Here is a 99,107-nt window from a genome sequence, read left to right on the forward strand (position 1 = left end):
GTTAGTTTTTAAAGATCGGTTCGCACACTTCGCAGCGCCTGACTTCAACCACCCGGCACCGCTTCGTTCTGCGTCGCTGCATCAGCAGCAGAGAAGCGAGATTATGAAGACCAAGTGACAGGTCGTCAACCCCTTCTGCGAATTTTCTTTTGCATAAGCACCGATCGGCGCCAAAAAACTTCGCGCTATATATAGAGGGGTGTCCGCACACAAGCGCAGAGACAAGCGATACGAGCCGACACTGGCAAGCCGCACGCACTCATGTGATAACGAACAAGTTCGTCTATAGTTGTGACTCGGTGCTTTTCCGCGACACGCGCCTCGTTGCAGTCGCAACCTTTTTTACCGGCTCGGCCGCCCGCGAGCCACGCCCAGCACGCAGACCGACAACAACCTGCGACGAATTGCTGCGCACAATGCGCGCGAAGGCGCAAGCTCGTATATAATGCGAGCCGCGCGAATTTCGCACATTCTATCGGCCCGCTCCATGCGGGCTCATCTTTTTTGCTCCCCAGAGCACACAGCCCTATAACCGCGTTGAGTCACTCAGGTGATGTTGAGCCATGCTCGAAACGCCTGACGGTCGCGTCTTGCGTCTCATAGCGAAGCCTCTAGAGGAGAATACGTGAACCCTTTTGATCGCGAAGATTCGCAACACGAAACCGCCGCCTACACGAAAGCTCCGTCGGGCCGCACGCCGAAGGGCAAGGGCGCGGGTAAAGCGATCCCCGTTGCGGCCGAGCTGCCGCCGCAGCAGGCCGAAGAGCGTCAGCGCCAGATGCGCGCGCTCATTCAGTTGGGCAAGGAGCAAGGCTACCTGACCCACGCGCAGATCAACGACCACCTGCCCGACAACTTCGCGCAGACGGCGGCGATCGACAGCATCGTCAGCGCATTCAACGACATGGGCGTGCAGGTCTACGAGCAGGCCCCGGACGCTGAAACGCTGCTGCTGAACTCGAACGCGCCGGCCGTCGTGTCGGACGACCAGGCGGACGAGGAAACAGAAGTTGCATTGTCCACGGTGGACTCCGAATTCGGCCGCACAACCGACCCTGTGCGCATGTACATGCGCGAAATGGGCGCGACCGAACTGCTCACGCGCGCGGGCGAAATTGCCATCGCGAAGCGTATCGAAGACGGTCTGCACGAAATGGTGCAAGCCATCGCCGGCTGTCCGCTCGCCATTTCCGCCATTCTGGCCAGCGCCCAGCAGGTCGCGGACGGCGAACTGCGCATCGACGAACTGGTCGACGGCCTGAACGAAGACAACGTCGCAGCTGAAGAAGAGAACGTCAGCGCCGAGGCCTCAGCAGACGAAGACACGGACGCCGAAGATGACGAAGACAGCGATGGCGACGACGACGTCGGCCCGGCCGATTCCTCGGCGGCTGACGAAGCACGCCTGAAGCAACTCACGAGCGACTGCCTCGAAATCTTCGCGCAGGTCGGCATTCTGTACGACCAGATGAACGCCTCGCACACGCGCGGCGACGTGAGCTCGAAGGCGTACCAGAAGGCGCGCGAAGAGATCCAGCAGCATCTCGCGAAAATCCGCTTCACGGCGCGCACCATCGACCGCCTGTGCGGCGACGTGCAGCATCAGGTCGCGCAGGTCCGCGCGATCGAGCGCAACATTCTGCAAATCGTCGTCACGAAGAGCGGCATGCCGCGCGAGAAGTTCATCGAATCGTTCTCGGGTCATGAGGCCGATCTCGGCTGGACCGAACGCGCAGCGCGCGGCAACACGTCGTATGGCGCGGCGCTCGAGCGCCACCTGCCGGCCATCCAGTCGGAACAGCAGAAGCTGATCGACATTGAAGCCACCGTTTCGCTGCCGCTCAAGCATCTGAAAGAGATCAACCGCCAGATGGTCGCGGCCGAATCGAAGATGCGCAAGGCGAAGAGCGAAATGATCGAGGCAAACCTGCGTCTCGTCATTTCCATCGCGAAGAAGTACGTCAATCGCGGCATGCTGTTCCTCGACCTGATCCAGGAAGGCAACATCGGCCTGATGAAGGCGGTGGACAAGTTCGAATATCGCCGCGGCTGGAAGTTTTCCACGTATGCAACGTGGTGGGTCCGTCAGGCCGTGACACGTTCGCTCGCCGACCAGGCGCGCACGATCCGCGTGCCGGTGCACATGATCGAAACGATCAACAAGCTGAACCGCATTTCGCGCGAGATCCTGCAGCAGACCGGTCAGGAAGCGCATCCGTCCGTGCTGGCGGAACGCATGGACCTGTCGGAAGAGAAAGTGCGCGGCATTCTGAAGATCGCGAAGCAGCCGGTCTCGATGGAAACGCCCGTCGGCGATGACGGCGACGCCACGCTCGGCGACATGATCGAAGACTCCGCGGCTTCGTCGCCGGCGGATGCGGCCATGCAGGCCGACCTGCGCGCCGCCATCGACGACGCGCTCGATTCCCTGTCGCCGCGTGAAGCGAAGGTGCTGCGTATGCGCTACGGCATCAACACGAAGTCGGACCACACGCTGGAAGAAGTGGGCAAGCAGTTCGACGTCACGCGCGAGCGCATTCGCCAGATCGAGAGCAAGGCCATGCGCAAGCTCATGCATCCGAGCCGTGCAGACCGCCTGAAGTCGTTCCTCGACCGCTAACCCAAATCCGCCTCATCGCGCTTGCCGTGCGCCCTGCACGGCAAGCGCGCCCCGCCTGAAGTCCTCAAATCTCAAGGTCCGCCCGGCTCCCACCCGAGCAGTTTCAGATCAGCAGCGAGATGATCCCGCCCAAGGTGATGCCCGCCGCGAGCCAACGCCCGGCCGTGTAGAAAGCATTGCGCTCTTCGGCCGGCTGATCCGGCCGCTCCAGCCCGAGCGTGCCATACGCAAACGACTTGACCGCCGACGGATCCGCGTCCGCCGCGCCGTTGCTTTGCGCATCGGCCGGTTTCGTGCCGTCTACCGCGTTTGCGTGCTGAGCCGCCGCAGCGGCGCCTTCGCTGGAGATGTGCACCGCATCGTCCTGCTTCGACGTGTTCCAAGCAGCCAAGCGCGACGCGGCGTCATCGTTGCGCGCCACGGATGACGAAGCAGCATTCTCCGTTGCGCGAGCGGCAGCTTGGGGTGTCGACGGCAACGCGCTGTCGATCTGCATTGCAACCTCCGTTCATTTTCTGCAAGGCGTTCGGCGCAGAGCCGGTTACAGGCTCTATCGACCCTCGCCGGCTGAAACTTGACCTCCGGTAAGGGACGGTAAGTGCAAGCGGGGGACGTTCAGCCAGAAGTCACGCAACGAGACTGTCGGCCACACCGCGTTTGTCCACAGAAAATGTTTGCAAGCCTGTGGATATCCTGCGCAAGAGTTAGCCAAGTAACTGAGCGCGCAGGGTTTTCGCGCCCTGCATGCGACAAGCCGCAACTCGACAGGCAACACGAAACAAAGCGTGGCAACAGCCGCCATGCGACGCAGCCACGCGCCGCTCAGGGCACGACAAACGTCTTCACGAGCGTGAGTTCGCCGGCTTTGCGCATCGGCACGCGGATCGTCTCGCTCTTTTCGTCGGACGTGTTCTCGTTGGTGATGATCGTCACCTGTGCGACGGTCATGTCGCTGCGGCCGGTGCCGCTGCCGTAGTAGTTCACATAGACGAGATAGGTGCCCTTGAGCGGTGCCGCCGACGAATAGATTTCCGGTCCATAACCCGTCGTCACGTCGACGTCGAGCGCGCCGCCGTTCGGCGTCACGCGATCGCCGTACCATGCATGCGCACCGTCGGGCGAGACGACATGCAAGTCGAGGTCCGTGCCGTCGGTGTCCCACGCGAGCACGACGCGCAGCTTCGGCTGCGTCTTGCCGCTGTAGGCGTCGTAAAACTGCACGCGCTTGCGGCTGCCGTCCGGCGCGCGCAGCTCGACCCCGTTGCTGCCGGCAGGAAACGCGTACGGCCGCGAGAACTTGCCGTCTTCCTCGATGCGCTGCGGCAACGGCGTGCCGTCCACGACCAGCGTGCCGACCGCGGTGCCTTTCTTCTTCGGCGCGTTGCGGATCTGCCCTTCGATCAGCGCGGACTTCGACTGCCCCTCGGGCGTCGCGACCGCAACAGCCGGATAGTGCACGTCCTGCGTGTAGCGCTCGTTGCTGTCGCCGCTCGAATTACGCCAGCCGTTCAACGGCGCGTTCATGTCGATATCGCTCGCGTGCGCGGCCGACGCGCCCAGCCAGCATGCGAGGACCAGCAAGCCCAGGTCCGCGCTCATCCGTCCTGTCGTTCTGCGCTTCATCGTGACTGCTCCCGTCCCACTGTCAAAGTCGCTCGCTCTTCACGAGCATGAGGTCGCCGATTTTGCGCAGCGGCACGACCATCGTCTCACGCCGTTCGTTCGGCGTGTTTTCGTTGAAGACGAGCGTCAACGTCGCCGTGATCACGTCGCGGTCGTGCGCGGCGGCGTCGAAGTTATAGCCCGTCGAATCGAAGTTGCCCCAATAGTTCAGAAAGAACAGCCACGTGCCGCGCTCCGGCGCCGCGGACGAAAAAATGCCCGGCCCCGCGCCGTCCACGGAATCCACATCGAAGCCGCTGCCGTCTTCCAGCGTCGGATTGGCGAAGAACGCGTGCAGGCCGCCCGGCGTGATGACGTGCAGATCGACCTGCGCACGCGGGTCGTCCCACGTGACCATGGCGCGCAGCTTCGCCTGCGGCTTCGCACGGTCCGCTTCGTAGAACTGCATGCGCTGACGCTGCCTGCCGTCGGCGGAAATCAGCTCGATGCTGTTCGAGCCCGCGCCGAACGCCCACGGCCGCGCGAACGCGCCTTCATCGTCGGTGTAAAGCGGCGTGGGATTACCGTTGACGACGAGTGTGGGCGGCTTGCGCGCATGCTTGTCGATCTGCTTCAAACGCCCTTCGATCAGCGTGCGATAGCGCTGCGCGCCGCGATCGACCGGCGGCCGCGGATAAGCCGCGACGAATTGCTCGCCCTCGTTGGTGAGTCCGCTATGACGCCAGCCGCCGAACGCGCCGGTGAGATCGGCGACTGCGCCGCCGGCGCCGGCCGCGTAAGCCTGCGTGCCAAAGCCGGCCGTGCACATGCCGAGCGCTGCCGCCACCAACATCGCGGCGCGCGAGCGAACCCCACACGCCACCGAAGGCCGCATTAACGGGAATAAAAAGGTGACGTCTTTCATTGGATCGGATTGTCGGTACGAATCAGGAGACGCGCGGTGCGCTCCACAAAATCTTCATCGAGCCCACGTGGATGGTGCTGAAACGCGAGATGAACATATTCATGCGCGAGCGCGATGCGATCTTCCTCGGTCTGCAAGCGGTACACATACACGCGGTTGCGCTGTGCATCCGCATACGGACGCCCCTCGCGGACCGCGCATACGGCCGGCAGGTCAGGCGTCTCATAGCCGGCCACGCCGTCCATGCGCCGCCCCCACAACGGTGCATTGCGCTGCAGCCATTCGCGCGCGCCGGCGACGGCAATGCAATCGCCGGACAGCGGACTCATCGACGACGTCAGCGTCGCTTGCGGCCACGTGCGCGCGAGGATTGCATCAAAGGTGAGACCGGCTTGGGCGGACGCCTTCGCGGCGAGCCAGCTCATTTGCCCGGGCGCGGCCTTGTCGTGGTGATACTGCACCGGCACGCCGATCAGCACGAGCGCGTCGGTGAAATCGGCTGCACGACGGGCCGCCGCCGTCGGCGCGCGCGGCAAAACGCGTTGTGTGCTGCTGCTGTCGTCGATCCGCAAGCAGCCATGGTCGTGTACGCCGCGCTGCACGGCGTAGGTGCGCGCCGCCACGGCCAACGCCTTGGCCGCTTCCGGCTGCGCCGTGTCGCCCTCGCGCTCGACCACGCGCGCCACATAGTCGTTCATGCCGAAGCGGCCGACTATTTGCGGCGCGCCAGCTGCATTGCGATCGAGCCGCAGTTCGCCGCGGCTCGTCACGCGCGCCCAGTTACCGTTCACAAAGCCGACACGAAACTCGCCGTTCAGCGGCCCGTCGGGCATGGCGGCAGAACGGTTCACGCCCTTTTCGCCGAGCACTTCGCGAACCGCATAGCGGCTGAAAAAATCCACGACAACGCACGCGCCGTCATCCGGCACGGCGATTTGCGCGAGCAGCGGCGCGATGCGCGGCGCAGCCGACGCGAGCACGCGCGCGCTCCCGCCCGGGCCGCCGAGCCATACCGGCGTGCCGTCGGCGAGCCAACCGGCGGCGCCGCCCACCGACGCGCCCGGCCGCGCCGCGTCCGGCATCGTCCATGTCTTCGCGCGCAGCAGGCTGCCGTAAAGCGCGACCGTGCCTTCGCCGCGGCCGCTCGTCAGCACCGACACGAGCGTGCTCCCCGCCGCTTCGCGCGGTCGCGCCGGCATCGCCTGCAAGGCAGCAAGCAGTTGTGCGACGGGCACGCGCTGCGCTGGCGTCATCGCGTGCAGATCGCGCAGCCAGGCCGGCGCATGGGCAGCTGTCCAGTACTTGCGCCAGTCGGCGGGATCGAGCTGAAGCCGCCCCGGCTCGAAAAAGCGTCCGCACGATTGCACGAGCGCGTGTTCGCGGTCGACATGACCGCCGGTCATACAGCAATACACTTCCTCGGGATCGCCGCCGCTGCACGTATAGTCCGGCGTCGCGATGTTTCGATCGACAACATAGCCGTACACGAAAAGCTTCCACACGCTGCCAAGCGGCGTCTCCAACGTGGCGGGCAACGCGAGCGCGGATTGCGGCGAGAAGCCGGCAGCGGCGCCCTCAGCGGCGGTCTGCCAGAGCTGGCTTTGTCCGTCGCGCAGCCATGCAAAGCGCAAGGCCGGCTGCGACACTGCAGGCGGCGAAGCCAAAGCCGCGGCCCGAGCGCTGCTCGCATCGACGCCGCAGAGGGCGCACGCCGCGTACGCCGTACCCATGGCGAGCACCATGCGCAGCATCGCTGCAATGCGTTCGCAGACAGGCCGAGGCAACACGTGGACCATGCTCGCGCCTCGCTTACTGGATGCGCAGCGTCGTCGCGCGATCGCTCTTGCCGCCTTCGAACGCCTTCGCGTCCGGCTGATACATGCGGAAATAGCGCGTGGGCGGCAACGCGAAGGTGCCCGGCAACGCGAAGCGCACCAGTTGCCGCAGTGCAACCGGCCGGTCGAGCAAGGGCACCGGCTGGTGATACGACAGCTCGCCCATTTCATACGACGCCGCGCGCGCGAACGGTTGCGGCCCGCTCTCGCCCTCCTTCTCGCCTGGCAAGCCTTCGATCGACACGCCCCAGCTCGTCGCCTCGACGCTGCCGCCGGGCGGCAGCGGCACATCGAGCAAGCCGTAGTGATACGCGTTGCCCGAGCGCGGCGTAAGCGTGACTTCGTCGACGTACAGCGCATTACTGTCGATGGCATCGCCCGATTTCACGAGGCGCGCCGTGAACGCCGCGCGTCCCAGGCTGCTTTCGCCGGCGCCCGGCTTCTTCGGGTCGGCCTTCACTTCCAGCGGCTCGAGCTTGTAGAAGCGGCGCGCGACGGTGATATTCAGTCGGCTGTCCTCGCTCGCGTGGCTGCGGAACGACACGACGGCGCTGACGTCCGAACGCGCGGCGCCTAGGTCGAGCGTGGCCGGCAGTCCGGCGCCGGTCCACTTCCACGCGGGCGTGCCGGTCGGTGTCGCCGCACGTGTCCAGCCCGCGCCTTGCAGCGACGGCAAAGGCGCAGCCGCCGCGTCGCCGCTGAGCGCCTTGCGCAACCACAACAGCGAAAGTGCGCGGTCGAGCGTCGGGTAATCGGCGCTGCTCTTCGCGAGCAGGGCCGATGCATCGACGCCCGCGTCGTCGCCGGACATGGCAAGCAGGCTTTGGACGAGCGGCGCGGGATCGTTGGCCAGCGCGACGCGCGCCGCGCCTGCCGCGGCGTCGAAACCGTCGGGCACCTGCGCGCCCGTGCCGCGCGCCATGCCCGCGACGAGCAGCGTCGCCATCTGCTTGCCGCGCGGCGAATCGGACTGCGCGAACACGATACTGTCCGATGCGGCGTACGCCACATTGTTCGAATCGCGCGGCTGCGCATTCGCCGTAGCGGCCGCGTCGCTCATGAGGTCCGCGGCAACGCCCGAGACCGGCGTCGCCACCGGCAAGCCCATCTGCTGCATGAACCACAGCGCGAGCGCGCGGTGCAGCAGCGGCTCTTTGGCGCCGGCGTCGCGGTAGACCTCCATCGCGTGCTGCCAGTTGGCGGCGGGCAAGGTGATGCCGAGACTGCGGCTCGCGAGCCAGTCGGCGTAGTACGCGTAGGCCGTGATGAGCGCGCTGCCACCCGTGGTATCGCCCCACCAGCCGAAGGTGCCGCCGACGCCCGCCAGCATCGCAAGCCGCTGACGCTGGTTGCGCAGCAGCGCTTCGATGCCTTGCGTCGCACTGCTGTTGTCGCCGCGGCCGATCGCATCATGCGCGAGCGCAAGCGGGATCAACCGGCTCGACGTCTGCTCGGCGCAGCCATACGGATAGTTGATCAGATCGTCGGCCACGCGCATGAACTGGCTCGCCGCGCGGCCGACGAAACGCACGCTCACGTCCTGCGCGTCTTGCGGCAGGTTGAGCGGCTTGCCGGCGCTGTCGAGCGCGACCGTGTTCTGATGCAGATCGAGCCAGCCGCTCGCGTCGAGCCGGATCGTGGTCTGCAAGCGGTCCACCTCCTTGTCGCCCTTGCGCAAGCTCGCGTTGATCACGCCGGCCTTCAGCGCGCCGCTCGGCAGACGCAGATAGTTCGCGCCGCGCCTGAGCGTCACCTTCTGATTGAGCGACAAACCGCCGCCTTCGACCACCCACTGCGCGTCCATGTCGGCGTCGGTCTGATTGAAGGCGATCATGTCGATGGCCGGCTGATCGTTCACGCGGAAATGCGACGGCCCGCTCCACTTCAGATACAGCGCCTTGTCCGAGCGCACGTAGGCCGTGCGCTGGCCGACCATGCCGTCGGGCGCGGCCGCGCGCACGGTAATGCGCCAGCGCGCGAGCGAGTCGGGCATCCGGAAGCTCAGGGTCGCATGGCCGTTCGCGTCGGTTTTCAGATTGCCTTCCCACGCGGCCGTATCCTGATCGTCGCGGCGCGGACGCTCGAGCACCTTCACCCCGCGTTCGTTGTAGTTCGCGCGCTGCGGGCCGCCGGGCGCGCCTTTGAGCGGCGAACGCGCCAGATCGTAAGTAATGAACGACAGGCTCGACGACGTACGCACGTTGTTGCGTCGCGGGTGATAGAAGAAATCGACGATGTTCGGCGCAATTTCCGGCTGCAGCACATAGACCATTTCGTCGACCACGCTCACCGTCAGGTTCGCGGCCTCCGGCTTGCCGTTCAGCGTGCTGTCGAAGTTCAGTGTGACCGTGTCGCCGGGACCGTACACCGGCTTGTCGCTCTTTACATTGAGCTCGATCTGCGGCTGCGCGACCACGATGCCCGCGTTCTGGAACGCGTATTCGCCGCCATGCACGTACATCACCGAGAACGTCATGTTGGGCGCGAAGTCCTCGCCGACCTTGACGCGTGCTTTCCATTGCGACGGCGTGACGCGCTGCAATTGCAGCCAGTCGCCGCCTGCGCTCAGCAGCGCGCGCCGTTCCACGTTGTCGCGTTCGAGCGTCAGCAATGCGTCGTCGACGGGCAACGGGAACGTGATGAGCGCCTCGGCCGTGTCGCCGATCCGGTACTTCTCGCGGTCGAATACGATTTCGACGCTGCCCGGAACCGCCTTCAGGCCGTCGCCCGCCACCCAATGGCTGACGGCCGCGAGCAGATTGCCCGAGTCGTCCTTGACCGACAGCATGTAGGAGCCCGGCTCATCGAACTGAACCGGAAACGACAGCTTGCCGCCCGCGCCCTTGCCCGACGCGTTCTTCAACGAGCCTTCGGCGTGGGTCTGCGATTCCAGGCGCGTCCATTCCCATTTGGCCGGCATATGTGCCGACGGATCCAGCGCGGCTAGCGCCTGCAGATCGAAGTTCACCGGCTCTTTGGGCTGCGAGAACGACCTGGCGGTGCTCAGGCGATACGGCGTGGCGCCGCGCGCAATCAGCACTTCGCGCGTGACGCGCACCTTGTACGCGGCGCCGTCCTGTGCGAACAGCGTCAGTGCGTAACGGCTCGGCTCCGTCGCAGCCGGCAGCGTGAGGCTCGCATTGCCGTCGCTGTCGGTCTTCAGTTCCTGTTGCTCCAGCTTGACCGGGAAGAGCCCCGCATAGCGCAATTCGCCGTCGACAATCGTCACTTTCTGTGCGCGCAGCGTGACCGAGACCTTGCTGTCGCGCACCGGCTTGCCGTCCGGATAACGCAGCTGGATCTTGCCCTTCAGCGGCTCGCCGGTGGCGTAGTCGGCTTTGTCCATCGACAGGTTCACGTCGAAATGCGGCTTCACGTATTCGGCGACGCGAAACGCGCTGCCGTACACGTCGCCGTTGTAGTCGAAGCGCAGCGTGTAGCCGCCGGCGGTCGCGTCGGCGGGCAGCGAAAACGACGTGTCGGCGCCGGTGTCGGAAGCGAAATGCGTCTTCGTGGTCGCGACCGGCGAGCCGTTCGGGTCGAGCACTTCCAGTTTGATGTCGGCTTCAGCCGGCGCCGACGATTGCGTCGCGTTCTGGAACGTGCGCCCGATGAACTTCACATGCACCGCATCGCCCGGGCGATACATCGGCCGGTCCGTCACCGCGTAGATCTTCGTGTTGTAGATCTCGCTGTCGTAATAGAAATTCTCGGAGACGAACACGCCGCCCGCCGGATCGACGCCAAGCACACAGCTGCGCTCCGGGCTCACGTGTCGCAGCACGAGCGCGCCGTCGCTGCCTGTGGTGCCGCTTTGCAGAACGCCTACGCCGTCGGTCCAGTTGACCTCCGTGCTGGCCACCGGCTTGCCGTTGTCGCGCCGCGTGGTCCACACCAGCATGCCGCTCGATGCCGCTTTCACGACCGCCACCGTGTCCGACACGAAGAGCAGCGTATGCGCGCGATAGTTGCCGATCACCGCCTCGACGATATAGAGCCCCGGCGGCAGCTTGCCGACCGGAATCATCACGTTGCCGGCGCTCGCCTCGATAAAGTTACTGCTGCTGCCCGCGAGGTTCACGCCTTTGGGCGGTTCGATTACCTTCGCGTCCCAGATCGGGTAGCGGAAGCGCGCGATCATGTCATAGCCCTTGAGCGGCGCAAACTGCGAGTTCTGCTCGAACTGCGTCTGTTTGCCGGTCTCTTCGCCGAGTTTGAATTGCGGCGCGGCTGCCGTCGCCTTGCTGCGAGTCGCGAACGAAAGCACGCGCTGCCAGGCGCGGCGCGCCTCGGTGAACCAGCGGTCCCACAGGTAAGCCAGCGTGTTCGCGAGCCCTTCGCCCTGATAGTTCGGCGCGACGTTCAGCCGATGCAGGTTCTTCTGCGCCTTCAGAAATTCGAGCGGCCTCGGCACGCGATACACGACGATGTCCGCGCCGCCATACGGCTGCAACGCATCCTTGAAGTCGCGGCCGGGCGCCTCCAGCCGGACCTGCGCGAGCTGATTGCTGCCGAAGCTCGCGTCCGAGAGCAGGAAGAACGGTTGGCCGTCCACTTTCTGCCCGCTGTAGTTGCTCGGCGGCGCCGGATTCAAGGTGGGATTCGCGGCGATGTCGGCCTCCGCGGCTCCCGCACTACTCGCGGCGTCGTCGCCCGCATGCGCCGGGTTGCTGACGGCAACGAGGACGACGGCCGCAAGCAGCGGCGCCACGGCGAAAGCCGCGCGACGCCGCGCCTCGCCCAACCAGCTGCCCATTGCGACGACGGAAATCATTCGGGTCATGGTGTCAAAAAGTCCAAACGAAATACGCCGACGAAGTTCGGATTGCCGTCGAGCGGCTGCCAGCGGGAATCTTTCCATTGCATCAGGTCGGAAACGGCGACCGCGCGCAGACCGGTATCGGTCGGCGTGACGGTGCCTGTGTGATAAGCGATGTAGCGCTCGAGCCAGATCATCAGATGCTGGTCGTCGCCCTGGTCGAAGAACAGCAGATCGCCGGGCAGCGCCTGGTTCACGTCCTTCGAAACGAAGCGGCTGTTGCGTTGAATCAGCGCGATGGCCGACGCATAGGCGCCAGTGGAACCGTCGAGCTGCGTCCAGCGATTCGCGATCGTGCGCTGCGCGGCGGACAGCTGCAGTTCGGGCGGCAAGCTGCTTGTGTCTGCGAGACCGGTCATGCCGTTGGCGCGCAGCCATTTGCTGTCGTGCGGACGCAATGTCTCGCCGACGGCAAAGCGCACGAGTCCCGCGCAGTCGCGCTGCGTCCAGCGCGGCGTCGGGCCGCGGCGCATCTGCTGATCGACGATGCGCGCGAACCAGGCACGAAACGCGGCGGATTGCTGCGCACTAAGCGCGTCCGGGTCGGGCGATGTGGCGGCGAGGCTCAGCGCGTGGGCAGCGGGCGCGACGGCTGCCAGCGCGGCCAACGCAGATAGAGCGGCCATTCGCGAGAGGCAGACACGGCGCGACGCACCGCTCGCGACCGCCGCGCCCGGTTCGCTGCGCGCGTGCGCCTCGCAACGCGAGCGCATGGCGCCTGCTGCACGAAGGCGGCGCACTTAATCGCCCTCGGTGCCGGGCTGATCCGCGGGTGCGTCCGCAGCGGCGTTCTCCGCGCCGGCATCGCTCTTCGCACGGTCGAACCACCACTGAACCGGCACCCAGCCGGTCGAGCCAGGCAAGGTCTGCGGCAACGTCAACGAAAGCGGCGGATAGTGCGCGAGCGCGCGCAGCTTCGGCGTCAGATGGGTGCGCGCCGCGTTGCGGAACACCGCCTCCTGATCCGCCGGCAACGCGGCGCCTGCTTCCCGTTCGATCAGCGCGGCAGCCGACGCAGGCGAGAGCGTGAGGATCGTGCGCGGCAAACGCTCGGGCGCAAGCGTATCGGCGAGCGCCGGATAACGCTTGTCGAGCACGGCGAGCGTGTCGTCGACGAGACGCGCGTCGGGCGAGAAGATCACGTAGCCGTGGGCGAGCGCGAGCGTCACCGGGAAATAGCGTTCCGCCGACAACTGCGACGCAAACGACGCCTTGCTGCTTATTGCCGTGCCCGAACGCGCGCTGACCGGCCGCTGCCACACGGTGACGCCTGCGCCCTGCTCGCGCGTGGTGACAGGCAGGCGCCGATAGCCCGCCTCGTTGCCGTCCGCTTTCGCGGCCTTGGCTTCATAGGCGCCGATCACTTCGCCGAACGTTTTGCCGAGCGCGGTCTTGAGTGCCGCGATAGACGCACCGTCCTGCGCCTTCACACGGGCGATGAACACCGGCGCGACCAGCGTGGACTTCGCGTACCAGCACACCGCGGCCGGGCCCGCCAGGCCGTCGCCGATGGCGCCGGCTGCATCGCCGCCCTCCGCGACCTTGCCCAACAGCGCCGACGCCTCTTTCCAGTCCACCGGCAAGCTCGTGCACGCCGCGGCGTTGGCGGGCAGCGCGCGCCACAAGTCCGCGCCGTTCCATTGCTGCGGCAGCTTGCCGGGCTCGATGAGCGCCGAGGTCCGCCAGGCGGCCGCAGCGTTGCCGTTCGGCGAAAAATCGAAACGCAAGGCGTCGATGCCCGAAAAGAACGCCTGATAACCGAACGACAGGTAATTCGCCGACACCACGAGGCGATGGCCCTTCGGCGCGTCTGTGGCGTCGAGGCCATAGGCGCGCGCCGCACCGTCATGACCCGACGCCAGCATGTCGGACACGGCATCGGCGCGTTCGCCCAGCAGGCCGCCTTTTTCGTCGAGCAGCACGCCGGGCGCCGACAAGACGACTAAGCGATCTTCTTTTGTCGCGAACAGCAGCGTGCGGCCCACGGCGAGTTTCAATGCATAAACCGGCACGTCGCCCGAAAGCTTGGCGATCTGGCTCAACTGCGTGTCGCTGGCGGCGACGTTGCCGATGCCTTGCAGCAGTTTGGCGAGACCGTTGCGGCGTACCGAGAGCACCCAGTAACCGAGGCGGCCGTCCGGCGAGCGCCACAGCAGCACATGCGCGGGCTCGTCGAACACGCGGCGAACCAGTTCGTCGCGCCAGTCGAGCTGATGTTCGAATGCAAGCCGCCGCAGCGCGCCTTCCGCGGAAAGCCGTGTATTCGCCGATTCGTAATAGTCGACGAAGTCCTGGGTGAGCACGTCGTGAAGCAGCGGCACGCGCAGCATGTCGCGCGGCAGGCGCGAGAGCGCCTCGCTGTCGATGACGGCGTCCGGATGATGAATGTCGAGAACGACCTCGCCGTTATCGGCCGCCTTGCGATGCGCGAATGGACGCCAGACCGCCTGAATGACGACGGCGGCCACGATAAGCAGCCCGGCCACGAGGATTGCAATCTTTTTACGCGACATCTTCATCTGATTTTTTCTGGTTCGATGCGACGATATTAACGTTGATGCCGGCCGGATTAAGCTGCCGTGACCGATCGCTGAAGGCAGCGATGATAACCGATATTTTTAACCGCAAACCAGTCCGAATTGAATTTAACGAATCGGCGACGTTTTCCCGATGCAGTGTAGGAATCTCACGCTTGATTAATACAGCGGAACGTGTTCCTCGACTCTTCTGAGTTCACGCGAATTAAACATCAAGCGGCTAGGCGTCAAGCTGGCGCACGCGTGAGCGCATGATTCCATGGAACGCGGCAATTCATTATGCACATAAAAAGGTGCAGTCCGGCAGACTCGCAGCTTAATATGGATATGTTCCTACGCGATGGGCGGCAATATCCCCTGAATTACGCACGCAGGCCTATCGACACCGCGTCTTTTCATCAAGCGCGGTGTTTTATTTCAGCCATATGGTTTCGGCGATTGCGTGCATCGTCGAATATTCGTCACGCCTCTTTTGCCTGGCGGCCGCGAATTGCAGAGCAAGAGTCGGAGTGCGCGCACTGAAAGACGCGCTTACACTGAATCATCATTGAAAGAACATGGATGGAGTGACTCATGAACACGGTGGCGAACGAACCTCGCACGCGGCCGCAGCACCGCGCCGCCGCTCACGCGCTGACGGCGCGCATAGCACAGATCGACTGGTTCAACGTCGAGGAAGAACTGAACGGCTATGGCTGCGCAATGTTGCGCGGGCTGCTCGGCGCAGGCGAATGCGACGCGCTTGCCGCGCTATACCCGCGCGACGAGCTTTATCGCAGCCGCGTGGTGATGGCGCGGCAAGGCTTCGGGCGCGGCGAATACAAGTACTTCGCGTATCCGCTGCCTGCGTTGATTGCGGATTTGCGCCGCGAGCTTTATCCGCATCTGGTGCCGGTGGCGAACCGCTGGAACGAGGCGATGGGCATCGACGTGCGTTATCCGGCGGCGCACGCGGCGTTTATCGAACGCTGCCATGCCGCCGGCCAGACGCGCCCGACACCGCTCATCCTCCAATACGCAACCGACGACTACAACTGCCTGCACCAGGATCTTTACGGCGAGCATGTGTTCCCGCTGCAGGTTGCGATCCTGCTCTCGGAGCCCGGCGAGGATTTCACGGGCGGCGAATTCGTCATGACCGAGCAGCGTCCGCGCATGCAGTCACGTACCGAGGTGGTGCCCCTGCGCAAGGGCGACGCTGTGGTATTCGCGGTTCATCATCGGCCGGTGCAGGGCACGCGCGGCGCGTATCGCGTGAATTTGCGACACGGAGTGAGCCGGTTGCGCTCAGGGCGGCGGCATACGTTGGGGATTATTTTTCATGATGCGAGTTGAGGGCTTTGCACCAACCCGCCGCGCTCCACGATCGCCCCGAACAACAGCCCGATCGTCGTCCACATGATGGCCTGCATGCCAAGCGCGGCCACGCGGAATTTCCACAGCAGCGCGGCCGGAAAACCGGCCGGCACTTCGTCGATAACCGGCATCGACATTTGCACGCCGGCAATGATCGCGACAAACACGAGTCCACCGACGATCGAACCATTCCATGCGCCGAATTTCAGCACCGCCCGCCGCCGAACCTGCAGCGAAAACACCAGCGCGGCCAGCGAGATGGCGATCATCAGAAAGAACAAGCCCGTGCGCATTCCGATGGTCCCCGGCTCGCCGACGGCAGGCGGGTTCGCCGGGTACTTGATGTTCGGCACGATCACCAGCGCGACGAAAGCGCCGAGCGCGAGCCACGCCGACAACGCGCGCGCGCTCATCGCGCCGACTCGCCCATACGCGTAGGCAAACACCAACGAGAACAATCCGCCGAACGCCGCGCCGTAGACGACCACCCCGGTCAGCAGTCCCCAGCCGGCTTGCGTCTCGCGGCTGACAAGCTCCCCATGCGCATGCTCGGGCGCGCTGGCGTGCTCATCCACGGGCTGATCCGCAGCGTCGTTCGCGTGTTCATGCTCGTGCGCGGCGCCGCCCGAGGCGCCCGCATTTTCCTCGATAGCAATGGCCTGATTGACCTGCGGCTCACCCGCCACTCTCGCGAATGCGAACGTGAGCAGCCCCGCGGCGATGCCTGCGAGCATGCCGCGCAACAACAACTTACCGACCATGTTCTGCTCCGTTAGTGGCAGGGAAAGCCGAGCAGATGGCGGCCGTCGTGCACGAACTCATGCACGTACATGCCGGGGAAGATCGAGGTAGCGCCCTGTTCCGCGCCGACAAAATACAGCGCGAGCAACAACAGCAATCCGCCGAACACGGCCCAAGGCAACAGTTCGCGCAACGGAATCGGCGTGGGCTGAATAGCGGGCTGGCTGGCGGGATCGAAAACAGCTTCGGTCATGATGAACATCTCCTGGGGTAACGCGCCCCGTAGTCGATTGCAAAGGAATGCTGCGAAGCTCAGGTCTGGCTTTCGGCTTGCGATGCCGATTACAGTGGCGCGACCGCGCCGGGCTCTCACCGGCTTCCGCGCCTCGCAGTGCGGCTATTCTACGCGCTAAACTTCGACGCCACGCTATCGCGGCGCCTGCGCGAGCACTTTTTCACGGATCCGAAGCATGAACCTACGGCTGTTGCTGATCAGCCATGCACCGACCGCGGCCATGCGCGTGGGCCGCTTTCCCGCCGACGATCCGCTCGACGCCCGCGGCCTCGCGGCAGCGACCGCCGCGCGCACGAGCCTGAACCCGAGCCTGAAATTTTCCGACGATGCAACCACCTTCGTCAGCCCCGCGCTTTGCGCACGAGAAACATCGACGGCACTCGGCCTGATCGCGCAGACGGACGCAGCACTCGCAGATATCGCCTATGGCAACTGGCGCGGCCAACGCCTGAACGAGGTCGCGGCACGCACGCCCGACGCGCTCGCGGCCTGGACGCGCTATCCCGATGCCGCGCCTCACGGCGGCGAGTCGTTCAGTCAGGTGGTGACGCGGATCGGCAGGTGGCTCGACGCGCTCGCAGCGACGCCAGACAACGCGTCGGCCGACGAGCGCCATGTCGTCGCCGTCACGCACGCGCCGGTGATTCGCGCGGCTATCGTGCATGTGCTCGGCGCGTCGCCGGCCATCTTTTCCCGCATCGAAATCGCGCCGCTCGCGGTCGTCGAACTCCAGCATTCGCGGCAGCGCGGCTGGAGCTGGTGGCCGGCGTCGTCGTAAGGCGGGTTGCAAGTGCAACGCTACTTGCCCGATACCGACAGCCGCAGCTTGCCTGAACCGGCAGGCGTCAAGGTGATTTCCGTGCGCTTGCCCGGCGCGCCGAGATAAAAGTGCTGACGTCCCGGCGAATTCTGATCGTGCGTCGCGTCCGGCAAGCATGAGGCAATGTCTGCGGCGACGGCCTGCAAGGCATCCGCCGTCGAACCCGAATCGCGATGCGGCGTCCACATGCACTGATAGCTGCCCCGCGCGGCGGAGCACTGCGCGTCGTCGCCATAGGGTTCGGCGACGCCTTTGCCGTCGTCCGCGGTGAGCGAGGCGAACCCGCCGGGCGCGGCCGCCACAATCCGTTTCAGCGATGCACAGGGGCTCGGCGAATCATCGGCATAGGCGGCGCAGGGTGCAAAGCCGCCGAGCGACGCGACGGCAAGCGTGGTAACGAATAGCGGCTTGAGCTTCATGTCGGCGGGCGCTTTGAAGGTGGCAGATGCTCACGGCAAGAGCACGCTTCGTGCCCTTCCCGGCGGCGCCAGCCCGCGCCGCCCACCGATAGGCATGCAACTTGCATCCTCGCGATACCGGCTGACTGACCTTCAGTCCATCACCTGATGCCACAACCACCGCTATGTCAAAAGCCAATCACACGACTGACCGCCTTCGCTCGGGAATCGACGGAATCGATGACGTCCTGGGAGGCGGTTTTACGCCGCACCGCATGTATCTCGTGGAAGGCGCGCCCGGCACGGGTAAAACTACGCTGGCCTTGCAATTTTTACTTAAAGGCGTCGAGGAAGGCCAAACCGGTCTGTACATTACGCTCTCGGAGACGCGCTCGGAGCTGATCTCGGTCGCCGACAGCCACGGCTGGGACCTGAGCCAGTTCCATATTCTCGAGCTGCTGTCCGACGAGGGGCTCGATCCGCAATTCGAGCAATCGGTGCTGCATCCCGCGGAGGTCGAGCTGGGCGAAACGGTGCGCAACGTGATCAGGCAAGTCGACGAAATCAAACCCGCGCGCATCGTCCTCGACAGTTTGTCGGAATTGCGCCTGCTGTCGCAGAACGCGCTGCGCTACCGGCGGCAGATTCTTGCCCTCAAGCGCTATTTCGCCACGCGCGAGTGCACCGTGCTGCTGCTCGACGACAACACCTCGGATCCGTCGGACATTCAGTTGCATAGCATCGCGCACGGCGTGATCACGCTCGATAACCTCGTGCACGACTACGGCGGCAACCGGCGCCGCGTGCGCATCGCCAAGATGCGCGGCATCAAGTTTCGCGAGGGCTATCACGACTTCTCGCTCGACACGGGCGGCATCAAGGTCTATCCACGCCTTGTCGCCGCGGAGCATCACGCCGAATTCGATACGGCGTTGATGAGCACCGGCACGCCGGGCCTCGACGTGCTGCTCGGCGGCGGCCTGATTCCGGGCACCAATGCGCTGATCGTGGGTCCTTCGGGCGTCGGCAAAACCACCACGGTCGTCTCATGTCTGATTGCGGCTCTTCAACGAGGCGAGCGCTGCGTCTATTACGTATTCGACGAAACGCTCGTCACGCTGATCGCGCGGTGCGCGACGGTCGGCATGAATCTGCAGCCCTATGTGGATAGCGGCTTGCTCACGCTGCGCCAGATCGACCCGGCCGAAATCTCGCCGGGCGAATTCGCGACCGATGTGCGCGTCTCGGTCGAACAAAGGGGCGTGAGATACGTCGCGATCGACAGCCTGAACGCCTACCTGCAAGCCATGCCGGGCGAGCGCTACCTGCTGCTGCAGATGCACGAACTGCTCGGCTATCTCAACCAGCAAGGCATCATCACCATGCTGGTGCTCGGGCAGCACGGCATTATCGGCGAGGTTCAAAGCGATATCGACATCAGCTATCTCAGCGACGTCGTCATCCTGTTCCGTTACTTCGAGCATCACGGCGAAGTCCTGACCGCCGTGACTGCCGTGAAGAGTCGTGCCAATGCCCACGAGCGTTCCATCCGCCAGTTCAGGCTGACAGAGACCGGCGTCGAGGTGGGCGAAGCGCTGCGCGATTTCGAAGGCGTGCTCTCGGGGCTGCCCGCCTATCGCGGCAGCACCGCGCTGCTCGGCGCGACCGACCACGTCATCGACGCATCGCGGCAGTAAGCTCATGGAGCAACGCGTTCTGATCCTCGCGCCGTTTGGCCGCGACGCCGATGTCATTGCCGAAGTCCTGAACAAGGACAACCGGGTATGCGTCGTCTGCCGCGATGCCGACGCGCTGACTGAAGCGCTCGACGCCGGCGCGGGCAGTGCGCTGATCGCCGAAGAAGCGCTCGCCGACAAACACGCGACGCGTCTTTTCGACTGGCTCGAAAACCAGCCGGCGTGGTCCGACTTTCCCTTCATTCTGCTCGCGGCGGCCGGCATCGGGCATCGCTCGGCGCGCGGGATCGAAGTGCTGGAGCGGCTCGGCAATGTCGTCGTTCTCGAACGGCCGCTCAACTCGGAGACGCTGCGGCGCGCGGTCGCCTCGGGGCTGCGGGCGCGCGCCCGCCAATACGAATCGCGCCGCCATCTCGCCGAGCGCATCGAGGCGCAGGAAGCGTTAGTCCAACTAAACGATTCGCTCGAAAGCAGGATCGCCGAGCGCACTCATGAGCTCGCCTCAGCCAACAACCGGCTGATGATGGAAATCCACGAGCGCGCAAAAGTGCAGGCCGTGCTCGTGCAGTCGCAGAAAATGGAAGCACTCGGTCAGCTCACCGGCGGCATCGCGCACGACTTCAACAATCTGCTGAACGTCATCATGGTCAACTCCGAGTTGATTGCGCGCGTGAGCGGCGACGAGCGCATTCGCGGCATGGCGGCGACCGTCAAGCGCGCGACCGAACGCGGCGCGAAACTGACGGGCCAGTTGCTCACTTTCTCGCGCAACAGCAACCTCGACCTGAAGGCCGTGGACGTCGTCGCCTTGCTGCAAGGCATGCGCGACATCATCACCGTGTCGCTCGGATCCGGCATCAGCTACAGCAATGAATTCGAAAGCGACGAGATGTGGACGCAGGCCGACGCGAACCAGCTGGAGCTTGCCGTGCTGAATCTCGCGATCAACGCACGCGACGCCATGCCCGGCGGCGGCCAGCTGAGCGTGCGCGTGAAGGAACGCCCCGCGCCGGATCAAACCCTCGCCGAGGGCCGCTATGTCGTGATCGAGGTCGCCGACACCGGCTCGGGCATACCGCCCGACATCGTGACGCGCGTGTTCGATCCGTTCTTTACGACGAAGCCGATCGGCAAAGGAACCGGACTCGGCTTGAGCCAGGTCTACGGCATCGCGCGCCAGGCGGGCGGCACCGCACGGCTCGTGAGCGAGGAAGGCGTCGGCACCACGGTCGAACTGTGGCTGCCGCAGCGCGACCGCGCCGCCCCACAAAATGCCGAGGTCTTCGATACCGAGGCGAACGCTGTCGGCGAAAAACGCGTGCTCGTGATCGAAGACGACAGCGAAGTACGCGCCATGCTCGTGGAGTCGCTGAAAATGCTCGGCTACAACGTGACGGAAGCCGCCGACGGGCGCGCCGGCCTGAACCGTCTCGAAGACGACAACCCGGACCTGCTGATGGTCGACTTCGCGATGCCCGGCATGAACGGTATCGACGTCATCGCGGAAGCGCGCAAGATGCGCCGCGATCTGCCGGTGATTCTCGCAACCGGTTACGCCGACGTCGACATTTCCGGTCTTGCGGTGGAACGCTGCACGGTATTGCGCAAACCGTTTCAGCTCGACGATCTCGCGCGAACCATCCGGCTCGGACTGGTTGCCTGAAATACTTGCTTCATCCGGCGCCGCCAAAAAATTTCCAATTCGATAGTTTGCTAACGATTGTTTTGGAAATACAATACCGGCCATGACGAATCTCGACGCCTTACGCCGCAAAGTCAGCAGCACGCTCGTGATTGCTGCCCGCAAGTGGCGGCGCACGAGTCATGGCGTGCTGTCCGCATTTAACGTGTCGGAGGCCTGCGCCACGCCGCTGCTGACGGCGAGCCGGCTTGGCGAAGCGGTCCGTCAGGTCACGCTGGCCGATTACATCGGCATTGAAGGGCCCTCGCTTGTGCGTCTGCTCGACCAGTTGTGCGCCGCGGGCCTCATGCGCCGCGACGAAGACCCCGCGGACCGGCGCGCCAAAACCGTGGTGCTGACCAAAGAAGGCCGAGCCGTGACGCAGAAAATGGAAGAAGAGCTCGTCACACTGCGTGCACAGGCGCTCAAAGGCATTTCACGCAGCGACCTCGAAGCCACCTTGCGCGTGCTGTCCGCGTTCACCGCTGATTCTGCGCAAGAGCCGCAAGCCGTGAGTACGGCGCGTGCCGCAAAGCAGAGCCCCTCCACGAAGTCAGCAAAAGCACAACGCGCGAAGCCGCGTCGCGCCACGCCTGAGGACCGGCGTAACGCGCCATGATCTACCCCTCCGCTCGCGACTGGCTCTTTTCGGTCAAGACTTTTGCCGCCGCGATGATCGCGCTGTACATCGGCCTCGCGCTTGAATTGCCGCGTCCCTACTGGGCGATGGCCACGGTGTATATCGTGTCGAATCCGTTCGTCGGCGCCACACGCTCGAAAGCGATTTATCGTGCGCTCGGCACCGTGCTCGGCGCGTCGGCGGCCGTGCTGCTGGTGCCGCCCTTCGTCGAATCGCCTTATCTGTTCAGCGTGGTCCTCGCGCTCTGGGTCGGCACGCTGCTTTTTCTCGCCATGTCCGACCGCACCGCGCGCAGCTACGTGTTCCTGCTCGCGAGCTATACGATGCCGATCATCGCGCTACCCGCCGTGACGAACCCCACGGGCGTGTTCGATCTTGCCGTGAGCCGCACGGAGGAGATCACGCTCGGCATTGTCTGCGCGAGCATTGTCGGCAGTGTGCTGTTTCCGAGCCGGCTCGCGCCGACCATCATCGAACGGACCGATGCGTGGTTTCGCGACGCCGCCTTTTACTCGACGGAAACGCTGTCGGGGCGCATTGCCGGCGCGGCGATTTCCGGTGCGCGGCAGCGGCTCGCGGCCACCATCAACGGTCTCGAGTTACTGCTGAGCCAGCTCGCGTACGATCACACGCGCCCCGACCTGCTCACGCGCGCGCACGAACTTCGCGGACGCATGCAACTGCTGCTGCCGCTCATGTCGGCGCTGGCCGATCCGCTCATCGCGCTCTATAACAGCGGCAGCCACAAGTGGCCGGAAGGGCTCGAAGCACTGCTCGCGGATATCGTCAAATGGTTCAATGCGCCGCTGCCGGCCGCGAGCGCGGGCTATCATCCCGACCCCGCCGCGAACGCGCTGCGCGAGCGTGTTGCCGCGATGCAGCCGCCGCCCGCCGCGCTCACCACGTGGGAGGGCGCGCTGCTGTCCAGCGCGCTGTGGCGCATGAAGCAGGTGATCGACGTATGGCAGGACTGCCGCTCGCTGCGCATCATCATCACGCGTGAAGAAGGCTTCTGGCGGCCGCGTTTTCGTCATTGGCGGCTTGGCGGCACAGAACGTTTCTACGATCGCGGCATGATGCTGTTTTCCACCGGCTCCACCGCAGCAGCCGTGATTCTCGCGTGCAGTTTGTGGATCGGCTCGGGCTGGGCGGATGGCGCCAGCGCCGTGACACTCGCCGCGGTCGCGTGCTGCTTCTTCGCCGCACTCGACGAACCCGCGCCGATGGTGTTCCGCTTCTTCGTTGCAACCGCTATCAGCGTGGTCGCGGCAGGCGTGTATCTGTTCGCCGTCTTGCCGCACGTGCATGACTTCCCGATGCTGGTGATTCTGTTCGCCGCGCCGTTCATTCTGGTCGGCACGCTGATTCCGCGCCCGCAGTTCAATATGGTCACAGTGCTCGTCGCCGTGAACACCGCGACATTCATCAGCATTCAGGACGCTTACGACGCGAACTTCCTGACCTTCCTGAACAGCAATCTCGCGGGTCTCGCAGGGCTGCTCTACGCCTATGTGTGGACTCGTGTGACGCGTCCGTTCGGCGCAGAACTCGCGGCGGCTCGTCTGTTGCGCTCGAGCTGGAGCGACGTCGCCTTGACCGCGTCCACGCGACCCATCGAAGACCCGCGCAATCACGCGGCGCGCATGCTCGACCGGCTGATGCAGCTGATTCCGCGGCTCGGCGCGACCGACGACCATCGTCATCCTTCTATCGAAAGCTTTCGCGATCTGCGTATCGCGTTCAACTCCATCGACCTGCGCCGGCTCACGCGCAAGCTGGGCGGCGAAGCGCCGGCCGCGATCGAGCAGGTGCTCGACGACGTACGCGCCTATTACGAAAGCTGCGTGAACCGTCGCATGCGCGAGCCGGTGCCGAGGAGCCTCATGTCGTCGATCGATTCAGCCGTCGCGCGCGTCACCGCACAAGGGCTCGCGAATGCCGGCGCGCCGAGCGCGGCCTCGCAGACTTCGGCACGCCATTTGCGCGACGCGCTGCATGCGTTGATCGGCTTGCGTCTGTCGCTCTTTCCCGCCACGCTGCAAGCAGTCGCGCCGCCCGCACGCGAGGCGGGTGCCTGATGCGCGGCCCAACCCCTTTGCCCCGTTCCCGCGATGATCGGTGAAATCGATATCTTCGGCGTATTCGTGCCGGCCGTGCTGGTGCTGATGCTGGTCGCCTACCTGATCAACCTCGCCATCCGCGCGGTGCTCGCGCGCGTCGGCTTTTATCGCTTCGTGTGGCATCGCTCCATCTTCGATCTCGGCATCTATGTACTGGTGCTGGGCCTTGTCGTCGTCGTTTCGCACAGACTCGTTTCGTGAAATCAACGTGAAAAAAACCTGGTTCTCCGTCGGTCAGATCCTGCTGACCCTGATCGTCGTCGTGATTGCGGCGCTCGTGCTGTGGAAACTGGTCGGCTACTACATGTTCGCGCCATGGACTCGCGACGGGCATGTGCGCGCCGACGTGATTCAGGTCGCGCCCGATGTCTCGGGACTGATCTCGTCGGTTGAAGTCGTGGACAACCAGCAGGTGAAGCACGGCCAGGTGCTGTTCGTCATCGATCAGGCGCGTTATGCGCTTGCGCTGCGTCAGGCGCAGGCCACGGCGCAGCAACGCCGCGCCACGCTCGACCAGGCGCGGCGCGAAGACGCGCGCAATCGCAAGCTCGGCAATCTCGTCGCCGCCGAAGTCGCCGAAGAGAGCCGCTCGCGCGTCGATCAGGCGGAAGCGGCACTGGCCGACGCGAATGTCGCCGTCGACACCGCCAGGCTGAACCTGCAACGCTCGACGATCGTGAGCCCCGTCGACGGTTATCTGAACGACCGTGCGCCGCGTGCCGGCGAATTCGTGGCGGCGGGACGCGCGGTGCTTTCCGTGGTGGACATGCATTCGTTTCGCGTCGACGGCTACTTCGAAGAGACGAAGCTCGGCGGTATCGAGATCGGCCAACCGGTGGACATCAGCGTCATGGGCGAGCCTCACGTGCTGCGCGGCCACGTGCAGAGCATCGTGGCGGGTATCGAGGACCGCGACCGCACACAGGGCACCAATCTGCTGCCGAACGTGAATCCGGCCTTCAGCTGGGTACGGCTCGCCCAGCGCATTCCGGTGCGCGTCGCGCTCGACGAAGTGCCCGCTGATTTCCGCCTGATCGCGGGGCGCACCGCGACCGTGTCGGTGCGCGAAGCCGGGAAGCCGCGGGCGTCGCATGCGGCGGGCGCTTCCTATGCTTCGGGGGCTTCGGGGGCCGCCGCGGCACAACCCGCGCCCGCTGCCATCGCTTCGGGCGCCTCGCAATGAAACTGCCGCGCCGCATGCCGTCCCTGCCGTCTCCCACCGCGAGCGCACTCGCACTCGCCCTGCTGCCGCTCGCCGCGCTGCTCAACGGCTGCATGAATGTCGGCCCGAATTATTCGCTGCCGAAAGACGCCCTCGTCAACGCGCCGCTCGCCAATGCGCCCATCGAAGGCGCCGACGCCGCGCTCACCACGCGCGCCAATGTGCCGGCCGTGTGGTGGAAGCTATACGACGATCCGGTCCTGAACAGTCTCGTCGACGAAGCACTGCAATCCAATACCGACCTGCGCGTGGCCGCCGCGAATCTCGCGCGCTCGCGCGAGGCGCTCGGCGTCGCGCAGGCGCAAGGCGGGTTCTCCGGCAAGGCATCGGCGGCTTTCCAGCGCGCGCAGGAATCGGGCGAACAATACTTGCTGACCGAGAAATTGCCGGTTGTGAACGAAGGCGACGTCGGCATCAGCGTCGCCTATGAGATCGATTTGTTCGGCAAGCTGCGGCGCGGCGTGGAAGCGGCCCAGGCCGACGCCGAAGCAGTGCAGGCCGCGGGCGATCTCGCGCGAATCACAGTGGTCGCCGATGTGGTGCGCGCCTACGTCGAACAATGTTCTGCCGCCGAGGAGCTGAAAATCGCGCAGCAATCGCTCGCGTTGCAAAAGCAGCGCGTGGATGTATCGCGGCGCCTGCGTGACGCGGGCCGCGGCAATCAGACCGAAGTCACGCGCGGGCAAACGCAGGTGGATACCTTGTCAGCGGATATTCCGCGTTACACCGCGCGCCGCAAGATCGCGCAGTACCGGCTCGCGGCGCTGCTCGCGCGCGCGCCGTCCGACTTGCCGCCCGCCGCTCTCGCCTGCGAAAAGCTGCCGCAGATCAGGCAGCCCATTCCCGTCGGCGACGGCGCCGCACTGCTCAAGCGCCGGCCCGACGTGCGCGAGGCCGAGCGTCAACTGGCGGCTTCCACGGCGCGCATCGGCGTGGCGACCGGCGCGCTGTATCCCACGGTGAGTATCGGCGCCTCGGCGGGTTTAACGGGCGTGCTCGAAGATCTCGGCACCTCGCCCACCGCGCGTTGGGGCTTCGGTCCGCTCATCAGTTGGACTTTTCCTGCGAACGGCGCGCGCGGCCGCGTGCGGGAAGCAGCGGCGTCGAGCCAGGTGGCGTTGGCCCGCTTCGACGGCGTCGTCTTGACCGCGTTGCGCGAAACCGAGACCAACCTCGCGACCTACGCGTCCGATTACGCTCGCGCCGAAGCGTTGCGCGCCGCGCTCAAATCGGCAGCGCAATCCGCTGACGAAACGCACCGGCTGTATCGCGCGGGCCGCGAGTCCTTCATCTCCGATCTGGACGCAACGCGCACGCTCACCTCGACGAAATCGCAGGTCGCGGCGGCCGAAGGCCAGGTGGCCATCGACCAGGTCAATCTGTTCCTCGCACTCGGCGGCGGCTGGGAACAGGATCGGCAAAGCGCGCCTGCGGCCGGCGCGCCGACAGGAGCGAGCGCAACGGCACCGACGGCGACAAGCAAAGCTCCCTAACCTCATCGCGCGATTGCTTACGTTTTATTTCTGACAAACTTTCTTTTCCCTTTCATTTACGGTTAAATACGGGCCACTCACCACACGTTACGAGGCCAACGTATGTCGTCATTCATGAAAAGCGCAGCAGCATTGGGCGGATGCATCGGCATCTTCACGGCGGTGGTGGCCGTGCTCGAGTTGCTGGCGAGCTAGGAGGCGCTTGCCCGCGAAGCGCCGGTGCATCACGCAGGCCGGCGCTTCGCCGCTTGATGAATCGCGGCGCGCACACGCGGATACGTGCCGCAACGGCACACAATATGGCTCATGGCCGCGTCGATATCGGCGTCGGTCGGATGCGGCTTCTCCTTCAGCAGCGCGCAAGCAGCCATCAGTTGCGCGCTTTGACAGTAGCCGCACTGCACCACGTCGAGATCAATCCACGCTGCTTTCAACGCTTGGGCTTCTGCGCCTTGCAGTCCTTCTATCGTCGTGATCTTCTGCGTATTCAAATCCGACATGGATATCTGACACGACAGAAACGGCTTGTCGTTCAGATGCACCGTGCACGCCCCGCAAATGCCGACGCCGCAGCCGAACTTCGTACCCGTCATGCCGAGTTCGCAACGCAGCACCCACAGTAGCGGCATATCGGGCTCCACTTGCACCGCCACGGCCTGTCCGTTGATGTTCAGCGATCCCATCTGCGCCTCCCGCTTTATGTGAGTTTCAGGGGCAGCGCGCGCAGGCGCTTGCCCGTGAGTGCGAAAACGGCATTGGCTACGGCGGGCGCAATCGGCGGCACGCCAGGTTCGCCGACGCCTTGCGGATGCAACTGACTCGGCATGATGTCGACGTCGATCACCGGGCAATCGTTGATGCGCACCACCGGAAAGTCGACGAAGTTCTTCTGCTCGACCTGGCCGTTCACAATCGTGATTTCGTCCTGCAATGCGGCGGAAAGCCCAAACACGATGCCGCTCTCCATCTGCTGACGAATCAGATTCGGGTTCACCGGCAAGCCGCAATCGATCACGCAGATCACGCGATGCACGCGGATCCGGCTGCCGGGGCCAATGGACACTTCCGCCACTTGCGCGACGACGCTGCCAAATGCCTCGTGAAGCGCGACGCCGCGCGCACGCGGAGCGCCGTCGGCGGCATGCGTCAACGGATGCTGCCAATCTGACAGCACCGCCGCTCGCTGCAACACAGCCAGATGCCGCGGATGCTGCGCGAGCAGCGCCGCGCGAAACGCGATCGGATCCTGTTCGGTTGCCGCGGCGAGTTCATCGGTAAAACTCTCGGTGAAGAAGGCTTGATGCGAGTGGCCGACCGAGCGCCAGAAACCGACCGGCACCGGCAAGTCCACGATCTTGTGCGCAACGCGCGCCGCGGGCCACTCGTACGGCTGATCGAATGCGCCTTCCACCGTGGTCTTGTCGAGCGGCATGCGCGGTGCGCCGTAATAGCGCGCGAGCGCGTCGGGCACGATCGCCTGGCTCGCGGACGCGCTGTGCCACGCCACGAGGTTGCCGTTGCTGTCGAAGCCTGCCTTGAGCCGCGCTACGCAGGCCGGCCGATAGAAATCGTGCGTGAAGTCCTGCGCGCGCGACCAGAGCGTTTGCACGGGGCGGCCACCCGCCTCACGCGCAATCGCCGCAGCCTGCGCGATGTAATCGAGTTCGAGGCGCCGTCCGAATGCGCCGCCGAGCAACTGCGTATGCACCTGGACCTTGTCGTCGTCGAGATGCAGCACGTTGGCCACGTGATGTCGCGCGAGCGCAGGCATCTGCGTCGACACCCAGACATTCGCCGCGCCGTCCGCGACCTGCACGGTGCAGTTAAGCGGCTCGACCGCGCCATGCGCCAGATACGGCGCGTGATACTCAGCGGCGATGGTGCGCGCCGCGCCGTTCAGCGCGTCGTTGACCTCGCCGCGACGGTAGTACGCGTGGCCGTCGCCGTCGTCGAGTGCGAGCGCGAGGCGGCGCTCCACTTCGGCGCTCGACAGCGAAGCCGCGGCGCCGTGCGTCCAGTTCACCTTGATCGCGTCGACGGCGTTCATCGCGCGAAACGGGTTGTCCGCGATCACGGCGACGCCGCCCGTGCCGCCCGCATACGGCGCGAAAGCAAGCGCCTTGACGAAGCCGCGCATGGCCCGCGCCGCTGCCGCATCGAAGCTCGCGACCGTGCCGCCGAGCGTCGGGCACATCACGACGCTTGCGTACAGCAGGCCGTCCGGCAACGCATCGATGCCGAAGCGCGCGGTGCCGTTGATCTTCGACGCCGCCTCGACGCGCCGCAGCGGTTTGCCGATCAGCTTGAAACTGGCGGGATCTTTTAACGTGACCTTGCGCGGCAGCGCCTGCTGCGCGGCCATCGACGACAACTCGCCAAAGCTCGCCTTATGTCCCGATGGATGCACGACGTAGCTGCTTTCCGCGACGCACTCGCCGGGCGGCACATGCCATTGCGCAGCGGCGGCAGCAATCAACATCGCGCGCGCCGAGGCACCGGCCTCACGCATAGGAGTCCATAAATCATTGATGCTCGACGAGCCGCCCGTCATCATCGTGCCGGCTTCGCGCACGACTTTGCGCGTGTACCAGACCACCGCGCGCTTCGTGATGCTGTCGTGATCGGGGCGAAACGGCAGATCGTCAACAACGTTTTGCACGCTGTTATAGATGTTGTCGATCGGCGCCTCTTCGACGCGCACGCGCGACCAGTCGGCGTCCAGTTCCTCAGCAAGCAGCATGGCGAGACCGGTGTGCACGCCCTGCCCCATCTCCGCCTTGCAGACCACGACGGTCACGGTATTGTCCGCGGCGATCTTGACCCAGCCATTGAGCGCCGTTTGGGTGCCTTCCAGTGGCAAGGGCGCACTGGTCGTGAGGCGCTGCCGCGCGGGCAACACGGACCAGCCGACCAGCAACGCGCCCACCGCGCCGGCACCGCCGATGACGAAGGTTCTGCGCTTCATGATAATGGCCCGCCCCGCTTGCCCGCCGCTAACACGCATTGGGGGCGCGATTCGCGCCCTGCGTTCCCCACGCAATATTAGTAAGACGGAGGAACGCGCGCGGACTTAAATTCGTCGGACGAGGCCGTATGCGCGCGGGGCGGGCGCGCTAGCAAAGTCAGCCGGGGGTGCCCGAGTCGTGAGGCGTTTCATTAAATGGCTGCACGCCCCGCATTATTCGTCTGAGCTATCTGCGGTTGGACCCAGACATCACGTCGATCCACACTGCCAGCACGAGAATGCCGCCCTTCACAATCATCTGCCAATAGGCGTCGACGTCGAGCATCGACATGCCGTTGTCGAGGCTTGCCATGACCAGTGCGCCGATCAAGGCGCCATAGACCGTGCCCGAGCCGCCGCGCATCGACGTGCCGCCGATAAAGCACGCGGCAATCGCGTCGAGTTCGCCCATCGAGCCCGCGGACGGCGAACCCGCGGCAAGGCGCGCGGTGTTCACGATGCCGGCGAACGCGCACATCAAGCCCATCAGCGCAAAAATGACGAGCTTCACACGATCCGTGTTGACGCCCGAGAGGCGCGTCGCTTCCAGATTCGAACCCACCGCGTAGATGCGGCGGCCAAACACGGTCTGCGTGGCAATCCAGGTGAAGATACCGAGCAGCGCGAGCAGCAGCAACACAGGCACCGGAATGCCGCCATAGCGATCCAGCGTCGCGACGAAGCCCGCGAGAATCGCGCCCGCGCCGACCACTTTGGCGACGTCCTGCCAGATCGGCACCACGCTCAACTGATAGCGCTCGCGATTGCGGCGCTGACGTATCGTGAGAAACGCGAGCAGCAGAAACAGCACCACCGCGAGCGTATCGCCGGCGAGTTTCGGCAGATAGCCCTGACCCACGAACACGAAACTGTCGGACACCGGTGCGATAGTCGACCCGCCTGTCACGCCAAGCAGAATGCCGCGATACGCGAGCATGCCGCCAAGGCCGACAATGAACGAAGGCACTCGCCGGTAGGTCGACCACCATCCGTTGAAAAGGCCGATCAGTACACCCAACAACATCACAACCGGCAATGTGACGCCGATTGGCCAATGGCGGTTCACGTCGAGTATCGCGGCCACACCGCCGAGCAAGCCGAGCAGGGATCCAACCGATAGATCGATTTCGCCCGCAATGATCACGAATACCATGCCGCACGCGAGCATGCCGGTAATCGACATTTGCCGCAGCAGGTTCGACAGATTGCGCGGCGTGACAAACGCGCCGTGGGTCAGCAGCGAAAAGAAAATCCAGATCGCGGCCACGGCAATCAGCAACGCGAGAATCTTGTAGCGCGCGAACAGTTGCTGAATGCGCTGTGTGCCGCCGAATGCGCCTCGTGGCGCGGTCTCGTCGGCGCGTTGGGAAGTAACGTCGGGCGTCATGCTGCACTCGCTGCGGTAGGGTTCGGGACTCGCTGCACGGGACGGATCGCGGCGCTGAGAATGTCTTCCTGCGTGAGGCCGTCGTTGACGAAATCGCCACGCAGCTCGCCTTCGCCGATCACGAGCACGCGATCGCTCATGCCGAGCACTTCCGGCAATTCCGACGACACCATCACGATCGACATGCCGCGCTGCGCCAGTTGAAAAATGAGTTTGTAGATTTCGAATTTTGCGCCGACGTCGACACCGCGCGTGGGCTCGTCGAGTATCAGCACTTTCGGATCGGTCAGCAGCATGCGCGTCAGTACCGCCTTCTGCTGATTGCCGCCGGACAGACTCGCTATCGACAACATCGGGTGAGCCGCGCGCACGGAAAGCCGCTTCATTTCCGTGTGTATCGTGTCGAGTTCCGCTGCAGAGTCGATACGTCCACCCGATGCAAAACGCTGCAGCACCGCCAGCGTAATGTTATGGCCGACACTCAGGCCCGGCACGATGCCGTGGCGCTTACGGTCTTCCGGCACCATGCCGATGCCTGCGCGGATCGCATCGATAGGCGCGCGAATCTTGACCGGCTTGCCTTCCATGAGAACCGTCGCCTCGCTCACGCCGGGGTACGCGCCGAAAATGGCCTGCATCAACTCCGTGCGCCCGGCGCCGACCAGTCCGGCCACGCCGAGAATCTCGCCGCGCCGCAATTGGAACGACACATCGTTCACGCGCTTGCGGCGTGGATTCGTCACGTCGAAGCAGATCACGTTGCGGGCTTCGAAAATGACGTCGCCGATGGGATGCGGCTCGCGCGGAAACAGGTTCTTGATTTCGCGCCCGACCATCAGCGAGATGATGCGGTCGGTGGTGAGCGCGCGCATCGGCTCGGTGGCGACATGGCGTCCGTCGCGAATCACGCTGATCGTGTCGCAAACCGCGGCGACTTCGTCGAGCTTGTGCGAGATGTACACGCACGCCACGCCGCGCCGCTTCAGATCACGCACAATGTCCAGCAAAATCGCGATCTCGGCTGAAGTGAGCGAAGAAGACGGCTCGTCCAGAATCAGCAGTTTTGCGCGCTTGTTGAGCGCCTTGGCAATTTCTATCAGCTGCTGGTGGCCGCCGCCATAATTCATGACAGGCTGTGCGGCATTAATGCCGCTAATGCCGAGCTCGCGCAGCAATTCGTCGGCACGCTGATACATCGCGGCGTAATTCATGCGGCCGCCGGGCAGCGTGATTTCGTTGCCGAGAAAGATGTTCTCCGCCACCGACAACTCCGGCACCAGCATCAGCTCCTGATGAATGATGATAATGCCGGCGCGCTCGGTATCGCGTATGCTCGCGGCTTCCAGCGGCTTGCCTTCCCAGGTTATTTCGCCTTCCCAGGTACCGTGCGGATAGACGCCGGACAGTACTTTCATCAGCGTGGATTTGCCTGCGCCGTTTTCGCCGCACAAGCCGACGCACTCGCCCGGCGCGACCGTCAGGTCGATGCCGTCGAGTGCCTTTACGCCTGAAAACGCTTTGACGATGCCGCGCATCGTCAGTAACGGTTGCGTCATTCGCTATGCCTCGCTGCAGGGCGCGCGGGCACGCCGATACGATGCAACCGTACCGGCGTACACCGCGCGCGTTACGCTCATTGGCTCGCGAGCTGAGCCTGAGTGTAGAAGCCGTCCTTGACAACCACGTCCACATTGCTCTTCGTCAGCAACGTGGGCTGCAGCAACACCGTGTCGACCTTCTTCTTGCCGTTGTCGTATTGCGCGTTGAAGGCGGGCTTCTCGCCTTTCGCCAGCGCGACCGAGAGCTTCGCGGCTTCGCCGGCAATCAGCTTCAACGGCTTGTACACCGTCATCGTTTGCGTACCCGCAATCACGCGCTTGACCGCCGCGAGATCCGCGTCCTGGCCCGACACCGGCACCTTGCCCGCCATGTGTTGCGCGGCGAGTGCCTGGATCGCACCGCCGGCCGTACCGTCGTTCGACGCGACAATGGCGTCGATCTTGTTGTTGTTCGCGGTCAGCGCATCTTCGACAATGCGCAGCGCAGTCGACGCGCTCCACTCCGGCACCCATTGCTGACCGACAATCTTGATGTCGCCCTTGTCGATGGCCGGCTTCAATACCTTCAGTTGTCCTTCGCGCAACATCTTCGCGTTGTTGTCGGTCGGCGCGCCGCCGAGCAGGAAGTAGTTGCCTTTCGGTTGCGCCTTATACACGCCCTGTGCCTGCAATTCGCCGACCTTCTCGTTGTCGAACGAGATATAGGCATCCACGTCGGCATCCAGAATCAGGCGGTCGTATGACACCACCTTGATGCCCGCCTTTCTCGCTTCCGCCACCACGTTGCCGAGCGTCTTCGAATTGAACGGCACGATGACGATGACATCCACGCCGCGCGAGATCAGGTTTTCGATCTGCGAGATTTGCCGTTCCTCGCTGGCGTCCGCCGATTGCACCGACACTTTCGCGCCGAGCTTTTCCGCCGCGGCGACGAAATAGTCGCGATCGCGCGACCAGCGCTCGACGCGCAAGTCGTCGATACAGAAGCCGATTTCAGGGTGATCCTTGCTCGCGTGCGCGAGCGGCGCGACAAGCGACAGGCTGGCCAGCACCGCTCCACACACGAGCGAACTCAGTACAGTACGACGCGTTGCAAATTTCATCTCTGTCTCCTTCTTCTGATAGCCGGAATACCGGATTGGACGGCCTGCGCTGCGAGCCGCAGGTCCGGACAAGCGACAACCCAAAGCTTCTTTTTGTTTTCGCGCGAGACACGCCCGCGCGTCTTCTTCGATTGCAACGATGCTCTTTAGCGTCCGCTATAAATAGCCTGATTGACGATGTTTTCCATGCGTTCCTGCTGACCGCTCACATGCTGCGGATTCAGATCGCGCGACAACGCGTCAGCCGCGAGTGTCGACAGCGAGTAGTCGCCGGCCAGAATCTTGCGGCCGAACTCCGCGTCCCATCCTGCATAACGCTGGCGTTTGAACTGGCCGAGACGGTCGCTTTCGATCAGCACAGCCGCGCGTTCGACCGCGAGCGCGAGGTTATCAATTGCACCGACGTGGCCATAAAACAGATCTTCAGGATCCACACTTTGGCGGCGCACTTTCGAGTCGAAGTTCATGCCGCCCGTCGTGAAGCCGCCGTGCCGCAGGATTTCGTAGAAGGCAAGCGTCAGCTCTTCCACACTATTGGGGAATTGATCCGTGTCCCAGCCGTTTTGAGGATCGCCGCGATTCGCGTCCACGCTGCCGAAGATGCCGAGCGCATACGCCGTCGCGATCTCGTGATGAAATGAGTGCCCGGCAAGCGTCGCATGATTCGCCTCGATGTTCACGCGGATTTCTTTCTCGAGCCCGTATTGCAGCAGGAAGCCGTGCACGGTCGCGACATCGTAATCGTATTGATGCTTGGTCGGCTCCTGCGGCTTCGGCTCGATCAACAGAGAACCTTTGAAGCCGATCTTGTGGGCATGCTCGACCACCATATGCAGGGAGCGCGCGAGTTGATCGCGTTCACGCACGAGGTCGGTATTGAGCAGCGTGTCGTAACCTTCGCGTCCACCCCACAGCACATAATTCTCTCCGCCGAGCCGCTGCGTCGCGTCAAGCGCGTGACGTACCTGCGTGGCGGCAAACGCGAAGATCTCCGGATCGGGACTCGTCGCCGCGCCGGCCGCATAACGCGGATGCGAAAACAGGTTGGCCGTGCCCCACAGCAGTTTGATGCCCGTGTCCTGCTGTTTGCGCGCGAGGTAGTCCACTATGCGGGAAAAATTCTCGCTGTATTCCTTGAGGCTCGCGCCTTCGGGCGCGACATCGGTATCGTGAAAGGTGTAATACGGCGTGCCCAGCTTCGAGAAGAATTCGAATGCGGCATCCGCTTTCAGATGCGCCATTTCCATCGCGTTGCCGGGCTGCTGCCAGGGGCGCCTGAACGTGCCCTGGCCGAAAATGTCCACGCCCGGCCACACAAAGGTATGCCAGTAGCACACTGCAATGCGCAGATGTTCTTCGAGCGTTTTGCCGAGTACCTTTTTGCTTTTATCGTAATAGCGATACGCAAGCGGATTGTCCGATTGCGGGCCTTCATAACGGATCTCGGGAATATGTTCGAAGTAGGACATCAGCGTCTCCTTCCCATCTAAAGGGATATGTTGCACCGCAACCCGTGCGACATGGCCGGGACGGTCGATAAGGTGACGCCATGCTGCCGCTTGCACGAGGCATCGGCAATTGCGAAATTGCGCAGTGTGCTTGATGTTTCTTACCGCCCGCCGTTTTGTTTTGCCCAGGCGCGCGATTCGCGGCCTAGAATAACTGGACGCTTAAAAACAAGGACTCAGGAGACAAAGGTACTGCGAGTTGACGACTCGCATGCCGCTCACCGCCATGACCCGTTCGCCAACACCCCAGACGACCCATCGGATCGCGCTGCTGTTCAACGCGAACAAGGTCTACGACCGCGAGATCATTACCGGCATCGGCAACTATCTGCTATCCACGCGCGTGGCGTGGGATCTCTTTCTGGAAGAAGATTTTCGCTGCCGGCTGGCGGGCATCGAGCGCTTTGACGGCGACGGCATCATCGCCGATTTCGACGATCCAGCCGTGAGTGAAGCGCTGCGCGATTGTCCGTTGCCGGTGGTCGCAGTGGGCTCGTCATTCGAGGACCCGGCGCAATATCCTCCGGACTTACCCTATATTGCGACCGACAACAGCAAGCTCGTCTCCCTCGCCTACACGCATTTGATCGGCGCGGGCCTCGAGCATTTCGCGCTATACAGCCTGCCGCAGGCCCCGCAAAACCGCTGGGCGCAGGAGCGCGAACTCGCCTTCGCGCATCTGCGTCACGCGGACGGCCACAGCGCGGAGCAGATTCAGAGCGAGATTTATCGCGGCCTGTCGACCAGTGCACCTTCATGGAATCAGGCAACCGAGCAACTCACGGCGTGGCTGCGTGAGTTGCCGAAGCCCGTCGGCATCATTGCCGTGACCGACGCGCGTGCAAGGCATTTGCTGCAAGCGTGCCTGATTGCCGGCATTCCCGTGCCCGAGGAAGTCGCGATTATCGGCATCGACAACGATCCGCTCACGCGCACACTCACGCGCATTCCGCTTTCGTCGGTCATTCAGGGCACCGAGGAAATGGGCCGCACCGCTGCTCACCTTCTGCACCAGATGTTGCGCGGCGCCCGCTTTCCAGGGCGGCGCATTCTGGTGCCGCCTGTCGGCATCAACGTGCTCGAATCGACGAAGCACCAACCACTCGCGAGTCCGTATGTGATGCGCGCGCGGCACTTTATTCGTCAGTACGCGTGCCAGGGCATTCGCACCGAACAGGTGGCCGATTATGTCGGCGTGTCGCGTTCGTCGCTCGAAGAGTACTTTCGACGCGAGCGGCAATGCACGGTACATCAGGAAATCTTGCGCCATAAACTCGATGTCGCGAAGGCGCTGCTTGCGAAGCGCGATGCGTCCAGCGCCGAAGTGGCCATACGCTGCGGCTTCACGTCATTGCAATACATGTATGCGGTGTTTCGCCGTGAGCTGGGATGCACGCCGCGCGAGTATCAGGAGCGCGCCAACTCGATTCAGGCTTCCGAGCCAGGCTGAGCATGCCTTTACTCTCTTATTCTTTATCGACGACATGATCAGCATTGCACAACTTTCCTCCGAATCATGGGGCGCGCTGAGAGGCGGAGACCCGGTGTCGCTCTTCACACTGCGCAACGCGCACGGGATGAAGGTCGCCATCAGCAATCTGGGCGGCACACTCGTTTCGTGGCACGCGCCGGATCGCGCCGGACGACTCGGCGACATTCTGCTCGGCCACGACACGCCCGCTCAATATGTTGCGGCCACAACCTATATGGGCGGTCTGATTGGCCGCTGGGCGAACCGCATTGCCGACGCACGCTTTACACTCGACGGCATTGAGTACACGCTCGACCGCAATGAAGGCACGAAACTGCTGCATGGCGGTAGCGTTGGCTTTCATCGCGCGATATGGGACGTGAGCGAAGACAACGGGTCGCTGCTCATGCGTCTGGAGTCGCCGGAAGGCGATGCCGGCTTCCCGGGGAATGTGACCACGCAAGTCCGCTATACGCTCGACGACGACGGCACCTTGACGATCGAATACGAAGCCATGACGGACGCCGCCACGCCGCTCAATCTCACGAGCCACGGCTACTTCAATCTGACGGGACGCCCCGGCACCGATATTCGCGGACATATGCTGTCAATCGACGCGGATCAGTTCTTCGAAGTCGACGCGGCCATGATCCCTACGCGCCTTGCCGATGTAGCGGGCAACGCCTTCGACTTCCGGCAAAGCGCGCCGATTGGCGCGCGCCTCGACTGGCCGCACGGGCAACTGGTGCAGGCAGGCGGATTCGATCACTGCTATGTGTTACGCAACGCGGCTGGCGGCTCCGGCAATCTGCGCGAAGTCGCCTGTCTCTATGACCCCGGCAGCGGCCGCGAATTGACCGTCTCAACGGATCAGCGCGGTTTGCAGTTTTACAGCGGCAACTGGTTGAAAGGCGAAGCGGGGCGCGGCGGAGTGGTCTATCAGGCGCATGCGGGGCTGTGTCTCGAAGCGGGCGGTTTTCCGAACCAGGTGAATATGCCGGCAGAACAGGAAGATGTCATTCTGCGGCCGGGCGAAACCTACCGCCAGGTCACGGCATACCGCGTGGGTGTGCGCCAGGGCGTGTGACAGCTCACTGCAAAGGCTGACGTGCTCGATTACAGCTAGCCGACTTATCAATTGCTGCAAGAGTGAATTACTGTATTGGACGTTTCCTCTTGCATAACCGCTTCCTACAATCCGCGCATGGTGCCGAGAATCCGCTGCGGCATCGGAACACCATTCCCGGAGGAAGCATATGAAAACGCTGATTAGAGCAGTCGCGCTCGCCGTTGTTCTGGCTGCGCCGGTCGCCTCGTTTGCACAGTCGGAGCAGCCGCTCACGCGCGCCGAAGTGAAGGCGCAGTTAAAGCAGATCGAACAGGCCGGCTACAATCCGGCGACGGCCGTGGATGCGAACTATCCCGCCGATATTCAGGCAGCCGAAGCTCGCGTCGCCGCACAGAATGCGATGGCGCAAAGCGACACCACGGGGTATGGCTCGACGGCGACGGGATCGTCGCAAACAGGATCTGGCGTGCCGGCTCAGTAACGGCGGTTCCCCGTTGGCATGTGGCGCCTTGCCGTCGACGGAAGGCGCAGTTCATTCTGCGCCTTCTGCGTTTCCTACTGCAATTGCACGCTGTTTTATCCGCCCAGCCTTTCAATGCTGCAAAGTCACCGCGCTCCCGCTTGACTCCGGCTCCTGCTGCGCTATCTGCGATGCCTCTGCAAGAAGCCGCGTCGCACGGCTCGCCGTAATGCGGCTTTGCGGCACGCCTTTCGCGTCGAGCGCGATCACCTGATACAACTCACGGTCACATTCCAATTCGCGCTGATACTGTTCCGCCGTGTCGACGAGCAATTCGAGCATGGTCTGGCGACGGTGGCGCTCATCGCTGGTAATAGCAGGAATCCTACATATCGAGGCCGCAAGCGTAGTCAAGGTATTCAGTTGACTCAATTGCCGGTCGCATAGATCGAACGCCGACAGGGCGAGCTTTTCGTATTGAAGGGCGTCGACGGGCGGGCGCGTGGCGAGTGGATTCTTGGCGGATTTGCTCATGCTGCGATCTCCTGTTTTACTTCTTCAGATCGCCCGACACTCGCTTGCAAGGTGGGTGAGCGGGCACGTAGCGGGTTAGCAGACCGGCGTTACGTCGAACCGGCGAGCCTTTCGGCTCCCCACCACGGCCCACCCATTGAAATATAGACGAACAGAGGCAAACGCACTCCCGTCTGAGCGGGTGTGCGGACGTAACGGTCAGGCTGCTAAACCTGGTCGCCAGGTGTTTCCCAACGACTCGATAATTATAAGGCAGCGAACCCTCAAAAGGTCTTTTGGGATGAGCTGAAGATGCGCTTTCGCTGCATCCGCTCTAAGATAAGCCTTCGAAAAAGGAGCGCTTATGGGATCAACCGTCAAGAACTCATTGCTATGGGTGTTCGACCCATTGAACGACGACGCGGGGTTCATGAGAAAACGCATGTTCGGTTTCGAAGCCGCTTATATGGACGGCCTGCTGTGCCTCTCGGTCGGCAATGGCGAAGAACCGTGGAATGGGCTGCTGGTGTGTACGTCGCGTGAACGGCATGCAGATCTTGTTCGCGAGTTTCCAGAACTCGCGCCGCATCCTGTGCTGGGCAAATGGCTCTATCTGTCGCAAAGGAATGAGGACTTCGAAGCGATTGCCGGCACGCTGGTCAAACTCGTCAGCAGGCGTGACTCGCGCATTGGAGTCGAACCGGGCGCGAAGAAAAAGAAATCAAAGAAGGTCATGGGGAGCTAGGGGTCGCCAGCCTCGACGCCGAGATTGCCCGACGCAGTGGCCGCTTAATTAGTCGTTCTCTGAGCCCGCGCGCAGGATTCCCAGCCCGCGCCGCCGACACTGGCGCCCGTGGTGCCTTCGCCACCCTCGAACCTCAAGTTCTGCCTTTTTCCGCCGTAGTCCGTAAAAAGGCTCCCGATCCGCGGCCCAGGCAGAACCGCGCTAAAGGCGTCGCAACCGGCGTTCGATTCGTGCAGTACCCCTTTCACCCTCACGGAAAACACGATGTCCTCACTCCGCACCCGCATTCTGATCATTTCGTCGGCGACCGTCATCGGCGCACTCGCGCTTTCCGGTGCCGCGACCTACGTCACGGTGCGCGCCAATACGATGGAGACGATCGAGCAGAACCTGACCGCCATTGCGGGCGCCAATACACTCGCCATCGACAAATGGGTTGCAGCCAAGGCACAAGCGGTGAAGGCCACTGCGGAAGAAGTCGAGCACGGCGATCCACAAGGCTTCGTCAAGCATCTGGGTAACGCCGACGGTTTCCCGATCACCACCGTCGGCTGGACGGACAAGAGTTTCTTTTCGACGAGTCCGGGCACACCGAAAGACTATGACCCGACCGCGCGTCCCTGGTATAAGGCGGCGATTGCAGCAGGCACGCTGATCGTGACGAAGCCGTACGGCGATGCGTCCACGGGCGTGCCTTATGTTTCCTTTGCTGCACCGATGATTCGCAATGGCGAGCCGACCGGTGCATTGAGCGGCGCGGTGCCGCTCGAAGGCGTGCGCGAAGTGGTGGCGGCCGTCCACCCCACGCCTGCAAGTCTCGCGTTTGTCGTCGCGCGCGACGGTCAGGTGATCGCGCATCCGGATGCGAAGCTGACGCTCAAGCAGGCGACCGACATTTCCGCGGCCCTCACGCCCGATGCGCTCGCTTCGCTTGCGCAGGCCACCGCGCCGCTGCAAGTCGAACTGGGCGGCGCCGCCAAGCTGCTCAAGGCGCAACCGGTGCATGGCACCGACTGGTATCTGGTCATTGCACTCGACAAGGCGGAAGCCACCGCAGGTCTCGGCAACGTGCTCAAAGCACTGGGCGTGGCAATGGTGTTGCTGACGCTGGCTGCCGTGGGCGTCGCTGCATTCTTTACGTCGCACTCGTTCCGCAGCCTCTCGAAGGTGCGCGACGCGATGGATAAGATCGGCTCGGGGAGCGGCGACCTTTCGCATCGTCTGCCGGTTGTCGGCAATGACGAGGTCTCGCAAATCTCCGCGTCGTTCAATGCTTTCGTCGAGAAAATCGGCGCGGTGCTGCATGAAGTGCGGGCCGGCGTCGAGAACATGAAGACGGCGACGAGCGAAATCGAAATGGGTAACCGCGATCTGTCGCAACGCACGGAGACGTCGGCTTCCAATTTGCAGAACACGTCTGCCGCGCTGACGGAATTGACAGCGAGCGTCAAACAGTCCGCCGAAGCCGCCGTCGAAGCGACGCGGCTCGCGACGTCGGCGAGCCAGGCCGCGGCACGCGGCGGCGAAGTGGTCACGAGCGCGGTCAGCACGATGGACGAGATTGCGAAGTCGTCCGCGCGCATCACTGAAATTATCGGCGTGATCGACAGCATCGCATTTCAGACCAATATTCTGGCGCTGAACGCGGCGGTGGAAGCGGCGCGTGCCGGCGAAAACGGCCGCGGCTTTGCCGTTGTCGCCGGTGAAGTGCGCACCCTGGCGCAGCGCTGCGCGACAGCGGCGCGCGAGATCAAGGACCTGATTCAGGCGTCCGAAGCAAGTGTCGGCACGGGCGCGCAGCGTGTGCAGGCGGCCGGCTCGGCAATGCAGGAGATCGTGGAAGGCATTGACCGTGTGAATCGCGTCATTGCCGAGATCGACGGCGCGATGAGCGAGCAGAGCGCGGGGATCAGTCAGATCGACCGCAGCGTCGCGGAGATGGATCAGGCCACGCAGCAGAATGCGGCGCTTGTCGAGCAGTCAACAGCCGCTTCGGCGACGTTGAATGAACAGGCGCATGGATTGTCGAAGGTCGTGGGGTTGTTCCGGCTGGGGTGAATGAGGGTGAATCCGGGTGAATCCCGTTACTTAGGGCTGCACGGTAACTGCACCGGTCTTTGCGTCGATATAGTAGTCGACTCGCTGCAAAGCGGGCGATGTGTCGGCGGCCCCCGCCGGCGGAGTATGGCTGACGACGGTATGCTTGCGCTTGCCCTTCGGTTTCGCTGCCGCGCCAGCCGGGCGATCTGAGCTCGCGCTGCTGGACGGCGGGACGGCCGATTGCGTTCCGCGCGTTTCGAGAACCACATGCCATACCGCGCTGGGTGATCCGCTACCGCCCGCTCCCGGAATGAGATCGACGGAGGCGACACGCTTGATGTCCTGCGCGTTCGGCGCTGCCTTTTTTGCAGCCTCGATGGCCAGTGTCGCGGAACCGACCGCCACGTTTTGCGGCGGCCTGTGCACCACACTGTCATAGTTGAGCGCGGCGAACAGGCCGAGGAACAGCATACCCACGCCGAAAGACAGAAACGTGCCCAGCGTGAACAGTTGCCGCAGGCGATTGTCGCCCGCCTTGAATGCCTTCTCGGCACTCCTGCCCGCCGTGTCGAGATTATTGATGAGCGTAGCGAGGACGTAGATGGCGAGGAGTATGACGAGGCCGAGCAGGCCCCATGACGCTTTCAACAGCCATTCCGCGCGCAGGTTGCCGGTGGCGGGCCCCAGAATGTCCTTGATAAAGCCGATGGTCAGTGCAAGCGTCGCACTCGCGATGGTGACCGTTTGCTTCAGATGTTCCAGCAGAACGTCGTGCGCTTTCATCCGCGCGGTGAATAGTTGGCTTCGGATATACAACCTGTCGGTCGACGGCGAGCCTGGCGCATCGGGGTCGACCCAATCGGTCTGGGTGCGCGCCGGTGGAGCCGGAGCGGGCGCTTGAGCCGGAGCGGGCGCCGGAGTGGCGCCAGGCGTCGGTGGAGGGACCGTGCTCATTGCATGACCGCTTGAAGATTCCCGACCTTAATCGGGTGTCGGCGTCCACGGAAACTTGCTTAGTTCGCCGAAATGGTGGACCACGTGCAGCGCGCGATTGAAGGTCAGTTTGCGGTTGCCGTAGGTGGAGCCGTAATAGTCGAAGAAGGCGTCGTCGCCAAAAAACGTGTCCAGCAGTTCTTCGATGCGGTTTAAGCGCGTCCTGTTTTCTTCTTCCGCTTCTTGCGCATGCAGGGTCAACGCGAAGAGGTGCAGCGCATTGATGGATACGTCGATGTGGTGCGACACGAACCGCTCTTCGATCCGCCTGACAGTGTCAATGGTGCGTTCGCTGACCTCGAATTCGACCCGTGCCATGATCAATCTCCCGGAAGGCCACACATCTGCGCAATTAGGCGCGAAAAATGTGTTGCCGACTGTGCGCTGGCGCACAGTCGGATCGATGCGGCATGTGCGTGGGGATAAAACCACGAGCGGTGAGGTACGCGTGCCGTCGCGCCCCCTAAAAGGCGGAATTCAGATTAACGTCCACCTCGCGTTCGAATGCAATTTGCGGCGCTATCAAACGTTTTCGATCAGCCACCGCCTCCCGCCCCGCCATAAAATATCCTCGCGTCCAACAGCGTCGGACAGGAGGCGCCATGAAAACCCGCACACGGTTTATCGTCGCAACATTCGCGCTGTTTGTTGCTCTCGCGGTGCTCTTCGTCCCTTTACCGCCGCGGCTTCGATTCGACACGCGCATCGTTTCTACCGCGTCGATACAGCGCCCTCCTCCGGTTGTGTTCGATTACGTCACGACGCCAGCTCACTGGCCGGACTGGCACCCGTCGTCACTGGCGGTCAGCGGCACAGTGGACCATCCCGTCGATGTGGACGAGCAGGTGACAGAGGCATTCAGTGTGGCCGGCCGACGCGGCCAGGTTGTATGGACCGTCGCTCAACGCGTGCGCCCCAGCCGATGGGTCATAGCAGGAAAGATTGATGGCAGAGCCGCCGGCACGGTCAGCTATTCTCTGAGCCCGACCGTCGACGGAACCGCGTTCGAACGCGAGTTCACTTATCGCGCGCCGTCGTTGTGGTTCGCGGTATTGAACTGGGCTGTGCTGCGCGGGCGGATTCAATCGGAATCGGACACGGCAGTCTTGCAACTGAAGGGCCGTCTGGAAGCGTCGTCGCAGCAGTAGCCCAATCCAGGCAGTCGCCGCACCGCCCCAGCATATGCCCTTCAGAATCCGGCCTCTTTAGCCGTTTACACGAGTTCCGAGGCAACAGCCGACTCACCCGCCGCGAGCCGCGGCGCCTGTTCTGCCTGCACGCGCTGGACTTTCCGGAATCAGCGGATGCAGGACCAGGATACACAGGAACTCGTCACCATGAAATTGTTTGCCAGCCTCAAGCTGAATCAGAAACTCGTCGGCGCATTGTTGTTTTCGGCCTTCGTCACCGCCGTTGTCGGCAGCGTCGGCGCCGTCAAGGTGCGCGAACTCGCGACCATGCAGACCGCCATGTACGACAGCGAGGTCGTGCCCATCCGGCAGATCGGCACCGCTGCGTGGCAGGCTGCGGCGCACTATCGACGGCTCTACGATTACGTCGTGAAAACCGACCCGAAGGGTCGTGAAGAGACGCTCACGTTCAACAAGAGCGGCGAGGCGGCAATCGTCACCGCGTTCGACTACGAGCGCACGCATCAATTCGACGATCGGCAAAAGCAGTTGCTGGCCGAGTTCGACGCCACGTGGCCGGTCTATCTCGCGTCGGTGCAAAAAGTCGAGGAGCTCGCGCGGCAAGGCGACCAGAATGGCGCGCTTGCCGAGATGCGCGAGAACACCGACGGGCTGCATGTGAAGATCCGCAAGATCCTGATCGAGTTTTCCAACCTGCGCGATGCGTCGGCAAAGGCGCGTGCCGAGGCGGGCGTGGCCCTCGTCGGCGACGTCACCTGGTGGATCGTCGGTTGTGCGGTCGTGGGCGTCGGCATTGCGCTTGCCATGGGTCTCGCGGTCACGCGCTCGATCGTGCGGCAGATCGGCGGCGAACCCGCGAAAGTCGCAAGCCTCGTCGAGCAGATCGCCGAAGGCGACCTTCAAACGGCGATCGACACCAGCACGGTCGGCGGCAACAGCGTGCTGCACGCCGTCGCGCTCATGCAGCGCCGTCTGGCCACTGCAATTGGCTCGATTCGCACGGGCACCGAAATGGTGACGGTGGCCTCGCGGGAAATCGCAGCGGGCAACATCGACCTCTCCTCGCGCACGGAACAACAGGCGGCTTCGCTCGAAGAAACCGCGTCGAGCATGACGCAGCTCACCGAGACCGTCAAACAGAACGCCGACAATGCCCGCCAGGCCAACGCCCTCGCGACGCGAGCGACCGACATCGCCGATGCCGGCAATGACGCAGTGCACGGAATGGTGGATACGATCGGCCAGATCAGCAGCAGCTCGAGCAAGATTTCCGACATCACGGGCACCATCGAAGGCATCGCGTTCCAGACCAATATCCTCGCGTTGAATGCCGCCGTCGAAGCGGCCCGCGCCGGCGAACAGGGCCGCGGCTTTGCCGTGGTCGCAAGCGAGGTTCGCAGCCTCGCGCAACGTTCGGCATCGGCGGCGAAGGAGATCAAGGAGTTGATCGGCTCGTCGGTCGCCATGATTCAGGACGGCGCGAAGCAGGCCACGGAAGTCGGCGCAACGATGGACGAAGTCAAGCAGGCCATCAAGCAGGTGTCGGACATCGTCGGCGAAATTGCGGCGGCTTCCGAGGAGCAAAGCCGCGGCATCGAACAGGTGAATCGCGCCGTCGTGCAGATGGACGCGGTGACGCAGCAGAACGCAGCGCTCGTCGAGGAGGCAGCCGCCGCTGCGCAGTCGCTCGAAGAGCAGGCCGTCAAACTGAACGGCGCGGTGTCGATCTTCCGCGTCGCGGGCGCTCAGCAGGGCGCCACGCCCGCCGTGCCCGCCATGGCGCCGCGCGCGCGCGCGGCTGCCGCACCGGCTCTCAGGAAGACGCCGGCGAGCCGGCCTGCTGCGCCGCGGCCAAGCGGATCGTCTGCTGCCAGTGAGCAGGCTGCGCCTCGCAAGAATGAGCCGGTAGCGGCGGCCGTCGCCATGCCGGCGGTCGCTGAGAAGCTGTCCGGCAAAGCGTCCGATTCGGATTGGGAGACCTTCTAGCCCGCAGGGGCGTCACCACGGCGCCCTGCTTTCGCTCCTGCCGAACCGCACGACGCGCGCTTCCGCTTTGTCTACGGCACACACGGGCGCGCCAAGCAACTGCCGCTCATGCAAATCGAGAATGGCGATAATCGGGAAACAGTCGGCGCTTTCAATTATCCAGACATCGCGGCTCGCGCCGCGAGCCGCGGCATCGAGAATATGCTCGGCGTCGAGATAAACCTCGCGCTCCACCGCACCAAAACCCGCCTCCTGAAGATACCAGGCGAGATAAAGCACCTTAACGAGTTTAGCCAGCAATTCGCCGTTACCCTTGCCCGCTTTAAAGGCGGCCAATGCCAGATGCCAGCCGAGCGACTGCTCGCGCACGTACGCGACCGCGTGAGGCAACAGCTGCGATTTGGCCAGCGGTTTTCTGCGCGTCTGATTTCCCGATGGCCTTTTTTTCCGATTCTGCGACATGGATCGATTTTATGTTCTTGACGCTATTTTTTAGTTTCAGCATCGTAATGCACCCGAACGATAAATCAATCGCGGCGCGCGAGTTTTAACACAATTAATCAATATGCCTTGAGCATATGGCTTTCAAGATGGCTTTTTTATGTCGGTTCGTGCCTGAATGCGGAGATAAATCCGACGCGCGGAAATTAAAAAAATCAAATAGGCGGATTTGCGTGGGCCGCCCAAGGCGTTTCCAATCAGAAAAGCTGGCCCCTCGCGCGAGCGTCGCGCCGCGAGGCTAGCCGCGCGACTCCCAATGTTATTATCGGAAACACTGAATACACCCGCCGTCAGTCGCAACCCGCGCAGCAGCTTATGGACACCAATACCACCAAGCCCGCAGAACCTTCCACCGCCGACCTCGGCCGGCGCGTGCGCGCCGCCCGTCAGTCGCAGGACCTGACGCTCGAAACCGCGAGCCGCCTGTGCGGCGTGTCGCGCTCCACGCTCTCCAAGGTCGAAAACGGCCTCATGTCCCCCACTTTCGACGTGCTGCAGAAAATCGTTCTGGGTCTGAAGATCGAAATTGGCGAGTTGTTCGGCTCGACGCCGAAGGTCAGCGCAAGCGGACGCCGCGCGTTGACGCGCAAAGGCGAGGGCCAGCGCCACGCCTATCGCGGCTATCAAATGGAATTGCTCGCCACCGAACTCGCGCACAAGGCGATGCTGCCGTTTCGCATCCGCATTTCAGCGCATACGCTCGACGCCTTCGACGACTGGGGCCGTCACGAAGGCGAAGAATTTCTGTATGTGATCAGCGGCAGCGTGTGCCTCTATTCCGAGCTGTATGCGCCGACGCATCTGAATGCCGGGGACAGTCTCTACTTCGACAGCCGCACGGGCCACGCCGCGGTGTCGACAAGTGAAGAGGACGCCGAAGTATTATGGATGGCGACGAGCGCCGATCTCCCGCAAGCGCCGGCCGTCAGCGAATCGCCGAAGACATAACGCGATTTCCGCGCGTCACGCGCGGGCCTGGGCAAGCGCGTTGAGGTTGCCCTCGCCGAATCCATGGTGCCCCTGGCGTTGCACGATCTCGAAGAAAATCTCGCCGGCGCGACGGCGCACGAAGGTCTGGAAGAACAATTGCGGTACGCCGTCGGCGCCGATCTCGCCATCCACGAGAAGGTGCGTGCGCTTCAGCCGCGCGACGTCGAGGCCATGTCCCGGCAAACGCGCGTCCAACTGCTCGTAGTAGCGCGGCGGCGGCTCCACGAACTCGACGCCGTTGGCCAGCAGTTGCTCGACGCAACTGAAGATATCGTCCGTTGCCAGCGCAATGTGCTGCACGCCCTCGCCCGGATGATCGGGCAAGTACTGGTGCATCAAATCGGTCCGGCGCGTGCCCTCTTCATAGAGCGGAATGCGGATCGCGCCGCACGGCGACACCATCACGCGCGATTCCGCCGACACGTGCCAGTTGGCGTGCAGTTCGTGGATCTCGCGGAAATTCAGCAGATCGCGATAGAAGTCGAGCCACTCCTGCATGCGGCCCTGCCCGACCGTTTGCGTCAGATGATCCACGGCGATAAGGCCGGTGCCCGCGTGGCTCAGGTCGGCGTGTGCGGTATCGATCTGTATCGGACGGAAGTCGATGTCGAAGATGGAGATATCGCCGAGCCCGCCGCGCTGGCCGCCGCGCCCGCGCCAACGGTCGACGAAGTAGATGTGCGAGTCGCCAATGCCCTGAATCGCCGGAATCAGCAATTCGCCAGCGCCGATGCGCTCGCCTTCGAACGCCCACGCGCCCAGTTCGATTGCGCGGTCGAAAGCGCGCTGCGCGTCGGCCACGCGAATGCCGATGGCGCAAATGCCCGCGCCGTATTCCTCGGCGTAGCGCGCGGCGAATGAATCAGGCTCCGCGTTGATCAGAAAATTCATTTCGCCCTGCCGGTAGAGCGTGACGTCCTTGCTGATGTGGCGCGCAATCGCCTTGAAGCCGAGCCGGGTGAACGTGTCGCCAAGCGCCTGCGGATCGCGCGAGGCGAATTCCACGAATTCCAAGCCGGCCGTGCCGAGCGGATTGTGCTCGGGCGCGGACACGGCGCGAAGCGCGGCCTCGGGTGTGGGCAAGTCGCTGGGCATGGCAATCTCCTTTACTGTCTTTCGAGGCTGACTTTCGACGCTGTCTTCCGCGCTGTTTCACATATTGCTGATCGCGTGCAAACCGCGCTGAACTCGCAGTGTGACACTGCCCAAGCGATGTGACGCTACGTCGCTCGGTCGTCGGCGGTTGATGCACCGTGTTTTTACACCGGCTCGCGCCCGCTTCGCAACTTCATTTTGTACTGAATGGTTCACCACGGCGGCGCATTGCGCGCGCGTTAAAGTCACGCGCCGAACCTGTCAGCTGGCGGGCGCCGTGCGGCGCACCCGCTTGCGTGGCACTTTGCTCGCCGCCACGCCGCCGCTCGCCGCCATCCTCAATTGCGCGACTTCCCGCACGGCGTCGATAAACGCTCGCCCCACCGGCGAGGGCTGCGTGTCGGAGCGCCGGATCAGGCCGACCGGTTCGTCGGTGCCCGCAAACGGCAGCGGCAGGCGCACGAACATGCCGTGCGCGAGTTCGTATTCCACCGCGCTCAGCGGCACGAACCAGACGGCGTCGTTCTCGAGCGTCAACGCACGGCCCGTCGAAACCGACAATACTTCGACAAACGCGGACAACGGCAGCACGCCCCACGCGCTCAACAGACTGTCCGCCGACTGCCGGATCAGCGTGCCGAACGGCGGCAACACCACCGGAAAATCCTGCAATGCAGCGGACGGCAGGCCCGGCGCGGCATCGAGCGGATGCCCTGCCCGCACGACAGCGATCAACGGCTCGCTGAACAACTGCTCGAAACTGAGGCCGACCATTCGCTCGGGATCGGCGAGCCGGCCGACCGCGAACTCGATCGTGCCTGCTTTCAGGCGCTCGAGCAGTTCGGGATTCGCGCCGGTTGCGAGACGCACGATCACGCGCGGCCACAGCGACCCGAAGCGCTTGAGGACAGGCGGCATCAGCGCGCCGGCGACGGTCGGCAGAATGCCGACTTCGAGCGTGGCCGCAGCCGCGCCTTCGGCGCGCGCGAGCAGATCGACACCCTGGCGCAGCGCGCTCACGCAGGCGCTTGCGTGCGGCATGAAAAGTTGCCCCTCGCGCGTCGGCACGGCCCCGTGACGGCCGCGCTCGAACAGTTTCACGCCGAGCATGGCTTCGAGTTCGGCGACCGTTTTCGAGACGGCAGGTTGCGTGATCGACAGGCTGTCAGCCGCCCGCTGGACGCTCCCGAACTGAGCCACGGCCAGAAAGCACTGCAGATGACGGAATTTGACGCGGCTGTCCGCGAGACTTCGTTGCATAACGGAAGGTTATACGAAAAGAGCCAAAACGTCATTTTTCATAACCGTACAGTTTGGATAAAGTGACTCCACAACGTCGTATCTCACAATCCCCGAAGGAGACACTGATGGACGATTCCTTTTTGAGCGCGCGCGATTTCGCGTCGCATCCCGAGTACATCTATCCGAGCTACGGTTCGTCGGTAAAACGCGGCCCGACTCGCCCGCTGATTCCGCTGAAGGAAAGGCTGCGCGACCAGCGCGTGCCCGTCTACGGCGCGGAAGACCTCGGCGCGCTCGACAACGATCTCACACGCAATGCCGTGCGCAACGGCGAACCGCTTGGCGAACGCATCATCGTGACGGGCCGCGTGCTCGACGAGGGCGGCCGCCCGGTGCGCAACACGCTCGTCGAAATCTGGCAGGCCAACGCGGCGGGCCGCTATGTGCACAAGGTCGATCAGCACGACGCGCCGCTCGATCCGAACTTCCTCGGCGCGGGCCGCTGCATCACGGACAACGAAGGCCGTTATCGTTTTCTGACGATCAAACCCGGCGCCTACCCGTGGGGCAATCACCCGAACGCGTGGCGTCCGAATCACATTCACTTTTCGCTGTTCGGCGAGCACTTCGGCTCGCGCCTCGTCACGCAGATGTATTTCCCGGGCGACCCGCTGCTCGCGTTCGATCCGATCTTTCAGGGCACGCCCGAGCACGCGCGTGACCGTCTGATCGCGAACTTCTCGCTCGACACCACGCAAGAAGCCTACGCGCTCGGCTACGACTTCGACATCGTGCTGCGCGGCCGCAACGAAACTCCGATGGAGCGCTAAGCCATGACCACTCTCAAGCAAACGCCCTCCCAGACGGTGGGACCGTACTTCGCGTACGGCCTGTGCCCGCAGCAATACGACTTCGACTTCAAGAGCCTGTTCACGCCGGTTCTGGCAGACCGCGAGGCCGCCGGCGAACACATCACGCTGGTGGGCCAGGTGTTCGACGGCGACGGCAACGCAATCGGCGACGCCATGCTCGAAGTGTCGCAAGTGGACGCGAACGGCCGCTATCCCGAGTCGCGCGAAGAAATCCTGAAGAGCGGTTTTCGCGGCTTTGCGCGGGTCGGCACGGGCACGGATCCGCACAAGCGCTTTGTCGTGGAAACGATCAAGCCCGGCCGCGTGAGCGCGGACGAGGCGCCGCATCTGAATGTGATCGTCACGATGCGCGGCATGCTGCTGCACACGTTCACGCGCATCTACTTCGAGGACGAAGCCGAAGCAAACGCGCGCGATCCGGTATTGACGGCCGTTCCCGCCGATCGCCGCGACACCTTGATTGCGCGCCGCGATCCGAACACGGCCAACGTGTATCGCTTCGACATCCACATGCAGGGCGACAAGGAAACGGTATTTTTCGACCTGTAAGGCGGATTCTCTACACTTTCATTCAGCTTTCACCTACACTGAAGGCGATCCGTCCTGCGACTGGATCACGAAACTCCGAGTAGTTAAGCCCGCCTTGCGCGGGCTTTTTTTTGCGCCTGCTTAAGACGGCCGCGCTTCACGGTAACGAGCAACGCAGCCAGCGGCGGATTCGGATCACGTCCGCAATATGGTCGCGCGGACCGGGCGCGCCCAGCACGACAATGTCGATGGGCCTGCCGTGCACCATCATTCTGACGACCACGCAGTGCCCCGCCTCATTGATAAAGCCGGTTTTCTGCAGCACGATCGACCGGTCGCCGCCTCTCACGAGCGCATTGGAGTTGTGATAGCTCAGGCTCGCGCGCGGGCCGCCTGGAAACACCATCTGATCGCGGTCCGTCGAATACGCGCGAATCAGCGGATAGCGGCTCGCCGCGGCTACGAGCCGAGCGAGGTCGCGCGCCGTCGACACGTTATGCGGCGACAAGCCGGTGCCATTCACGAACGACGTGCGGCGCATGCCGAGCGCGCGCGCCTTGGCGTTCATCGCGGCGACAAAGCCGGGTCGGCCGCCGGCGTAGTCGCGGCTCAACGCGGCCGCCGCGCGATTCTCCGACGACATCAGCGCAATATGCAGCATGTCGTGGCGAGACAGCACCGAGCCCACGCTCAGGCGCGAACCGGTGAACTTGTCGAAATCCTGATCCTGAACCGTGACGCGAAGCGGCGCGTCGAGCGCATGGCGTGCATCGAGCGACACGACCGCCGTCATTAGTTTGGATACCGAAGCAATCGGCATCACGCGATCGGCCTCTTTTTCAGTGAGCACGGTCTGCGTTCGCTCGTCGACGACAAACACTGAGCGCGCGCGCAACGATGCGCGCGACCTCGGCGTATAGCCGCAGCGCGGCAACAGGCGCAGGCCCGCGTGCGCCGTTCCCGCGGCGTGTATCGCATTGCGTGAAGCCGCCGGCTGCCGGTTGCCCTGCCCTTGCATGCCCGCCGCGCGCTTCGGACCGCGCGGCTCGCGTGCGATGCGCGCGGCCTGCCGGCGGGATTTGGGCGCGAGCTTGCTCGCGTGCAGCGAATGCTCATGTTGGACGCCGTGCCTGCGCTTGTGTACGACGCGCTGCCGTGCCTTGCGCGCAACGGCTTTTTTCGCTTTGCCGCCGTTATGCGCTTTAGCCTTCGATACAGATCGCGCGGGCGGCGACACATGACGGCTTGCGCGCACCGACGCATGCGGGACCGGCTCGTGTGTCGCGCCGAACGTCCAGCCGACGTTCAGCCACAACAAGCCGATCAGGGCGACATAACGAAGCCAGCCAGCGAAATGAAAATCTGGAAATGACGATGAAGGAGTGGATTGACGATACGGCATGCAGCTTCCAGTTCTGTGCCGCGCGCGCCCATCGGGAAGAAAAGAAAGAGCGCGCCGCCGGCAACGACCCGGGGATGTTAAGGGAGATCGCCTGCACGATCAACGACCCAGGCACACGCCGGCGGCTCTGCGACCGGCCTGCAGGCTGCAGTCGCTCCGCTTGCGCTCAGCAGCGGAAGTGGTCGATGTTCTGTCCCGCGTAAATGGCGCGCGCGAGCCAGTCCGGCTTGTCGCCATGTCCGTCCCACGTATTGCCGAACGCGTCGCGATACATGACTGCGCGTTTCGCATTGGCGTCCGCCTCGATCGACTCGGCAAGCGCTTCAATCGTGATGCCGTATTCGTCCATGCGCCGGCGTATCCACACGACGAGGCGTTCACGCGCATTTCCGTCCTGGTCGAACAGCCGTTGTTGTTCTTCTCGCTCTTTCATGAGTACCGATATCGCAGCTAATAATGCTCGCGGTGGAAATAAAATGGGCTTGGCTAAAAGAACGCGAAGCCTGCGCGCTATTCACGCTTGATGGACATGCACTGCGTGCAAGCGAAACTTGCAACGCTTCTCCCGATGCGCAAAAATCGCATCTGGAAATCATGTACATAAAATCCAGGATTTGGGGAATTGGCCGCCATTGCTCGAACCGCGCCCGCGCGCCCCGGTGCCCCGGTGCCCCGAAGCAGCTTCAGCGTATGGAAGGCGATTCTAGCATTCAAATAATTTTGCTTGCAGCCAGCGTGCACGCCCTTGTATTCAGTAGGGCTTCTTATTGGTTATTGCATTATGCGTATCGTCGACGTGAAAGCGATGCAGTAAAACAGAGAACATCAGCTCAGCGTCCGTGCTATGTTCCGACGACACTGCGCGACACTGCGCATTGAAAACCCACGCACAGGAAAACGTACTAAAACTCGGGAAAGGAGACATTGCCATGCCAGCCTCAACTGCCGTCCTCACCATCCTCGCTGCGCTGCTATTGGGCGCGATGAGTCCGGGGCCGAGCTTCGTCATCGTCGCGCGCAATGCAATCGGTCTGTCGCGCGGCGACGGTCTTGCAACGGCACTCGGCATGGGAATCGGCGGCGTGTTCTTTAGCGGTATCGCGTTGCTCGGCTTGTACACGTTGCTTGCCACCGTCGAATGGCTTTATATCGGCCTCAAAGTAGCCGGCGGGTTTTACCTGGTTTATCTCGCCTCGAAGATCTGGCGCGGCGCCGCCAAACCGCTTGCATTCGACGCGGCCCAACGCGCCTCGACCAATCCACGCAAATCGTTCTGGATTGGCCTCAGTACGCAACTCAGCAATCCGAAAACAGCGGTGTACTACGGCAGTATCTTCGCCGCGCTTTTGCCGCAGCATCCGCCGCTGTGGTGTTATTTCGCGTTGCCGCCCGCGATCTTCGGCATCGAGGCGGGCTGGTACACCGTTGTCGCCTTATGCTTTTCGAGCAAGCGTCCGCGCGAAATCTATCTGCAGTGGAAGGCCTGGATCGATCGCATCGCCGCCGGCGCGGTCGCCGTTCTCGGCTTGCGTCTCATCGTGACGGCGCACAAAGTGGGCATCTGACACCGCGTCCAGAAAAGCGGCTTGGCCGGTGGCCGCGGCAAGCCGGCCCCAAACAGGGTCACATAGGCGAGCGCGAAGACAGAGAACAGTTACAAGTTAAATGTTGACGCTGGTGTGCCACAGCGGTTACTGTGGCACCCGAAGTTCAAGAAGTTCGATTGCTGTTCATCAATGTCTCGCTCCCTCAGCGGTATTCGTTGTCCTCTCCCTCCTTGACGCTTCTCCCGCTCTGTCGCAGGGCATATTTTCTATTTTCTTTTCTCAAGGATTCTTCATGGATACCGGTACCGTTAAGTGGTTCAACGACAGCAAAGGCTTCGGCTTCATCACGCCGGACAAGGGCGGCGACGACCTGTTCGCGCACTTCTCAGAAATCCGTGCTGACGGCTTCAAGACGCTCGCTGAAAATCAGAAGGTGAGCTTCGAAACGAAGCAAGGCCCCAAGGGTCTGCAAGCGGCCAACATCAAGCCACTCTAAGTCAAGTTTGAAGGGCTCGGTGTCCGGCATCGGACACCGGGCTGCAGCGACATCCTCGCGGAGCTTCGTCTCCCACAGTTGGCGCGCGATCGCTTTGGAGTTGCAGCCGTACCGGCAACTCGCCCGAGCGCCAAACGCCTCGTTGCACCTCATTCCCCTTTCGGCTTCAACGCCTTTTAGCTTTTCGGCTGTGTTCTGATTCGGCTCGCAATGGCTTCGAATCGGCTCGTCCGCGCGACTCAATGGAAGTTCGCACGGCGGGCGCGCACTCGCACATTATTAAAATACAAATGCAAAGCAAACATATTCATCATTACAACGGCTATGCCGTCAAACCTTCGGCGCATCGTCTGCCTGACGGTAGTTTCTCGTCCAACCTGCTGCTCGAACGCGCCGACAGTGCGCGCAGCGAAAGCTTGTATCAGTTCTACTCACTCGATTATTTCGCCGACGAAGAAGAGGCGCTGGAGCATTCGGCGCGCTGGGCGCACGAGTGGGTCGATACGCGCGGTTGACGTAACAATGAGCGCGCAAAGTTCGACGTTCTGACTTTTTGCCGCTTTCTGAAGAGGCACGGCTTCGCAACAGCCGCGCCTTGCCTGCCCGATTTTGCGGCACGCGGATAAAGAATCCGCTTCGACAGCCGTTATGCGAACTATGGCGCGGCCTCGCCCGCGCCCTTTCCCATTTCGCGCTCAACGCACTGTCGAATCCAATAATGAACCGACTGACACTGAAACAGAAGTTGTGGGTGCCGCTGCTGCTTTGCTGGGCGGCGCTGCTGATCGTCACCGTAGTCAACGCGTTCGAAGCGCGTAGCGCGCAGATGGACGCACGCCGATCGGCGCTTGCCGATGTCACCGACATGGCGGCGTCGATCGTCGCCGATTACGCGAAGCAGGCCGACGCCGGCAAGCTTTCCGTCGACGACGCCAAGCAGCAGGCCATCGCCCGCGTCGTCGCACAGCGCTACGGCAAGTCCGGCTACGTGACGATCGTGCGCAGCGACTCGGTGATGGTCGCTCACCCGATGAGCCCGCAACTCAACGGCAAGGACATGAGCGGCTTTCGCGACGCTAAGGGCAACGCGCTGTACCACGACATCGCCGCGGCAGGCGGTTCCGCCGAAGGCTCCGGCTACCTGCGCTACTGGTGGCCGAAACCCGGCGAGACGAAGCCGAGCGAAAAAATCGGCTATGTGAAGCGCTTCGCTCCGTGGAACTGGGACTTTATCGCCGGCGCCTATATGGACGACATCCAGGCGCAGTTCTACAGGACGCTGCTGCGCTCCGGCGCCATGCTGCTGGTGCTGGGTGTGCTGGTGTCGTTCGTCGCGTCGCGGGTGGTGCGCAACGTGTCGCGCTCGATCGGCGGGGAGCCGTCCGTGGCGGCGCACATCGCCATGCGCATCGCTCGCGGCGACCTGGCAACGCCTATCGACTTGCGCCGCGACGACTCGTCGAGTCTGCTCTTCTCGTTGCGCGAAATGCGCGATCAACTCGCGGCCACCGTCGCGCGCATCAAGAGTTCGGCGGAGACGATCACGGTGGCGTCGAAGGAAATCGCCGCAGGCAACCTCGACCTGTCGAGCCGCACGGAAGAACAGGCCGCGTCGTTGCAGCAAACCGCCGCCAGCATGGACGAACTCACCAAGACCGTCACGCAGAACGCCGACAACGCGGCAACCGCGTCCGAACTGGCGAAGGACGCGTCGAGCGTCGCCGCGCGCGGCGGCGAAGTCGTCAACGATGTAGTAGAGAAAATGGCCGGCATTACGGACAGTTCGCGCAAGATCGGCGAAATCATCAACGTGATCGAAGGCATTGCGTTCCAGACGAACATTCTCGCGCTCAATGCCGCCGTGGAAGCCGCGCGCGCCGGTGAGGAAGGACGCGGCTTCGCGGTCGTGGCGGGCGAGGTTCGCAATCTCGCGCAACGCAGCGCGACGGCAGCCAAAGAGATCAAGGTGCTGATCGACCAGTCCGTCCAACAGGTCGGCGAAGGTTCAACGCTGGCCGGCAAGGCGGGCAGCACGATCGGCGAGGTGGTCGAGGCCGTGCGCCGGGTCACGGCGATCATGAACGAGATCTCGGCGGCTTCGAAGGAACAAAGCTCCGGCATCGGCGAAGTGAACCTCGCGATTCGCCAGATGGACGACGTTACTCAGCGCAACGCGGCGCTGGTCGAGCAGGCCGCGGCCGCCGCAGGGTCGCTCGACGAGCAGACTGAGCAGTTGCGCGAAGCCGTCGCCGTGTTCAAGGTCGGACAGCCCGCCTGATCGCGCGAGCCGACTGACGAGAAGCCGCGGGTTGCGATTGCGTCGCGGCGGGTTTCTCGCAGGCATAAAAAAAGGTGCCGCGAACGGCACCTTTTTTACAACAAGCAGCTTCTGCTGAAGCTTAGAAGCGGTGACGCAGACCGACCGTAGCAGCCGTCTGGTTCTTCGACGACGACGGAGCTTGCGTGATGTCGCCGCTGTAGATCGAAGCGACACCGCCGTCGCCCATTGCGTGCTGGTACACGGCTTGAGCGTAGACGTCCGTACGACGCGACAGCGCGTAGTCAGCCTGCAGGCCGATCTGGTGGTAACGCACCGAGCTCGAGCCGCCGTTTGCAGCAACGCCGTAGCCCTTACCGTCCGTGAACGTGTAGGCAACGCCCAGGCCCAGCGCCGGGGTCAGGTTGTACTTGCCGTTGACTTCGTAGTTGTTGGCACGCAGCGATTGCTGAACGCCTGCCACGTTGTCGATGCGCGATTGCGTCCACGCCAGACCGACCGTAGCCGGGCCGAACGAGTACGAACCCGCTGCGCCGAATTCACGCTGACGGAAGTTGCCGGCGAGACCCAGGAACGCGCCGTCCGAAGCGCCGCCGTTCGTTGCCGTGCCTGCAGCGTTCGTCGCGCCCGGGTTGTTCTGCTGTGCGTAAGCAGCGCCCAAACGCAGACCTTGCCACTGGTAGGCAGCGCCCAGGCTGTATTCGCGGTTGTTCGCGAATGCGCCAGCCTGGTTCGAGAAGCCGTACGTGCCGCCGAACGTGAAGCCAGCGTAGTTCGCGCTCGTGTACTTGACCGAGTTGTTAACCGCGAAGCCGCCGTTCGTGTTCAGGTTGTCGTTGTTGAACGGATGCGCGAAGTACGTGCCGCCCCAGCTGCCGGTTGCGGTCAGCGGTGCGAGGAAGTCTTGCGCTGCGTCGTATTGACGGCCCAGCGTGACGGTACCGAATTGTGCGCTCGACAGACCGACGAAGGCCTGACGGTTGAACATGCCGTTGTTGTTCGCGAAGCGGCCGTTGTTGACGTTAAAACCGCTTTCCAACGTGAAGATTGCCTTCAGGCCGTTGCCCAGGTCTTCCGAGCCGCGCAGACCGAAGCGGCTTTGGTCGATGCCGCCGCTGCCGGCTGCCCACTTCGAATTGTGAGCAACGTTGCTCGTGTAGGTCACGCCGGCGTCCAGCAAGCCGTACAGGGTGACGCTGCTCTGTGCGTGAGCGACGGAAGCGAACGATGCGGCAACCGCAACGACGATAAGACTCTTTTTCATGCGTGGGACTCCTGTTCGATAAATTTCGCAAGGGGAGCGAGACCGGCCTCGACAGCGCACCGAGGCGCCGCCGCCCTTAGCCGAACCCTCGTGGAACGGCCGGGCACCCTTTAAACGAAGCGTGAGTGTAGGGGGACACCCTAATACCGGCGCGGACAATTCACGCAACACGGTCTTGCCGGATCGGCAATAATCGAACGGGAGTGTTCGCTAAGTCCTTGTTTTTGTACGATAAAGCAGAAAAAATGGCGTGCACGCTGCCAGCGCTAGCCATAAATCATTGGCAACTTTTCAATAAACAAAGTTGCGCAGATGCAACAGGTTGTAATACCCACGAAGTAATCAGCGAGGTGAAAGCCCCATTAAAAACTGCCAGCGCTGCTTATGAATTGAGCAACTGGAACGCGCAGAAAGGCCCCATCATTTTTATTTTAAGAGTTTGGGAACTTAGTTCAATCGATATTGTCGGCTTAAACACCGCTTACTCGTACCTGCACTTAATGCCACCTTTCCTCGCGGCAAATGAAAAGCCGCCTCTGAGGCGGCTCTTGCGCGATCACGGCGAAGACCCCGTATTGACTTTATTTCTCTCTATTTAATCAGTGAAGCCTTCAGCACGGGCGTGTCCGGAGGTGAACTGCGGCGCCGACCGCCGCGTGACTTACCCGGTGCTGAAAGCGGACGGCAATGCATCGAACAGCCTTCCATCTACATTAACGGCACGGCCGTTCGTCTTTTGACGCCGTAGTTTCCCTAATTCCAACACCGGTCTGCGTAACGTTGTGCTCCTGCCTCTGACTCGTCCTCGGCCTCGCCGAGCGCATCTTCGTCCCCGGGAGAGCTGCCGGGCGCGAGCGGATCGGTTTGCGGCGGCATGCCGGGCAGCGGACGCGGCTGCTCGTCAGGCGCATCGAGCGGCTCATTCGACGGGTCGGCGACGGGGTCTATCGTGGGGTCGGTTTGCATGATGGGCTCCTGTGGAAGGGAAGGTCTCCCATCCCAAGGGGCGCAACGGCTATACCCGCTGCAGGCTGCCTCCTTCCGCGGCCCAACAGCCTGGCTCGCCGATGTAGAAACTGCCCACAGTCGATGCTGAAATTTCAAGCGTCGTCGGTGTGCCGGGCTACAGTTCAGCGAGGATCGTCGACGCGAGCGGGCCGATTGTCCGCCGTGGCAATCAGAAAAGGCTCGAGGCCGAAGAGCCATGCAAAGCAGAAGGTGATGCGCGCAAGCAGGCTGGGCGGGCGCCGTCGCGCGCGTTCGACGACGCCCGAAAGCGGCGCGGCCAGCATGGATTCCGGCTGCGAAAAGTCAGGAGCGGTCTGGTTGTGTCGCATGGCGGCAGTGTTATTGATCTTGTCGGGACGCGGAGCTTTAGCAACGCGCGTGCCAGCCGTGGCGCGGCGAACGTTGTCATGCTCGGTGCGAGTCGGCAGCCTATTCGTCGGTCGGTGTTTACCCGCTACCCCTTGGTTCGTACTTGCACACGGGCAAAACGCGACCGAGAATGTAAGCGCTATCATTTGACACGCGACAGCCTGGAACCGGCCACCTTCGGAACCACCACCCTCGGCATCGCGTGTAAATGTAAGCGCTACCATACCCGCGGGCCTACTCGAGTGCGGTAGGCATCGCAGCAAAAAGGGCGAAGACCCTGCCCCACCGCGCGTTCCCCGCAACGCGCGATTTCTGGCCGCCCGGCATCGCATCGGCGCGGCCGCCCTAGCCGAACCGCAAACATGAAACGGAGACAACGATCATGAGCGCAATCCCCAGTCACGAGCAGGCCCCGCCCAAAATCCGCCGCGCGCAGGTCGTGGCGCTCACGCTCCTGATGGTGAGCGGCATCGTCAATTACCTGGACCGCGGCACGCTCGCCGTCGCCAATCCGTTGATCCGTCACGACATGGGCCTGACGCTCGGGCAAATGGGCGTGCTGCTCTCGGCGTTCTCGTGGAGCTATGCGCTCTTTCAGTTGCCGGTCGGCGGGCTCGTCGACAGGATCGGGCCGCGCAAGCTGCTCGGCATGGGCCTGATCCTGTGGTCGCTTGCGCAGGCGGCCGGCGGCTTCGTGTCCACCTTCGGCTGGTTCGTGCTCGCGCGAATTCTGCTCGGGATCGGCGAAGCGCCGCAGTTTCCCTCGGCCGCTCGCGTGGTGAGCAACTGGTTTCCGCTGCGCGAACGCGGCAAACCGACCGGCATCTTCAACTCCGCGTCGCCGCTCGGGACCGCGCTCGCGCCGCTGTGCCTCTCGGTGCTCGTCGTGAATTTCCACTGGCGCTGGGCCTTCATCGTGACGGGCATCACGGGCCTCGTCGTGGCGGCCGTGTGGTTCGCGCTCTACCGCGACCCGGCCAAGGCGACCATGAGTGAAGCCGAACGCCGCTATCTGGCAGGCGATGAGGCCGACCGCAAGCCGGCGCCCGCCGTCACTTTCGCCGACTGGCGCTCGCTCTTTTCGCACGCCACCACATGGGGCATGCTGATCGGCTTTTTCGGCTCCGTCTATCTGAACTGGGTCTACCTCACGTGGCTGCCCGGCTATCTGACGATGGAGCGTCACATGAGCCTCATGCACACCGGCGTCGCGGCATCGGTGCCGTTCTTTTGCGGCTTTCTCGGCGCGCTCACGGCCGGCTGGTTCTCCGACCTGATCACGAGCCGCAGCGCGAGCCCGGTCGCGAGCCGCCGCAATGCCGTGGTGATTGCGATGCTCGGCATGGTCGCGTTCACGATCCCGGCCGCGCTCGTCGAAAGCAATACGCTTGCGATCGTGTGCATCTCCGTTGTGATCTTTCTGGCCAACGCGGCGTCCGCGAGTTCGTGGGCGCTCGCCACAGCCGCCGCACCGCCGAACCGCGTCGGCTCGCTCGGCGCGATCCAGAATTTCGGCGGGTTTCTCGGCGGCGCGCTCGCGCCCATCTTCACCGGCTATATCGCGCAGACGTGGTCATTTGTGCCGGCGCTGCTGACCGCCGCGGGCATCGCCTTCGTCGGCGCAATGAGCTACCTGCTGCTGGTGCGCAAGCCGATCGCCGACGAACCCGCCGCTAACGAACCGATGCAGGCGCCGGCATGAACGCATGGCCCGCCCGCCTCACGCATTCTCTTCAGGAGCACTGAACATGACAATCGCGCAGCAAGCCCGTCCGTCCATTGAAGGCATCGTCCCCGTGATGCTGACGCCGTTCGACGACTCGGGCGCGATCGACTACGCCGGCCTCGAACGTCTGATTGAGTGGTACATCGCGCACGGATCGGACGCACTCTTCGCGGTCGCGCAGTCGAGCGAAATGCAGTTCCTCACGCTCGCCGAGCGCGGCGCGCTGGGACGCTTCGTCGTCGAAAAAGTGGCGGGCAGAATTCCCGTCGTGGTGTCCGGCCACATCAGCGACGACCCCGCCGCGCAAGCCGAAGAGCTGAACGTCGCGGCGGCCACGGGCGCGCAAGGCGTGGTGCTCGTGACTAACCGGCTGGATCCCGCCCGCGAGGGAACACGCGCGTTCGCCGCGAATCTCGAGCGGCTGCTCGCGCGTCTTCCCGCGGATGTACCGCTTGGCCTCTATGAATGCCCGGCGCCGTACCGCCGGCTTCTTTCGGATGACGAACTAAAGCTGTGCATCGACACGGGCCGTTTCATCATGCTAAAGGACGTGAGTTGCGATCTGCCGACCGTCAAACGCCGCGTCGCGCTCGCGCAGGGCTCGTCGCTCAAGATTCTGAACGCCAACGCGGCCATTGCGTGGGACGCGATGAAAGCCGGTTCGGCAGGCTTTAACGGCGTGTTCACGAACTTTCATCCGGACCTGTACAACTGGCTGCGCAACCACGCTGCACAGGACCCGGCGCTCGCCGAAGAACTCGCCACCTTCCTCGTGCTTGCCGCGGTCTCCGAATCGCTCGGCTACCCGGCGCTCGCCAAGATGTACCACCAGCGCATCGGCACCTTCCACTCGATTCGCTGCCGCGTGATCGACTACGACGTGCGCGAACGATTCTGGGCGCTCGATGCGATTCTCGACAAGATCGTCGCGGGCACCGAGCATTTTCGCGCGCGCATCGCGGCGCTGGGTGCGTAGCAACAGCCTCGGCGTTTCGTCGTCGCGATGACGCGGTGAAGCCCGCGGCGGTAAGATGTCAGGCTTCCCGTTTCGCCGTTTGCTTTTCCAACTCATGTCAGACACGCCCGACTCGCCTGCCGCCGCTCGAACCCAGACCAGCCGTGTGCGTCGCGGCACGGGCCGCACGGTGCTCTCCGACGTCGCCAAGCTGGCGGGCGTGTCCACGGCGACGGTATCGCGCGTCTATAACGAGCCGGACAAAGTGTCCGCGGCCGTACGCGAACGCGTCGAGCACGCGGCAGTCGCGCTCAACTGGTTTCCCAACGCCGCCGGCCGCGCGCTCGCGTCCACGCGCAGCCACATCGCCGGCATCATCATTCCCACGCTCGACGACCAGGTGTTCGCTTCACAGGTAAGCGGCATGCAGGCCGCGTTCGCCGCACGCGGCATCACGCTCGTGCTGGGCTGTTCGAACTACGATCCCGCGCAGGCGCTCGTGCAGGTGCGCGCGATGCTCGCGCGCGGCGTCGAGGCCATGGCCGTGGTAGGCGAGGCGCATCCGCCCGAGCTCTTCGACGCATTGCGGCTTTATCGCGTGCCGTATGCGGTGACGTACGCGTATCGCAAAGACAGTCCGCATGATTGCATCGGTTTCGATAATTTCGCCGCTTATGTGCAGATGACCGAGCATCTGATCGGACTCGGCCACCGCTCGTTCGCCGTGTGCATCCAACCCACGCGTGACAACGACCGCGTGCAGGCGCGCCTTGCAGGCATTCGGGCAACGCTTGAACGGCACGGGCTCGCGGTCCGGCCGGAGCACCTGTGCGAAGGCGAATCCACCATCGCGTTCGGGCGCCGCAGTCTGCGCTCCATCTGGCAAGCGTCATGCGAACGCCCGAGTGCGATCATGTGCGGCAACGATCACATCGCGCTCGGCGTACTGCGCGAAGCGCAAGAACTCGGCATTGCGATTCCGGGCGAACTCTCCGTGACGGGCTTCGACGATCTCGAGATTGGCAAGGCCATGCGCCCCACGCTCACGACGATGCGGGTGGACACCTACGAAATCGGCAAGCTCGCCGCGCAACATCTGCTTGATGTGCTCGATGGCAAGCGGCCGCAACACGGCCACGAGGTGCGGGCCGTGTTGCACATCAGGGAGTCGTCAGGACCGGCGCGCAGAGCAGCCACCGCGGGCGGCTAAGCACCGGCAGCCGGCAGCGACCCTGCGCGCTTTAACCGCTTCACGCCCTCTTCGATGTCGGCCACGCCCGGCGCTGCAAACGACAGCCGCAGCGACGCGGCATCGACGTTGTCCGCGAAAAACGCCTTGCCCGGCACAAACAGGATTTTGTTGCCGATTGCCCGTTGCAAAAGCTCGGATGAGTCGGCGCCGCTTCCGGTGAGACGCGCCCAGACGAACATTCCGCCTTCGGGCCGATGAAACTGCAGCATGTCGCCGAGTTGCGCGTGCAGTGCATTGCATAGCGCCTCGCATTTGCGGCCGTACATCGCAGTAATACGCGGCAGGTGTCGTTCAAGCGCGCCGTCGGCCAGATACTCGGCGGCAATAGCCTGCGTCCACGGCGCGCTGCACAGGTCCACTGTCTGCTTTGCGATCACACAACGCCGTGCAATCTCCTCAGGTGCGATGGTCCAGCCCACGCGCAAGCCTGGCGCGACGATCTTCGACAGGCTCGCAAAATGAACCACCCAGTCGCGTGAACCCTGCACTTGTTCGGTGAGAGCAAGTATCGAGGGGACGGCTTCACCGGAGAAACGCAGATCGCCGTAAGGGTCGTCTTCGACGATAACGAACCTGTATTGCACCGCCAGCTTGAGTAAGGCAATGCGGCGTTCGCGCGTCAGCGTGGCGCCAGTCGGATTCGCAAAGGTGGGCACCGTGTAGAGCAGCTTCGGCCTCACGAGCGTGCCGGACGCGAGAAGCGTGGCGAGATGGTCGACGTCGAGGCCGTGGGCATCGACGGGAAGGGTCACCACTTTCGCCTGCTGAAGCCTGAGTGCCTGCAGGGTTGCGGGATACGCCGGCTGTTCGGTCAGCGCAACATCGCCAGGATTGACCAGCACGCGAAGCAACAGGTCGAGTCCCTGCTGCGATCCCGTCGTGACAAGCATTTCGCCCGGCGCACAAGCCACGCCGCGACGCGCCATCAGATTCACGAGCTCACGCTTGAGGCCCGGCAAACCATCGGTCGGTCCGTACTGCAGACAGAGATTCGCATCGCGATAGGCGCGCGCCTCCGCCTGTTGCAGACCCTCCACGTCGAACAGATCGCTCGCGGGATAGCCGCCGGCAAATGAAATCATGCCCGGCTCGGCGAGGTACTTGAACAGCTCGCGAATGGGAGAGCCCGAGGGATGCAGAAAAGGTGCGGTGAATTCGTACATGTTTGTCGTTGGCAAGGAACAGGGCGTTCAGACAGGCATTGTGGTCAGTCGCCACTTGCGCGGCAAACGATATCTATGCACTACGTAGTGAGGTTTTATCATCAAGCTCAATACTCCGCCGAATAAAAAAAGCCCGGCAGTTCGAATTGCCGGGCCGTTTTCACCCAAAAGAACCGCCTGGATAAGCGGCGCGCTACACCACGTTCTTTTCCACAATAGGACGGTTTTCCAGCACGCGTTCCCAACTCAATGACGAGAGATCGAGCGACACATAGCGTCCGTTCAGAATCAGCTCGCTGACGCCGCGCCCGGTCGCCGGACCTTGCTGAAGGCCGTGCCCGCTATAACCGTTCGCAAACACGCAGTTCTCGATCTGCGGGTGGTAGCCGATGATCGCGTTGTGGTCGAACACGTTGTATTCGTAGTACCCCGACCAGCAGTTCTCGACGCGCAGCGCCTCGAACTCCGGCACGCGGTGAGCAAGCGTCGGCCAGATGACGTCGTCGAAAAGAGCGTGGTCCACTTCGTCGAGCGGCAGGTCGTCCGGGTCGTTGTCCGCGCTCGGCGAGGTGCCGCAAATATAGGTCTTTCCTTCAGGGCGGAAGTACACGCCGGTCGGATCGATCAGAAGTGGACAAGCCTCGAGCCGAGCCGGCGACGACACATTGAAAATGCTGCGGCGGCGCGCAAACACCGGAATGTCGATGTCCATCATCGCAGCGATCTTGCGCGACCAGGCACCGGCGGCGTTCACCACCGTATCGCAGGCATAGCGCTCGCCGTTGCCGACGATCACGTGCGTGACCTTGCGGCCTTCGCGAACCAGGCCCGTTACGTCGGCCGCCACATAGCGCGCGCCGAGCGACTGCGCCTTCTTGCGAAGCGCCTGCACGAGCCCATAGCCGTCGAACCAGCCTTCGCCGCTCTCCCCGAATGCGCCGGACATGAGGTCCTCGACATTCAGCCATGGGAATTTCGCCTTCAGCGCCTGTTGATCCATCAGATTGATGTGTGCGCCGAGACTCTTCTGCAAAGCGTGATTCTCGCGCAGCGTGGCGTCGCCGGCGGGCGTGGCGAGAAAGAGGTAGCCCCCTTCGTGCAGATCGATTGACGGCTTGTTGCCGTCCACTTCGAGAAGCTCGCCGATATTGCGCAGGAATTCGATACCGTACAGCGACATCTGAATCGACAGCGGCGTGGAAAATTGCTGCCGGATGGAGGCGGCCGATAACGCCGACGACGACTTCGCGTAACTCGGATCGCGCTCGATCACGGTCACCGAAACCGTCGGGTCGGAAGCCCGCAAGAAGTAGGCAATAGAACTGCCGATCACACCGCCGCCAACAATAACGACTTGAGAACTCACGACTTGCTCCAGATTGCACGCCTTAAAAAAACGGCCGTCTTGCAACGGCCGTGGACACGCAGCGCAATACGCTTAACCGATGTTGAAATCGATGCCCTGTGCAAGCGGCAGCGCCGACGAATAATTGACCGTGTTGGTCGCGCGGCGCATATACGCCTTCCACGAATCCGAGCCCGATTCGCGCCCGCCGCCGGTTTCCTTTTCGCCGCCGAACGCGCCGCCGATCTCCGCGCCGCTCGGTCCGATGTTCACGTTCGCGATGCCGCAGTCGCTGCCCGATGCGGAGAGGAATCGCTCCGCTTCACGCAGGTCCGTGGTGAACACGCACGACGAAAGGCCGTGAACGGCGGCGTTGTTGCCATTGATCGCGTCGTTGAAATCGCTGTACTTCAGCACATAAAGGATCGGCGCGAAGGTTTCCTTCAGCACGACGGGCGTCTGCGAGGGCATTTCGACGATAGCCGGGCGCACATAAAACGCCTTCTCGTTGCCCGCCACCGTGTGGCGCTCGCCGCCGAACACCTTGCCGCCTTCGCTCTTCGCCTGCTCGAGCGCAGCCTGCATGCGGTTGAACGACTGCTCGTCGATCAGCGGCCCCATCAGCACGCCCTGCTCGAGCGGATTGCCGATCACGACCTTGCTGTACAACGTCTTCAAACGCTCGACGGCCTTCTCATAAACGCTTTCGTGCACGAACAGGCGGCGCAGCGACGTGCAGCGCTGACCCGCCGTGCCGACCGCCGAAAACACAATGCCGCGCAGCGCCAGTTCCAGATCCGCCGTGCCGGAAACGATGCCCGCGTTATTGCCGCCCAGTTCGAGAATCGAGCGGCCAAAGCGGCGCGCCACTTCCACGCCGACCGTGCGGCCCATTTCCGTGCTGCCCGTCGCGCTCACGATATTGGAGCGCGGATCGGCAACCAGCTTCGCGCCGACGTCGCGGCCGCCGTTGACGACACACGTCAGGCCCGCCGGCGCGTCGCCGAATTCCTTCAACGCGTCTTGCAGGATCTTGTCGACGGCGAGCGCGGTGAGCGGCGTCTTTTCCGACGGTTTCCAGATCACCGCATTGCCGCACACGAGCGCGAGCGCCGCATTCCACGACCACACGGCCGCCGGAAAGTTGAACGCCGAGATGACGGTGCACACGCCCATGGGATGCCACGTTTCGGCCATGCGGTGGCCGGGACGCTCCGACGCAATGGTCAGACCGTAAAGCTGCCGCGACAGGCCGACCGCGAAGTCGCAGATGTCGATCATTTCCTGCACTTCGCCTAGACCTTCCTGAAGAATCTTGCCGGTCTCGAGCGTGATGATGCTGCCAAGCGCGTGCTTCTGCTCGCGCAACTTGTTGCCGAGCAGGCGCACCAACTCCCCGCGGCGCGGCGCCGGCACGTTGCGCCAGCTTGCGAAAGCCTGCTGCGCGTTGGCGAGCGCGGCGTCGACGTCGGCAACCGTCTTGCTCGCGACGCGGCCGATGAGTTCGCCGTTGATCGGCGAGTAAACGGCGATGTCGCCCGCTTCAGCGAGGTGGGCAATGCCGAGTTCCGAGAGAATGGTCGATGCTTTCACGATTGAGACCCCTTTGAATTTCCAATACGAAATTTTGGTACGTTCGGAAACTATACACGCCTGGATTTTCGGCGGCAACCTCAACCGCGCGGCTTTGATTGCACGTGACGCAGGCGGGGATTTCTGATCGGAAATGCCGTTTGGTGCTTTCCAGGCGGATCAATCGGAGGCTGTCACCGTCACCGGCTCCGCGTGCCGTTTCTGCTTTGATACAGGATAGGCCAGCGCCTGCTTGGCCAGCTGCGCGATATGCAGCGACTGCCTTGCGGCTCCTTGCTGGATCTGCTCGCGGCAGCTGAAACCGTTGGTCACGACAATCGCTTCGGAAGGCGCTTGCCGCACAAGAGGCAAGAGCTTGTCTTCGGCGATTTTCATCGACAGTTCGTAATGGTCTGCATTGAAACCGAACGAGCCGGCCATGCCGCAACAGCCGGTATCGAGCAGCGTCCAGCGCACGCCGAGCTTGTCGAGCAGGGCCGTATCGCCCTTCATGCCGAAGATCGATTTCTGATGACAATGCCCATGCACGACGACGTTCGCGTCGAGCTGCGGCCATTCGAAATCCGCGCGCGCAACGAAATCGGAGAACAGGAAGGTCTCGTCCGAGAGCTTCTTTGCAATGGGATCGCCGGGAAGCTGCTTGAGCAGTTCGTCCTTGAAGACCGACAGGCATCCTGGTTCCAGTCCGACGACCGGCACGCCCGCGCGAATGTCGTCGGCGAGTTCGTTCACGGCGCTGCGCAGCAAAGCGCGCGCTTCGTCCAGCAGGCCGAAGTCGTACAACGGGCGCCCACAGCAAAGGCGTTTGCGCGGCAATACGACCTGATAGCCGATGTGAGTCAGTACATCGAACGCGGCCGTCGCAATCTCGGGCGAAAAGTGGTCGTTGAACGTATCCACCCACAAAATGACCTTGCGCGAAGGCTGATTTGCGCTCGGGATACCGGCGCTAACCCGAGATTTCGTGAGCGCCCGGAAACTGCGCGGCGCAAACACCGGCAGGTGCCGCTTGGGCGCCACGCCCGCGAGCCACTTGCTGATCGGCGCGAACGGCTTGGCCGAGGTCATGAAATTGGTCACGCGCGCGAAGCGGCTCGCAAAAGGCGCCCACTGACCGATGCGGCCCATGAACATCGCCTGACGCGGCCGACTGTGCCGCTCGTAGTAATGCGACAGAAATTCGGCCTTGTACGAGGCCATGTCGGTATGCGTCGGGCAATCGGATTTGCAGCCCTTGCACGCGAGGCATGCGTCGAGCGCCTCCTTGACTTCGACGCTGTTCCAGCCATCCTTGATCACTTCGCCCTGCAGCATTTCCCAGAACAGATGCGCCCGCCCGCGCGTCGAGAACTTTTCCTCGCGCGTTGCGCGAAAGCTCGGGCACATCGTGCCGCCATCGAGCGAACGGCACTTGCCCATGCCGATGCAACGTTCCACCGCGCGTTGCATGCCGTCGCCCTCGGGGCTCGCGAACGTGAGTTTTGTGGTCAGTGTGACCGGCTTATAAGCGGGTCCCATGCGGAGGTTTTCATCAGCACGATAGGCATGAACCACCTTGCCGGGATTCATGCGGTTCAGCGGATCCCAGATCGCCTTGAACTCCTCCATCGCCCGCATGATCTCGGGCCCATACATGATGGGCAGGAATTCGGCTTTAGCCTGGCCGTCGCCATGTTCGCCCGACAAAGAGCCGCCGAAATCGACCACGAGTTGCGCCGCCTCGCGCAAAAAGCTGCGCCATTTGCCGACGCCTTCGGCGCTCCGCACATCGAACGTGATGCGCGCGTGCACACAGCCGTCGCCGAAATGGCCGTACAGGCAGGTCTCGTAACCGAAGCGGTCCACGAGCGCCTGAAAGTGGCGCAGATAATCGCCGAGCCGCAGCGGATCGACTGCCGCGTCTTCCCAGCCGACCATTGGATCGGGCTTTGACGGATCGACCGACAGCGCAACCGCCGACGCGCCCGTTTCGCGAATCGACCAGATCTTTTGCTGCTTCTGCCGGTCTTCGACGACCAACCCGCTGATGCCCGCGCCCGCCGCGCCCGACCTGAAATACGCGTCGGCTTCGTCGGCTTGCGCGAGCGCCTCGGCAACCGTGTCGGCGCCAAACTCCAGCACGACCCATGCGTCGCCGTCCGGCAGCAGCGCGATCTCGTCGCGCTTCAAACCGCGCGCCTGCAGGCCGCGGATGATCGCGCGGTCGAGACCTTCAATGGCGATCGGCGAAGAACGGTTGAAGTGAGGGACGGCATCCGCGGCGGTGTAAATGTCGCTGAAACCGAGCACGAGCAACACGCGGCACGCCGGGCTGTGCACGAGGCGCACCTTCGCCTGCAGCGTGACCGCGCAGGTGCCTTCGGTGCCGACCAGCGCACGCGCGACATTAAAACCGTTTTCCGGCAGCAGCTGATCGAGATTGAATCCGGACACGCGGCGCCTGATTTGCGGAAACTCGCGGCGGATGCGCTCGGCGTAGCGGTCACGCAAGTCGCGCAACTTCGCGTAGATCTCGCCCTGGCGGCCGCCTCGCGCGATGATCTGTTCCAGCTCTGCGTCCCCGGTCGGTCCGACCCAGAAGCGTGCGCCGTCATACGTCGCGATTTCCAGCGCCTCGATGTTCTCGACGGTCTTGCCGCCCATCACCGAGTGCGCGCCGCACGAATTGTTCGCAATCATGCCGCCGAGCGTGCAACGGCTGTGCGTGGCGGGGTCGGGTGCAAACGTGAGGCCGTGTGCTTCGGCCGCATCGCGCAGCGTGTCGCAGATCACGCCCGGCTCGACGATAGCGGTTCGGTTTTGCGGATCGATGCTGACGACGCGATTCACATACTTGCTCGCGTCCGCCACCACCGCGACGTTCACGCACTGCCCGTTTTGCGAGGTACCGCCGCCTCGCGTCAGAAACGGCACGTCGTTGCGGCGGCACACGTCGAGCGCTGCAACGAGATCGTCCACGTCCGCGGGCACGACGGCGCCCAATGGAACCTGCCGATAGTTCGACGCATCCGATGCGTACAAAGCCTTCGATCCCGCATCGAAGCGAACCTCGCCGCGCAGCGCGGCGCGCAAATCGGTTTCGACCTGTTGCAGCAGCCGTGCGCTTGCCTCGAAAGGCGCGGCGGGTTTCGCTGCATGTTCTCGCGCGTCGCTCACCGCTTTTCTCCCGGCGTTTTTGCCACTATTGCGCCGCGTTCGCGGTCATTTTGAAAATGCCTTGCGCGTTGCCGGCGTCGAAACGCAGGTCGGTGACCCAGCTGCGCGACGCCTGATCGAACGTGCGCTTGCGCGTAATGAACTCGTAGAACGAGCCCGGAACAGGGCGCGTGACGAGCTTGCCGCCCGCCGACCGGAATTGCCGCTCGACGGTATCCGCGCGATACGCCGTCTGAAACACGCGCCCCGAGCGGGAACGCTCGACTTCAGGCTTCATCGGCCGGCCCTTGCTCTTTTCTTCGTCGGACAGTGTGAAGACGTCTTCCACGCGGTCCGTCGCGTGATTGAACGCGTTGCCCTCGGTCGAAATCCATGCCATTTCCGCGGATTCGCGCAACAGCACGTCGTAATCCGCCTCGCTCGGCACGTCGTGCTGACGCGCGAATGCACCGACAATCACGGGCAACAGCTGGTGAGCGGCGTCGATAGGCAGCGCGCCTTCGCGCTCCAGTTCCCACAGTTGCGAAACGGCGAGCGGCGTCAACGGGTCTTTCGACGAACTCACGACATTCGTCACCGCCTGCTGGAACTCGGTCGAAAAGCGCTCGGGATGCAGCTCGCTCACGAAGAACTGTGCGATTTCGTCGGGCGCATCTTCGTGCGCGTACGCGCGGCCCGTCATGCCCAGCTTGTCGAGCGGATAGCGGCCGTTCAGTCTGAACCCGAGCGGCCGGAGAATGCGGGTGAACGCCGCCTCACCCGGAGGCAGCGCGCCGTTGTGCGCCCAACGCACGGTACGCAACGCACCGTGATCGAAGTAGACCGAGCCGCCGTTCGCAATGGCCTCGGTCGTGTAAGCGCGCCCGTTCGGCGAGCGCTCCAGCAGATCTTCGAACAACGCCATGTTCATGGCCTGGGCGAGTTCGGCACGCGTGACGGTGCCGTCTTCCCAGTCTTGCAGCGTCGTGGGGAATGTCAACGTCGAGAACAACGACTCGGTTTTTGCGGGACCCAGCAGCTTCAATAACAGGCGTTCAACGTTCGAATTGCGCATTTGCTTTTCTCTCGCGGCACCGCGCCGCAACGGGAGTGTTCATCTGACGGACCGCCCATGGCAGCCAACCTTACGTGACCGCATTATTCAAACTGTTGCGCGGTGCGTAAAGCGAGATTAAATTGTTACTTGATGATTTTTTGGAACTAACATGCGCAAGTTCAAGATTCCCAACATGAGTGCGCTGCTCGCTTTCGAAGCCGCCGCGCGGCACGAAAGCTTCACTCATGCGGCCAAAGAGCTGTTTCTGACGGAGAGCGCCATTTCGCGGCAGATCGCGACGCTTGAGTCAAATCTGGGCGTGCGTCTTTTTGTTCGCTCGAAACAGCGCGTGATGCTGACTCGCGCGGGCCGTCTGTACGGCACGCAGGTGCGCCGCGCGCTCGAAAATCTGGATCGCGACACGCTGTCCATCATCGCGCACGGCAGCGGCGGCGGCTATCTCGAACTCGCCGTGCTGCCCACCTTCGCATCGCAATGGTTGATTCCGCGAATGAAGGACTTCAACGACCGCAACCCGGATGTCCGGATCAACATGGGCATTCGCACGGACCTGTTCTCGTTCGAGGAATCGCATTTTGAAGCCGCCATTCACTATGGCAAACCGACGTGGCCAGGCACGTCTTCCGACTATCTGTTCGGCGAGGAAGTGGTGCCCGTGTGCTCGCCGTCGCTGCTTGAAAGGCGTATCAGAAAGCCGCACGAACTGCTGAAATACCCGCTGCTTCATTCGACGACGCGCCCCGACGCCTGGTCGCGCTGGTTCTCGAATGTCGGCGTGGAAGACAACGCGACCATGCAGGGCGTGCGCTACGAACTGCATTCCATGCTGATCAGCGCCGCCGCGGCAGGACTCGGCATTGCGCTCGTGCCCAAATTTTTCGTCGACGAACAACTCGCGCAGCTGGGTCTCGTGATTCCGTTCGCCGCCCCCGCTGCCCCTGCCGCCGCCACCGTCGAGGAATCCGCCTACTACCTCGTCTATCCCACAGAGCTGAGCCACGGCAAACCACTGGAACTGTTCAGGTCATGGTTGCTGGACGAAGCCGCCGCGTATAACGCACGCACTCACTGATCGGCGCAAGGCCGATGCAGGCGCAAGCGTTCGGCGCGAGGCCTGACCCCGCGCCCGCGCAAGCCCTGCCGAAGCGGCACACCGCCGCGCCGTCTGCGGGGCGCGGCTTCATTTAAGCGGGCCTGCGCTCAGCAGTTGCCCTTCTTCGCCTGTCCTGGCGGACAGAAGCCGTTGCCCGGTCCGCCCTGAGGGTGGCCTTGCGGCACGACCACGACACCCGGCGCATCCGGCACATACAGCGCACAGCCGCTCAACAGCACGGCACCCGTAGCAAGCAGACAAACAATCTTTTTCATGAGGTTCCCCGAGGAAGGGCTTGCGCCCTTCCGTCATCACGTAATGGTTGATTAGAAACTGAAGTTGACGCCGGTTTGATCGGTAGTCGAGACATTGACCGCCGACTGCCGGGTCGCCCCGCTCGCGCTGACGGCCTGCGCCGTGTACTGACCCGCCACGCTTGCGACAGGCGTCAGCGAAACCGGCAGCGTACCCGAATACGTACCCACGAGCGGCGCGGCAGCCGGCAGGCTCAGCGAATAGGCGCCGGTATCCAGATTGGCGTTGGAGCTCGTGATTTCATAGTTGACGCCGCTCACGGTTTGCAACGCCCGCAAGATGGCCTGCGCGCTCACCGGCACAACCGTGCCGCTCGCAACGTGCATGGTGGATGCCGGCAGCGCGATCGGTGCGGCCGAGGTCGACACCACGGTCGATGCGTTCACAACGACCGGGACCGAGCGCACCACGCCCGTTGCGACATTGTTCTGCACGATGACCACGTCATAGTTGCCGCTGGTCGAGCTTTGCTCGAGCGGCGTCAGGACGAAATGGCCGCTGCTGTCCGCCACGGTACCCTTGATGATGTTGCCGTTCTGCTCGGCAAAAACCGCAGCCCCCGCTTCCGCCGGCGCGACGTAGCCCGAAATCGTGCCGCTGACCACCGTGGGCGTCGCCGTCACCACCGGCTTCAGACTGTACGAGCCGTTGCCCTTTTGCACGATCGACTTGCAGGCGTTGAAGTCGAGCACGAGATCGACGAGCGTATTGGCCTGCACCGTGAAAGGCCGGATGATCTTATAGCCGCTTTGCGCGGCGCTGGGCGTGTCGAGCGCCTGCTCGCTGCCGCCCGTGGGAACGACCGAATTCGCCAGCGAATTGCCCTGATTCTGCGCGAGCACCAGCCGAACCTGCTGATACTGGCCAGCTGGCAAGGCCGTCTGCCCGAGGTCGGCGAGCACGCCGTTGGTGAGCGAAAGCAGGTCGATTCGTTGCGGCGTCGTCAATGCGATGTCGCTCCAGCCGCTGTCGCCGTCGCCTGCCTGCGCGTTCATGTTCACGCGCACCTTGTTCACGGTGACGTACACGTGATCGAAACCGCACGCCGGAGCGTCGGTCATCTGCACGCGGAGCGTGCCGGTCGGCGTGCTGCCGCCGTCCCCGCCGCCGCCTCCACATGCGGCAAGAGCGAGTGGCAATGCGAGCGCGCACGTGAGCGTTTTAAACAGGGTTTTCATGGGGATTCCTCCATCCTCGTTGTTGTGCGCTGAAGGATATGGAATTTCGCTGTAAGCAGAACTCGCAATTTGAAACCGCTCGTAACTAGAGTGATTTAACATTCTTTATCATGACGGGAGAGACTCGGACTCCCGATTTGCATATGATGCTGGGTGAATAGGCTCAAAAGAAGCGTTCACGGCTTTCGCGGCCCGGCCAATAATCAACCTGATTGGTTATTTGCCGCATTTGGACTAAGGTTTAGTAGCTCTTCGTTACAAAACAAGAATGAACGTTGCGAGGTGGGGCATGCTCACGTTAATCGACCAGGAGATCGCGCATCTCGCGCGAGTCATGAGCGCATCAATGGCGGGCGATCTTGCGGGGCCCATTCTGCCGGCCGCCTACTGGCGGGAGCGGCTTCATCAACTGCTCGATTCGCAGCACCTCACGAATGCGCAATTGCGTTCTATCGACGTACTTCTGCGACGACTGGATGAACTCGAAGCGCAAGCCGCGAATAGCGCCGGCAGCGCTCACCGCGTTGCAATCGGCGCGAGCTAACGAGCCGCAATACGGCACAATGAGAATAACTTCAGCCGCCAGTTTCACAGGAGCCCCGCAATGAACAAGTCCCGTCTATTGCTCGCGTCCGTCATGGCCGCCGCTATGCTGGCATCGTCGCTGGCATCGTCATTCGCATTCGCCCAGCCGCCGCATGACAACCCCGGTCACGACGGAGACCATGGGCACGGGCCAGGACCCGGTCACGCCGATCACGATAAAGGACCGAATGGCCACGGGCACAAATCAATGCCGCCCGGGCATGGTCCCGACGGTCCCGGCCATTCCGCGAACGCGCCGGGACATTGGCGCAAGGGCGAGCGCCTGCCGCCCGAATACCGCGACCGTCAATATGTCATTGACGACTGGCGCGCGTACCGGCTCGCTCCACCGCCGCGCGGTTATTCGTGGGTCGGTATCGGCGGCGACTATCTGATGGTGCAACTATCCACGGGCGTGATTCTGCGCGTCGGACCGTAAGCGCCACGACATCCGGCCGCCTCGCGCGGCCGTCCACCTTCGGTCCTCCTTCCCGGCGCAAGGGCAGCCCCGACGCCAAGGCCATCCATGCAGCATAGCGGCCGCCCTTCGCCCAACCCTGCCTGACTGTTAAAGAATCATCGGCATGCCGCCGTTATATCCGTTACGCATAGCGAGCGGCCGGTGGAGCTTGCGCGGCCGCGCGAACCTGTCCCGCGCGTTCACGCCTCGCTTCGATCGACGCGATGGGAGTCGCGGCCGCGCCCGTTTTCACCATGCCCTTTATGAGCCGCACGACGCCTGGATAAAAGGCGCAACGGCACCAGCGCAAGGATTAATTTCGAAAGACAACACCGGCAGCAAGCCGTCATACTCTGTCTCTCCTAGGGCGAAACCTTCCGACAGCGGAATCGGAAGTTTCGCCGCACACCCGATCGATGCATGACCGCCGTCGCTGGACGGCCATTTCCGCGCTGCGCCGCACGCGGATCATGTGGAGCGTACTTGTTAAATGAGTTCTACCCCTGTCGTTCCGTTCGCCCACGACAAGCCCGGATCCGGCTCATTCGTGGGCAGCGCGCCGGCGTTTCGCCAACTGGTCCGGATGATCGATCGAGTCGCGCCGACCGATCATCCGCTGCTTATTTTCGGACCGACCGGCTCCGGCAAGGAGCTGGTGGCGCGCCGTGTACACGCGCACAGCCAGCGCCAGGATCAACCTTTTGTCGACGTCAATTGCGGCGCGATTCCCGAACATCTCGTCGAAGCTGAACTTTTCGGGCACGTGAAAGGCGCCTTCACCGGCGCTGCCGAAAACCGCCAAGGGCTTTTTCAGCAGGTCGGCAAAGGCACGCTGCTGCTCGACGAAATCGGCGAATTGCCGCTCGCGCTGCAGCCGAAGCTGCTGCGCGTACTCGAGACGCGAACCTTCCGCCCGCTTGGATCGACGACCAGTCTGCACTTTGCAGGTCGCGTCGTAGCCGCGACCCATCGCGACCTGCGCGAGCTTGCACGCGAGGGCCTCTTTCGCGAGGACCTGTTCTACCGCCTCGCGGTGTTCGTGCTCGCCGTGCCGGGACTCGAGCAGCGGGTCGAGGACATTCCCGCGCTCGTCAACCACTTCGCCTCGCAGCATGCGCGCCGCCTCGAGTTTTCGCCGCCTGCGCTTCGGCGTCTTGCGCAGCACCCGTGGCCGGGCCATATCCGGCAATTGCGCAATCTGATCAGCCAGCTGAGCGTGCTCGCCGAAAACACGCACATCGACGTGGACACGCTCGAGCCGTTTCTCGCTAACGAGGCGAGCGGGCCGGTCTCGCGAGCGAGCCTTGCGGACATGCTGCTGCAACTGGAAGGCCGCGACAAGCTGAGCGCAGCCGAAGACCTCCTGATCGACCGCGCGCTCGAACGCACGAGCGGCAACAAGAGCGCGGCGGCCGCGCTGCTCGGCGTGGGTCGCAAGACCATCGAACGGCGCCTCAAGTCGCGCGAGGAACATCACCGGGAAGCGCACAAGTGCCTTGAACATGCGAGGGCGCTGATCGAGGAATCGAAGTTCGCCGAAGCTATTCCGCAACTGCGCCGCTGCCTCGACGTGCTGCAAACCCCCAACGAGCAGGACGCGGTACGCCGGCTGCAGTTCGACGCCTATCGCCTGCTCGGCATGAGCTTGCGCAGCGTGCACGGCTGGCTCTATGCGGAGGCCACGGCGTGCTACGCCGCGGCCCTCGCGATTGGCGAAGGCGTGTGCGCGCCCTCAGAAATCGCCGCGATCCAGTTCGGCATCTGGACCACGCAGTTGACCACGCTGCAACTGAAGCAGGCGCGCGCGACCGCGCAGAACATGCTGGAGCGCGCGCAGAACGGCGGCGATCGCGTGTCGCTCGACGAAGCGCATGTGGCGATGACCAACACGCTGTTCTGGCTCGGCGACAGCGAGGAAGCGCTGGCCTGTCTCGCGCGCGGCAATCTGCTCGGGGTGGGGTGCAACGACATCCGCACCGGCTCGCAAGGCATTGACCTGGCGAGCCTCGCGCTCACGTTCGAAGGACTCGCGGCGTATCAGATCGGCGCCTTCGCCCAGGCCCGCCGCGCGATGGAGATGCTGATTCTGCGCGCATCCGAGCCGGGCGTGCATGCGCTCGCACATGTCGTTAATCTGCAGGGCGCCGCGTGGCTCGCCGCACTCTTCGACGACGTCGACCGGCTCGGGCGCCTGTCGAGCGAACTTGAATCGGTGTCCATTGCGTATGGCTTCGCGTTTTATCGAGGAGTCGGCCAGGTATTGCGCGCCTGTCATCTCAGCGCGATCGGTCAATCCGACGAAGCAGAAACTGTCATGCTCGACGGCTACGATAACCATGTGGTGTGCAACGGCGGCGCGCTGTTCTATTCGTTCAAGGCGTGGCAGCACGGGGAATTGCTGTTGCGCGCCGGACGTGCGAAGGAATGCGAAGCACTGCTCGCGACCGCGATCGACGAAACGCTGGCGCGTCAGGAACGCGTCTACCTCGGCAAGCTGCTCGTCACCCGCGCTCGCGCGCAGTGGGCGCACGGCGACGTCAACGCGGCGGAACTGGGGCTGCGCACCGCGCTGTCGACAGCGCTTGCGTTCGGCGCAGTACCCGCGCGCGTGGACGCCGCGCGCTACCTCGCGGACCTCTTGCGTTCCACTCGCCGTGTCGCGGAAGCGATCGAGACGCTTGAGCGCGGCTTGCGCTCGTTGCCCGTGGATGCAACGCCGCGCGTCGCGCGTGCGGCAAAACTGCTTGCCGAACTTCAGCAGCAGACTTCTTTCGACAACTACACTAAAGGAATCGTAAATGGCATTTGACCTACGCCGGGAAGATCTGGAACCGCTGCTGCTGGGCGCGGCTTTTTTTGGCAGCGGCGGCGGCGGCACGATCGAATCCGCCCGGCATCTGGCCGCGCATTTCGTTGCCGGCGACTACTATCCGACCGACACGGTGAAGGTGGTGTCGGTTGAAGAAGCCACCGAAGGCGCCGCCGTCATGGTCGCCTATCTCGGCGCGCCCGAAGCGATCAATTCGGCGACCTACCCGCTCGGCCCGGTCACCGCCGTGCAAAACGTGAAGACACGGCTCGACGGACAATCCCCAAAACTCGCTTACGTGATGCCGCCGGAAAGCGGCGCGCTCGGCTTCACGGTGGCGGCGCTGGTGGCGGCAAAACTCGGCCTCGCGGTGATCGACGCCGACGGCGCCGGCCGCGCGGTGCCTTCCCTGCCGATGCTCACGTTCGCCGCCGCGGAAATCGACCCGCGGCCGGCGTTCCTCGTGAGTCAGGGCGGCCTGTGCGTGGAACTCGACGTGACGCCGCGTCAGGGCAAGCTCGGCGCACCGACTCATCAACGCGACGTGTCGGCGATCGTCGAGCAGATGATGCGCCCGGTCGTGGCCGACCCGGAATTCGGTCAATTCGGCGGCCTTGCCATGTGGGTCATGAAGCCGGCCGATATCCGCCGCGCCACGCCGATTCGCGGCACGCTGACGCGCGCGCTCGAACTCGGGCGTGTGTTGCAGGCGGGAGGAATAAGCAGCGCCCGGCAGATGGTCGACTATCTCGTCGAACGCTGCGGGCTCGCAGCGCGGGCGGTGTCGGAGCCGGGCCAGCTGGTGTCGGCGGAAGTGGATACTAGCGGTGGCTTCGACGTCGGCAAGATTCGCATTCAGGCGCAAGAGCGCACCTATACCGTCATGTACCAGAACGAGTCGCTGCTCGTATGGGACAGCGCGTGTGCGCAGCCGATCGTGCTCGCGCCCGATAGCGTGGCGTACTACGTCGGCGGCGAAGGCCAGTCGGTGTTCAGCAACGGCGACCTCGTGAACGCCGACGGCTCGCTGAATCCGGCCATCGGCAAGCGCCCGGTCACGCTGATCGCCTGGCGCGCCGAAGCGGAACTACGCAAGCCCGGTCTGATTCTCGACAGCTTCATGCAGTTACTGAACTCCCTCAATTATCTCGGCCCGTATATGCCGCTGGCCTCGAAAGGAGACGCCTCTTGAATTCGCCAATCCGAATCTGCGTGCTGGTGCCGGTCGCCACGTCGCAGTACAACGAGCGCATCATGAAAGCCATTGCACCGGTGGTGCCGCCGGACGTGCAGGTCGAGATTCGCAACATCACCCAAGGGCACCCCGACATCGAGAATCGCACGAACTGGCTGCAAAACGGCATGCCGGTGGTCGAACTCGCGCAGGCGATCGCCAACGACGGCTTCGACGGCATATGGCTGACCGACTTCGATATGTGCGGCGTGGAAGCGGCGCGCGAAGTGATCGACATTCCGATCATCGGCGGATTTCCGGCTGCGGCGTTTTCGGCGCTCGCGCTCAGCCAGCGTTTTTCGATCATCACGATCCTGCCGAGCACGCTCGCGATGCAGCGCGGCCATCCGCAAACTTACGGCATTCAGGACACGTTTGCGTCGATCCGCGCGATCAACTGCCCGGTCGCGCAGCTCGATGACATGGAGGTCGTGATCATCCGCACCTTCGACGCAGCGCTGAAGGCGATCAAGGAGGACGGCGCACAGTCCATCCTGCTCGGCTGCACGGGTTTCGTGGATGTCGCGAGCCGCGTCTCCAGGATGCTCAGCGACGAAATGGGCGGTTACGTGCCGGTGATCGATCCGAACCAGGCCGGCTTTAGCTTCCTGGTGTCGCTGGTGCGCATGCAGGTGCGGCCGAGCCGGCTGACGTACAGCAAGGTCAGCCTGCAGTCGTAAGTCTCCCCATCTGCCTGTCCCCGTCCGTCCGGCGCGGCGCGCAATGGCTGCGCCGCGCCGGGCCTTCCGCCCTGGCCATTCGCGCCCAGGGGCTTCCCGACCGCGTTGTTTCCGCGTTGTTTCCGCGCTGTTCTGCACTCTTGTGCGTTGTTTTGCGCGGCGCCCTGCTGTCCGGATCGGACGAAATCGCCCCTCTACGCGCCGTGCATGCCGACCTGGACGAAAACGTCCACATTTCACCCCCATCCTGGACGAGATTGACCATTTGCGCCCACGCGTGTCCACGGGTGTGCCCGCGCACACGCGATCTCAACATATGGCACGGTCGTTGCTCTTAAGAAGACCCGCGGCGTTGAGTTCGCGCGCTGCGACCGAATCTGTCCGAAATGCCGGGGGCCTGAGAGACCAAACAACGATCGTGCGCCGCACCGTTTTCGAAGCATCGGCGTCTGCCTGAATCGACGCCGCCGATCGAACGATCGCCGTTCATGAGCGCGATGCTTCGATTAGTTATACGAACGAAATGCGAAAGCGCCGATCAAGCCGGCGACGAGATGTTGCCGGCAGCAGACTGAGAGAGGGCTGTGCTGTAGCAGTGACAGTGTCGGAACGTCGCGAGGAAAGGCTTCCACAGAGAAGCGGCTCGCGGCGCGAGGCACTGAATGGCGGAAAATCTTTTGGCTATGTACCAGACGATCCGCTACGGGGTAGGTCTGGCCGCCGTTGCGTGCCCTTGCCGGGGCGGCAACGGCGGCTCGTCCGTTGTAGTGAGGCGCAAAAGAACAAGCTGCATGACCAGTTCTACGCGGCGTCAGATAGTGAGCGACGCTGCGAGCAGACCAGACTGGCCACCTACGGGGGTTCAATGATGCATCGCCACATTCTCGAAAGCGAGCTCGTTCATCTCGAGCGCGTCATCGCATCGGCATCGCAAAAGCCTTTTCCGCCAACCTATTGGCGCGACCGCGTCGAACATCTGAAAACCTCGCCGCAAGCGACCATGTACCTCAATCGCATTGCCCGGCTGTCGCGCCTCGTCGCCGAACTGGACGAGTGACGCCGCGGTCGCTACGCGCGTGGCGTAGTTAGCCCGACGTGGTCAGCGTGTCCCAGCACGCGTGTCGGGCGCCTTGCCGGTGGCGAGCAGCACGATCGTCGCGATGCAGAACACTGCCCCAGCATGGAAAGTGGTGGCGGCGCCCAGCTTGTCCCATAGCTCGCCGGCAATCACGCTCGAGAGCAGCGTGACGACGCCGCTCAGCAGGTTGAAAAACCCGAATGCCGTGCCGCGCAGTTGCGCCGGCGCGGTGTGCGAGACCATGGTCGCAAGCAGACCCTGCGTCATTCCCATGTGCAAGCCCCACAATGCGACGCCCAGCAACACGACGCTCCAGTGGCTGCCCCGCGCAAGCACGAGGTCCGCGGCAATCAGCACGACAAGCCCTGCGATCAGCAGCCTGGTGTGGTTCATCGTGTCAGCGAGCTTGCCGAACGGATACGCCGACAACGTATACACGACATTCATCGCCACCATGACGAGCGGCACGAGCGCGACGGGCACACCGCTTCCCATCGCGCGCAACACCAGGAATGCCTCGCTGAAGCGCGCGAGCGCGAACACGCCGCCAATTGCCACGACCCACCAGTAGCTCGCACCGAGCTTCTTCAGGTTCTCGAGCCGGATCGGATTGACGCGCTTGGTGCCCGGCTCGCGCGCCGGTTCGTGGACGCCGACCGTCAACAGCGCGACGGCCAGCAAGCCCGGTATGACGGCGAGCCAGAACGCCAGCCGGAAGTTGTCCGCCCACACCGACATGATGATGACCGCGAAAAGCGGCCCCAGCACGGCGCCCACCGTATCGAGCGACTGACGCAAGCCGAATGCGGCGCCCCTCAGATGCACGGGCGTGACGTCCGCAACGAGCGCGTCGCGCGGCGCGCCGCGGATTCCCTTGCCCACTCTGTCGATCACCCGTGCGCTCACCACCACGCCGACCGTCGGCGCAATCGCGAAGAGCGGCTTGCTCAGCGCGCCGAGCGCATAGCCGGCCACGGCCAGCCACTTCCTGTTACCGAGATAATCGCTGAGCGCGCCGGAAAACACCTTGACGATCGGCGCGGTCGCTTCGGCGATGCCTTCAATCAGACCGATGGTCGCCGCGCTCGCGCCGAGGCTGACCATCAGGAACATCGGCAAGAGGCTGTGGATGATCTCCGACGAGACGTCCATGAAGAGGCTCACACAACCGAGTATCCAGACGCTGCGCGGAATACTTTCGAGCACGTTGATGCGGGATCGGACTCGCACGGGTGGGCGCAATCAGAACAGAAAAATGAACGGAAGACCGAGGCCACTCACTCCTGGCACTGCACGTCCTTCCTCGGCACGACGATCAGCACGGGGTAGGTGCCATGGTCGAGCTCGACGCGCGCCACCACCTCGGTCAACGTGCTGTCGATCTGATCGTACACGCTGACCTGTTCACGCCTGAGCGTTGTGATGCCGGTACACGCGGACGCGCGGCCTTCGTCGGAAATCCGGCATCGGATCGGATTGTCGGCCAGATAGCGATATTGGTCCCGCTCAGGTGTCGCGAGGTATTCGCGAACGCTTTGTTCGGAGCCGCCCACGCCGGTCACCTTGCCGATCGCACATTGCAGTGCGCCGGTGTCGCCGCTGGCGGAGGTTTGAGCGTGAGCGGCCGTGCTCGCCGCGAAGGCTGCGGCAAGGGTCAATGCAGCGGCCAATGCAAGGGTCAATGCTGGGGGATATCTCATCGCGCACGTCACGTTTGTCGGGCTGAAGTGCTGAATTGTAAAGGCACCTCGCCCGACCGGCTCGCCCGCGAGCCGCGCGGCATGTCAATGGAGAATGTCCTGCACGCGGTAATAGGCGCCGACGAGCGGCAGCATCCAGCGGCGCGCGGCATGTGCCGGCACCGGCGGCCAGGGCAGCGCGCGCCACGGGTTGGCGTCGGCGGAACCATACATGACGTCTGCCATCACGCGCCCCATATGCGTGGACATCTGCACGCCATGACCGCTGTAGCCCATTGAGTAGTAAAGCCCGTCATGCTGCCCGGCACGCGGAAGGCGGTCCACGGTGATGTCGACAAGGCCGCCCCAGCAATAGTCGATTCTCGTCGCCCCCAGCTCGGGAAAGTACTTCGCGAGATTGGCCTGCAGCACCTGCCCGCTCTTCGCGTCCGAGCGCGGATCGGACATCGCGAACCGGGCTCGCCCGCCCCACAGCAGCCGGTTATCCGGCGTCACGCGAAAGTAGTTGCCGATATTGAGCGACGTCACATAATTGCGCCGATGCGGAAAAAGCGCGTCGAGCTGCCCCTTCGATAGCGGCTCCGTCACGACGATGAAGCTGCCGACCGGCGCCATCCGTTGCTGGAACCATTGCAGCGGCCCTTGCCGCGACGGGCCCGTCGCCACCAGCACTTTGTCCGCCCGAACAACGCCGCGCGCCGACGTGATCTCGTAGCGGCCGCCGTCCATACGCTTGATTTGCGTCACGGCCGCGTTCGGGAAGATGCGCGCGCCGTGACGCGCGGCGCCCTGCGCGAGCCCCACGCCGAACTTGCCCATGTGCATTTGCGCGCCGTTGCGCTGCAGCAGCCCGCCATAGAAACCATCGGAGCCGACTTCGCTGCGCACGCGGGCCGGCTCGATCAGTTCGATGTCCTGATCGACTTCGCGATACAGTACGTCATAGGTCCGCGCGAGCTTGTCGAAGTGCTTCTGCTTTGCCGCAAGTTTCAGCTTGCCGCAACGCATGAAATCACAGTCGATCTTATGCTGCGTCACGACCGATTCCACCGTCCGCACCGCGCTTTCATACGCGCGGTAAAACGCGCGAGCCTGTTCGAGCCCGACGCTCGCCGCGAGCGAAGCAAAGTCTTGCGCCACACCGGTGTTGCACTGCCCGCCGTTTCTGCCCGACGCCTGAGCCGCAATGCGGCCCGCCTCCAGCACGGTGACCGACACGCCGCGCGTTGCAAGCTCCAGCGCGGCGGACAAGCCGGTAAAACCGCCGCCGATCACGACGACATCACTGTGCCCCTCCACTGGTCCTTGCGCGCCGTCCTTGAATTCCGGGGCCGTGTCCAGCCAGTACGAATCTAGCTTCATTGATTTTTCGATTGATTGCCACGACGAAGACCGGCCTCGCCGCGAAGTTCTCGCGACGAGCCGGTCACCGGAACGCTCGACGGCGGACAGCTTACGTCAGGCGGACCACCACGCATACTCGGCAAACGAAAAGCCCATCATCGCGCCGGTCGGAATCGAGCCGAGGCCTTTCAGGCGCTTGTCGTTCGCATCGAGCAGGCTGATGAACGCGGGAATGCCGATGCCGCCCTCGTCGGCGACGAGCGCCTGCATTTCGCCGTACATCTGCTTGCGCTTCGCGTCGTCGGTCTCCGCACGTGCGCTGACGAGCAGCTGATCAAACTTCGGGTCCTTCCACGCGGACTCATTCCACGGCGCGTCCGATTTGAAGAACTGTGTGAACAGCACATCGGCGCTCGGCCGCGGATTGATGCTGCCGAATCCCAGCGGATGCTTCATCCAGTGATTGGACCAGTAGCCGTCGGCCGGCACGCGATTCACAGTCAGGTTGACACCGATCTTCGCAGCCGTTTGCTGAATCAGCTGCGCCATTTCGATCGAGCCGTTCGCATCCGACGTCGCGTAGATCGGCGGCAATGCGCCGGTGCCGACCGCGCCGGCCTTCTGCAGATAGAACTTCGCCTTGTCGAGGTCGAACTTGCGTTGCGGCAGCGAAGCATTGAAGTACCGATGCCCCGGCGGAATCGGCTGATCGTTGCCGATCACCGCGTAGCCGAGAAAGACCGCCGAGCGGATCTGGTCGCGATCGAACATATACTTCATGCCTTTCACGAAATCCGGGTTGCCCGTCAGCGTATTGTCGCGGCGCATGATCAGGTCGGTGTAGAGACCCGACTTGGTTTCCTTGACCTCGTAGCCCGGCGTTGCGGCAATGCGGCGCGTGGCACGCGGGTCGACCGAGTTGATGAGGTGCACGTCGCCCGCGAGCAGCGCGCTCACGCGCGCCGCGTTGTCGCTGATGCTGATGAGTTCGATCTGATCGAGATACGGCTGCCCCGACTTCCAGTAGTTGTCGTTGCGCACGCCGACGGTGCCCGCGCCGGGCTTGAAGCTCTTCAGCTTGTAGGGACCCGTGCCGATCGCCGAATTGAAGTTGGTCGTGCCGTCCTTGACGATGACGAGTTGCGGCGTGGCGAGAATCACCGGCAGGTCCGCGTTCGGCACCTGCAGCGTCAGCGTCACTTCGTTAGGCCCGCTCGCCGTCACGCTCGCGAACTGATCGGCGAGGGTCTTCACGCGCGATGCCGTCTGCGGATTCTTGTGACGCATCAGCGAATAGACGACGTCGGCCGGCGCAAGCGGCTTACCGTCGTGAAAGGTCACGCCCTGACGCAGCTTGATGATCCACGTCTTGGCATCCGTGCTCGACACGGATTCCGCAATGTTCATACGCGGTGTGAGGCTCTCGTCGAGCTGCGTCAGGCCGCTGTAAAACATGAAGAAGCGGATGTAATCGCCGCCGGTGGAACCTGCCGCGGGGTCGAGCGTATCCGACACCGAACCGGCGTCGTAGGCGACGCGGATACTGCCGCCCTTCTTCGGAACCTCCGCGGCAAGCGCAGCGGGCGCGGCTGTGAGAAGCCCTCCGCCGGCGACCATCATGCCGGTCCCGGCCAACATGCGCATCATGTCGCGGCGGCTGATGCCGCGGTTAATCGTATCGTCGTTCACGTCAATTGACTCCGCAGAAGTGAGTGATCCAGGCAACATGCCGTATGCGGCGAGACGATTTCCGAGGTCTCGTTAACAGCATCGTATGCCGGCAGAAAGCGCGTAAAGCGCCGACAAAAAAAGGCAGACGGCATAAACAGACTGTTCTTGCGCCGCTAACGCGACAATTTGCATGGTCGCCGGTTTCGGGCTCGCGACATGCCCCCGCGAGCCATGTCAGGCGCTCGCCGACGCTGTGTTTTCGCGCAACTGCGGATAGCGCTGCAGCACTTCCTCATACAGTTGCGCGATGACCTGCGGCCCTGGCGTCAAAGTGCCGGCCGCTTCTTTTGCGTCGAGCGCGTCGAATATCTTGTGCTTGAGGAAATGCCGCCACACCACCGGCGCACGCGCGAGAATGCCGGTCAGCACGTCGTAGCGCTCGCGCGTCCATCTCGCTTCGTATGCGTTGCGCTCGGCGCCGTAGTCGAAGTGAGTGGCGGGCTTCTGCCGCGCCGCTTCTCTCGCGGCGTCGCGCAGACGCGCGGTCGAGTCCATATCGACGGCGCCGTCGGTCAGCACTACGCTGTACAGCTCGCGCGCCTCCTCGACGGACAGGTAGCCGCGCCGCACATCTTCCAGCACCTTCTGTGTATCCCGTTCGTAAGGATGCCCATAGCCGCCGCCGCCGCATCCCTCGAGGCGGATTACGTCGCCGGGACCGCAGATCACGAGATCCGTCACGCCGAGATTTTCTTCGCTCTCTGTGCCGGGATTGCGGGTAAACCGCGATACCGCACCCGCTGTCCCGCCCAACACGCCCCACGAAGCAAAGCGCGAGCGGTCGCGATTGCGCGCCGTCACAAGCGTGCCCGGCGACGACACGCGAAACTCCATCACCGTGCCGAGGCCGCCGCGATATTTGCCCGCGCCCGCGCTGCCCGGCACCACGCCATAGCGTGTAATGCGGATCGGCACTTCGGCTTCGTTGATCTCGACCGGCGTGTTGCGCAGGAATGCCACGTTCGCGCCCGAAGCGTCCGAGCCGTCGGCCGACGCCATGCCGCCCGCGCCGCCACCCACGGGTCCGATCGACGCGATCACCGTGCGGCCGTTACGGTCCACCGTCTTCACGTTGAGGATCGACATGCCGCCAGCCGGACACGCCGGCAAACGCTCGGGGCAAACCATGGAGAACGCACCGAACGTCACATACTGCGCGACCTTCGCGGTCAGGCTGCGCATGCCGACCGCGGCCGGCGGCACGCAGTTCATGATCGTGCCTTCGGGCAGGATGCAGCGCGCCACTTTCAGCATGCCCGCATTGAGCAGCAGATCGGGATTGAGCGAATACAGCACATAGTTCAGGCCGACGAGTGCAAGCACATGCCGCTCCTTGCCGCCCGTCGGCATATTCAACGACGAATTCAACTGCGGGTCGCTGCCGGTGAAGTCGAATACGAGCGAGTCGTCCTTCACAGTCAGCGTCAGCGCGACGCGCAGCGGCTTGCCGTTGACGGAATCCTCGTCGGCGTACTCCGCAAAGAAGTATTCGCCGTTCGGCATGCTCCGCACGATCGTGCGCGCCTGCTCTTCCGAATAGTCGAGCAATGCGTCCATGCCCGCGCGAAACTGCTCGATGCCGAAGCGTTCGATGATTTCGAGCACGCGCCGCTCGCCGGTCATCAACATGGCGATTTGCGCTTTCAAGTCACCGCGATTCTGTTCGGCCGCGCGCACGTTGAGCGCCATGTGCTCGAGCAGCGTTTCGTCGAGCACGCCCGCGCGGACAATCTTCGTCGGCGCGAAACGAATGCCTTCCTGATAGATCTCGGTGAGCGTGCGCGACAGCGAAGCCGGCACCGCGCCGCCCATGTCGGTGTTATGAATATGCCCGCCGACATAGCAGACGACTTCGCCCTCATAAAACACCGGCTTCCACATCATCACGTCAGGCGTGTGTGTCGCCACATAGCCGCTATAGGCGTCGTTCGTCATGCAGATGTCGCCGGGCTCGTAGTGATCGATCATGTCGATCACCGCGCCGAAATCGAGGCCCGGATACCACGTGGCGCCGAGCGTTTTCGGCGACGCGAAGGTCAGACCACGGGGGTTCATCAGCGTGCAGGAGAAGTCTTCGGTTTCTTTCACGAAGGCGGAATGCGCAGTGCGCACGAGCGTGTACGCCATGCTTTCCGCGGCGGCGACGCAATAGTTCGCGAATATCTGAAGGACGGATTTATCGAATGTCATGGTGCGTTTCCTGGGTCGGCCGGTCAGACGGCTTCGAGAAAGAGGTTGCCGTATTCGTCCACGCGTCCGTTGAAGCCCGGCAGCACGCAGGTCGTGGTGTCGTCCTGCGCGACAATTGCCGGCCCGACAAAGCGGTGTCCCGCCAGCAGCGCGGAGCGTCGGTAAAGCGGCACGCGCCGCCATGCTCCGTCCAGATAGACGTCGATCTCGGATTCGACGCGCGGCGCGCCCTCGCCCACGGCAATCTGCGGCAGCTCCGGCTTCGGCGTAGGCGCGGTGATGACAAGCCGCAGCGCCACCACCTGGATCGGCGAGCTCTCGTCGCTGTGTCCAAAAAGACGCGCGTGCTCGCGGTGAAACGCCTGCGCAATCGCCTCGATGTCGCCGCCGATGATTGCCTGCGCGGACAGCGGCGTGTCGATCTCGAACGATTGCCCGCGATAGCGCATATCGGCCGACACGACAATGTCGGCGCTCGCGTCCGTGCCGCGCTCGCGGATCACCCACTCGCGCGCGTCCGCGTCGAGACGTGCGAGGTCTTGCGCGAGCAGTTCGAGCGACGCACGGTCGAGCGGATAGTATGTCGTCCGAACAAAGTCGTTTTTTGTATCCGCGATCAACCCGCCGAGCGCGCTGAGCACGCCGGGCGTGGTCGGCACCAGCAGATTGCGCACATTGAGCGCACGCGCGAGAAAACAGCCGAGCATCGGGCCCGCGCCGCCGAACGGCATCAGCGCGAAGGTGCGCGGATCGATCCCGAAGCGCGAACTCAGTCGGCTCACGCCTGCATACATGCCGGAAATGGACACCTCGATAATGGCCGCTGCGGTTTGATACACATCGAGTCCGAGACGCCGCGCGAGCGGCTCGATCGCCCGGCGCGACGCGTCCACGTCCACCTTCACCGCGTTGTAGCCGAGCGCGGCGCTGCCAAGCACGCCGATCACGGCGAAAGCGTCGGTAATGGTCGGGCGGGTGCCGCCGCGTCCGTAACAGACGGGACCCGGGCTCGATCCCGCACTTTCGGGTCCGACCTTCAGCACGCCGAACTCGTCGACCCACGCAATCGATCCGCCGCCGTCGCCGACTGACGATACGGATACCGAAGGAATATGAATCTGAAATTCGCCGATATATTCGCCGGTCGCGTATTGCGGCTTGCCGTCGACAATCAGCGCGATGTCCGCAGTCGTGCCGCCAATGTCGAGGCTCATGCAGTCTTTCAGCTTGCACAGCTTCGCGAGATAAGCCGCGCCGATCACGCCCGAGGCGGTGCCGGACAAAATCATTTGCACGCAGTTCTGTTTGCCGTGTTCGGCGCTCATCACGCCGCCATTCGACTTCGTCACCTTCAGATCCGCGGCGACGCCGCTTTCGGCCAGCGCGGCCTGCAACTGCGTCAGATAGTTGGACACGCGCGGCTGCACATAGGCGCCGATGGTCGCCGTCACCGTCCGCTCGTATTCGCGGATGATCGGCCACACCTCGTGCGAACACGATACAAAAACGCCCGGCAGCGCGGCCTCGATCAGCGCCTTCACCTGCTGTTCATGCGCCGGGTTGCGATAGGCGTGCAGCAGCGACACCACCACGCCTTCGCAGCCCGCCGCCTGCAAACCGCGCACGGCGTGCAGCACGCTTTCTTCATCGACGGGCGTTTCTTCCTCGCCGTCCGCGCCGAGGCGCCCGATGACACCGAACACGCGGTCACGCGGAATCAGCGGTGCAGGACGGCTCGACATCAGGTGATACATGTCCGGAATCTTCAAACGCGCGATGTCGAGCACGTCTTCGAAATTTCGCGTGGTGATGAGCCCGAGCTTGAGCCCACGGCGCTGCACCACCGCATTCACGCCCACTGTCGTGCCATGCGTGAAATACGTCACCTCATGCGGCTCGATGCCATAGCGTTCGCGCAATCCTTCGACACCCGCCAGCACTTCGCTGCCGGGACTGTCAGGCCGCGAGAAAACCTTCAGCGTGCGGATACTCCGCGTGTTCTCGTCCAGCACCGCGAAGTCGGTGAACGAGCCGCCAATATCCACTCCGATTCTCAAACCCATTGTCGTGTCCTTGCCTGTCTAAAGTGAGGTGCGCGTCGGCGGCTTACGCGTGCTGTCTGCGTTTGTCGATGACATCGCGAATCTGGTAGTAACTGCCGAGCGCGGGCATGAACCAGGGCTTGCCTGCGTAAAGCGGATGCGTGACCATCGGCGCGCCATAGGCGCTCGTCTCCGGTGCCTGTCCTTCGACGATCAGGCGCGCGACCTTGTAGCCGAGGTACGTCATCATCACGACGCCGCTGCCGTTGCAGCCGAGCGCGTAGTACATGCCGTCGGCGGTACGGCCGAGATGCGGGAGGAAGTCGAGCGTGAGCGCGACCGTACCGCCCCAGCTATACGCCACCTTGACGTCGGCCATCTGTGGAAAGCGTTCGACCATCTGTGCATGCAGAATCGCGGCCGACTGCCGGCGATCGAGGTTGTAGAAACGCGCGCGGCCGCCGAACAGCAGACGCTTGCCGTCCGGCGAATAGCGGTAATAGTTGACGACACGGCGCGTTTCCGAAATGCCGCGCCGCTTCGGTATCAGCGAGCGCTGCAAATCGGCGGGCAGTTCTTCGGTCGCGATCTGATGCGATACGACCGGCACCACACGACGCTGCAAATCGGGCATCGCGGCACCCGTGTAGCCATTCGTGCAGATCACCACATGCCGGCTGACCAGTGCGCCGCGCGACGTCTGGACGCCATACTGCGCCCCTACGCGCGTGATGCTCCTAACCGCCGCGCGGCTGCACACGGTGACGCCCGCGCCGCGTGCGGCGGCGAGGAGCCCCCCGAACATCATCGACGGATGCACCTGGCCCGCGCGTTCGAGCAGTACGCCGCCGGTGTAGATGTCGCTCGCGAGTTCGGCGCGCAGTTCATCGCGTGAAAGCATGTGTGCGCCGGCGCGCGCATACGTGTTGAGATTGACGATGCGCTTGCGCCACGCGGCCATATGCGCGTCGGTCCACATCGCGTTGATGCGCCCTGCTTTTACATAGCTGCACTCGATGGCGTTCTCGCGCAGAATGCTCTCGAAAACGTCATACGAGACCGACGCTTCGGTGAGCAACTCGTGCTGTTTTTCTTCGGACGCCGAACTGTCTAACTTCTTTCCAGACGGCGCCTTGCCCACGTTGACGCCGCCGGATACCTGACCGCCGCTCAGCGTGCTTGCGCCGATGCCCGGCACATCGGCCTCCAGCACGGCAACCAGCAACCCCTGCTTCGCGAGTTCGAGCGCGCATGAAAGGCCCGCATACCCGGCGCCGACGATGACCACGTCGACCTCGCGAGGCAAGCCCGACATGAGTTCGTCGTGCGGACGCCAGTCTTTCCACCAGTACGGTGTGTCGGAGAAGTCGGAGGAAAAAACCTGATTGCGCGTGGACACGGTTGAGTCCCTGGTTAGAGTGGAACTGCCCTGCTCGCGAGACGCGTCAAGGCACTAAACTATTAGCTATGCTTACTTATTTAGAGAAGCGGTTTTCTGCGATTCTTCAGTCACCGCGCTGCGATCCTCAGCGAGCGACGCAAACAGCGCGTCGCTCACGTCGTGCAAGGCATCGCGTGTAATCGCAACAATTTCGTCGACGTCCGCCCGCGTAGCGACCAGCGGCGGCGCGAAGCCAACAATGTCGTGCGTGCCGAGCGCGCGCACGATCAGGCCGCGTGCGAGGGCGGCCTGCGCGACGCGCTGGCTCGCCTTGACTGCGGCGGGAAACGGGCGGCGCTCGCCGCCGTCGGCCATTAATTCGAGCGCGGCGAGCATGCCCACGCCTCTCACATTGCCGACGAGCGGGTGGGCATCAAACGCGTCATGCAGACGTGCCTGCAAATAGGCGCCGACTTCAGCGGCGCGCCCGACGAGTTGCTCGCGCTCGATGATGTCGAGGTTCGCCAACGCCGCGGCCGCACACACGGGATGCCCCGAGTACGTCCAGCCGTGACTCATCGCGCCGTGCGCGCGCGAACCGCGCTCGATCACGTCCCACACGCGCTCGCTGACCATCACCGCCGACAAGGGCAAATAGCCGCTCGTCAAGCCCTTCGCCACCGACATCAGATCGGGCTTGAGCCCGTAATGCTCGCTGCCGGTGCGCGAGCCTAGGCGGCCGAAGCCGCACACCACCTCGTCGACGACGAACAGAATCTCGTGGCGCGCAAGCACCGCCTGGATCGCCGGCCAATAGCCGGCGGGCGGCGGCACGATGCCGCCGGAGCCCATCACCGGTTCGCCGAAAAATGCGGCGATCGTGTCGGCGCCTTCACGCGCGATCAGTTGCTCCAGGTCCTCGACGCAGTCCTCGACAAACTCGGCCTCGCTCGCGCCGCGACGCGCGTCGCGATAGAAGTCGGGACTTGCGGTATGCAGTACCTGCGACATCGGTAAATCGAAACCCGCGTGAAATTTGGGCTGGCCCGTCAGACTGCCGGTCGCGATGCCCGAGCCGTGGTAGCTGCGTTGCCGCGCGATGATCTTCTTCTTGCGCGGCCGGCCAAGCACATTGTTGTAGTACCAGGCGAGCTTGACCTGCGTTTCGTTGGCGTCCGAGCCCGACATGCCGTAGAACACTTTCTTCATGCCAGGCGGCGCCCAGTCTTCGATCAGACGCCGCGACAGTTCAACCGCGGGGTCGTTCGAGAAACCCGCGTACGTGTGATAGAACGACAGCTGGCGCGTCTGCGCCGCGATGGCGTCTGCCATTTCCTCGCGTCCGTAGCCAATGTTCACGCAATACAGTCCCGCGAATGCGTCGATGTAGGAGCGCCCCGCGTGATCTTCCATACGGATGCCTTTTGCGCGCGACATCAGCCGCGCGTCCAGCTGGCCGGACGCGTGATCGGCTGCATGCGTGCCAGGATGCATCAGATGTCGCCGGTCGGTTTCGAGCGTCAGCTCGCCTTGTTGCATGACGGAGTTCATGGCGGTGTCGATGAAGTTCATGTTTAGTCTGCCGCTGATCCATGTGCCGGCGCGTCCCACTCGGGATGCCACGCCGCCTGGCTCACGCGGCCGTCGACACGCGCCAGTGCGCCGATGCGCGCCATCTCGCCCGCATCCAGTTGAAAATCGAATACGGCCAGGTTTTCGGCGATCCGCAAGGGATTCGACGATTTGGGGACGGCTGCCACACCGGGCTGCTGCATGAGCCAGCGCAGGATGATCTGCGCCGGCTTGCGCCCGTGTTCGCCCGCGATCTCCGCGATAACCGGATCGGCAAGCAGCTTGCCGCTGCCCAGCGGCGTATGCGCGATCAGCGCCATGCCATGACGCCGGCACGCGGCGAGTACTTTGGTCTGGTCCAGATACGGGTGGTATTCGCACTGATTCGCGACGAGCGGCACCGACGCCAGTGCGACCGCGCGATCGAGCAGTGCGACCGGAAAATTCGAGACGCCGATGTGCCGCGTCAAGCCGCTCTGCTGCGCGTCGCACAGCGCGCCGATGGTCTCCTCGAGCGGCACCTCGGGATTCGGCCAATGCACCAGCAACAGGTCGACGTGATCGAGCCCAAGTCTCGCGACGCTCGCCTGCGCGGCGCGCCGGAAGTCCGCCGCGCGCAATTCGGTGTGCCACACCTTGGTGGTGACGAACACCTCGTCGCGGGGCACACCGCTCGCCGCGAGCGCCTGGCCGACCGCCTCTTCGTTCTCGTAGCGCGCGGCCGTGTCGATATGCCGATAACCCGCCGCGAGCGCCGCGCGCACCGCCTGCACGCCTTCGTCGTGCGTCGACCGCCAGGTGCCGAGGCCAATTCGCGGTATGCGGGCGCCATGCGCCTCGACCACCGGCAAAGCGTCGCACGGCTGAAAAAAGAGTCCCATTGCTGTCATCGTCCTCACTGCTTGCCAAGCTCGACCAAGGTGTGCCACAATACGGCACGGCGTTCCAAATTCAGCGCATGAAAAGTAACACGCGCTTTTTTGCGTTGCAAGCGCGGCGTGTGCGAGCGCTCGTCCGCCGCGCGCGCATTTCGGAGATCTGCATGAAAAGTTTGCTGAAGAGCCTGGAGATTCTCGAGGCTGTCTCGCAGAACCAGCCCGTCAGCGTGGGCGTGCTGGCGCGCCTGCTCGACATGCCGAAGTCGAGCGTGCAGCGGGTGCTGCTGACGTTTCACGAGGCCGGCTGGCTGCGTCAGACGAGCGGCGACCTGACGCGCTGGGAAGTGGGTCCGCGCATTCTCGGCGTGCGGCCCGCCGCGCTGCGCGGCGGCGCGCTGTACGCGGCCGCGCGCGAGCCGATGCGCGAGTTGCGCGACCTCACCAACGAAACGGTTCATCTGTCGGTCCCGGACAGCACCAATTCGATGGTGCTGATCGACCGCGCCGACTGCACGCAGAACGTGCGCACGTTCAGCCCCATCGGCGACCTGAGCCCGTTTCACGCCACCGCAACGGGGCTCGCTGTGCTGGCATACATGAAAGACGCGGACGTGGATGAAATCCTGAGCCGCGATCTGCCGAAGTTCAGCGAGACCACGCCGTGCGATCCCACCGAGATCCGGCTGGAACTCGAACGCATCCGTCAGCGCGGCTATTCGGTGAATCTCTCGCAGTATCGTCAAGCGGTGTGCGCGATCGGCGCGCCGATCATCGACTCGGACGGCGCGCCCGCAGCGAGCATCTGCATCTCCATGCCGGAATCGCGCTACGACCCGGCACGTCTCGATGAATGGGGCAAGGCGGTGGCGAAGGCGGCGGCGGCAATCAGCGTTTGAGAAGCGGTGCGTGCACGGCCGCGCGGAACCTGTCATGCGCTGCGGGCCTGTCATGCGCTGCGGGCCTGTCATGCGCTGCGGGCCTGTCATGCGCTGCGGGCCTGTCATGCGCTGCGGGCCTGTCGTGCGCTGCGGGCCTGTCGTGCGCTGCGGGCCTGTCGTGCACTGCGGGCCTGTCGTGCACTGCGGGCCTGTCATGCGCTGCGGGCCTGTCGTGCGCTGCGGGCCTGTCGTGCGCTGCGGGCCTGTCGTGCACTGCCGGCCTGGCTCGCGCGACGCGCAGTGCGCGGTGCACGCCCCGCGGCGGGCGCGCCATTTACAAGCCGTTGTAATAACCGACGCGCACGGCAAAGCGGCGCTATTCGCACGCACGGCGGGCCGGCGGAACTGACGTCGGCACAGGCGATGCTGCACATACGATAGCCGCTTGTACGATAGCCGCCTCATTCACCGCCACGCACAGGAGCCACCCATGACCGAAACGCCTGCGCCTCAAAAACCCGATCCGCAGCAGTCCGAAGTCAGTCGCGGAACGCCGCCCGCCCGCACGCCCGAGTCGCTCCCCGAAACGGATCTCCAGCCGGATCAGCAGCCGGTGCGCGACGTACCGGGCATGGGGACACCCGGCAGTCCGTCGCCTGCTCCGTGAATCCGGTGTTCATGGTCTATTGGTGCGAGACCGTAGACGACGCCATGGTGCCGCGCTCCGCTTCCTTTCCGGCCGGCGCCATGGCGGATGCGCTCTCGTTCGCCGAAACCTTGCGGCGGCGGCGCGCGAGCGGCGAATCCGTGTCCTTTGTCACGCTCTGCTCCGAAAATCCCAATTCCGTAGGACTGCCGGGCGTTGCCGATCCGCGTCCGGACTACGCCTGGAAAAAACGCCGTCCGGCATTGCACCGGCATGCCGATTGCGGCCCAGCAGAGGGCGCGCGGCGGCTGCGTCGCGCGATCATCACTCAACTTTGGGAGGCATGGATGGCAAACGACAAGACCGAAGGACTCAAGGAAGAACTGAAGGGCATGGTCAACAAGGGCATCGGCTCGATCACCGGCAACGAAGCGAAAAAGGCCGAAGGCGAAGCGCAAATCACCGAGGGCGATAACCGCAAAGACCTCGGCGATCAGCGCGAAAATGCGGAGAAGGGCGAGGTCGATCCGGGCAATCCATCGAATCTTTGAATGTGCTGCCCGCCCGGTTGCCCGACGACGCCGCACGTCAGAACCTCGTGCGCAATCCGGCCATCACGCTGCGGCCGCCCTCGGGTGCAATGTCGCGGACCACGGAGCTCGCGTAGCGGATGTCCTGGTTCGTCAGGTTATCGCCGCGAAGATAGGCGAGCCAGTTCGTCGCGCCGACGTGAAACGCGTAGGTGAGAAGCACGCCGAGCTTCGTGTAACTCGCCGTCGGCAGATCGTTTTCGGGCACGCGGTGCTGGCCCCACGCGTGCTCCAGTTGAGCACGCGCGCCGAAGGGCCCATAGCCGTAATCGACTGCGAGCGTGGCGCGCAGCGGTGCAATGCGCGGCAGCGGCTGATCGTTGTCCATGTTGCGCGCATGCGTGTAGTCGCCGCCGAGTTCCACGTCCACCCGATGCGCGCCCTTTTGCAACACGCGCCACTTGCCGTCGAGTTCGACGCCGTAAAACTCTGCTCGCACGCCGCGATACACGGCTTCGTTCAGGAGAGCGACGAGGCGTCCCAGGCGGCCACGCCGTTCTGCAGAATGCGGATGCGGTCGCCATCCATACCGCGAATGATCGGGCGGCCCACATCGGGCCATAGGTCGTGGTCGACACGCCGGGCAGACCGTTGAGCGTCTCGCCGAGCGAGTTGGTCTGGCGGCGCGTCAGGGCGTCGCCATACAGCGCGGTGGCGGGCGCGATGAGGTCGGTATCGCCGAGCGGATTGGCGGTGACGAAAACCGGTGCGAGCGAGCCGCCCGCCGCCTGCGTCGCATTCCCGGCAGGACGAACGTTATCCGATTGCGCATGCGCCAATGCGGCGACGAGCGCGAGAGAAAATGGCGACAGCCGAAGCGCGCGCGCGGACGTGCGCGGAGGATTTTTATTCACGGTCTTTTGTAGGATTCGCTGTAATGCCGGTTTTGTGGTGCGCGTGCAATGTTATAACGTCTCACGCAGCAACCAAACCAACCCGGGCTCGCACCGAGGATTGAAACAATTGCCGATGCCTCCCGGCAAACGCCTCCCGCTCAATGACTGCGAAATGATATAACGTAACATTGATTCGGTAAAGTGACGGCGCGATGCCGTCCGCCGGTTCACGCGTCGCGCGCCGGCCGCGCGAGCAACACGGGCGTGCAGGCCAGCCGCGCCGTGCGCGCGGCGACACTCCCGAGCAACCAGCGCGCGACGCCGCGCCGGCCATGCGTGCCGACGACGAGCAGGTCCGCGTGCCATCGCCCGGCCTCGCGCACGATGGCGTGCGGCACGTCATCGCTAACGGGCTCGGTCTTGACGAGCGCCGTCTCGGCCCGGTTCGCGACCTCGGCGAAGGCGTCCGCGGCTCGCGCCAGAGCGGCGTGTCCCTCTTCGACGAAAGCCTCTTCGAGAACATGAATCGGCACGAAGTCCGTCAAGCGCACGGCACGGTCGATCACATAGATGGCGCGCAAGCGCGATTCCGGCAGAGCCAGCCGAAGACCTGCACGCAGCGCATCCAGCGACGCCGTGCTGCCGTCGAGTGCAAAAAGAATCCGCTGCGGAGACGGCCCGATGTCGGCTTCATAACCGGCGGGCACGATCAGGATCGAACAGAGCGCGCGCGTGGTGACGAACTCGGACACGGTTCCTTCCACCCAGCGCAACATGCCGTGATGCTGACGCGCGCCGAGGACGAGCAGATCCGCCTTCCATTCGGCCGCAGCGTCGATCAGCGCATTGGCCGTGTAGCCGCCTTGCCTCGAAATGTCGATGACGCCGGACTCCACCTCGATGCCCGCGTCGGCGAACATCTTTCTTGCACGTGCCACGGCCTGTTCGGCATCGCGGGCCAACTCATCGCGCGCAAGCTGCAACTCGGCGTCCGTCATGGATCCGAGCGGCAGAAGGACGCGAGGATTTTCCGCCACGCTCACAATGCGAATCAGCGCGCCGGGCAACGTCAAGTGACACACGTAGTCCGCCGCGCGCGCCGACTCGGGCGAAGCATCCACGGCAACCAGAATCCGCCTGATCGCGTCCGCGGCGTGAGCACCGCGCTCCGTTGAACTCATGATCCCCTCTCCATTGGGTTCCGGTTACGCCGCCGCGCCCGCCCTCGGTCTTCAGATGCCCGGCATGACCTGATACGGCTCGGTGTGGTCTTCCACCCGTTTGACGCCGGGTATGTTCTGCGCCGCCACGCGGAGCGCATCCACGGCCTCGGCGGACTGAAACACACCCCACAGATGCACGACGCCGTCGGTCACGACGATATTGCGGCCGGCGAACGCCCATTTGCGCCCCGCCAGTTCGCCCATGAGGATCGCGCGGATTTCGGCGTCCGAGAGTGTGGCGTCCGATACCGGCTCATCCGGCACGCTCGCGAGCGCCTGCACGAGATTGGCGCGGCTCACAATGCCGACGAGCCGTCCCGCCTTCGTCACGGGCACGCGCTTGATATGCCGCGTCTCGAGAACACCGGCCACTTCGCCAAGCGGCGTGTCAGGGCCGACGGTGACCACGTTCGTGGTCATCACGTCGCTCACTCTTGCCGCATGGGTCTTGACGTAATCGCGCGCCTCATGGCTCGCGGACCAGAAATCGAGCCACGACGTGCGCTTGCGCTCGTCAGTGCCGATTTCGCTGCGGCGAAGCAGGTCACCCTCGCTGATCATGCCGGCGACGCTGCCGTCCGAATCGAGCACCGGCGCGCCGCTTATATGGTTCTCGACAAATAGTCTGGCGACCTCGCGAATGGTCATGTCGGGTGTGACCGAAATGACCTTGCCGGTCATGACATCGGATGCGCGCATGGCAAGCCTCCTGGCTATTAGGTGTTGGCGTGACTTCAGATTAGGCGGCGCCGCGCACGCCCGTTTGACGTGGATCATGCCGGCGCGGGTTGGGCGCGGGTTGGGCGCAACTGGGACCCGCGCACGACCCCGACGCGGCCACCGCGCGGCGCCGGCGTGGGCCCTGGCTGACTCAGGTCAATTCCGCGCGTGGCATGCAGCCGATACTGATCGCGGTCCAACCATCGGGCAATGTCCCAGGCGTAGTTGAAGGTTGAAGGCGGCGGTTCGCCAGTGGAATCCGAGAGAATCGGGTTTCCAGGACCAACCTCCCGAACAGGGAACCAAGGAGAACCG

At 63.6% G+C, this 99,107-nt stretch carries 82 protein-coding genes and 2 pseudogenes; 38 read left to right on the forward strand and 46 right to left on the reverse strand.

The genetic code is table 11. The features are described 5' to 3' along the window. The first annotated feature begins 625 nt into the window (after positions 1-625). A complete protein-coding gene (gene rpoD, locus HV711_RS21940; RefSeq protein ID WP_014972892.1) occupies positions 626-2,620 on the forward strand; it encodes an RNA polymerase sigma factor RpoD in 1,995 nt (664 codons plus the stop codon). Positions 2,621-2,723: 103 nt separating this feature from the next. Here the strand turns inward: rpoD and HV711_RS21945 are convergent, their stop codons facing one another. The 7 genes from HV711_RS21945 to HV711_RS21975 form a co-directional block, all read right to left on the reverse strand. After that, positions 2,724-3,116 (reverse strand): hypothetical protein, encoded by a 393-nt coding sequence (locus tag HV711_RS21945; RefSeq protein ID WP_014972891.1) that lies wholly within the window; start codon positions 3,114-3,116, stop codon positions 2,724-2,726. 326 nt (positions 3,117-3,442) lie between these two features. Continuing rightward, positions 3,443-4,243 carry a YfaP family protein gene (locus HV711_RS21950; RefSeq protein ID WP_035484088.1) on the reverse strand — a complete coding sequence of 267 codons (801 nt, stop codon included), beginning with the start codon at positions 4,241-4,243 and terminating at the stop codon, positions 3,443-3,445. Positions 4,244-4,265: 22 nt separating this feature from the next. Continuing rightward, positions 4,266-5,051, reverse strand: a complete 786-nt coding sequence (locus HV711_RS21955) for a YfaP family protein (RefSeq protein ID WP_244142720.1) — start codon at positions 5,049-5,051, stop codon at positions 4,266-4,268. Between the two features lie 92 nt (positions 5,052-5,143). Continuing rightward, entirely contained in the window at positions 5,144-6,943 is a 1,800-nt protein-coding gene (locus tag HV711_RS21960) for a DUF2300 domain-containing protein (RefSeq protein WP_035484091.1), read from the reverse strand. A gap of 13 nt (positions 6,944-6,956) precedes the next feature. Further along, on the reverse strand, positions 6,957-11,765 hold the full coding sequence (locus tag HV711_RS21965; RefSeq protein WP_035484092.1) for an alpha-2-macroglobulin family protein: 4,809 nt from the start codon (positions 11,763-11,765) through the stop codon (positions 6,957-6,959). After that, a complete protein-coding gene (locus tag HV711_RS21970) occupies positions 11,762-12,514 on the reverse strand; it encodes a DUF1175 domain-containing protein (protein ID WP_013591553.1) in 753 nt (250 codons plus the stop codon). The genes HV711_RS21965 and HV711_RS21970 overlap by 4 nt, the downstream gene beginning before the upstream one ends. Before the next feature lie 27 nt (positions 12,515-12,541). Next, the gene (locus HV711_RS21975; RefSeq protein WP_035484093.1) at positions 12,542-14,320 is read right to left on the reverse strand and encodes a DUF2138 domain-containing protein; all 1,779 of its coding nucleotides are present in this window, start codon (positions 14,318-14,320) and stop codon (positions 12,542-12,544) included. A gap of 591 nt (positions 14,321-14,911) precedes the next feature. On the opposite strand from HV711_RS21975, the gene HV711_RS21980 reads away from it, so the two are divergent. Beyond that, entirely contained in the window at positions 14,912-15,673 is a 762-nt protein-coding gene (locus HV711_RS21980; RefSeq protein ID WP_028361782.1) for a 2OG-Fe(II) oxygenase, read from the forward strand. Here the strand turns inward: HV711_RS21980 and HV711_RS21985 are convergent. Both HV711_RS21985 and HV711_RS21990 read right to left on the reverse strand, forming a co-directional pair. Continuing rightward, complete coding sequence (locus HV711_RS21985) at positions 15,658-16,455, reverse strand: CbtA family protein (protein ID WP_035484095.1); 798 nt, start codon at positions 16,453-16,455, stop codon at positions 15,658-15,660. The two genes, HV711_RS21980 and HV711_RS21985, sit on opposite strands and share 16 nt — an antisense overlap. An 11-nt stretch (positions 16,456-16,466) precedes the next feature. Further along, complete coding sequence (locus HV711_RS21990) at positions 16,467-16,688, reverse strand: CbtB domain-containing protein (RefSeq protein ID WP_035484102.1); 222 nt, start codon at positions 16,686-16,688, stop codon at positions 16,467-16,469. A gap of 217 nt (positions 16,689-16,905) precedes the next feature. On the opposite strand from HV711_RS21990, the gene HV711_RS21995 reads away from it, so the two are divergent. Next, positions 16,906-17,508 carry a histidine phosphatase family protein gene (locus HV711_RS21995; protein WP_035484096.1) on the forward strand — a complete coding sequence of 201 codons (603 nt, stop codon included), beginning with the start codon at positions 16,906-16,908 and terminating at the stop codon, positions 17,506-17,508. Between the two features lie 20 nt (positions 17,509-17,528). Here HV711_RS21995 and HV711_RS22000 read toward each other — a convergent pair whose 3' ends face one another. Then, complete coding sequence (locus HV711_RS22000) at positions 17,529-17,969, reverse strand: hypothetical protein (RefSeq protein ID WP_028361779.1); 441 nt, start codon at positions 17,967-17,969, stop codon at positions 17,529-17,531. A gap of 164 nt (positions 17,970-18,133) precedes the next feature. Between HV711_RS22000 and HV711_RS22005 the strand changes: the two genes are divergently transcribed. The 7 genes from HV711_RS22005 to HV711_RS22035 all read left to right on the forward strand — a co-directional run bounded on the left by HV711_RS22005 (position 18,134) and on the right by HV711_RS22035 (position 26,801). Next, positions 18,134-19,645: an ATPase domain-containing protein gene (locus HV711_RS22005; RefSeq protein WP_035484098.1), complete on the forward strand. Its 1,512-nt coding sequence runs from the start codon at positions 18,134-18,136 to the stop codon at positions 19,643-19,645. Positions 19,646-19,649: 4 nt separating this feature from the next. Further along, positions 19,650-21,308, forward strand: coding sequence for an ATP-binding protein (locus HV711_RS22010; RefSeq protein ID WP_013591545.1), 1,659 nt, complete (start codon positions 19,650-19,652; stop codon positions 21,306-21,308). A gap of 82 nt (positions 21,309-21,390) precedes the next feature. Further along, positions 21,391-21,945 (forward strand): MarR family winged helix-turn-helix transcriptional regulator, encoded by a 555-nt coding sequence (locus HV711_RS22015; RefSeq protein ID WP_028361776.1) that lies wholly within the window; start codon positions 21,391-21,393, stop codon positions 21,943-21,945. Then, positions 21,942-24,044 carry an FUSC family protein gene (locus HV711_RS22020; RefSeq protein WP_035484099.1) on the forward strand — a complete coding sequence of 701 codons (2,103 nt, stop codon included), beginning with the start codon at positions 21,942-21,944 and terminating at the stop codon, positions 24,042-24,044. Before HV711_RS22015 ends, HV711_RS22020 begins: the two co-directional genes overlap by 4 nt. A gap of 33 nt (positions 24,045-24,077) precedes the next feature. Then, positions 24,078-24,287 (forward strand): DUF1656 domain-containing protein, encoded by a 210-nt coding sequence (locus HV711_RS22025; RefSeq protein ID WP_006047726.1) that lies wholly within the window; start codon positions 24,078-24,080, stop codon positions 24,285-24,287. A gap of 7 nt (positions 24,288-24,294) precedes the next feature. After that, positions 24,295-25,269 (forward strand): efflux RND transporter periplasmic adaptor subunit, encoded by a 975-nt coding sequence (locus HV711_RS22030; protein WP_035484100.1) that lies wholly within the window; start codon positions 24,295-24,297, stop codon positions 25,267-25,269. Next, the gene (locus HV711_RS22035) at positions 25,266-26,801 is read left to right on the forward strand and encodes an efflux transporter outer membrane subunit (RefSeq protein ID WP_028361773.1); all 1,536 of its coding nucleotides are present in this window, start codon (positions 25,266-25,268) and stop codon (positions 26,799-26,801) included. Before HV711_RS22030 ends, HV711_RS22035 begins: the two co-directional genes overlap by 4 nt. Positions 26,802-27,025: 224 nt before the next feature. Here HV711_RS22035 and HV711_RS22040 read toward each other — a convergent pair whose 3' ends face one another. From HV711_RS22040 to xylA, 6 genes are all read right to left on the reverse strand, one after another. After that, a complete protein-coding gene (locus HV711_RS22040) occupies positions 27,026-27,484 on the reverse strand; it encodes a (2Fe-2S)-binding protein (RefSeq protein WP_013591539.1) in 459 nt (152 codons plus the stop codon). Between the two features lie 14 nt (positions 27,485-27,498). Beyond that, positions 27,499-29,766 carry a xanthine dehydrogenase family protein molybdopterin-binding subunit gene (locus tag HV711_RS22045; RefSeq protein ID WP_175145246.1) on the reverse strand — a complete coding sequence of 756 codons (2,268 nt, stop codon included), beginning with the start codon at positions 29,764-29,766 and terminating at the stop codon, positions 27,499-27,501. Between the two features lie 226 nt (positions 29,767-29,992). Then, positions 29,993-31,192 (reverse strand): sugar ABC transporter permease, encoded by a 1,200-nt coding sequence (locus tag HV711_RS22050; protein ID WP_013591537.1) that lies wholly within the window; start codon positions 31,190-31,192, stop codon positions 29,993-29,995. Further along, positions 31,189-32,748: a D-xylose ABC transporter ATP-binding protein gene (gene xylG, locus HV711_RS22055; RefSeq protein WP_035483726.1), complete on the reverse strand. Its 1,560-nt coding sequence runs from the start codon at positions 32,746-32,748 to the stop codon at positions 31,189-31,191. Before xylG ends, HV711_RS22050 begins: the two co-directional genes overlap by 4 nt. A gap of 77 nt (positions 32,749-32,825) precedes the next feature. Continuing rightward, on the reverse strand, positions 32,826-33,854 hold the full coding sequence (gene xylF, locus HV711_RS22060; RefSeq protein ID WP_013591535.1) for a D-xylose ABC transporter substrate-binding protein: 1,029 nt from the start codon (positions 33,852-33,854) through the stop codon (positions 32,826-32,828). Between the two features lie 146 nt (positions 33,855-34,000). Further along, positions 34,001-35,323 (reverse strand): xylose isomerase, encoded by a 1,323-nt coding sequence (gene xylA, locus HV711_RS22065; RefSeq protein WP_035483728.1) that lies wholly within the window; start codon positions 35,321-35,323, stop codon positions 34,001-34,003. 265 nt (positions 35,324-35,588) lie between these two features. Between xylA and HV711_RS22070 the strand changes: the two genes are divergently transcribed. From HV711_RS22070 to HV711_RS22080, 3 genes are all read left to right on the forward strand, one after another. Then, positions 35,589-36,812 carry a XylR family transcriptional regulator gene (locus HV711_RS22070; protein ID WP_035483784.1) on the forward strand — a complete coding sequence of 408 codons (1,224 nt, stop codon included), beginning with the start codon at positions 35,589-35,591 and terminating at the stop codon, positions 36,810-36,812. Between the two features lie 34 nt (positions 36,813-36,846). Continuing rightward, positions 36,847-37,920 carry an aldose epimerase family protein gene (locus HV711_RS22075; RefSeq protein ID WP_035483730.1) on the forward strand — a complete coding sequence of 358 codons (1,074 nt, stop codon included), beginning with the start codon at positions 36,847-36,849 and terminating at the stop codon, positions 37,918-37,920. Positions 37,921-38,089: 169 nt separating this feature from the next. Beyond that, positions 38,090-38,383 (forward strand): DUF4148 domain-containing protein, encoded by a 294-nt coding sequence (locus tag HV711_RS22080; protein ID WP_013591531.1) that lies wholly within the window; start codon positions 38,090-38,092, stop codon positions 38,381-38,383. Between the two features lie 111 nt (positions 38,384-38,494). On the opposite strand, the gene HV711_RS22085 is transcribed toward HV711_RS22080, so the two are convergent. Next, positions 38,495-38,896 carry a hypothetical protein gene (locus tag HV711_RS22085; protein WP_035483732.1) on the reverse strand — a complete coding sequence of 134 codons (402 nt, stop codon included), beginning with the start codon at positions 38,894-38,896 and terminating at the stop codon, positions 38,495-38,497. Between the two features lie 343 nt (positions 38,897-39,239). Here HV711_RS22085 and HV711_RS22090 point away from each other — a divergent pair, with 343 nt between their 5' ends. Further along, on the forward strand, positions 39,240-39,620 hold the full coding sequence (locus HV711_RS22090) for a hypothetical protein (protein ID WP_013591529.1): 381 nt from the start codon (positions 39,240-39,242) through the stop codon (positions 39,618-39,620). A 264-nt stretch (positions 39,621-39,884) separates the two neighbouring features. Next, entirely contained in the window at positions 39,885-41,678 is a 1,794-nt protein-coding gene (locus tag HV711_RS22095) for a methyl-accepting chemotaxis protein (protein ID WP_014972867.1), read from the forward strand. A 30-nt stretch (positions 41,679-41,708) separates the two neighbouring features. On the opposite strand, the gene HV711_RS22100 is transcribed toward HV711_RS22095, so the two are convergent. Both HV711_RS22100 and HV711_RS22105 read right to left on the reverse strand, forming a co-directional pair. Then, a complete protein-coding gene (locus HV711_RS22100; protein WP_035483738.1) occupies positions 41,709-42,443 on the reverse strand; it encodes a hypothetical protein in 735 nt (244 codons plus the stop codon). A gap of 198 nt (positions 42,444-42,641) precedes the next feature. After that, complete coding sequence (locus HV711_RS22105) at positions 42,642-42,971, reverse strand: hypothetical protein (protein ID WP_013591526.1); 330 nt, start codon at positions 42,969-42,971, stop codon at positions 42,642-42,644. 284 nt (positions 42,972-43,255) lie between these two features. Here HV711_RS22105 and HV711_RS22110 point away from each other — a divergent pair, with 284 nt between their 5' ends. Together HV711_RS22110 and HV711_RS22115 are read left to right on the forward strand one after the other, a co-directional pair. Then, the gene (locus HV711_RS22110; protein WP_035483741.1) at positions 43,256-43,801 is read left to right on the forward strand and encodes an SRPBCC family protein; all 546 of its coding nucleotides are present in this window, start codon (positions 43,256-43,258) and stop codon (positions 43,799-43,801) included. Positions 43,802-43,990: 189 nt separating this feature from the next. Further along, on the forward strand, positions 43,991-45,790 hold the full coding sequence (locus tag HV711_RS22115; protein ID WP_035483787.1) for a methyl-accepting chemotaxis protein: 1,800 nt from the start codon (positions 43,991-43,993) through the stop codon (positions 45,788-45,790). 12 nt (positions 45,791-45,802) lie between these two features. On the opposite strand, the gene HV711_RS22120 is transcribed toward HV711_RS22115, so the two are convergent. Then, entirely contained in the window at positions 45,803-46,159 is a 357-nt protein-coding gene (locus HV711_RS22120; RefSeq protein WP_244142719.1) for a hypothetical protein, read from the reverse strand. A gap of 447 nt (positions 46,160-46,606) precedes the next feature. Between HV711_RS22120 and HV711_RS22125 the strand changes: the two genes are divergently transcribed. After that, positions 46,607-47,239, forward strand: coding sequence for a helix-turn-helix domain-containing protein (locus tag HV711_RS22125; RefSeq protein WP_014972857.1), 633 nt, complete (start codon positions 46,607-46,609; stop codon positions 47,237-47,239). A gap of 15 nt (positions 47,240-47,254) precedes the next feature. Here HV711_RS22125 and HV711_RS22130 read toward each other — a convergent pair whose 3' ends face one another. Beyond that, on the reverse strand, positions 47,255-48,376 hold the full coding sequence (locus tag HV711_RS22130; RefSeq protein WP_035483746.1) for a 4-hydroxyphenylpyruvate dioxygenase family protein: 1,122 nt from the start codon (positions 48,374-48,376) through the stop codon (positions 47,255-47,257). A 261-nt stretch (positions 48,377-48,637) separates the two neighbouring features. After that, positions 48,638-49,636 carry a pca operon transcription factor PcaQ gene (gene pcaQ, locus HV711_RS22135; protein WP_035483749.1) on the reverse strand — a complete coding sequence of 333 codons (999 nt, stop codon included), beginning with the start codon at positions 49,634-49,636 and terminating at the stop codon, positions 48,638-48,640. 107 nt (positions 49,637-49,743) lie between these two features. Between pcaQ and pcaH the strand changes: the two genes are divergently transcribed. Both pcaH and pcaG read left to right on the forward strand, forming a co-directional pair. Further along, positions 49,744-50,448 (forward strand): protocatechuate 3,4-dioxygenase subunit beta, encoded by a 705-nt coding sequence (gene pcaH / locus HV711_RS22140; protein ID WP_013591519.1) that lies wholly within the window; start codon positions 49,744-49,746, stop codon positions 50,446-50,448. A 3-nt stretch (positions 50,449-50,451) separates the two neighbouring features. Beyond that, the gene (pcaG, locus tag HV711_RS22145) at positions 50,452-51,039 is read left to right on the forward strand and encodes a protocatechuate 3,4-dioxygenase subunit alpha (protein ID WP_028361761.1); all 588 of its coding nucleotides are present in this window, start codon (positions 50,452-50,454) and stop codon (positions 51,037-51,039) included. A gap of 136 nt (positions 51,040-51,175) precedes the next feature. On the opposite strand, the gene HV711_RS22150 is transcribed toward pcaG, so the two are convergent. Together HV711_RS22150 and HV711_RS22155 are read right to left on the reverse strand one after the other, a co-directional pair. Beyond that, complete coding sequence (locus tag HV711_RS22150) at positions 51,176-52,420, reverse strand: serine hydrolase (protein ID WP_035483751.1); 1,245 nt, start codon at positions 52,418-52,420, stop codon at positions 51,176-51,178. A 166-nt stretch (positions 52,421-52,586) separates the two neighbouring features. After that, positions 52,587-52,853, reverse strand: a complete 267-nt coding sequence (locus HV711_RS22155) for an H-NS family nucleoid-associated regulatory protein (RefSeq protein WP_014972854.1) — start codon at positions 52,851-52,853, stop codon at positions 52,587-52,589. 496 nt (positions 52,854-53,349) lie between these two features. Between HV711_RS22155 and HV711_RS22160 the strand changes: the two genes are divergently transcribed. The 4 genes from HV711_RS22160 to HV711_RS22175 all read left to right on the forward strand — a co-directional run bounded on the left by HV711_RS22160 (position 53,350) and on the right by HV711_RS22175 (position 56,741). Continuing rightward, the gene (locus tag HV711_RS22160) at positions 53,350-53,985 is read left to right on the forward strand and encodes a LysE family translocator (RefSeq protein ID WP_035483753.1); all 636 of its coding nucleotides are present in this window, start codon (positions 53,350-53,352) and stop codon (positions 53,983-53,985) included. A 274-nt stretch (positions 53,986-54,259) separates the two neighbouring features. Beyond that, positions 54,260-54,463, forward strand: a complete 204-nt coding sequence (locus HV711_RS22165) for a cold-shock protein (RefSeq protein WP_013591514.1) — start codon at positions 54,260-54,262, stop codon at positions 54,461-54,463. A 290-nt stretch (positions 54,464-54,753) separates the two neighbouring features. After that, positions 54,754-54,978: a hypothetical protein gene (locus tag HV711_RS22170; protein ID WP_035483788.1), complete on the forward strand. Its 225-nt coding sequence runs from the start codon at positions 54,754-54,756 to the stop codon at positions 54,976-54,978. A gap of 203 nt (positions 54,979-55,181) precedes the next feature. Beyond that, positions 55,182-56,741: a methyl-accepting chemotaxis protein gene (locus HV711_RS22175; protein ID WP_028361757.1), complete on the forward strand. Its 1,560-nt coding sequence runs from the start codon at positions 55,182-55,184 to the stop codon at positions 56,739-56,741. Positions 56,742-56,862: 121 nt separating this feature from the next. Here HV711_RS22175 and HV711_RS22180 read toward each other — a convergent pair whose 3' ends face one another. Continuing rightward, positions 56,863-58,005, reverse strand: coding sequence for a porin (locus HV711_RS22180; protein ID WP_013591511.1), 1,143 nt, complete (start codon positions 58,003-58,005; stop codon positions 56,863-56,865). A 203-nt stretch (positions 58,006-58,208) separates the two neighbouring features. On the opposite strand from HV711_RS22180, the gene HV711_RS22185 reads away from it, so the two are divergent. Next, positions 58,209-58,604 (forward strand): hypothetical protein, encoded by a 396-nt coding sequence (locus HV711_RS22185; protein ID WP_175145247.1) that lies wholly within the window; start codon positions 58,209-58,211, stop codon positions 58,602-58,604. Between the two features lie 154 nt (positions 58,605-58,758). Here the strand turns inward: HV711_RS22185 and HV711_RS22190 are convergent, their stop codons facing one another. Together HV711_RS22190 and HV711_RS22195 are read right to left on the reverse strand one after the other, a co-directional pair. Next, positions 58,759-58,971, reverse strand: a complete 213-nt coding sequence (locus HV711_RS22190) for a hypothetical protein (RefSeq protein WP_035483754.1) — start codon at positions 58,969-58,971, stop codon at positions 58,759-58,761. A 164-nt stretch (positions 58,972-59,135) separates the two neighbouring features. Further along, a complete protein-coding gene (locus tag HV711_RS22195; RefSeq protein ID WP_035483755.1) occupies positions 59,136-59,342 on the reverse strand; it encodes a hypothetical protein in 207 nt (68 codons plus the stop codon). Between the two features lie 422 nt (positions 59,343-59,764). On the opposite strand from HV711_RS22195, the gene HV711_RS22200 reads away from it, so the two are divergent. The 3 genes from HV711_RS22200 (at position 59,765) to HV711_RS22210 (ending at position 63,273) form a co-directional block, all read left to right on the forward strand. Then, positions 59,765-61,084: an MFS transporter gene (locus HV711_RS22200; protein WP_014972849.1), complete on the forward strand. Its 1,320-nt coding sequence runs from the start codon at positions 59,765-59,767 to the stop codon at positions 61,082-61,084. A gap of 46 nt (positions 61,085-61,130) precedes the next feature. Beyond that, the gene (locus tag HV711_RS22205) at positions 61,131-62,084 is read left to right on the forward strand and encodes a dihydrodipicolinate synthase family protein (RefSeq protein WP_035483758.1); all 954 of its coding nucleotides are present in this window, start codon (positions 61,131-61,133) and stop codon (positions 62,082-62,084) included. A gap of 94 nt (positions 62,085-62,178) precedes the next feature. Further along, positions 62,179-63,273: a LacI family DNA-binding transcriptional regulator gene (locus HV711_RS22210; protein WP_175145249.1), complete on the forward strand. Its 1,095-nt coding sequence runs from the start codon at positions 62,179-62,181 to the stop codon at positions 63,271-63,273. Here the strand turns inward: HV711_RS22210 and HV711_RS22215 are convergent. The 5 genes from HV711_RS22215 to HV711_RS22235 all read right to left on the reverse strand — a co-directional run bounded on the left by HV711_RS22215 (position 63,270) and on the right by HV711_RS22235 (position 71,626). Beyond that, positions 63,270-64,478, reverse strand: coding sequence for an aminotransferase-like domain-containing protein (locus tag HV711_RS22215; protein WP_035483760.1), 1,209 nt, complete (start codon positions 64,476-64,478; stop codon positions 63,270-63,272). The genes HV711_RS22210 and HV711_RS22215 overlap by 4 nt on opposite strands. A 193-nt stretch (positions 64,479-64,671) precedes the next feature. Further along, on the reverse strand, positions 64,672-65,844 hold the full coding sequence (locus HV711_RS22220; protein ID WP_028361751.1) for an NAD(P)/FAD-dependent oxidoreductase: 1,173 nt from the start codon (positions 65,842-65,844) through the stop codon (positions 64,672-64,674). A 72-nt stretch (positions 65,845-65,916) separates the two neighbouring features. Beyond that, on the reverse strand, positions 65,917-67,416 hold the full coding sequence (gene amaB, locus HV711_RS22225) for an L-piperidine-6-carboxylate dehydrogenase (protein ID WP_035483761.1): 1,500 nt from the start codon (positions 67,414-67,416) through the stop codon (positions 65,917-65,919). Positions 67,417-67,575: 159 nt separating this feature from the next. Next, positions 67,576-70,572 carry an FAD-binding and (Fe-S)-binding domain-containing protein gene (locus tag HV711_RS22230; protein WP_035483762.1) on the reverse strand — a complete coding sequence of 999 codons (2,997 nt, stop codon included), beginning with the start codon at positions 70,570-70,572 and terminating at the stop codon, positions 67,576-67,578. 25 nt (positions 70,573-70,597) lie between these two features. Continuing rightward, positions 70,598-71,626 carry a DUF1338 domain-containing protein gene (locus HV711_RS22235; RefSeq protein WP_035483763.1) on the reverse strand — a complete coding sequence of 343 codons (1,029 nt, stop codon included), beginning with the start codon at positions 71,624-71,626 and terminating at the stop codon, positions 70,598-70,600. 151 nt (positions 71,627-71,777) lie between these two features. Between HV711_RS22235 and HV711_RS22240 the strand changes: the two genes are divergently transcribed. Continuing rightward, positions 71,778-72,701 (forward strand): LysR family transcriptional regulator, encoded by a 924-nt coding sequence (locus HV711_RS22240; RefSeq protein ID WP_028361747.1) that lies wholly within the window; start codon positions 71,778-71,780, stop codon positions 72,699-72,701. A gap of 128 nt (positions 72,702-72,829) precedes the next feature. On the opposite strand, the gene HV711_RS22245 is transcribed toward HV711_RS22240, so the two are convergent. Together HV711_RS22245 and HV711_RS22250 are read right to left on the reverse strand one after the other, a co-directional pair. Continuing rightward, entirely contained in the window at positions 72,830-72,997 is a 168-nt protein-coding gene (locus HV711_RS22245; protein ID WP_013591499.1) for a hypothetical protein, read from the reverse strand. 51 nt (positions 72,998-73,048) lie between these two features. After that, a complete protein-coding gene (locus tag HV711_RS22250) occupies positions 73,049-74,215 on the reverse strand; it encodes a DUF4382 domain-containing protein (protein WP_035483765.1) in 1,167 nt (388 codons plus the stop codon). A gap of 289 nt (positions 74,216-74,504) precedes the next feature. Between HV711_RS22250 and HV711_RS22255 the strand changes: the two genes are divergently transcribed. The 6 genes from HV711_RS22255 (at position 74,505) to HV711_RS22280 (ending at position 81,040) form a co-directional block, all read left to right on the forward strand. Continuing rightward, the gene (locus HV711_RS22255) at positions 74,505-74,759 is read left to right on the forward strand and encodes a hypothetical protein (protein ID WP_035483766.1); all 255 of its coding nucleotides are present in this window, start codon (positions 74,505-74,507) and stop codon (positions 74,757-74,759) included. Between the two features lie 60 nt (positions 74,760-74,819). Continuing rightward, a complete protein-coding gene (locus HV711_RS22260; protein WP_035483768.1) occupies positions 74,820-75,239 on the forward strand; it encodes an RcnB family protein in 420 nt (139 codons plus the stop codon). A 511-nt stretch (positions 75,240-75,750) separates the two neighbouring features. After that, positions 75,751-78,069 (forward strand): sigma-54-dependent transcriptional regulator, encoded by a 2,319-nt coding sequence (locus tag HV711_RS22265; RefSeq protein WP_035483769.1) that lies wholly within the window; start codon positions 75,751-75,753, stop codon positions 78,067-78,069. Further along, the gene (locus tag HV711_RS22270; RefSeq protein ID WP_035483770.1) at positions 78,059-79,261 is read left to right on the forward strand and encodes a DUF917 domain-containing protein; all 1,203 of its coding nucleotides are present in this window, start codon (positions 78,059-78,061) and stop codon (positions 79,259-79,261) included. The genes HV711_RS22265 and HV711_RS22270 overlap by 11 nt, the downstream gene beginning before the upstream one ends. Then, entirely contained in the window at positions 79,258-79,983 is a 726-nt protein-coding gene (locus HV711_RS22275; protein WP_014972838.1) for an aspartate/glutamate racemase family protein, read from the forward strand. Before HV711_RS22270 ends, HV711_RS22275 begins: the two co-directional genes overlap by 4 nt. Before the next feature lie 865 nt (positions 79,984-80,848). Further along, positions 80,849-81,040, forward strand: coding sequence for a hypothetical protein (locus HV711_RS22280; protein ID WP_013591492.1), 192 nt, complete (start codon positions 80,849-80,851; stop codon positions 81,038-81,040). Positions 81,041-81,082: 42 nt separating this feature from the next. Here HV711_RS22280 and HV711_RS22285 read toward each other — a convergent pair whose 3' ends face one another. From HV711_RS22285 to HV711_RS22325, 9 genes are all read right to left on the reverse strand, one after another. Beyond that, complete coding sequence (locus tag HV711_RS22285) at positions 81,083-82,291, reverse strand: MFS transporter (protein WP_035483771.1); 1,209 nt, start codon at positions 82,289-82,291, stop codon at positions 81,083-81,085. Positions 82,292-82,338: 47 nt separating this feature from the next. Continuing rightward, entirely contained in the window at positions 82,339-82,761 is a 423-nt protein-coding gene (locus HV711_RS22290; protein ID WP_035483772.1) for a hypothetical protein, read from the reverse strand. An 84-nt stretch (positions 82,762-82,845) separates the two neighbouring features. Next, a complete protein-coding gene (locus HV711_RS22295; RefSeq protein ID WP_035483775.1) occupies positions 82,846-84,123 on the reverse strand; it encodes an NAD(P)/FAD-dependent oxidoreductase in 1,278 nt (425 codons plus the stop codon). Positions 84,124-84,219: 96 nt separating this feature from the next. Beyond that, positions 84,220-85,794 carry an ABC transporter substrate-binding protein gene (locus HV711_RS22300; protein ID WP_013591488.1) on the reverse strand — a complete coding sequence of 525 codons (1,575 nt, stop codon included), beginning with the start codon at positions 85,792-85,794 and terminating at the stop codon, positions 84,220-84,222. A 216-nt stretch (positions 85,795-86,010) separates the two neighbouring features. Beyond that, positions 86,011-88,026, reverse strand: coding sequence for a hydantoinase B/oxoprolinase family protein (locus tag HV711_RS22305; RefSeq protein WP_028361740.1), 2,016 nt, complete (start codon positions 88,024-88,026; stop codon positions 86,011-86,013). Positions 88,027-88,049: 23 nt separating this feature from the next. Next, the gene (locus HV711_RS22310; RefSeq protein ID WP_035483776.1) at positions 88,050-90,089 is read right to left on the reverse strand and encodes a hydantoinase/oxoprolinase family protein; all 2,040 of its coding nucleotides are present in this window, start codon (positions 90,087-90,089) and stop codon (positions 88,050-88,052) included. 43 nt (positions 90,090-90,132) lie between these two features. Next, entirely contained in the window at positions 90,133-91,467 is a 1,335-nt protein-coding gene (locus tag HV711_RS22315) for an NAD(P)/FAD-dependent oxidoreductase (RefSeq protein ID WP_035483778.1), read from the reverse strand. Between the two features lie 72 nt (positions 91,468-91,539). Beyond that, positions 91,540-93,021: an aminotransferase gene (locus HV711_RS22320; RefSeq protein ID WP_051224660.1), complete on the reverse strand. Its 1,482-nt coding sequence runs from the start codon at positions 93,019-93,021 to the stop codon at positions 91,540-91,542. 2 nt (positions 93,022-93,023) lie between these two features. Further along, complete coding sequence (locus HV711_RS22325) at positions 93,024-93,911, reverse strand: aldo/keto reductase (protein ID WP_341809898.1); 888 nt, start codon at positions 93,909-93,911, stop codon at positions 93,024-93,026. 152 nt (positions 93,912-94,063) lie between these two features. Here HV711_RS22325 and HV711_RS22330 point away from each other — a divergent pair, with 152 nt between their 5' ends. The 3 genes and pseudogenes from HV711_RS22330 to HV711_RS22340 all read left to right on the forward strand — a co-directional run. Next, a complete protein-coding gene (locus tag HV711_RS22330; protein ID WP_013591482.1) occupies positions 94,064-94,795 on the forward strand; it encodes an IclR family transcriptional regulator in 732 nt (243 codons plus the stop codon). A 472-nt stretch (positions 94,796-95,267) separates the two neighbouring features. Further along, on the forward strand, positions 95,268-95,444 hold the full coding sequence (locus HV711_RS22335; RefSeq protein ID WP_175145251.1) for a hypothetical protein: 177 nt from the start codon (positions 95,268-95,270) through the stop codon (positions 95,442-95,444). A gap of 5 nt (positions 95,445-95,449) precedes the next feature. After that, a pseudogene (locus tag HV711_RS22340) lies at positions 95,450-95,683 on the forward strand (hypothetical protein); the annotation flags it as partial. 328 nt (positions 95,684-96,011) lie between these two features. On the opposite strand, the pseudogene HV711_RS33535 reads toward HV711_RS22340, so the two are convergent. The 3 genes and pseudogenes from HV711_RS33535 to HV711_RS22360 form a co-directional block, all read right to left on the reverse strand. Beyond that, a pseudogene (locus HV711_RS33535) lies at positions 96,012-96,476 on the reverse strand (TonB-dependent receptor domain-containing protein); the annotation flags it as partial. Positions 96,477-97,076: 600 nt separating this feature from the next. Beyond that, entirely contained in the window at positions 97,077-98,030 is a 954-nt protein-coding gene (locus tag HV711_RS22355; protein WP_028361732.1) for a universal stress protein, read from the reverse strand. A 51-nt stretch (positions 98,031-98,081) separates the two neighbouring features. Further along, positions 98,082-98,771 carry a CBS domain-containing protein gene (locus HV711_RS22360; protein WP_035483780.1) on the reverse strand — a complete coding sequence of 230 codons (690 nt, stop codon included), beginning with the start codon at positions 98,769-98,771 and terminating at the stop codon, positions 98,082-98,084. Between the last annotated feature and the right edge of the window lie 336 nt (positions 98,772-99,107).

The sequence above is a fragment of the Paraburkholderia phenoliruptrix genome, assembly GCF_902859825.1.
In the GTDB taxonomy this organism is placed as follows: Bacteria; Pseudomonadota; Gammaproteobacteria; order Burkholderiales; family Burkholderiaceae; genus Paraburkholderia; species Paraburkholderia phenoliruptrix.

Bases quoted from the DNA above. Each gene is read 5' to 3' on its own strand.
- HV711_RS21945 (WP_014972891.1), bottom strand. From the start codon at position 3,116: ATGCAGATCGACAGCGCGTTGCCGTCGACACCCCAAGCTGCCGCTCGC.
- HV711_RS21950 (WP_035484088.1), bottom strand. From the start codon at position 4,243: ATGAAGCGCAGAACGACAGGACGGATGAGCGCGGACCTGGGCTTGCTG.
- HV711_RS21955 (WP_244142720.1), bottom strand. From the start codon at position 5,051: ATGTGCACGGCCGGCTTTGGCACGCAGGCTTACGCGGCCGGCGCCGGC.
- HV711_RS21960 (WP_035484091.1), bottom strand. From the start codon at position 6,943: ATGGTCCACGTGTTGCCTCGGCCTGTCTGCGAACGCATTGCAGCGATG.
- HV711_RS21965 (WP_035484092.1), bottom strand. From the start codon at position 11,765: ATGACCCGAATGATTTCCGTCGTCGCAATGGGCAGCTGGTTGGGCGAG.
- HV711_RS21970 (WP_013591553.1), bottom strand. From the start codon at position 12,514: ATGCGCTCGCGTTGCGAGGCGCACGCGCGCAGCGAACCGGGCGCGGCG.
- HV711_RS21975 (WP_035484093.1), bottom strand. From the start codon at position 14,320: ATGAAGATGTCGCGTAAAAAGATTGCAATCCTCGTGGCCGGGCTGCTT.
- HV711_RS21980 (WP_028361782.1), top strand. From the start codon at position 14,912: ATGAACACGGTGGCGAACGAACCTCGCACGCGGCCGCAGCACCGCGCC.
- HV711_RS21985 (WP_035484095.1), bottom strand. From the start codon at position 16,455: ATGGTCGGTAAGTTGTTGTTGCGCGGCATGCTCGCAGGCATCGCCGCG.
- HV711_RS21990 (WP_035484102.1), bottom strand. From the start codon at position 16,688: ATGACCGAAGCTGTTTTCGATCCCGCCAGCCAGCCCGCTATTCAGCCC.
- HV711_RS21995 (WP_035484096.1), top strand. From the start codon at position 16,906: ATGAACCTACGGCTGTTGCTGATCAGCCATGCACCGACCGCGGCCATG.
- HV711_RS22000 (WP_028361779.1), bottom strand. From the start codon at position 17,969: ATGAAGCTCAAGCCGCTATTCGTTACCACGCTTGCCGTCGCGTCGCTC.
- HV711_RS22005 (WP_035484098.1), top strand. From the start codon at position 18,134: ATGTCAAAAGCCAATCACACGACTGACCGCCTTCGCTCGGGAATCGAC.
- HV711_RS22010 (WP_013591545.1), top strand. From the start codon at position 19,650: ATGGAGCAACGCGTTCTGATCCTCGCGCCGTTTGGCCGCGACGCCGAT.
- HV711_RS22015 (WP_028361776.1), top strand. From the start codon at position 21,391: ATGACGAATCTCGACGCCTTACGCCGCAAAGTCAGCAGCACGCTCGTG.
- HV711_RS22020 (WP_035484099.1), top strand. From the start codon at position 21,942: ATGATCTACCCCTCCGCTCGCGACTGGCTCTTTTCGGTCAAGACTTTT.
- HV711_RS22025 (WP_006047726.1), top strand. From the start codon at position 24,078: ATGATCGGTGAAATCGATATCTTCGGCGTATTCGTGCCGGCCGTGCTG.
- HV711_RS22035 (WP_028361773.1), top strand. From the start codon at position 25,266: ATGAAACTGCCGCGCCGCATGCCGTCCCTGCCGTCTCCCACCGCGAGC.
- HV711_RS22040 (WP_013591539.1), bottom strand. From the start codon at position 27,484: ATGGGATCGCTGAACATCAACGGACAGGCCGTGGCGGTGCAAGTGGAG.
- HV711_RS22045 (WP_175145246.1), bottom strand. From the start codon at position 29,766: ATGAAGCGCAGAACCTTCGTCATCGGCGGTGCCGGCGCGGTGGGCGCG.
- HV711_RS22050 (WP_013591537.1), bottom strand. From the start codon at position 31,192: ATGACGCCCGACGTTACTTCCCAACGCGCCGACGAGACCGCGCCACGA.
- xylG (WP_035483726.1), bottom strand. From the start codon at position 32,748: ATGACGCAACCGTTACTGACGATGCGCGGCATCGTCAAAGCGTTTTCA.
- xylF (WP_013591535.1), bottom strand. From the start codon at position 33,854: ATGAAATTTGCAACGCGTCGTACTGTACTGAGTTCGCTCGTGTGTGGA.
- xylA (WP_035483728.1), bottom strand. From the start codon at position 35,323: ATGTCCTACTTCGAACATATTCCCGAGATCCGTTATGAAGGCCCGCAA.
- HV711_RS22070 (WP_035483784.1), top strand. From the start codon at position 35,589: ATGACCCGTTCGCCAACACCCCAGACGACCCATCGGATCGCGCTGCTG.
- HV711_RS22075 (WP_035483730.1), top strand. From the start codon at position 36,847: ATGATCAGCATTGCACAACTTTCCTCCGAATCATGGGGCGCGCTGAGA.
- HV711_RS22080 (WP_013591531.1), top strand. From the start codon at position 38,090: ATGAAAACGCTGATTAGAGCAGTCGCGCTCGCCGTTGTTCTGGCTGCG.
- HV711_RS22085 (WP_035483732.1), bottom strand. From the start codon at position 38,896: ATGAGCAAATCCGCCAAGAATCCACTCGCCACGCGCCCGCCCGTCGAC.
- HV711_RS22090 (WP_013591529.1), top strand. From the start codon at position 39,240: ATGGGATCAACCGTCAAGAACTCATTGCTATGGGTGTTCGACCCATTG.
- HV711_RS22095 (WP_014972867.1), top strand. From the start codon at position 39,885: ATGTCCTCACTCCGCACCCGCATTCTGATCATTTCGTCGGCGACCGTC.
- HV711_RS22100 (WP_035483738.1), bottom strand. From the start codon at position 42,443: ATGAAAGCGCACGACGTTCTGCTGGAACATCTGAAGCAAACGGTCACC.
- HV711_RS22105 (WP_013591526.1), bottom strand. From the start codon at position 42,971: ATGGCACGGGTCGAATTCGAGGTCAGCGAACGCACCATTGACACTGTC.
- HV711_RS22110 (WP_035483741.1), top strand. From the start codon at position 43,256: ATGAAAACCCGCACACGGTTTATCGTCGCAACATTCGCGCTGTTTGTT.
- HV711_RS22115 (WP_035483787.1), top strand. From the start codon at position 43,991: ATGAAATTGTTTGCCAGCCTCAAGCTGAATCAGAAACTCGTCGGCGCA.
- HV711_RS22125 (WP_014972857.1), top strand. From the start codon at position 46,607: ATGGACACCAATACCACCAAGCCCGCAGAACCTTCCACCGCCGACCTC.
- HV711_RS22130 (WP_035483746.1), bottom strand. From the start codon at position 48,376: ATGCCCAGCGACTTGCCCACACCCGAGGCCGCGCTTCGCGCCGTGTCC.
- pcaQ (WP_035483749.1), bottom strand. From the start codon at position 49,636: ATGCAACGAAGTCTCGCGGACAGCCGCGTCAAATTCCGTCATCTGCAG.
- pcaH (WP_013591519.1), top strand. From the start codon at position 49,744: ATGGACGATTCCTTTTTGAGCGCGCGCGATTTCGCGTCGCATCCCGAG.
- pcaG (WP_028361761.1), top strand. From the start codon at position 50,452: ATGACCACTCTCAAGCAAACGCCCTCCCAGACGGTGGGACCGTACTTC.
- HV711_RS22150 (WP_035483751.1), bottom strand. From the start codon at position 52,420: ATGCCGTATCGTCAATCCACTCCTTCATCGTCATTTCCAGATTTTCAT.
- HV711_RS22155 (WP_014972854.1), bottom strand. From the start codon at position 52,853: ATGAAAGAGCGAGAAGAACAACAACGGCTGTTCGACCAGGACGGAAAT.
- HV711_RS22160 (WP_035483753.1), top strand. From the start codon at position 53,350: ATGCCAGCCTCAACTGCCGTCCTCACCATCCTCGCTGCGCTGCTATTG.
- HV711_RS22165 (WP_013591514.1), top strand. From the start codon at position 54,260: ATGGATACCGGTACCGTTAAGTGGTTCAACGACAGCAAAGGCTTCGGC.
- HV711_RS22170 (WP_035483788.1), top strand. From the start codon at position 54,754: ATGCAAAGCAAACATATTCATCATTACAACGGCTATGCCGTCAAACCT.
- HV711_RS22175 (WP_028361757.1), top strand. From the start codon at position 55,182: ATGAACCGACTGACACTGAAACAGAAGTTGTGGGTGCCGCTGCTGCTT.
- HV711_RS22180 (WP_013591511.1), bottom strand. From the start codon at position 58,005: ATGAAAAAGAGTCTTATCGTCGTTGCGGTTGCCGCATCGTTCGCTTCC.
- HV711_RS22190 (WP_035483754.1), bottom strand. From the start codon at position 58,971: ATGCAAACCGACCCCACGATAGACCCCGTCGCCGACCCGTCGAATGAG.
- HV711_RS22195 (WP_035483755.1), bottom strand. From the start codon at position 59,342: ATGCGACACAACCAGACCGCTCCTGACTTTTCGCAGCCGGAATCCATG.
- HV711_RS22200 (WP_014972849.1), top strand. From the start codon at position 59,765: ATGAGCGCAATCCCCAGTCACGAGCAGGCCCCGCCCAAAATCCGCCGC.
- HV711_RS22205 (WP_035483758.1), top strand. From the start codon at position 61,131: ATGACAATCGCGCAGCAAGCCCGTCCGTCCATTGAAGGCATCGTCCCC.
- HV711_RS22210 (WP_175145249.1), top strand. From the start codon at position 62,179: ATGTCAGACACGCCCGACTCGCCTGCCGCCGCTCGAACCCAGACCAGC.
- HV711_RS22215 (WP_035483760.1), bottom strand. From the start codon at position 64,478: ATGTACGAATTCACCGCACCTTTTCTGCATCCCTCGGGCTCTCCCATT.
- HV711_RS22235 (WP_035483763.1), bottom strand. From the start codon at position 71,626: ATGCGCAATTCGAACGTTGAACGCCTGTTATTGAAGCTGCTGGGTCCC.
- HV711_RS22240 (WP_028361747.1), top strand. From the start codon at position 71,778: ATGCGCAAGTTCAAGATTCCCAACATGAGTGCGCTGCTCGCTTTCGAA.
- HV711_RS22245 (WP_013591499.1), bottom strand. From the start codon at position 72,997: ATGAAAAAGATTGTTTGTCTGCTTGCTACGGGTGCCGTGCTGTTGAGC.
- HV711_RS22250 (WP_035483765.1), bottom strand. From the start codon at position 74,215: ATGAAAACCCTGTTTAAAACGCTCACGTGCGCGCTCGCATTGCCACTC.
- HV711_RS22255 (WP_035483766.1), top strand. From the start codon at position 74,505: ATGCTCACGTTAATCGACCAGGAGATCGCGCATCTCGCGCGAGTCATG.
- HV711_RS22260 (WP_035483768.1), top strand. From the start codon at position 74,820: ATGAACAAGTCCCGTCTATTGCTCGCGTCCGTCATGGCCGCCGCTATG.
- HV711_RS22265 (WP_035483769.1), top strand. From the start codon at position 75,751: ATGAGTTCTACCCCTGTCGTTCCGTTCGCCCACGACAAGCCCGGATCC.
- HV711_RS22270 (WP_035483770.1), top strand. From the start codon at position 78,059: ATGGCATTTGACCTACGCCGGGAAGATCTGGAACCGCTGCTGCTGGGC.
- HV711_RS22280 (WP_013591492.1), top strand. From the start codon at position 80,849: ATGATGCATCGCCACATTCTCGAAAGCGAGCTCGTTCATCTCGAGCGC.
- HV711_RS22290 (WP_035483772.1), bottom strand. From the start codon at position 82,761: ATGAGATATCCCCCAGCATTGACCCTTGCATTGGCCGCTGCATTGACC.
- HV711_RS22295 (WP_035483775.1), bottom strand. From the start codon at position 84,123: ATGAAGCTAGATTCGTACTGGCTGGACACGGCCCCGGAATTCAAGGAC.
- HV711_RS22305 (WP_028361740.1), bottom strand. From the start codon at position 88,026: ATGACATTCGATAAATCCGTCCTTCAGATATTCGCGAACTATTGCGTC.
- HV711_RS22310 (WP_035483776.1), bottom strand. From the start codon at position 90,089: ATGGGTTTGAGAATCGGAGTGGATATTGGCGGCTCGTTCACCGACTTC.
- HV711_RS22320 (WP_051224660.1), bottom strand. From the start codon at position 93,021: ATGAACTTCATCGACACCGCCATGAACTCCGTCATGCAACAAGGCGAG.
- HV711_RS22325 (WP_341809898.1), bottom strand. From the start codon at position 93,911: ATGACAGCAATGGGACTCTTTTTTCAGCCGTGCGACGCTTTGCCGGTG.
- HV711_RS22330 (WP_013591482.1), top strand. From the start codon at position 94,064: ATGAAAAGTTTGCTGAAGAGCCTGGAGATTCTCGAGGCTGTCTCGCAG.
- HV711_RS22335 (WP_175145251.1), top strand. From the start codon at position 95,268: ATGACCGAAACGCCTGCGCCTCAAAAACCCGATCCGCAGCAGTCCGAA.
- HV711_RS22355 (WP_028361732.1), bottom strand. From the start codon at position 98,030: ATGAGTTCAACGGAGCGCGGTGCTCACGCCGCGGACGCGATCAGGCGG.
- HV711_RS22360 (WP_035483780.1), bottom strand. From the start codon at position 98,771: ATGCGCGCATCCGATGTCATGACCGGCAAGGTCATTTCGGTCACACCC.